The following is a 101,869-nucleotide window of genomic DNA, read 5'->3' as shown; positions in this document are numbered from 1 at the left end:
TCTGCTCCATCAGCTGCCGCTCGGAGCGGACCGAGAACAGGATCTGGATCAGGCTCGCTCGGATCAGCCGCTCGGGCGCAATCGAGGGGCGGCCGAAGTCGGTGTAAAGCACCTCGAAATCGGCATCCAGGCTGGCCAGCGCCTCGTTCACCACCTGCCGGATCTTGCGCAGGGGATGCCGCGCCGGGATGCGCGCCTCAAGATCGACGTAGCTGAACAGCGACCCGCTCGTCTCGTCCGTCCCCCGCATCATCAACCCCGCGGTTGCCCTGCGGAGGTGAATCATGTTCCTCAAATCGCGTCGAGGGCCGACTTCTTCAGCAACCTGCTAGACCTCAGACGCACCGTCAGTCGGGCGATTCAAACTCGAAGAAAAAGATGATGGGTCGAAGGCACTGCCTTCGACGGGTCCGGGGAGAGGAAGAATTCCTTCTTCCTCTCCCCGGGACAGACCGTCAGCGGCGAGATCAGTCCGCCGAGGCGCCGGACTTCTCGATCGTCTCGCGCCACATCGGGCGTTCGCGCGCCGCGCGGGCGGCGGCGTCGGCGGCCGTGGTCCAGATCGGCTTGGCGCCGACCCGGGCGAAGCGATCGCGCTGGGTCGTGTCGTCCACGGTGGCCTTCAGCGCGGCGTTCAGCTTCTCCACCACCGCATCCGGCGTCGCGGCCGGGGCGACGCATCCGCCCCAGACGGTGACGACGAAGTTGTCGATCCCGCCTTCGGTCATGGTGGGCACCTGCGGCATGGTGGGCCAGCGCTCCGCGCTGGTCACGCCCAGGGCGCGGATCTGCCCGGCCTCGACGAGCGCCTGGTAGGAGGCGACGCCGTCGATCGCGAAGTCGATGTCACCGCTCAGCAGCGCCGGCTGGATCTGCGCGGCACCGCGATAGGGCACGTGCACCGCCTCAATCCCGAGCCGGCTGAACAGCATGGCGGAGGAGAGATGCGTGGTGGTGCCCACGCCGGTGGAGCCATAGGTGACGCCGCCGCGCTTGGCCTTCGCCCAGGTGATGAATTCCGGCAGCGTCTTCGCCGGCACCTTGCCCGGCGCCACCACGGCGATGTTCGGGAACTCCCAGCCCAGCGAGATCGGGCGGAGGTCCCTCTCCACGTCATAGGGGACGGACTTGTAGAGATACTGGTTGATCGAGAAGTTGCTGACCGTGCCGGCGCCGATCGTGTAGCCGTCCGGCGCCGCCTTCGCGACCGCGTCGATGCCGATATTGCCGCTCGCGCCCGGCCGGTTCTCGATCACCACGGGCTGGCCGAGCGTGCTGCTCATATGCTCGGCATAGAGCCGGGCGATCACGTCCGTGGCGCCGCCGGGCGGGTAGGGAACGATCAGCCGCACGGGGCGCGTGGGCCAGTTGGCTCCCTGGGCTCGGGCGATGGACGGAAGGGCGAGCGCCGACCCGAAGGCGGTCCCGAGAAGCGTGCGACGATTCATGACGCGGTTTCCTCTTGAGCCAAGCATGCGGGCCATTCAGGCCTCGGGGGGAAGAACCTTGCCGGGATTCATCATCCCGGCGGGGTCGAGCAGCGCCTTGATGCGGCGCATGAGCGCGATCTCGGCCGGGTCGGTCACCCGGCCCAGCCGCGCGCGGTTGCTAAGGCCGATGCCATGCTCGGCGCTGATGACGCCGCCCAGCGCCGCGGTCTCGTCATCGACGACGGCGTTGATCCGCGCGGCCACCGGGGCGGCCGCGGCGCCATCGGGGAAGCGCGCGGGATCGAGGATGGCGAGGACGTGGATGTTGCCGTCGCCGATATGGCCATGCATCACCACGCGGGCCGCCGGCATCGCCTCGAGGATCCGCCGCTCCACGTTGCGGGCGAAGAGCGCCTGGTTCTCCAGCGGCACCACGCTATCGTGGCTGACGACGTAGCCGGCGCGCTTGCTGCCCTCCGAGACGGAATGGCGGATCTTCCAGAGCGCATGGGCCTGGGCCCCGCTCTCTGCGATCACGGCATCCGTCACCAGCCCCTCCTCGAAGGCGGCGCCCAGCACCTCCTCGAGCGGCGTGCGCAGGTCGGTGCCGGCGAGCGTGTCGGTGAGTTCGATCAGCAGGTACCAGGGGGCCTCGAGCGCGAAGGGAATGGCCACGTCCGGCACATGCTCGGCGATCACCTCGATCTGGCCGCGCGACATGGCCTCCAGGCTCGCCAGCCGGTCGCCCACCGCATCACGCAGGCGGCCCATCAGGGTCAGCGCCGCCTCGATCTCCGGCAGCGCCACCATGGCCAGGGCGGAGACCCGCGGGCGGGGGAAGAGCTTGAGCGAGGCGGCGGTGATGATGCCCAGCGTGCCCTCGGCCCCGATGAAGAGCTGCTTCAGGTCATAGCCGCTGGAATTCTTGCGCAGGCCCTGCAGGCGGTTCAGCACCGTGCCGTCGGGCAGCACCACCTCCAGCCCCAGCACCAGCTCCCGCGTGGTGCCATAGCGCAGCACGGCGGTGCCGCCGGCATTGGTGGCGATGTTGCCGCCGATCTGGCAGCTGCCCTCGGCCCCGAGGCTGAGGGGGAAGAGCCGGTCCACCCCCGCCGCCGCCTCCTGGATGGTCTGCAGGATGCAGCCGGCCTCCACCGTGACGGAGTTGGCGAGCGGGCTGATGGCGCGGATGCGGTTCAGTCGGTCCAGGCGCAGCACCACGCTGTGCCCCGAGGCGTCTGGCGTGGCCGCGCCGCACATGCCCGTATTGCCGCCCTGCGGCACAAGGGCGACGCCGTGGCGTGCGCAGAGCCTCACCACCTCTGCCACCTCGGCGGTGCTGGCAGGCTTCACCACGGCGGCGGCCCGGCCGTGATAACGGCCGCGCCAGTCCACCACATAGGGCTCCTGGTCCTCGTCAGGGGTGGTGACATAGGGGCGGCCCAGCAGGGCCGCGAGTTCCTCGACCAGGGCAGCGTTGTCGGAGACGGCGACACTCATCGCGCGGGGCGGCTCCATCTTGTGGGCGCGGGGAGGCGGCCTGGCTGGTTCACGCATTCCTCCCGAACCCGGTGTGACGACCCTGCACCCCGGAGGGGCAGTCCTATACATGACTGGATTAGGCGCCCGCTATTGCGCGCACTACGCAGAAATGTCGAGAGCAAACCCGGTGACCACGGCCGGTTCTCTTTCGAAAGCTCCGTTCGGTGACGCGATCCGCATTGTGCAGCGCAGCATTCTGCCTCCCATCTCCGTTTCGCTCAAATCGCGCAAAAATTCCGTTGACTTCGCGTGGCCCGAGGCGGAAGCAGGGCCGGATGTCGCGCATCCAGCGCGAGGGCGCCGCCTTTCACGGGCGTCACTGGAGAAGTTCCATGCAGATCCCGATCAAGCGCGCCATCGAACGTGTCCCAGGCGGCATGATGGTCGTGCCCCTCGCGCTGGGGGCAATCATCGCCACCCTCTTCCCCACCACGCCGAAGTTCTTCGGCTCCTTCACCGGCGCGCTCTTCACCGGATCCCTGCCGATCCTCGCCGTGTTCTACGTGTGCATGGGCGCCAGCATCGACTTCAAGGCGACCCCCTACATCCTGAAGAAGGGCGGCACGCTGCTGGCCACGAAGGTCGGCATCGCCGCCCTGCTCGGCATCGTCGTCGGCCAGTTCCTGGGAGAGGCCCCGGTGGCCGCCGGCGTCTTCGCCGGCCTCTCCACCCTCGCGATCGTCGCCGCCATGAACGACACGAATGGCGGCCTCTACATGGCGCTGATGGGCCAGTACGGCGAGCCGCGCGACGTCGGCGCCTACACGGTGATGACGCTCGAATCCGGCCCCTTCCTGACCATGGTCACGCTCGGCGTGGCCGGCCTCTCGGCCTTTGAATGGCCCGTTCTGGTCGGCGCCATCCTGCCTCTGCTCGTCGGCATGCTCATCGGCAACCTGGACCGCGAGATGCGGGAGTTCCTCAGCCGCGCCATCCCGGTGATGATTCCCTTCTTCGCCTTCGCCCTCGGCGCCGGGCTGGACCTGACGAAGGTGTGGCAGGCCGGCCTGCTCGGCCTCGGCCTCGGCGTGGCGGTGGTCGTGATCACCGGCACCGCCCTCTTCCTCGCGGACCGGGCGATCGGCGGTTCCGGCGTGGCGGGCGTGGCGGCGGCTTCCACCGCCGGCAATGCGGCGGCGGTGCCCGCGATCGTCGCGGCGAACAACCCCGCCTATGCCGATGCGGCCCCGGCGGCCACCATCCTCGTCTCGGCCTGCGTCATCGTCACCGCCATCCTCGTCCCGCCCGTGACGGCCTGGGTCGCCCGCCGCTTCGGCCCGGCGCGCCTGAACACCACGGCCTGAGGACGGGGACGGCATGACCCGCGACTGGCTGATCCTCGCCGATGATCTGACAGGCGCCGCCGATTGCGGCATCGCCTTCGCGCGGCGCGGGCTGGAAGCCTCGGTCGGCTGGCACGGCGCCGCCGCGGCCACCGGCAGCGCGGTGCTGGCGGTGGATGCTGACAGCCGCCGCCTCTCCCCGGGGGAAGCGGCGGCGCGCCATGTCGCCCTGCTCCAGGCCCGGCACCGGCCGGGGCAGGGGCTGATCAAGAAGATCGATTCCACCCTGCGCGGCCAGCCCGCCGCGGAACTGGCCGCCACCTGCCGCGCCCTGCGCGCGGCCGGTCGCCCGGCCCTGGCCATCCTCGCCCCCGCCTTTCCCGCCACCGGCCGCACCACCGAGGGCGGGCGCGTGCACATGAATGGCGCGCCGTTGGAGACCACGCCGCTCTGGGCGCGCGACCACACCTATGACAGCGCGGTGCTGACCGAGGTGCTGGCCTCCGTCGGCCTCAGCGCAAGGCTCGTCCCGCTCGCCCTACTGCGGCAGGGCGATGCGGCGGTGGCCGAGGCGCTGCGCGCCGCCATCGCGGAAGGGCTGGACGCCGTGGTCTGCGACGCGGCCGCGCCCGAGGATCTGGACATCCTCGCCCGCGCCAGCCTGCCCCTGGCCGGCGATGTCTTCTGGGTCGGCTCCGGCGGCATCGCCGCCGCGCTGGCCGCCGCCCTGCCGGGAAGCGCCGCCCCGCCGACGAGCCTTCCATCCCTGCGCGGGGGCGTGCTGATCGTCGTCGGGAGCATCGCCGAGGCCTCCCGCGCCGCCGCCGCGCGCCTCGTCGCGGAGGGCGCCGCCACCCTCTTCGAGGTGCCGGTGGGCCTGTTGCGGGCCGGCTCCACCGACCCGCGCTGGGCGCCCCTCGGCGCGGCCATGGCGGATTCGCTGGCCGCCGGCCGCGACACGCTGGTGCTGATCGCCGATGCCTCGGCGGCCGACCTCTCCCAGGGCGCGGCCCTGGCCTCCGCCCTGGCCGAGCTTCTCGCCCCGGCCGGGGCCCGCATGGGCGCCCTCTTCGCCACGGGCGGCGAGACGGCCTGCGCCCTGCTGAGCCATCTCGGCGTGCATGGAATCCGCCTGCTGGAGGAGGTCGAGGCCGGCGTGCCGCTCGGCATCACGCAGGGGGCGATCGAGGTGCCGGTGATGACCAAGGCCGGCGCCTTCGGCAATGACGGAACCATCCTGCGCAGCCTCTCCCGGCTGCGCGACCTGACAACGGAACGCGCGACATGAGCCAGACCGAAGCCAAGACCGATGGGCGTCCCGTCGTCGCCATCACCATGGGCGACGCCTCCGGCATCGGGCCGGAGATCATCATGAAGGCCCTGGCGCGGGAGGACGTCTATGCGATGTGCCGCCCGCTGGTGGTGGGCGAGGCGACCCGCCTGCGCGAAGCCGATGCGGTGGTGAAGACCGGCCTGCAGGTGCGGGCGCTGCAGACGCCGGCCGGCGCGCGCTACGAGCGCGGCACGGTGGACGTGATTGACCTCGGCCTCATCCCCGCCGGCCATCCCTTCGGCCAGCTCTCCCCTTTGTCCGGTGAGGGCGCCTATCGCTACATCGAGCGCGCGACGCGGCTGGTCGAGGCCGGCGAGGCGGATGCCATCTGCACCGCCCCGCTCTCGAAGGAGGCGCTGCACGCGGCCGGCCACAAGTATCCCGGCCATACCGAGCTGCTGGCGCACCTGACCGGCACGCCCGAGGTCTCGATGATGCTGGTGGCGCCGAAGCTGCGCGTCATCCATGTGACCACGCATATCGGCCTGATGGACGCCATCCGCAGGATCGAGCCGGGGCTGGTGGAGCGCGTGATCGCGCGCGGCCATGCCACGCTGGTGAAGTCCGGCATCGCGGATCCGCGCATCGGCGTCTGCGGCATCAACCCGCATGCGGGCGAGAACGGGCTTTTCGGCCAAGGCGAGGAGGAGGAGAAGATCATCCCCGCCGTGAAGGCCTGCCAGGCCAAGGGCTGGAAGGTGGAGGGCCCGCTGCCGGCCGACACGCTGTTCTTCCGCGCCGCCCGCGGCGACTTCGACCTGGTGGTGGCGATGTATCACGACCAGGGCCATGGCCCGGTGAAGGTGATGGGCCTGGAAGCCGGCGTGAACATCACCGTGGGCCTGCCCGTCATCCGCACCTCGGTTGACCACGGCACGGCCTTCGACATCGCGGGCAAGGGCATCGCCGATGAGGGCTCGCTGGTGGAGGCGCTGAAGCAGGCGGTGGAGCTCGCGCCGAAGCGGGCGATGCAGGCGGCCTGATCCCGATGGAGCCCGGGGGCTTCGCCTCCCGGGCGCCGCGCGGCGCGGGTCCGGGCTCGCCGCCCCGGCGGAAGCATCCTAGGTTCCACACACGATGAGACGCCGGCGCACCCGCCACGACGAGATCCTGGCCGCCATCGCGAGCGGCGACGCGGATGTGGAGGTGCTCGCGGCACGCTTCGGCGTTTCCGCCTCCACCATCCGCCGCGACCTGAACGCGCTCTCGGCCAGGCGGGCCATCGCGCGCACCTATGGCGGCGCCATCCTGGCCGCGCCGGCATCCGAGATGAGCCTGCGCGCGCGCACCGCGCAGCACCGCGCCGCCAAGGCGGCCATCGCCCAGGCGGCACTCTCGCTGATCGAGGGCGGGACGATCATCCTCGACGGCGGCTCGACGGTGGAGGCGCTGGGGCGGCTGCTGCGCGGGCGGGCCCTGCGCGTGGTGACCACGAACCTGCCCCTGATCCCCGTGCTGGCGGATTCGCCGGGGATGGAGCTGGTGGTGCTCGGCGGCACGGTGCGGCCCATCAGCGGCAGCACGGTGGGCCCGCTGGCCGAGGCGACGCTGCGGCATGTCACGGCGGATCGCGTCTTCATGAGCGGGGATGGCGTCATGCCAGGCCGCGGGGTCTGCGAGGCCACGCTCGAACAGGTCTCGCTCAAATCGCTGATGATGCGCCAAGCGCGGGAAGTGGTGGTGCTGGCCGATGCCTCGAAGCTGGGGCGGGACGGCCAGCCCTTCTGGGCGCCGCTCCCCCTCGGCTGGACCCTCGTGACGGATGCGCCGGAATCCGCATGCGCGCCCTTCGCCGAGGAAGGCGCCCGCGTGATCCGCGTGGGCTGAGTGACCGTTTGAGAATGCGGCGGGTCGGTCTGCCGGGTCTTTTCACGCCGGATCGGCGCGTCCCGTTTTCGCCGACAGCCCCGCTATCGGCTTCACCGGCCCACGCGCCCGACCCGAAAATCCCTCGGCAGGCCCTGCGCCGCCGCATTCTCAAACGGTCACTGAAGCTCAGTCCTCTCCGTCCAGCAGGCGCAGGACGGGATCGTCCAGGCGGATCAGCCCGCCCTCCAGCACCCGCGCGGTGATGCCGCCATGCCCCCGCGTGGCGTTGTAGCCGCCCGCGCCCAGCTCCTCCTCCATGCGGGAGCACGGGTGGCATTCGCCCGAATACTCCAGCACCGCCTCGCCGATCCGGAAGCGCCGCTGCTTCAGCGCGGCCAGGTTCAGCCCGGATACCACGATGTTCCGGCGCAGCCGCTCCGGCGCGACATTCTCCAGCGACAGATAGCCCGCGACGGCGCGGAGATGCTCCACGGCGACGAGCGTCACCTGCCGGGCGCCATTGCGGTTGCTGGCATAGCGATCCCCTGCCAGCCCCTGGCCGGGCTCGGCCATGGCGGAGGCGACCGCCTCGACCGGCGCGCGGCGCGCCGGCCGCAGGCCGATCCAGGCCACGCGTCCGGGCGCGACCGGCCCATCGATGAGCCGGGCGAGCATGGAGCCCGGGGCGGGAGCATGGGACCGGCCGTCATCGCGCGTCATGAGGGGCTTCTAGCCTGGCGGCGCCGCTCAGCCGAGGGCCCGTGCCCAGTGGCGCAGGCTGTCGTCATTCACCGCATGCCCCGCGGCGGCGTTGCGCGCCGTGATGGCGTCATGAAAGGCGGCAGCCGCCTCCCTGCCGAGCAGCTCGCGCGTCGCCGCGATGATCCGGGTGATCCGCAGGTGGTTGTGATCGAAGCGGGTCAGCCAGTGGTCGGTCTCCGCATAGAACCGGCTCATGCGCCCGAGCGCGGCCCGCAGGCCCTTCAGCGCCCGGGGATCGGCCCGGATGGCGGATGCCTCCTCGGGGCTCAGCACAGGCGAGCCCGGCACGGCCCGGCTCGGCTCCGGCAGGGGAAAGAGCCACTGGATGAAGTCATGGCGGGCTTCGAGCCGACCGTCGTCGAAAGCCAGGACATCGCGGAGGAAACGCCCCTGGCTGTCCGGCCCCTCGCCGCGCAGGAAACGCAGGATCCTGTCTGCCATATGCATCTCCCAACCCCATCGGCATGGCCCCGGCCCTGGGGCAGCGGGGCCGTGATGTTGAACGCCGCAGGGACCTGCGGGGCCGGGGGAGACCCGCCCGCCCGCAGCCGGGGTGGCGCGGGGCACCGAAACTGGGGAGAAAGGCGGCCCGCTTTCCGCCAGGAGCTTCCCGCATGACGACCGAGGTCACCGACAACGCCGCGCGCCACCGGTTCGAGCTGGATGTGGACGGGACGACCGCGATCATCGCCTATCGCCGGGCCGGGGCCGGCGTGCTCGAACTGGTCCACACGGAGGTGCCGGAAAACCTGTCCGGCCAGGGCGTGGGCTCACGCCTCGTCAAAGGCGCGCTCGACCTGATCCGCGCGGAGGGGGCGAAGGTGATCCCCAGCTGCTCCTTCGTCGCCGCCTTTATCCAGCGCCACCCCGAATATGCGGACATGGTGGCCGCGCGGGGCTGACGCGCCTTACCCCGTCTGGCGCAGCGCCCGGATATGGTCGCGGTGCCAGCGGACATAGCCCGGCCCCACCTGGCCCAGCCGGTCCCGCAGCAGCTCATGCGCGTCTCGCAGGCGGTGGAAGGGGATGAAGGGGTAGAGGTGGTGCTCGGCGTGGAAGGGCATCTCCCACATCAGCAGGCGCACCGGCGCCACGGTCAGCATGGTGCGGGTGTTGGTCAGCCCGTTGGCATCCTCGGTGCAGCCGGTGTGCTCGGTCAGCAGATAGAGGCGCAGCAGCGGCTGGCCGAGAAGCTGCGGCCCCACCCAGAACAGCAGCACCGCCTCCCAGCCGAAGGCGAGGCCCGCCGCCAGGGCCAGGGCCAGCGTCAGCGCCGAACCGGCCCGGATGCTCGCGATGACGCGCGGCGCCACGGCCGGGTGGATGAAGGGATAGGCGGAGAGATCCCCCCGCCAGCCTCTGGCCCAGACCGTGAGCTGCGCCTTCCAATAGGTCAGCCCCACCACACGGGCGAGATAGGCCGGCAGGTCGCCCGGCGGGGGCGGCGACAGCTCCGGGTCGTTCTCCGGATCCTGCGTGTGCTTGTGATGGGCCAGGTGGAACTGCTGGTAGAAGTGCCAGTTCCGCAGCGCGGTCAGCGCCACCAGCCAGCCCAGCACGGCATTCGCGCGGCGGGATTTGAAGGCGGTGTAGTGGCAGGTCTCGTGCAAAGGCGCGAACAGGGCTGCCTGCACCGCCCCGGCGAGCAGCATGGCCGGCAGCACCAGCATGCCCGGCGCCACGGCAACCAGCCAGCCCGTGGCCAGGATCAACCCCAGATGGATCGCGGCACGGGCGGCGCCCCGCGCGTTGGACCGGGTGTTGAGATGCATCATCTCCCGCGGCTTCGGTGCCGCCATCGCCATGCCCATGCCGCTGCTCCCTGCCGCTTCGTACCATGGGCAAGCAAGAGCCGCGCCGCCGCCCGGCCCCGCCTGCCCCTCGAAGGCTTGCGCAACAGGGCCGGACCCGCCAGGAGAATCCCTCCGATGGCCGATCCAAGCCCGACCGAGACCAATGGCACGCCGGGCCTGGCCGGCGCTGCGGCGCCCCGCGCGCCGGCGGCCGTCCGCCTGCGCGGCGTCTCCAAGCGCTATGCCAACGGCACCCTCGCCGTGGAAGGGCTCGACCTCGACATCGCCGCGGGCAGCTTCGTCAGCCTTCTCGGCCCGTCCGGCTGCGGCAAGAGCACCCTGCTGCGCATGGTGGCCGGGCTCGCCCCGCTTTCGACCGGCCGGATCGAATGGCCCGGCGCCACGCCCCGTCTCGGCTTCGTCTTCCAGGAACCCACGCTGATGCCCTGGCAGACGGCGCTGGATAACGTGGCCCTGCCCCTGAAGCTGGCCGGCATGGCCCAGGCCGAGCGCCAACGGCGGGCGCGTGAGATGCTGGCTCTGGTCGGCCTTTCCGAGGCGGCAAGCAGCTATCCCCGCGAGTTGTCGGGGGGCATGCGGATGCGCGTCTCCATCGCCCGCGCCCTGGTCACCCAGCCCGACCTCCTGCTGCTGGATGAGCCCTTCGCCGCGCTGGACGAGATCACGCGTTTCCGCCTGAACAACGACCTGCTGCGGCTGTGGGAGGCGCATCGCTTCACTGCGGTCTTCGTCACCCACTCCGTCTTCGAATCCGTCTATCTGTCCGAACGTGTGGTGGTCATGGCAGGGGGTCCCGGGCGCCTGCACGCCGACCTGCCCATCCCGGCCCCACCCCGCCGCGACGAGGCCTTCCGCACCTCGCCCTCCTATGCCGGGCTCTGCCGAGCCGTCTCGGAAGCGCTTGCTGGGGCCATGGCCGCATGAGCACGCCCCGCCTCCTCGGCCTGCCGCGGGACGTCTGGCCGCGCATCCTCGCGCCGCTGATGATGGGCATGATCCTGCTCGGCGCCTGGGAATTCGCCGTGCGGCATTTCGGCGTGCCCGCCTATGTGGTGCCGGGGCCGGTGCTCATCGGCCAGGCCCTGGTGGCGGACTGGCCCAGCCTTGCCGCCGCGCTGGTCGTCACCCTCCGCATCACCGTGCTGGCGCTGCTGGTGGCGGTCACGGCCGGTGTCCTGCTCGCGCTACTGTTCAGCCAATCCAAATGGGTGGAGATGACCTTCCTGCCCTATGCGGTGATCCTGCAGGTGACGCCGATCGTCGCCATCGCGCCGCTGATCATCATCTGGGTGGACAACGTCCAGGCGGCGCTGCTGATCTGCGCCTGGATTGTCGCCTTCTTCCCCATCGTCTCCAACACCACCATCGGGCTGAACAGCACGGACCGGAACCTGGTGGACCTGTTCCGGCTCTACGGCGCCACGCGATGGCAGACCCTGTTGCAGCTCCGGCTTCCGGCCGCCATGCCCTTCTTCCTCGCCGGGCTCAGGATCTCGGGCGGCCTCTCGCTGATCGGGGCGATCGTGGCGGAATTCGTGGCCGGGGCCGGCGGTGCCAGTTCCGGCCTCGCCTACCGCATCCTGGAGGCAGGCTACCAGCTGCAGATCCCCCGCATGTTCGCGGCCCTGGCCCTGATCTCCCTGGCGGGGGTGGTGATCTTCCTTTCCCTCTCCCTCCTGTCGCACCTCCTCCTGCGCCGCTGGCATGAGAGCGCCATGAGCCCCGATCGTTGAGTGACCACTGAACGGGTTGCGCTTCGCAGCCCCGCCACAAACATGGCGGGGAGCATGACGATCCTCAAAGCCGCGCTGCTGCTCTTCGCCGTCTTCTACCTTCTGCCCCTCGGCATCTCCGCCGCGCTCTACCAGACCCGCATGGCCGGAACGGACTGGTGGAACGCCGACCGCTCCAGCGCCGGCCTCCTTCCGCCCGCGCGCAGCCCGGGCGCGGTGGTGCGCGTCTTCGCGGCCCCCACGGTGCGCTGGCGCGGCATCTTCGCCGTGCATTGCTGGATCGTCTTCAAGCCCGAAGGCGCCACGGCCTATACCCGCTACGACTACACCGCCTGGGGAGACCCCATCCGCCTGAACGGCTTCGCGCCCGACGGCCGCTGGTTCGGGCAGGTGCCGGAGGTGGTCTATGCGGCCGATGGCCCCGCCGCGGCGGCGATGATCCCGCGCATGCAGGCCGCCATCGCGGGCTATGCCTGGCGCAACCTCGGCGACTACCGCGCCTGGCCCGGGCCGAATTCCAACACCTTCGTCGCCGCCGTGCTGGATTCCATCCCCGGCATCGGCGTCACCCTGCCGCCGAACGCCATCGGCAAGGACTACCCCCATGACGGGCGCTGGCTCCGCCCCTCGCCCTCCGGCACAGGCTTCCGCCTGTCCCTCGGCGGCTATGGGGGCCTCACCCTGGGCTGGGTGGAAGGGCTGGAGGTGAACATCCTCGGCGCCGTCGCCGGAATCGACCTCCGCCGCCCCGCGATCAAGCTGCCAGGGCTGGGGCGGATCGGGATGCGCGGGCCGGACGGATCAGGCGTGCCCACACCGGTCGCGGCCTCTTCGGGGACGGATTGAGGGGGTGGAAGCTGATTGAGGGCTCCGCCCTCAACCCGCCAAGGGCCTGAGGCCCTTGGAACCCCGTCTGACTGCCGTGGATACCTTGATCGAAGGGGTCTCTGGTTGCTGGGCGCTTTTCCTGCCTTTGCAGTCGCCTCGGGTCGATGACCCGAGGCGCACCGTCAGCCCGGTGATTCCAAACTTGAAAAAGAAGATGATGGAGAGAGGTCCGGGGAGATCAGAACCCGCCGAGATCAGATCACCCGGATAGGCGCCCCCGCCAGATAGGCCGCGATATCCTCCACTGCCCCCTTGTAGAAGGTGGCGAGGTTGCCCCGCGTGACATAGCCGAGATGCGGCGTCAGCACCGTGTTGGGAAGCGCGGCGATGGAGGCCCCGGCCGGGAGCGGCTCGTCGTCGAACACGTCGAGCGCCGCGCCGGCGATGCGGCCCTCGCGCAGCGCCGCTTCCAGCGCGGCGCCATCCACCAGCGGCCCGCGCGAGGTGTTCACGAGGAAGGCGCCCGGCTTCATCAGCGAGAGCTCCGCCGCGCCGATGGTGTGGCGGGAGCGTTCGGAGAGGACGAGGTGCAGGGTCACCACATCGGCCTCCCGCAGCAGCGCTTCCTTCTCCACCCGCTCCGCGCCATGGGGGGCGGCGGTTTCGGCCGTCAGGTTCTGGCTCCAGGCGATCACGCGCATCCCGAAGGCCAGCGCCACCTTGGCCACGCGCTGCCCCTGCTTGCCCAGGCCGATCACGCCCAGGGTCCGGCCCTCCAGCCCCTCGCCCAGCGCGGTCTGCCACCGCCCCTCGCGCAGGCTTCGGTCCTGCGCCGGGATGTCCCGCACGAGGGCCAGGATCAGCCCCCAGGTCAGCTCCGCCGTCTGCGAGGCGCCGCCGCCCGTGCCGCAGAAGGTGATGCCGCGCTCCTTCAGCGCAGCCGAATCCACGGAAAGGTTCCGCCCGGCCGTGGTGATGAGCAGCTTCAGCCTCGGCAGGCGCTCGATCAGGCTGCGCGGAAAAGGCGTGCGCTCCCGCATCAGCACGATGGCGTCATAGGGCGCGAGCCGCGCGGCGAGCGCGTCCTCGTCCTTGATCGTGTCGCGGAACACATCCACGGGCACGCCGAGCGAAGCCCAATCCGCCAGGGAGAGCGCGACGCCCTGATAATCATCGAGGATGGCGATGCGGCTGAGGCTGTTCATGCGGGGTCGTCCTCGCCGGCCAGGAAGTCGAAGTCGCAGCCGCGGTCCGCCTGCAACACGGTGTCGTGGAACAGCTTGGCATAGCCGCGCTTCGGCGCCGGCCGGGGCGGCGCCACCTCCGTGCGGCGGCTCTCCAGCTCCGCGTCCTCCACCAGCAGCATGAGGCTGCGCTTCTCCACATCCAGTTCGATCCGGTCGCCGGTGCGCACCAGGGCGAGCGGGCCGCCCACCGCGGCCTCGGGCGTGACATGCAGCACGATGGTGCCGAAGGCCGTGCCGGACATGCGGGCATCAGAGATGCGGACCATGTCCTTCACCCCGGCCTGGGCCAGCTTCTTCGGGATGGGCAGGTAGCCGGCCTCCGGCATGCCCGGGGCGCCCTTCGGCCCGGCATTGCGCAGCACCAGCACGTCGTCCGCGTTCACGTCCAGCGCCGGATCGTCCACGCGGTTCGTCATGTCCTCGACGCTGTCGAACACCACGGCGCGGCCGGTATGCTGCAGCAGGGCGGGCGTCGCCGCCGCGTGCTTGATCACCGCCCCGTCCGGGCAGAGGTTGCCGCGCAGCACCGCCATGCCGCCGGTCTTCTTCAGCGGCTCGGTCCGCGGGCGGATGACGGTCTGGCCCGGAACATCCTCGGCCAGGGCAAGGTAATCGGCCAGCGTGCCGCCCAGCACGGTCGGCGCGTCCAGGTCCAGGAACGGCTCCAGCTCCTGCAGCAGCCGCGGCACGCCGCCGGCGTGGTGCAGATGCTCCATGTAGTGGTCGCCCGAGGGCTTGAGGTCCACCAGAACCGGCACCTCTCGGCCAATCTCGTCGAACTCCTCCAGATCCACCCGCAGCCCGACTCGGCCCGCGATGGCGGCCAGGTGCACCAGCCCGTTGGTCGAGCCGCCGATCGCCTGCAGCACGGCCATGGCGTTCCGCAGCGAGCCCTTGGTCAGCAAGGCCTTCGGGGCGGGGCCGCCGCGCCGGGCCATTTCCACGGCCACCCGCCCGGTCGCCTCGCCGCAGCGCAGGCGCTCGGCATGGGGCGCGGGAATGGCCGCGCTATAGGGCAGGGAGAGGCCGAGCGCCTCGATCATGCAGGCCATGGTGCTGGCCGTGCCCATCACCATGCAGGTGCCGACCGAAGGTGCGAGCCGCCCGCTGATCACCTCGATCTCGGCCTCGTCGATCTTGCCCGCCCGGTGCTGCCCCCACATGCGCCGGCAATCCGTGCAGGCGCCCAGCACCTCGCCGCGGTGGTGGCCCACCACCATTGGCCCCACCGGCAGCACCACGGCCGGGATGCCGGCGGAGGCCGCGCCCATGATCTGCGCGGGCAGCGTCTTGTCGCAGCCGCCGATGAGCACCACCGCGTCCATCGGCTGGGCACGGACCATCTCCTCCGTGTCCATGGCCATGAGGTTGCGAAGGTACATGGAGGTGGGGTGCGCGAAGCTCTCGTGGATCGAGATGGTGGGGAAGGCCATGGGCAGCCCGCCCGAAAGCATCACGCCGCGCCGCACGGCCTCGATCAGCTGCGGCGCGTTGCCATGGCAGGGGTTGAAGTCCGATGCCGTGTCGGTGATGCCGACGATCGGACGGTCCAGCGCGTCATCCGAATAACCCGCCGCCTTGATGAAGGCCTTGCGGAGGAACAGCGAGAAGCCCGCATCCCCGTAGCTCGTCAGACCCTTGCGCAACCCACCGGCCATCTCGCGTTCCCTCGCTCCCCACCCGTTTCTCAGCCTTCGGCAGGGCCGTCGATCATGAGCGGCAAGGCCAGCCGGGTTGTCAATCTTCCCCCGGCCCTCAGGGCACCACGCCCTCCGGCGGCCGGGGTTCCGGCAGTTCCCGGGCCAGGCGACGGAACACCTCGGCCAGCGCCTCCACCGCGGGAGAAGGCGGCCGCTCCCGCGCATGCGCCAGCCCCACATCCATGCTCGGCACGTCGTCGACGAGCGCGATCCGGCGGATCCGGCCGGAATCATGGGACCAGCGGCGGAAGACGAGGTCGGAGAGGATGGTGACGCCCATCCCATGCGCGACGAGGTTCCGCACGCCCTCGACGGACTTGCTGCGGAAGACGGTGCGCGGCGCGAGACCGTAGCGGGCCCAGTAGCGCTGCACCGTCTCCACATGCTCATCCATGTCGAGCAGCACATAATCCCATTCCGCCACCTCGCGCAGCGTGAGGGAGGCTCGCCCGGCGAGCGGATGGTCCGCCGCTGTCCAGAGCCGGCGCGGCGAGCGGATGAGGATTTCGTGCGAGAGCTCCTCCACCCGCCTGAGATTGGAGACGAGCATCAGCGCTGCGTCGAACCGTCCCTGGAGCAGGCCGCCCTCGATCGCGGGCCGTTCCTCCTCCACCAGCTGCAGGGTGAGCAGCGGAAGCTGCCGCTGCACGGCACCCAGCCAGGCCGGCAGCAGGTATCCGGTGACCGTGTCCGTGACGGCCAGGGTGACCGAGCCCTCGACCGGGCGGACGGGGCGGCGCAGGTCGGCCGCGGCCTCGGCAGCGGCCGCGACAATGCCGCGGGCGTGGCGGTAGAGCCGCTCCCCCTCTGCCGTCGGGCCGAGCCGGCCCTGGTGGCGGGCGAGAAGCTGGGCCCCGGTCGCCTCCTCAAGTGCCTTGAGGGAGGCCGTCATCGAGGGCTGGGAGATGCGGCAGGCCGCCGCCGCCAGGGTCACGCTTCCCGCCTCCACGAAGGCGACGAAGTGCCGAAGCTGCTGGAGGGTGAACGACATAGAGAGAGGCTATATCGGTGTATCGGGCATAGCCAGCTTCCACCCGCCAGACCGATCCCGCATCATACCGCAACGAAGCCGCCACCACGCAGCGTAGAGGAGACGACAGGCTGAGCCGGATCCCGGGGTTCTGTACCCTTTGCCGCTCCCGCTGCGGCACATGGAACACCGTCGAGGACGGTCGCCTGGTGAAGGTGGAGGCCAATCCGGCCCACCCCACCGGCCGGGCGATCTGCGCCAAGGGCCGCGCGGCGCCGGAAATCGCGCATGGCTCCTGGCGCCTCGCCACGCCCCTGCGCCGCACCACGCCGAAGACCTCCGAGGATCCGGGCTGGGAGCCCATCACCTGGGATGCGGCCCTGGCGGAGATCGCCGGGCGGCTGGGCGCCATCCGGGCGGAAAGCGGGGCGGAGGCGGTGGGCTTCGCCGTCACCTCGCCCTCAGGCACGCCCATGGCGGATTCGATCGACTGGGTGGAGCGCTTCATCCGCGTCTTCGGCAGCCCCAACACCGCCTACGCGACCGAGATCTGCAACTGGCACAAGGACCACGCCCACGCCTTCACCTTCGGCGCGGGCATCGGCACGCCGGACTACGCGAATTCCGACCTGATCCTGCTCTGGGGCCACAACCCCGCCAGCACCTGGCTGGCCGAGGCCGGGGAGATCGCCGAGGCCCGCGCGCGCGGCGCCGCGCTGGTGGTCGTGGACCCGCGGCGGAATGCCCATGCGGCCGGGGCGCAGCACTGGCTGCGCGTGCGCCCCGGCACGGATGCGGCCCTCGCCCTCGGGCTGATCCATCTGATGCTGGCCCGGGAGGGCTATGACGAGGCCTTCCTGCGCGAATGGACCGACGCGCCCTTCCTCGTCGATGAGGGGACCGGGCTGCTTCTGCGCGCGGGCGAGCTGGGGTTGGAGGGGCCGGAAGCAGCGCCCGTCGTCCTGGATGCCCTCGCCGGCACCCCCATCGCCTATGACGCCGAGCGCCCCGCCGCCGCACAGCGCGCCGACCGCTTCGCCCTGCGCGGCGCCTTTACCCTGCCCACGCCGGGCGGGCCGATCCGCTGCCGCCCCGTGCTCGACCGGCTGGCGGAGGCCTGCGCTGCCTGGACGCCCGCGCGGGTCTCGGCCGTCACCACCATTCCCGAGGCCTCCATCCGCGCGGCCGCCGATGCGATCGGCCAGGCCCGCCGCGTCAGCTATTATTGCTGGACCGGCGTGGGGCAGAACGCCAACGCCACCCAGACCGACCGCGCCATCGCCATCCTCTATGCCCTGACCGGCAGCCTCGACCGTCTGGGCGGCAACCGGCACCTCGCGCGCCAGCCCGTGCGGGTCGTGAACGACCATGGCCTGCTGCCACCGGGCCAGGCGGCGAAGGCGCTGGGGATCGGGGAGCGCCCGCTCGGCCCGCCCGCGCGCGGCTGGGTCACGGCCGAGGATCTCCGCCGCGCCATCCTCGAGGGCGAGCCCTACCGCGTGCGGGGGCTGATGTCCTTCGGCGCCAACCTCCTGATCTCCCAGGCCGATCCGGCGCATTCCGCGGCGGCGCTGCGCGCGCTCGAATTCCACGTGCATTGCGACCTGAACGAAACCCCGACGGCCCGCTTCGCCGACATCCTGCTGCCCGTCAGCAGCCCCTGGGAGCGCGAGGGGCTGCGAATCGGCTTCGAGATCAATGCGGCGGCCGAGGAGCTGATCCAGCTCCGCCCCCGCATGGTCGAGCCGCTGGGCGAGGCACGCTCGGACATGGAGATCGTCTTCGCCCTCGCCACGCGCCTCGGCATGGGGGAGGCCTTCTTCGGCGGCAGCGTCGAGGCGGGGTGGAACCACATGCTGGCCCCCACCGGCATCACCGTGGCCGAGCTGCGCGCCAGCCCGGCCGGGCTGCGCCGCCCGCTGGAGCAGCGGGAACGGCGCTTCGCGCACCGGCTTGCCGAAGGCCAGCCCGCCTTCGCGACGCCGAGCGGCCGGGTGGAGCTTTATTCGGAGCGGCTGCTGCGCCACGGCCAGCCCGCCCTGCCCGGCTTCCGGCCGCCCGAGGCGCCGGACCCGGCCTTCCCTTTCATCCTGACCACCGCGAAGAGCGGCTATTACTGCCACAGCCAGCATCGCGGCATCGCCTCGCTCCGGCGCCGCGCGGCGGAGCCGGTGGCGGAGATGCATCCGGAGCTCGCCCGCGCGCAGGGAATCGCGGATGGCGGGTGGATGCAGGTGGAGACGCGCGCCGGCCGGGCCCGCTTCCGCGCCCGCTGGAACGACGCGCTGCACCCGGAGGTGGTGCTGGCCGATTACGGCTGGTGGGAGGCCTGCCCCGATCTCGGCCTGCCGGCGGAGCGGGCCAGCAACTACAACGCTCTGATCGACACGGCGCATACCGACGCCATCAGCGGCTCCGTCTCGCACAAGGGCGTGCCCTGCACCCTGCGCGCCCTGGCCGACACGGCCACCCCCTGGCCCGGCTTCCGGCCGCTGCGCGTGATGGCGACCGAGCGAGAGACGGAGGATGTCGTCTCGCTTCGCCTCGCCGCCCCGGATGGGGCGCCGCTGCCCCCCTTCCTTCCGGGCCAGCATCTCACGCTGCGCCTCGCCGAGGGGTCGATCATCCGCTCCTACTCGCTCTCGGACGCACCGGGCGGCGATTACCGCATCACCGTGCGGCGGGCCGGCGGGCCGGGATCGGACTGGGTGACGCGGCGGCTGGCGCCGGGCGACCTGGTGGAAGCGGGCGCGCCGTCCGGCCGCTTCGTCATCCCCTCCGTGGCGCCCTTCCCGGTGGTGCTGGTCGCGGCCGGCATCGGGATCACGCCCTTCATCGGCTATCTCGAATCCCTCCTCGGCCGGCCGGCGCCGCCCCGCGTCGTGCTGCACTACGGCAACCGCGACGGCACCACCCACGCCTTCCGCAACCGGCTGCGCGCGCTCGCCGCCCAGCTGCCCGGGCTGGAGGTGATCGACCATTACAGCCGCCCCCGCCCTTCGGATCGCGGCTTCCACCATGCCGGCCGGATCGGCGCCGCGAGCATCGGGGCCTCGCTCATCGAGGCCCGGGCCCGCTTCTATCTCTGCGGCCCGCCCGGCATGCTGCAGGCGGTGGCGGAAGGGCTGGTCGCGCGCGGCGTGCCGCGCTTCGAGATCTTCCAGGAGCTGTTCCAGGCCCTGCCCTCCGAGGACGCGGCCATCCCGGATACGCCGCGCGAGGTGCGCTTCGCCCGCTCCGGCCGCACCCTGCGCTGGCACCCGGCCGATGGCGCGCTGCTCGACCTCGCGGAGGCGCACGGGCTGCAGCTGCCCAGCGGCTGCCGGGTCGGCCAGTGCGAAAGCTGCGCGGTGCCCCGGATCGCCGGCCAAGTCCGGCACCTCGTGCCGCTCGCGGCCGAGGACCCCGACACCTGCCTCACCTGCCGGGCCGTGCCCCTGACGGACCTGGTGCTGGACGCATGACCCCTTCCCGGACCGGCCAAAACCGTCCAGGCCATCCAGCGGCCCCAAGAGCCGCATCTCGCCAAACCGCCATCGCACGCGCCCCCGCCACGATGATCCAAGGAGTTCCCGCGCATGCCCTCCGACCTTCCGGCCCGACCAGCCGCGCCTGAGGCCCCCGTCCGCCAGAGCGCGATGGCCCGGCTGGCGCTGCGCTTCACGGCATGGGCCGAGACCTGGTTCCCGGACACCTATGTGTTCGCGGCCATCGCGGTGGCGGTGGTGGCCGTCGCGGCGCTGGTCAACGGCTCCTCGCCCACGGCCGTGACCAAGGCCTTCGGCGACGGGTTCTGGAGCCTGATCGTCTTCAGCATGCAGATGGCCTTCGTCGCCATCACCGGCTACGTCGTCGCCACCTCCCCACCCGCCGCGCGGCTGATCCGGCGCATCGCCGCGATGCCCTCCACCGGGCCGGGCGCCATCGCGCTGGTGGCGGCCATCAGCATGCTGGCCTCCTTCCTCAACTGGGGCCTCAGCCTTGTCTTCAGCGGCCTGCTGGCCCGCGCCATGGCCACGCGGCCGGAGCTGAAGATGGACTACCGCGCGGCCGGCGCGGCCGGGTATCTCGGCCTCGGCGCCACCTGGGCGCTGGGCCTTTCCTCCTCGGCCGCGCAGCTCCAGGCGAACCCGGCCAGCCTGCCGCCCGCCATCCTGCAGATCACCGGCGTGCTCCCCTTCAGCGAGACAATCTTCCTCTGGCAGTCCATGGTGATGGCGCTGGTGCTGCTCGTCGTCTCCGTGATCATCAGCTGGATGTCGGCCCCCAAGGGCGACCAGGCCGTGACCGCGGAGAAGATGGGCATCGACCCCCAGGTGCCGATGGACGCGCTGCCGCCGCGCGAGCGGCCGGGCGAGTGGCTGGAATACAGCCCCTTCCTCACCGTCATCCTCGTCGTGCTCACCCTGGGCTGGATGCTGCAGGAATTCACCCGCGTGGGCGCGATCGTCGCCATCTCGGGGCTCAACACCTACAACCTGCTCTTCCTCATGCTCGGCCTGCTGCTGCACTGGCGGCCGCGCTCCTTCCTGAACGCGGTGGCGCGCGCGGTGCCCGCCACGACCGGCGTGCTGATCCAGTTCCCGCTCTACGGATCGATCGCCGCGATCATGACTAATGCGAAGGGCTGGGGCGGGGCGAGCCTGACCGACCGCATCGCCCATGTCTTCGTCAGCGCCACCACGGCGGAGACCTTCCCCGTGGCCATGGGCGTCTATTCCGCCGTGCTCGGCTTCTTCATCCCCTCCGGCGGCGGGAAGTGGATCATCGAGGCGCCCTATGTGATGCAGGCCGCGAACGAGCTGAAGGTCCATCTCGGCTGGGCCGTGCAGGTCTACAACGCGGCGGAGGCGCTGCCGAACCTGATCAACCCCTTCTGGATGCTGCCGCTGCTCGGCGTGCTCTCCCTCAAGGCGCGCGACATCGTCGGCTTCAGCTTCCTGCAGCTTCTCGTCCACACGCCGCTGGTGCTGTTCATGCTCTGGCTGCTCGGGCGCACGCTGGAATACGTGCCGCCCGTGATGCCCTGAGGGCGTTCCGGGGCGCCGGGGGGGGACCTACTCTCCCTGCGCCCCGGCTCCAGGGTCAGGCCGCGTAGCCCGTGGGCAGCGCGGTCGTGTACTTGATCTGCTCCATCGAGAAGCTGGAGCTGACGTCGTAGAGATCGGCGATCTCGATCAGCCGCTTGTACACGCCGTCATAGGCCGCGATGTCCGGCACCACCACGCGCAGCAGGTAGTCCACGCTGCCGCTCATCCGGTGGAATTCCAGAACCTCCGGAATCGCGCTCACGGCCCGGCAGAAGCGCTCGGCCCAATCCATGCTGTGGCGGGTGGTGCGGATCGTCACGAAGACGGTGACGCCGACGCGCATCTTCGCCGCGTCCAGCAGGGCGACGCGCCGGCGGATGACGCCCTCCTCCTCCAGCCGGCGGATGCGGCGCCAGCAGGGCGAGGGAGAGAGCCCGGCGCGTTCCGCCACCTCCGCTACGGAGAGGGTCGCATCCTCCTGGAGGAGATCCAGGATCTTCCGGTCGAAGGCGTCGAGGGGCATGAATTTGCACCAATCCTCGCATAAGGGGGACGAAATCGCGCGATGCTCAACAGATCCGGCACAGAACGCAAGGTTTTGCCGGAGCCCCCGGCCTAATCTCCCCCTGTCATCCAGGGATCACGGACATGGCTCGCCCCTCCTTCACGGAACATCCCGCCTCGGTCGGGGAAAGCTATACGGAGCACATGCACACGGCCGCCTGGTTCGGCTGGAAGATGCTGCTGGGCTCCCTCGCCTGCTTCGTGCATGCGCTGCTGCCCTTCCTTTTCACCCGCACCGGCTCGGCAACCGTCACGCAGCTGCATGACCGGATGGTGGTGAACCGCGTGCGGGCCGAGCGGCAGGCGATGGTCGAGGCGCGCCAGGGGGCCTGAGGGCCCCCTTCCCCTCAGCCGCAGCTCTGCTCGCGGCAGGCGCGGGCGGTGTCGTAGAACTCGCGGAAATCCGCCACCCGCCCGTCCACGCTCCGAATGAAGTCGGCCTTGGCGTAGCGGTGTTCCTGCCCGTTGCCGCGGTAGCGGATGGTGGCGCAGGCCAGGACCGCGATCCATTCGCCCTGGGCGATCACCTGCTCCACCTCGTAGCCCGTGACCTCGCCCTGGGCATCGAGGGCGTCGAAATAGCTCCTGACCCCCTCCGGCCCCCGGCGGGTGCCGGCCCAGGGGAGCGCCCCGTCGCCGGCGGAGCTCCAGGAGACCTCGGGCGACAGCGCCTCATAGAGCGCCGACCGGTCGCCTTCCGCATAGCGGCCATAGATGTCCTGCACGCGCGCCAGGTTGCGCGCCGTGACGTCGCTCTCGACCATCGTTCCGCTCCCCGCCCATGCGCCCAGACTGGGCCGGCCGGGAAGACGATTTCAACATCACAATGGAATCCGGGCGCTCATGCCGCCTCGAGCTTTTCCGAGAGTTCCAGCCACTCCTCTTCCAGCTTCGCCATGATGTCGGCGATGGCGGCGCGGCGGGTGTTGGCCCAGGTGATGTCCGCCGGCTTGAAGCGCGCATAGGTCTCGGTGTCCGAAAGCTTTCGCTCCAGCAGCCGGTCCTCCAGGCGCAACTTCTCCATCCGCGCCTCGATCTCCTTCACCCGCTCCCGGATGGGGGCCAGGGCGGCACGGGCGGCGGCGCGGCTGGCGGCGGTGGGCTTGGCGGGGGCATCGCTCTCCCCCCGGGCGGCGCGGGCCTCGCTGCGGGCATCGCGGGCGCGGCCGGCGAGCCAGGCGCGGTAATCCGCCAAGTCGCCGTCGAAGGGCTTCACCGCCCCGTCCGCCACCAGCCAGAGGCTGTCCGCCGCCAGCTCCACCATATGCGGGTCGTGGGTGATGAGGACCACGGCGCCCTTGTACTCCGCCAGGGCGCGGACCATCGCCTCGCGCGCGTCGATGTCCAGGTGGTTGGTCGGCTCGTCCAGGATCAGAAGCTGGGGCGCGTCCCGCGTGGTCAGCGCCAGCAGCAGCCGGGCCTTCTCGCCGCCCGAGCAGTCCTTGATGAGGGTGGTGGCCCGGTCCTCGTCCAGCCCGAAGCGCGCGAGCTGGGCACGGGCCTGGGTCACGGTCGCCTTGGGCATGGCGTGCTGCATATGGGTCAGCGGCGTGCCGTTCGGGTCCAGCGCCTCGGCCTGGTGCTGGTCGAAATAGCCGATCTTCAGCCGCGGGGCGCGGCGGACCTCGCCCCCCCGGGGCTCCAGCTTGCCGGCGATGAGCTTGGCCAGGGTGGACTTGCCGTTGCCGTTGGCGCCCAGCAGCGCCACCCGGTCCTCCTGGTCGAGCCGGAGCTCCAGGCCGCGGAGAATGGTGCGGTCGCCATAGCCGACGCTCGCGCCATACATGGTCAGGATGGGCGGCGGCACCTCGGGCGGGTCGGGGAACTCGAAGCGTGTCGCGACGTCCTCGACGATGGCCGAGACGGCGGGCAGCTTCTCCAGCGCCTTGATGCGGGACTGCGCCTGGCGCGCCTTGCTGGCCTTGGCGCGGAACCGGTCCACGAAGGCCTGCATATGGGCGCGCTCGGCCACGATCTTCGCGTTCTGCGCCGCCTGCTGGGCCATGCGCTCCGTGCGGATGCGCACGAATTCCGAATAGCCGCCGGGATAGGTGGTGATCTTGCCGCGGTCGAGATGCGCGATGCTGTCCACGCACTCGTCCAGCACCTCCCGGTCGTGGGAGATGATGATGGCCGCGCCGGGGAAGCGCTTCAGCCAGCCCTCCAGCCAGAGGGTCGCCTCCAGGTCCAGGTGGTTGGTCGGCTCGTCCAGCAGCAGCAGGTCCGGCTCCAGCGAGAGCGCGCAGGCCAGGGCCACGCGCATCCGCCAGCCGCCCGAGAATTCGCGCACCGGGCGGAGCTGGGCGGCGGCATCGAAGCCCAGGCCCGCCAGCACGGCGCCGGCCCGCGCCGCGGCGGCATCGGCGCCGATCGCGATCAGCCGCTCCTGCACCTCGGCCACCCGGGCGGGGTCGCCATGCTCGCGCTCGGCCAGCAGGGCGGCGCGCTCGGTGTCGGCCGCCAGCACCGTTTCGATCAGCGAGACATCCGTACCCGGCTGCTCCTGCGCCACATGGGCCATGCGGGCGCGGCTGGCGATCCGGATCTCGCCGCCATCGGGCTGCAGGGCGCCGGTCAGGGCGCGGAACAGGGTGGACTTCCCGGCGCCGTTCCGGCCGACGAGCCCGAGCTTGCGGCCGGGGTCGAGCTGGAGATTGGCGCCATCGAGCAGGGTGCGGCCAGCCAGGCGGATGGTCAGGTCGCGTAGGGCAAGGACCGTCATGGCCGGGCTTCTACCCCGCACCGCAGCGCAGCGAAACGGCTATCGGCGGGGAGCAGCCCCGATCCGGGAACTCTCGATTTGCCCTGGCGCAGCCCGCCATGCGTGATACGGCGGCTCAGCCACAACAAAGGACCCACCATGGCCTCGCCTAAGCATGCCCGGCCCAGTGCCCTCCGACGCTTCCTCGAGGGGCAATCCTCGGCCGGTCTCGTGCTGATGGGGTCTGCGGCGCTCGCCCTGGTCATCGCCAACTCGCCCCTGGCCGGAACCTATGAGGCGGTGCTGCATGCCTATCTGGGCCCGCTCTCGGTCGAGCACTGGATCAATGACGGGCTGATGGCCGTGTTCTTCCTGCTGGTGGGGCTGGAGATCAAGCGCGAGGCGCTGGACGGCCAGCTTTCCACCTGGCCGCGCCGGGCCCTGCCCGGAATCGCGGCGGCCGGCGGCATGGCCGTGCCGGCGCTGGTCTTTCTCCTGATCAACCCCGCGGAGACCTCGCATGGCTGGGCGATCCCGGCCGCGACGGACATCGCTTTCGCCCTGGGCGTGATCTCCCTCCTCGGCAACCGCGTGCCCGCCTCGCTCCGGGTGTTCCTCGCGGCGCTGGCGATCATCGACGACCTCGGGGCGGTGGTGATCATCGCCCTCTTCTACACCTCCGGCCTGTCCCTGCCGGACCTGGCCGGCGCGGCCCTGGTGCTCGCGGTGCTGTTCGGGTTGAACCGGGCGCGGGTGCTCGTGCTCTGGCCCTACCTCCTCCTCGGCGTCGTCCTCTGGGTCCTGGTCCTGCGCTCGGGCGTGCATGCCACCCTGGCCGGCGTGTTCCTCGCCCTGTGCATCCCGCTGCGCGCCCGCCCCGCCGCGCCGGATGACGAGGTGTCGAGCCCGCTGCACCGGCTGGAGCATGCGCTGCACATCCCGGTCGGCTTCCTTATCGTGCCGATCTTCGGCCTGGCGAATGCCGGCGTGCCCGTCCTCGGCCTGCCCGGCTCGGCGCTGATGGCGCCGGTGACGCTCGGCGTGGGGCTGGGCCTGCTGATCGGCAAGGCCGTGGGCGTCTTCGGGGCCTCGCTGCTGTCGATCCGGCTGGGGCTGGCGGACATGCCCGCCTATGCCAGCCGCACCCAGCTCTTCGGCACGGCGCTCCTTTGCGGCATCGGCTTTACCATGAGCCTGTTCATCACCCTCCTGGCCTTCCCGGGGGAGCCGCTGCTGCAGGCCGAGGCGAAGATCGGCATCCTGGCCGGATCTCTGGTCTCGGGGCTGCTGGGATACGCGCTGCTGCGGGTGGCGCGGCCGGACTGGCCGGGCACGCCCTCGCGCTGAGCCCGAAGGCGGCGGGGCGCCCATGCGGCGCCCCCCTTCCCGGCCTCGATCCAGCCCCGGACGGGCCCGCCGGGAAGGCCGGCGCGCCCGGCTGATGGAGGGCCCCGGCCCTCTCCCCCTTGCCGAATGCGCGCCCGGCGGCTACCCGGCCCCCCACCAACCAAGGAACCCCCGCCATGGCCACCGAGCGCACCTTCAGCATCCTCAAGCCCGACGCGACCCGCCGGAACCTGACCGGCAAGATCAACGCCGTCTTCGAGGAGAAGGGTCTCCGGATCGTCGCCCAGAAGCGCATCCAGATGACCCAGCAGATGGCCGAGACCTTCTACGGCGTCCACAAGGAGCGCCCCTTCTTCAAGGACCTCGTCTCCTTCATGACCTCCGGCCCCGTGGTCGTTCAGGTGCTCGAGGGTGAGGACGCGGTGGCCAAGAACCGCGAGATCATGGGCGCCACCAACCCGGCGAACGCCGCCGAGGGCACCATCCGCAAGCTCTTCGCCGAGAGCATCGAGGCCAACTCGGTCCATGGCTCCGACAGCCCGGAGAACGCTGCGATCGAGATCGCCTACTTCTTCGCCGGCAACGAGATCGTCGGCTGAGCCAGGGACCGGGGAGGCCCGCCTCCCCTCCTTTGGAATTTCGGAAGGGCGCGCCAGCATCGCTGGCGCGCCCTTTCCTCATCCGAAGCTGATGCCCGTGTCCCGCATCAGGTTCTGGACCAGGGCCCGCTCGCTGATGAGGCGCGCGGCCAGCTTGTCGGCTTCGGCCGGCACGGCGGAGGCGCCCATGGTGCCCAGCCGGCGGCGTACCTCCTCATCGGCGGTAGCGAAGTTCACGGCCTCCTCCAGCCGGCGGCGGACCGGCTCGGGCGTGCCGGTGCGGCAGAACATCGCGTTCCAGCTCGTCAGGTCGAAGCCGGGGAAGCCGGATTCGGCTATGGTGGGCACGTTCTCCACCCCCATGCGCCGGCCGCTGGTGAGCGCGATGGCCCGTGCCCTCCCGGCCTCCAGCACCGGGGCCAGGGAGTTCAGCGAGAGATAGCCCGAGGGCAGGGTGCCGGCCGCCAGGTCCCGCGCCACCTCGGCCCCGCCACGATAGGGGATGTGCTCCATCTTCGTGCCGGAGCGGTGAGCCAGTAGCGCCCCCGCCAAGTGGCCGGTATTGCCGATGCCGGGGGAGCCGTAGGGCATCCCGTCCCGCATGATCTTCGCCTGCTCGACATAGCCCTTCAGGTCGGTGATGCCGGTCGAGTTCGTGACGGCCAGGATGTAGGGCACCTCCGCCACCATGCCGATCGGCGCGAAGTCCTTCTCGTAATCGAAGGGCAGGTTCCGGTGGATGAACTGGGCGATGATGAAGGAGGCCGCGTCGAAGAGCAGCGTGTGGCCATCGGCCGGCGCGGCGGCGACCTGGCCGGCGGCGAGCGCGCCGCCCGCCCCCGTCCGGTTCTCCACCACCACCGACTGGCCCAGGAATTCGGAGAGCCGGGGCTGGATCAGCCGCGCCATCGTGTCGGAATTGCCGCCGGCGGCGAAGGCGATGACCACCCGGATCGGGCGGTTGGGGAAGGTGCCCGTTCCCTGTGCCAGAACGGCCGGGGCGGGCAGCAGGGCACCGCCGGCCAGGGCGCCGAGCTGGCGCCGGCGGAACAAGGGGCCCTTGGGAAACCGCATCGATATCCTCCATCGTCCCGGTGCTCTTGGCGGCACGGGGTCATCGCCCGATCTTGCGCCCGGCCGGTGCCACGGTCGAGGCAGGAGATCCCGATGACGCCCCTGATCCGCCCTCTGCAACCCGAGGAGATGCCGGCGCTGGTGGCGCTGCACGCCGCGTCCTTCGCCGCCCTGGCAACGGCGGCCTACCCGCCGGAGCTCGTGCCCGCCTACACCGCCATGCTGAACGCCCCGGACTATGCGCCCGAGGTACTGGCGAGCGACCTGTGGGTGGCGGAAGGGGCAGGCACCCTGCTCGGCAGCGCGGGCTGGGGCAGCCAGGAAGGGGAGGTGGCCCGCATCCGCAAGGTCTTCGTGCACCCCGATGCGGCGCGGCAGGGACTGGCGACGCGGCTGGTGCGGGCGGCGGAGGACCGTGCACGGACCGCGGGGCACCGCCGCTTCGTGCTGCGGGCCTATCTCGGCGCGGTGCCCTTCTACGAGAGCCTCGGCTATGTCGCGGACCGGCCGGGGGAGCGGCCGCTGGGCGGGGGCCTCTCCATGCCGGTGCTGTTCATGCGGAAGGGCTGACGCCCGTGCGGGCGCCGGCATAGCTCACCCCGGCGAAGTCGCGGAGGCGCTGCTCCACGCTCGCGAAGGCCGCGCGGGTGGCTTCGGGCAGGGGCGCTTCCGGGGTGCGGGTGCGGTGCTCCAGCTAGCGCGCCACCGCCCCGGCGCCCCGGCGATGGGCGGCGGCGACCAACCCGGCCTGGGTGATGGCGAGGGGCTGCCCGTCGGTGGCCGTCACGGTCTGGCCGGCCGCGCCCAGGGCGCCATTGGCGGCCAGCTGCCGTTCGGCGCGCTGCAGGAACAGGCCCATGGCGGCCTCCTGCGCCGCGGGGTTGGCGAGGAAATCGGCTTCGCTCCGCACGCTCATGGCCGCGGCACGCTCGGTCCAGCCACCGGCCGCGTCCTGCCAGCCGATGTCCCGCAGCGCCACGGGCAGCATCTGGTAGCGGCCGAGGGCGCCAGAGCTGGCGTTGCGCGCAGCCCAGCCCGCGCCCGCGCTCTCCTGCGCCGCGATCCGGCCCCGGAAGACCGAATCAGCCGTCCGCGTTGCCACCCGGCTTTCCGGCATGGTCCGGGCGGCCTGTTGTGGCGCCGGTATGGAGAAGGGGACCTGCGCGCGGGCCAGGGCGCCCTTGAAGTCCGCCGTCTTGGCTACCGCCTTCGCGGGGCGCGCCGGGCGCGCGGCCAGGGGCTGAATGGGCTGCGTGCTCATCGGGCGGGAGAGTGACTCACACAGGTTAATCAGAGGGTTAATTCGGCCGCGCGGGGAAACCGCCGCGCCGCGGCTCCCGTTCTGCCGGGGCCAAGGAGTCGATGCATGTCCGACAAGCCCAAGCCCCCCCAGCCGCCCCAGCACCAGGACCACCAGCCCGGAAGCGAGGCGGAGATGACGCCGCGCCCCCAGTCCTCGATGGAGGGGTGGAAGGCATCGGGCAAGCTGGAGGGCAAAAAGGCGATCGTGACCGGCGGCGATTCCGGCATCGGGCGCGCGGTCGCCGTCGGCTTCGCCAAGGAGGGCGCGGATGTCGTCATCCTTTACAAGGACGAGCATGAGGATGCCGCCGAGACGAAGCGGCTGATCGAGGCCGCGGGGCGGCGCTGCGAGACCTATGCGGGCGATGTGGGCGATTCCAGCTTCGTAAAGGGCTTCATCACCCGCGCCGTCGCCTTCCTCGGCGGGCGCATCGACGTGCTGGTGAACAACGCCGCCGAGCAGCATGAGGTCGCCTATCTCGCCGACATCGAGGAGGCGCAGGTGGAGCGCACCTTCCGCACCAACATCTTCGGCTATTTCTGGATGGCGAAATACGCGCTGCCGCACATGCCGGATGGCGGCGCGATCATCAACACCACCTCGGTCACCGCCTATCGCGGCAGCCCGCAGCTGGTGGACTATGCCAGCACCAAGGGTGCGATCGTCGCCTTCACGCGCAGCCTGTCGCAGCAGCTTTTCGAGAAGCGCAAGATCCGCGTGAACGCGGTGGCGCCGGGGCCGATCTGGACGCCGCTGATCCCCGCCAGCTTCAACGAGGAGCGCACGGCCCAGCATGGCAGCTCCGCCAAGATGGGGCGCGCCGGGCAGCCGGACGAGGTCGCGCCCTCCTACATCTTCCTCGCCTCGGAGGCGGACAGTTCCTACATCAACGGGCAGGTGCTGCACCCGAATGGCGGGGATGTAGTGAACGGCTGACGCGCCGCGGCGCGCCGCCATGCAGCGGATCGCGCCGCCTCGCGTTCCAATCCCCTGAATGGCCCGGCCGCGCCCCCTCCGGCGCGCCGCTCCCCACATTCCTGGAGACCACCCGCATGAAGGCGATCACCTGGCACGGCAAGGGCGACATGCGCTGCGAGACCGTGCCCGACCCGAAGATCGAGGACGGCCGCGACGCCATCATCAAGGTTTCCTCCTGCGCCATCTGCGGGTCCGACCTGCACATCATGGACGGGATGATCCCGGGCATGGAGCGTGGCGACGTGGTCGGCCATGAATGCATGGGCGAGGTCGTCGAGGTCGGCAAGGACAACAAGAAGCTGAAGGTCGGCGACCGCGTGGTGGTGCCCTTCACCATCTCCTGCGGCGAGTGCTTCTTCTGCAAGAACGGCTGGTTCTCGGGCTGCGAGCGGTCCAACCCGAATGCCAAGGTGGCCGAGAAGATGTGGGGCCACTCGCCCGCCGGGCTGTTCGGCTACTCCCACATCCTCGGCGGCTTCCCGGGCGGGCAGGCCGAATATGTGCGCGTGCCCTATGCCGATGTCGGCCCCATCAAGGTGCCGGAGGGGATGACGGACGAGCAGGTTCTCTTCCTCTCGGACATCTTCCCCACGGGCTACATGGGCGCCGAGTTCTGCAACATCAAAGGCGGCGAGACCATCGCCATATGGGGCTGCGGCCCGGTGGGGCAGATGGCGATCCGCAGCGCCTTCCTGCTGGGCGCGGAGCGCGTGATCGCGATCGATACCGTGCCGGAGCGCCTGGCCATGGCCCGCGCGGCTGGTGCCGAGACGCTCGATTTCCGCGAGGTCGATGTCTATGACGCGATCCAGGAGAAGACGAAGGGCCGCGGCGCCGATGCCTGCATCGACGCGGTGGGCACGGAGGCCGACACCTTCGCCAGCTTCGATTCCGTGATCGACCGCATCAAGGTCGCGACCTTCATGGGGACGGACCGCCCCCATGTGCTTCGCCAGGCGATCCATTGCGTGCGGAACTTCGGCACGGTTTCCATCATCGGCGTCTATGGGGGCTTCCTAGACAAGATCCCGATGGGGTCCGCCATCAACCGCGGCCTGACCTTCCGCATGGCCCAGACCCCGGTGCAGCACTACCTGCCCATCCTTCTCGAGCGAATCCAGAAGGGGGAAATCGACCCCTCCTTCGTCATCACCCACACGGCGAAGCTCGAGGATGGGCCCGATCTCTACAAGACCTTCCGGGACAAGAAGGACGGCTGCATCAAGGTCGTCCTGAAGCCCTGACCCCCGAAGCACAAGGAAGCCACCATGGCTGAATCCATGAAGCCTCTGGCCATCGTCACGGGCGCATCCACCGGCATCGGCCGGGAGCTGGCGAAGGAGGCCGCGCAGCATGGCTATGACCTGCTGATCGTGGCCGACGAGCCGGAGATCGAGGCGGCCGCCACCGAGCTGCGCGCCTCGGGCACGAAGGTCGAGGCCGTCCAGGCCGACCTCGCCACCACCGGAGGCGTGGACCAGCTCCTCGCGGCCACGAAGGGCCGCCCGGTCGAGGTTCTCGTCGCCAATGCGGGGCGCGGCCTCGGCAAGGGCTTTCTCGACCAGGACTGGGACGAGGCGCGCCGCGTGGTGGACACCAACATCACCGGCACGATCTACCTGATCCAGAAGGTCGGGCGGGAGATGCGGGCGCGGAACGCCGGGAAGATCCTGATCACCGGCTCCATCGCCGGCTTCATGCCCGGCACCTTCCAGGCGGTGTACAACGGCACCAAGTCGTTCCTGAACTCCTTCTCCTGGGCCATCCGGAACGAGCTGAAGGACACCAACATCACCGTCACCTGCCTCATGCCCGGCCCGACCGAGACCGAGTTCTTCGAGCGCGGCGACCTCATGGACACGCCGGTCGGCCAGCAGAAGAAGGACGACCCGGCGGAGGTGGCGAAGACCGGCTTCGCGGCCATGCTGCGCGGTGATGGCGACGTGGTCTACGGCCTGAAGAACAAGGTGCAGTCCGCCATGGCCAACGTGCTGCCCGCCGCGGTGACGGCGGAGATGCATCGCGGCATGGCCGAACCCGGACACAAGAAGCAGTAGGCGTCCGCACGGTAGGCTCCGGCTTTCCCGGGTGACTGTCTGTCCCGGGGAGAGGAAGAAGGAATTCTTCCTCTCCCCGGTCCCCTCACCATCATCTTTTTCTTCGAGTTGGAATCATCCGGCTGACGGTGCGCCTGAGGTCGATGACCTCAGGCGACTGCGAAGGCAGGAAAGGCCCCCTTCAACCAGAGACCCCTTTGATCCGGGGTATCCACGGCAGTCAAACGGGGTTCCAAGGGTCTCAGGCCCTTGGCGGGTTGAGGGCGGAGCCCTCAACGGGAAGCCCACAATCCCATCACCCCTTCTTCGGAAGCGGCCGCGCGGAGGCCTCGAAATCCTGCCAGGGATCGGCGGTCTTCAGCCGTGCGGGGGCCGTGCGTAGGGTGAAGGCCTTGGGGTCCAGCCCTTCCCTCACCTCGGCCCAGTCCAGCGGCATCGAGACGGTGGCGCCGGGGCGTGCGCGCGGCGACCAGGCGGCCACCGCTGACGCGCCGCGGGCATTGCGCTGGAAATCCAGGAAGATCCGTCCGCCGCGCACGGCCTTTGAACTGCTGGTCGTGAAGCGGTCCGGCGCCTCCGCCTCCAGCGCCTCGCAGATCCGGGCTGCCGTGTCGTGCAGGGTTTTCCAGCTCGCGCCCGAGACCGGCACGACGATGTGCAGCCCCTTGCCGCCCGTGGTCTTGCAGAAGGGAATGAGGCCCATGGCCGAGACGCCTTCCCGCAGGACCAGCGCGGCCTCCACCACGGCGGTGAAGGGCAGGTCCTCGGCCGGGTCCAGGTCCAGGATCAGGCGGTCGGGACGGGTGATGGCGGTGCTGCGCGCGGGCCAGGGGTGGATTTCCAGCGCCCCCCATTGCGCCAGCCCCACCAGGGCCTCGGGCTTGTCCACCTGCAGCAGGGAGGACTCCTCCCCCCTCGGCTTCACCTGCGTCAGCAGCGGCGAGACGCCACGACCGCCATGGCGCTGGAAGAACCGCTCCCCGTTGATCCCGTCCGGCGCGCGCAGCAGGGAGAGCGGCCGGCCCTCGACCCAGGGGAAGAGCCGGGGGGCCACCGCCTCCATGTATTCGGCCAGGTCACGCTTGGTGATGCCATCCTCGGGCCAGAGAGGCTTGTCCGGATGGGTGAGCGCGACGCCGGCCACCGTCACGCGGGCGGAGGAGGAGGCGCGCTTCTTCGCGGGAGGGGACTCGGGATCCTTCTTCGGCGCCGCGCGCTTCCGGGGCGGCTTCGCCGGGCCGTCCTGCTTCCCGGCGATCGCGTTCAGGTCCCGGCCCGTGGCGACGGAGGTGGTGAAGCCGGCCAGCAGCGCGTCCTTGTCGCCCGGATGCGCCGCCTCGTCCTCATCCTTGATGAGCAGCCAGTTGGTCCGGCTCTCCCGCCCGCGCGGGCGCATCCGCACGAGGTGCCAGCCGCCCTTCAGGCGCTCCCCATGCAGGGTGAAGCGCAGGCGGCCCTTCTCCAGATCCGCGGCGGGGTCATCGGATTCCGGCTCCCAGCTGCCGCGGTCCCAGAGCATGACGGTGCCGGCGCCATACCCCTCGGCGATGGTGCCCTCGAAGCCGCCATATTCGAGGGGGTGGTCCTCCACCTCCACCGCCAGGCGCTTCTCCGCCGGGTCCAGGCTCGGGCCGCGTGTGACGGCCCAGGACTTCAGGACCCCGCCCAGCTCCAGCCGGAAATCATAGTGCAGGCGCGTGGCGTCGTGCTTCTGCACCACGAAGGAGAGCGCCTTCGCCTTGCGGCGCTTCGGGGCGGCCCCTTCCGGTTCGGCGGTGCGGCGGAAATCGCGTTTGGCGCGATAGGGGGCGAGGGGATCTTCGGCCATGGCGGTCTCGCAACGCGGATCCCGCCATCCCGGTTCCGGCCCGGCCGATTCCGGGCGCGGCCTCAGCCCAGCAGGTCGCGGACTAGCGGCATCACCTTGCTCCCATAGAGCTCGATGCTGCGCATCATCTTCTCATGCGGCAGGGAACCCGCGCTGTACTTCATCTCGAAGCGCGAGAGGCCGAGCGCCTTCACCGTGCCCGCGATCTTCCGGGCCACGGTTTCCGGCGCGCCGAGATAGAGGGAGCCGCTGCTGATCTCGCGCTCGAAATCGGCCCGCTGCGCCGGGGGCCAGCCGCGCTCGCCGCCGATCTGGTCGCGGGAGCGCTTCCAGTGCGGCCAGAGCTCCTCCTTCGCCTGCTCGTCCGTCTCGGCGACATAGCCGTGGGAATGCACGCCGATGGGCTGCACGGGCTGGCCCAGCTTCTCCAGCGCCTGGTGGAACAGGTCCACATAGGGGCGGAAGCGCACGGGGTCCCCGCCGATGATGGCCAGCATCAGCGGCATGCCGTAGCGGGCGGCGCGGATCACGGATTGCGGGCTGCCGCCCACGCCGATCCAGGCCTTGAGCGTCCCGTTCTCGATCGGCGGGAAGACGCGCTGGTCCTGCAGCGGCGCGCGGGTGGTGCCCTTCCAGGTCACGGGCCGCCCGCTGCGCACGGCGGCGAAGAGGTCCAGCTTCTCCTCGAACAGGGTCTCGTAATCCTGCAGGTCGAAGCCGAAGAGCGGGAAGGATTCCGTGAAGGAGCCGCGCCCCAGGATCACCTCCGCCCTTCCGTTAGAGACGGCATCGAGGGTGGAGAAGCGCTGGAACACGCGGATCGGGTCATCGGAGCTGAGCACCGTGACCGCCGTGCCCAGGCGGATGCGGCTTGTGCGGGCGGCGATGGCACCCAGCAGCACCTCGGGCGAGGAGACCGCGAAGTCCTCCCGGTGGTGCTCGCCCACGCCGAAGAAGTCGATGCCCAGCCCATCCGCCAGCACGGCTTCGTCGATCAGGTTCCGCAGGACCTGGGCATGGGGCAGCAGCGCGCCGTCCGGGCCGGAGGTGACATCCCCGAAGGTGTCCAGGGCGAATTCAAGGGGAAGGGCCACGTCGGTTCCTCGTCAGCAGTCGTCGTTCAGCGACGGCTACCTATTCATCGCGGCGCCGCGCCGCGAGGCTTGGCGCCCCGCGCGGCGTCAATCACCCTCATTGACCCCGGTGATGCACGCGGCCCTCACCCGGCCAGGGCGACCGCCGAAAGGCTCGCCGCCACGGCCTCGGCGGCACGGATGCCGTCCACCCCGGCCGAGAGGATGCCGCCGGCATAGCCCGCCCCCTCCCCCGCCGGGAACAGGCCTGGGGTGTTCAGGCTCTGGCCCGTCTCGTCGCGCCGGATGCGCAGGGGTGAGGAGGTGCGCGTCTCCACCGCCGTCATCACCGCGTCCCCCATGGCGAAGCCCTTGATCTGGCGGTCGAAGGCCGGCAGCGCCTCCCGGATGGCGGCCGTGGCGAAATCTGGCAGGCAGAGCGAAAGGTCGGTCGGCGTCACGCCTGGCCGGTAGGAGGGAACGACCTCCCCGAGCTTCGTGGAGGGCCGCCCGGCGAGGAAATCCTCCACCCGCTGCGCCGGCGCCCTGTAGTCGCCGCCGCCGACCTGGAAGGCACGCTCTTCCCAGTAACGTTGCAGGGCGATGCCCGCGAGCGGCGAGCCGGGATAGTCGCGCTCCGGCGTGATGCTCACGACGATGGCGGCGTTCGCGTTGCGCTCGTTGCGCGAATACTGGCTCATCCCGTTCGTCACCAGCCGCCCGGGCTCCGATGCCGCCGCGACGACCGTGCCGCCGGGGCACATGCAGAAGGAATAGACGGCGCGTCCCTCCGCCTCGGGCGTCTTGCAGTGGTGCACCAGCTTGTAGTCGGCCGCGCCGAGCACCGGGTGCCCCGCCTGGGGGCCGAAGCGGCAGCGGTCGATGAGGCCCTGGGGATGTTCGATCCGCACGCCGATGGAGAAGGGCTTGGCCTCCATGAAGACGCCGCGCTCATGCAGCATAGCGAAGGTGTCGCGCGCGGAGTGGCCCACCGCGAGCACGGCATGGTCGGCCTCGAGGAAGCTGCCATCCGAGAGATGCAGGCCGCGCAGCCGCCGGTCCGGCCCCAGCTCCAGCTGCTCCACCCGCGTGCCGAAGCGGTACTCGCCGCCCAGGGATTCGATATGCGCCCGCATGTGCTCAACCATGGAGACCAAGCGGAAGGTGCCGATATGCGGCTTGGAGACGTAGAGGATCTCCTCCGGCGCCCCGGCCTTTACGAACTCCTCCAGCACCTTGCGGATGCGGTTCGCGTTGTCGCCGATGCCGCTGTAGAGCTTGCCATCCGAGAAGGTGCCCGCCCCGCCCTCGCCGAACTGCACGTTCGACTCCGGCGTCAGCACCGAGCGGCGCCACAGGCCCCATGTGTCCTGCGTGCGCTGGCGCACCACCTTGCCGCGCTCCAGCAGGATGGGTCGCAGGCCCATCTGCGCCAGGATCAGCATGGCGAAAAGCCCGCAGGGCCCCGCCCCCACCACCACCGGGCGAAGCCGCGGCGGCACGGCCGGGGCCTGCGGCAGGCGATAGGCCGTCTCCGGCGTCGGGGCGACATGCTTCTCGCCCGCCATGCGCGCCAGCACCGCAGGCTCGTCCCGCACCGCCACGTCCAAAGTGTAGATCAGCGCGATCGCGCCGCGCCGCCGCGCGTCATGGCCGCGGCGGAACACGGTGATGTCCAGCAGGTCCTCGGGCGGCAAGCGCAGCCGGGTCAGCACGGCATCGCGCAGCGCGTCGTCGGGATGGTCCAGGGGAAGCTTGATCTCGGTCAGGCGCAGCATGGCGGGGCGGGATATAGGATCTCCAGGGGTGAAATCATACCGCTGCGTATCTGTTCTGGACTGCTGGTCTGTCCCGGGGAGAGGAAGAAGGAATTCTTCCTCTCCCCGGCCCCCTCAGCATCATCTCCTTTTAGAAGTTTGGAATCACCGGGCTGACGGTGCGCCTCGGGTCGTGGACCCGAGGCGACTGCAAAGGCAGAAAAAGCGCCCTCAACCAGAGACCCCTTCGATCCTGGGCATCCACGGCAGTCAGACGGGGTTCCAAGGGCCTCAGGCCCTTGGGGGGTGGAGGGCAGAGCCCTCCGCCGGAGATCCGACGCAAGCCTTAGCGCAAACGGAGCAGCCTAGACCGACATCCCCGCGCACCAGCCGGACGACCACGCCCATTGAAAGTTGTACCCGCCCAGCCAGCCCGTGACGTCCACCGCCTCGCCGATCACATGCAGGCCGGGCACGTCCTTCGCGGCCATGGTCTGGGAGGACAGGGCGGCGGTGTCCACGCCGCCAGCCATTACCTCGGCTTTGGCGTAGCCCTCCGTTCCCACTGGTGTCAGCGCCATGCCCTTTAGCAGGGCGGAGACCTCCTTCAGCGCCTTGTTGCCCAGCTCGCCGACGGGGCGGGTGTGCTGGGCCAGCCGGGTCTGGCCCAGTGCCGTGGCCAGGCGCTGGGGCAGCCGCTCCGCCAGCACCGTATGCAGCGCCGCGCGCGGCCGCTCCTCCTTGCGGGCCAGCAGCCAGGCCGTGGCATCGACATCCGGCAGCAGGTCGAGCGTCACCGCCTCCCCCGCCCGCCAGGGCGTGGAGATTTGCAGGATGGCGGGCCCGGACAGGCCGCGATGGGTGAAGAGCATCGCCTCCCGGAAGCGCGCCTTGCCCGCGCGGGCCTCGACAGGCAGGGAGACGCCGGAGATCGGGCGCATCAGCGCGAGGTCGGCCTCCCCGAAGGTCAGCGGCACCAGCCCGGGGCGCGGCTCCACCAGGGGCAGGCCGAAGCGGCGGGCGAGGTCCAGCGAGAGCCCGGTCGCCCCCATCTTCGGGATCGAGAGCCCTCCTGTGGCCAGGACCAGCGCCGGAGCGCTGAAGATGCCCCGGTCCGTCTCCACCCGGAAGCCCTCGGCGCGGCTGACATCCAGGATGCGGTGCCGCAGGCGGAGATCGACGCCCGCTGCCTCACACTCGTCCAGCAGCAGCTGCACCATGGCGCGGGCGGAGCCGTCGCAGAACAGCTGGCCCAGCGTCTTCTCATGATAGGGAATGCGGTGGCGCTGGACCAGCGCGATGAAGTCGTGCTGCGTGTAGCGGGAGAGGGCCGAGCGCGCGAAATGCGGATTGGCCGAGAAGAAGCGCGAGGGCTCCGTCCCCGTATTGGTGAAGTTGCAGCGCCCACCGCCGGAGATGAGGATCTTCGCCCCCGGGGCGTCGGCATGGTCCAGCAGCAGCACGCGCTTGCCGCGCCGGCCGGCGGTGAAGGCGCACATCATCCCCGCCGCCCCTGCGCCGAGGATGATCACGTCGAAGCTGTTGTTCATCCCATCAGTCGCTTGATGATCGAGAGCGGCGTCTTGTAGGGCGGATAGCGCATGGGCGGATCGATGCCCGCGGGCTGCCGGAAGATCGCACGTGCGTTGGAGAAGGCCTCGAACCCCGCCTGTCCGTGATAGCGCCCTTGTCCGCTCGGCCCCACGCCACCGAAGGGCAGGTCCGGCACGGTGCAGTGGACGAGATGCTCGTTCACGCAGAACCCGCCCGAGGGAAGGGCCCGGGCCACCGCATCGGCGAAGCCCTGGTCGCGCGTATGGACATAGAGCGCGAGTGGCTCGGGCAGGCCGGAGAGTCCCGCCAGCAGCTCCGCCCGGTCGCGCCACGTCACGATGGGCAGGATGGGGCCGAAGATCTCCTCCCGCAGAAGGGCGGAGTCGGGGTCGGCCAGGAGCGTCGGCTGGAGATGCAGCGCGTTCTCGTCCACCGCGCCGCCATGCAGCACGCGGCCGCGCGCCAGCACCGCCTTCAGCCGCCCGAGATGCCGCGCATCCACCACCCGCTGCATCCCGCGCCCGTCGGCGCCGTAGAAGCGGGTGATGGTCTCGCGCAGGGCGGCGATGAGCGGCTCGGCGCGGCTCTCATGCACGAGCAGGTGGTTCGGGGCGAGGCAGGTCTGGCCCGCGTTCAGGAACTTCGCCCAGGCGATGCGCCGGGCGGTGAGCACGGGGTCCGCGCCCTCATCCACGATGCAGGGATTGGCCCCGCCCAGTTCCAGCGTGGTGGTGGCCAGGTTGCGCGCGGCGGCTTCGGCCACCTTGCGGCCCGTTTCCGTGCTGCCCGTGAAGAAGATGTGGTCGAAGGGCTGGGCCGTCAGCGCCGCCGCCAGCTCTGGCCCGCCCTGGGCCACCTGCACATGGCCCGGCGCGAAGCAGAGTGCCGCAAGCCGCGCCAGCGCGGCCGCCGTGGCCGGCGCGACCTCCGAGGGCTTCAGCACCACCGCATTCCCCGCCGCGATGGCGCTGACCAGGGGCACGAGGCAGAGCTGCACGGGGTAGTTCCAGGGCCCGAGGATCAGCACCGCCCCGCGCGGCTCCACCCGCAGCGCCGCCCGGCCGGGAAAGTGGAACCAGCGCCCCCTCACCCGCCGCTCCTTCGCCCAGCGGGGCAGGCGCTTGAGGGTGAGCGCGATCTCCTGGCGGACGAGCAGGATCTCGGAGGTCCAGGCCTCGAACTCCTGCTTGCCGAGATCGGCGTGCAGAGCCGCGAGCAGCTCGGGCTCCATCGCCTCCAGCCCGTCGCGCAGGGTGATCAGGGCCGCGCGCCGGTCCTCCAGCGGGAGGGTGCGGCCCGTGGCGAAACAGGCGCGGGCGGCGTCCAGCAGGGCAAGGGCTTCGGCCATGCCTCGCTCTAGCCCCGTTTTCCGGCAAAGGCGATGCAGTGTCCTCTACCGCCGGGCCAGATGCTGCACGAGCTGCGCCCGCAACCAGACCTCGCCGGCATCCTGGTCCACGGCGGTGCGCCAGGCCATGGTCGTCACCGCCTCCGGGCAGGGAATGGGCGGGGGGTCGGCGGCCAGCCGCTCCAGCCCGCCCAGGGCGGCCACCGCATCCACCACGGCCTCGGTCACCAGGCAGAGCATGTCGGTGCCGATGAGCGTGCGCGGCATCAGGCCGAAATCGGGCACGCCGAGCACCACCTGCCGCTTGCGCCCGAGCCGCGCCAGCTCCTCATCCGCAAAGCCCGAAAGATCGCCCCGGGGGGTGACGAGCATGTGCGGGCGCTCGCAATAGGCATTGAGGTCGACCGGCCCCGGGGATGCGGAATCGCGCAGCACGCGCCAGCCGCCGCGGCGGATCACCCGCTGCTTCGTCGCGGCCGGCAGGTCCTCGGTATGGCCGATCGCGGTGTTGATCTCGCGCGATTCCAGCATGCGCGGGATGGTGCGGTAGGTGCCGGAGCGGATGATGATCCGGCAATGGGGCGCCGCCTTCCGCAGCAGCGGCAGCACCGGGATCATAGCCATCTGCACGTCCTCGCTCATGCCGATACGGAAGGTGCGGGTATCGGTGGCGGGGTCGAAGGGGATGGAACTGGCGATGGCGCCCGCCACGGCCTGCATGGCGGGCGCGAGCTGCTCCATCAGCGCCTCGGCCTTGGGCGTCGGTTCCAGCGTCCGCCCGTTCCGGATGAACAGCTCGTCCCCGAAGAAGGCCCGCAGCCGCGCGAGGGCGGAGGAGGTGGCAGGCTGGGAAAGGAACAGCACCTCCCCGGCCCGGGTCACGCTGCGCTCCCGCATCAGCGCCGCGAAGACCGGCAGCAGGTTCATGTCGAGCCGGCGCAGGCCCCCGTCGTGCGATCGTTGTACCATTCAGCCCCTCTCCATCGGCGGGAACCAGCGGCAGGGATGGAAGGGGAGCCGCGCCGGTTCCATTCACCAGACAGATGGAAGTCATCGACAAGGTCAAGTGGAACGGCGCCGATCCGGGGCATATGCCCCGTGCCGAGACGACGGCATGGTGCCGCCACCATCCACAAGAGGCATAATTCAGGATGTCCGCTTTTCCCTTTCTCCGCGTGCTCGGCCTCGCCACGGCGCTGATGGGCGTCGCCGCCGGCCAGGGCGCCTTCGCGCGGGAGGCCAATCCCTATGACGGCCAGGCCGCCTACACCGAGGGCCTGCCTGCCGGGACCCAGACCGCCTTCACCCGCAAGTCCGCGCTGCAGAGCTTCCTGGAACGGACGGGCGCGACCGGCAATGGCGGCCAGCACTCCTGACCAGCCTCGGCCGGCCCCGCGGGGCCGTGATGAAAAGGGCCGCCCGGCTTCGTGCCGGCGGCCCTTTCCTCTGGCCGGTCAGCCCCGGCCCAGGTTCCACAGATACGGGTTCGGCCCCTGCAGCACGCCCGAAAGATCGGCGCGGAAGCCGGTCTTGAGCACGAACAGCCCGCTCGGCGCGAAGCCGACATGGTCCCAGGCCGTCCTCTGCACTGCCGCAAAGGCCGCCGCCTGCGCCGCGGCATCGGGGGCATAGAGCCAGCGCTCGATCTCCGCCTCCGTCGCTGGATCGGTCGGCCAGCCGAACCAGGCGGTCGGGCCATCGCCGCGGATGCCGGAGTTGACGGCCGGGTTGGCGATGGAGGCGGCGGGGAAGTTGGTCGGGTAGATGCTCCACCCGCCATGATCCGCATCCTCCCGCGAGTTGCGGCGGCTGAGCATCGCGGCCCAGTCCATCTCCTGCAGATCCACCCGGAAGCCGAGCTGGCGGCAGACATCGGCGGCCAGACGGCCCTGCGGCGCCACGGCGGCGAAATCGGTGGGGTTGATCACCACCACCTTCGCGCCTTCCATCCCGGCGGCGCGGATCGCGGCGCGCGCCTTGTCGAAATCCCGTGGTGGCGCGGGGAACTCCGTCACCCCGGGCAGGGTGCAGGGAAAGAGGGCGTGGCATTCCCGCCAGTCGCCCGGCGCCGCCACGGCCGCCATGTGGTCGGGCTGGCTGATGCAGTCCCGCACGGCGCGGCGCACCTCCACCTTGTCGAAGGGCGGGTGCAGGTGGTTGAAGCGGATCACGCCGAGGAAGCCGATCGGGTCGTAAATCTGCGTGCGGATGTTGCGGTCCCGCGCGAGCAGGGGCAGCAGGTCGGGTAGCGGGTACTCCACCCAGTCCACCTCGCCGCGCTGGAGCGCGGCGCCCGCCGTCGCCCCATCGGGGATGATGTGCCACTCCAGCCGGTCGAAATGCACGCGCTTGCCGCCTGAGGCTCCCTCCGCCGGTTCGTCGCGCGCCACATAGGCCTCGTTGCGCGCATAGGCCACGAAGCTGCCCGGGTTGAACTCCGGGGCGACGAACTTCCAGGGGCCGCTGCCGACGATCTCCGGCACAGGCCGGTCCGGCGCCGTCCGGGCCAGGCGCTCCGGCATGATGAAGGGTGGGATGCCGGCGGGCTTGGCCAGGGCGTAGAGCAGGGACGGGAAAGGCCGGCGGAGCCGGATGGTGAGGGTGCGGTCGTCCGGCGTGCCCCATTCGGCCACGGCCCGGGCAAGGATCTGCCCGAACAGGTCCCGCACGCACCACCGCTGAAGGCTGGCGACGGCATCGCGCGAAAGGACCGGCGCGCCATCATGGAAGCGCAGCCCGTCGCGAAGGCGGATGGTCCAGAGCAGCCCGTCCGGGCTCATCGCATGCCCCGACGCCATCTGCGGGCGCGGCGCCAACTTCGCATCCGTGGCGTAGAGCGTGTCGAACACGCAGAAGCCATGGGTGGTGCTGATCGTGGCGTTCTGCACGATGGGGTCCAGCGCGGTCAGCGCCGCCTGCGGCACGAAGCGCAGGGTGCGGGCGCGCGCCGGCTGGGCGAGGGCGGGAAGCGGGAGCGCCGAGAGGGCGGCGCCCTTCAGAAGGGAGCGGCGTTGCACGGGGTGTCCTCCATCCCAGCGGAGGGAGCGGGAGGAAGCGGGGCCAGGTGGAATGCCGGGCGCAGGCCCACCCCTCCGGCCGCATGAGGCGGGCCGGCCGGGTCGCGCAGCGCCTGCGCGGGTCTGATTTCGCGCCAGGGGCGCACCACCGTCTGAAGCACCGATCCCTACGCCGGTCCGAACCGGGTCAGGTTCCAGGGGTCGCGGGTTGCCCCGCCTCTCAGCCCGAAATGGGCTCCCCCCGGTGTCCGGCGCCGGGTATGGCGCAGCGGGCGCCCCGCAGGCAAGTCACGGCGCGCAGGGCGCCCCGGGGCAGGGGTGGGGCGGGGTGGATGGTGCCCCGCCGGCAAGCCGCTATAATCCGCAGCCGGATTGTCCGCCCCATGGAAGGCGCCTGATGCCCCCCAGACTCCCCGCGATCCGCCACGCGACGAGCCCTGAGGACGCGCCTGCCTATCGCCCTGCCTCCGTCCGCCAGGCCTGACCATGGGCCGCATCCTCGTCACCGGCGCGGCCGGCTTCATCGGCGCGCATCTGTGCCAGGCGCTCCTCGCGCGCGGGGACGAGGTCATCGGCATCGACAACTTCAACCCGTATTACGACCCGGCGCTGAAGGAGGCGCGGGTCGAGGCGCTGACCGGCAATGCCCGCCCCGGCGCCTTCCGGATGCACCGGATCGATCTGGCGGATACCGAGGAGCTGCTGGCGCTCATGGCCGCGCATCCCGAGATCGACCGCGTGGCGCATCTCGGCGCCCAGGCCGGGGTGCGCTGGTCGCTCCAGGCGCCCTTCGCCTACACCGCGGCCAATGTCACCGGCCATCTCGGCATCCTCGAGGGTGTCCGCCGCAGCGAGGGGCGCATCGGCCACACCGTCTATGCCTCGACCAGCTCGGTCTACGGCTCCCGCCATGACGGCACCTCCTTCCAGGAGACCGACCGCGTGGACCGCCCCGCCTCGCTCTACGCCGCCACGAAGCGCGCCGGCGAGCTGATGAGCAGCGTGTACACGGACCTCTACCGGATTCCGCTGACGGGGCTGCGCTTCTTCACCGTCTACGGGCCCTGGGGCCGGCCGGACATGGCCTATTGGCTCTTCACCGATGCGATGCTGAAGGGCCGCCCCATCGAGATGTTCAACGAGGGCCGCGTGCGGCGCGATTTCACCTATGTCGCGGACATCGTGGCCGGGATCATGGCCGCGCTGGACAACCCGCCCGCCGATGGTGGCCACCGCCTCTACAACATCGGCAACAGCCACCCGGAGGAGCTGCCGAAGATGGTCGGCATCCTCGAGGAGCTGCTGGGGGTGAAGGCCATCCGCGTGCTCAAGCCGATGCAGCCCGGCGACGTGCCGGCCACCTTCGCCGATGTCTCCGCCATGAAGCGGGACTTCGGCTGGGAGCCGACGACCGATCTCCGCACCGGACTTGGACATTTCGTGACCTGGTGGCGGCAGCATTTCGGCTAGAAGCCGCCGCCGGGGCGCCGTACGCCCAGCGGAACGGCGGGCGCCTCGCGGCGTCGTCCTTCCCCTTCATCCCATGAGTCAGCGAGGCGCGCGCGATGCCGCACACTGCCCCGGCCGTCAGCGCCCCCATCATCATCTTCTCCTTCACCCGGCCGGATTACCTGCGCAAGCTGTGCGAATCGATGAAGGCGCAGCAGGGCGTCCTCATCCCGGACAGCCAGGTGCACCTGCTGCAGGACGGCGCCCGCTCACGCCGCTCCGGCATCACCTATGGCGACCCCGAGCTGATCGAGGCGAGCATCGCGACCTTCCGCGAGGTCTTCCCCGGCGGCCATGTGCATGCCTCGCCGGAGAATCTGGGCATCGCCCTCAACCTGCATCGCGGCGAGAAGCTCGCCTTCGACACGCTGAAGGCCGAGGTCGCCTATTTCTTCGAGGAGGACCTGGAGCTCGGCCCGGCCTATGTCGCGATGCTGGAGCAGCTCCGCCGCCTGCTGCTGCCGCATAAGAATGTCGGCTACTTCGCCGCCTATGGGGACCATCAGCGCGAAGCCGATCCGGAGGCGCCGAATCTGGTGCCGATGGAGCATCATTGGGGCTTCGCGCTGACGCGGCGTTGCTGGAAGGCGATGCAGCCCTGGCTGAAGCCCTTCCACGAGGTGTATTCGCAGGTGGACTACCAGGCCCGCCCGCATCTGCGGATCGTGGAACTCTACCAGGACAAGGCGGTGTCGAGCACCGCCTCCTCGCAGGACGTGGCGAAGACCATGGCCTGCGCCGACCTCGGCTATGCCCGGCTCAACACGGATGTCTGCTACGCCCGCTACATCGGCGCGCAGGGCGAGTCCTTCCAGCCCGCGCAGTTCGAGAAGCTCGGCTTCGGCAACATGGCCTATGTGGAGGCGCTGCCGGCCAACCCGCCCGAGGCGACGCCCGAGATCATCGCCAGGATCATCGACGACAAGCGTGCCGCCTGCGCGGCCCATCGCCGGAACACCTACCCCGCGAAGCTGGAGGAGATGCGCCAGCGCATGTTCAACCCGGACCGGCCGGTGACGCGGGAGGAGATCGACTGGCTCTGGCGCCTGGTGATGGACCGGCTGCCGGGCGACGAGGCCTATTACGCCCAGAATGTCGGGCAGCGCACCCTGCGGCAGGTCCGCCGCTCCCTCCTCCGCAGCAAGGAGGCGCAAGGCAAGGGATTCTATCTGGCATAACGGCGGGGGCGCGCGCTTCAATCCGCCTCGGGAAGTCCCTCGATCATCGCCGCGATCTGCTCCGGCCGCGGCCGCGACTGGCGGGTCCAGCTGACATTCTCGCGTAGCACCCGCGCCGGCACGCCCGCGGCAAGCGCCCGGGGTGGCACCGGGCGCGTCACCACCGCCCGTCCCGCCACGATCGACCCGGCCCCGATCGTGACGCCCTTCATCAACAGCGAATCCTGCCCGAGCCAGACATGCGGCCCGACCACCACGGGTTCGGGCGCATTCACCTGCTCGCGGGTCGCGAGGTCGACGATGCCATGCGAATCGGAGGTGCGGATGGTGATGCCGGTCGCGAACATCGCGTCATCCCCCACCAGCACCGCGCCTTCGGGCCCCTCGGCCAGGAAGTTGGTGCGGTTCGATGTCAGGCCGTGGCCGAGGAAGATCAGCGCCCGGTCGCCCCGGAAGGTGCAGTGGACCATGGCGATGGAGGGGCTGTCCCAGCCCGTCGAAGCCAGCAGGTGGCCACGCCCGGTCGCCGCGACCTCTCCCGCCAGCCTCGCATAACGGCCCAGGAGGATGGTGCTGTCCCTCGCGCGCGACAGATCCAGCGAAAGCCGCTGCTTCGGCGTATGCGCATCGAGCAGGAGGCGGTTGTCTTTGCCCAACCCGTTCCGCACCGTGATGCCGCGCGCCGCCAACTCGGGAATGGCGGCATCCACCAGCGCGATTTCCAGCGGCTCGATGATCTCGGGCGGTGTCCAGCCCGGGCCGAAGCGCAGCGCGGTAGGCCAGGCGGGATGACGGGCGAGCAGGCTGGCCGGCAGGATCTCCAACGGCGTTCTTCTCCGTGCGGATGGCCCCATCCGGGGCGGCGCGACACTCCGCAGGCCCGGTATCCGCGTCAAGCCATGGGTCGGCTGCTTGACACCCTCTTGGCCCCGCTTGCCTTATGCCCCGCGCCTCCGGGCCCGTGGACCCCTTCTGCCCGCAGCCGGTTCACGGGCGACGAGGCCGGGAACCGACAGGACCAAGGGCGGCATGACCCATCCTCCGATCGCCGTGATGTCGTTCAACCGGCCCGACTACCTGCGCGAGGTGCTGCTCTCCCTCGCGGCGCAGGAGGGGGCGGAGATCGGGCGGCGCGAGATCTTCCTCTTCCAGGACCACTGGCACAACCACCGCAGCGGGCGCGTGAAGGCCGAGCAGAAGGATGTCGAGGCCTGCGTCGCCACCTTCCGCGAGATCTTCCCGCGCGGGCAGGTGCTGGCCGCGAGCGAGAACCTGGGCGTGGCGGAGAACTTCCTGCGCGCCGAGACCCTGTTCTTCCGCGAGATGAAGGCGGAATGCGCGTACTTCTTCGAGGACGACCTCGTGCTCGCGCCGCGCTATCTCCGCGTGATGGACAGCTTGCGCACGGCCGCCGAGAGCAGCCGCGACGTGGGCTATTTCGCCGCCTATGGGCATCTCACCGCCAGCGCGGCGGACCAGCTGAAGCATCGCCGGGCGCTGCGCCGAATTGGGCATCTCTGGGGCTTCGGCCTGTTCCGCCGCCATTGGGAGGAGATGCAGCCCCTGATGGCCGATTACTACGAGCTGGTGCTCGGCCGGGACTACAAGGACCGCTCCAGCCCCGAGATCCGCAAACGCTACCGCGAGCGCGACATCCTCGTCGGCGTCACCTCGCAGGACGACGTGAAGAAGGCGGTGACCTATGCGCTCGGCCGCGTGGGGCTGAACACGCATCTGGTCAGCGGCCGCTATATCGGCGCGGTGGGCCTGCACATGAGCCAGGAGCGCTTCGACAAGGCGGGCTATGCCCGGACGGTCTGGGTCGATCCCGACGAGCTGGCCTTTGACTTCCCCGACGCGAAGGCACTGGAGGCGATGCGCGTGGAGGAAACGGCCCGCCGCAGGCAGGCCATCGAGGCCGAGGCAAACCCGCCGCCCAAGCCGGCGCCGGCCGCGAAGCCCGCGCCCAAGCCTGCCGCCGCTCCGCGTCCGCCCGTCTCGCCCGAGGACGCAAAGGCCCGGCCGCTGCTGCGCGGACCACATATGACGGCGGCGGAGCGGCAGCTCTTCGAGCGGATTCTCGGCAAGGGCCGGCGCCGCTATGCCGAGTTCGGCACCGGCGGCTCCACCCTGCTCGCCGCGCGCCAAGGATTCGACATGATGGTGGGCGTGGAATCCGACCCCGCCTGGGCCAAGGCCGTGAGCGAGGACGAGGAGGTGGCCGCCGTGATCGCCGCCGGGCGCGCCTCCATCCTGCATGCGGATATCGGCCCCGTGGGCGCCTGGGGCGCGCCGGTGGACCGCACGGCCGTGCGGCCCTGGCCCAACTACATCGCGCGCATGTGGCAGGAATGGGACCGGATCGGCAGCTTTCCCGACCTGATCTTCGTCGATGGCCGCTTCCGCGTGGCCTGCTGCCTCTCCGCCGCGCTGCTGGCCGCCGCGAATCGTGGCCGGTATCCGGAACCCCTGGTCATGATCCACGACACCGGCGAACGGCGCCCGAATTACGATCACGCGCTGGAATACTTCCATGTGGAGGAGCAGGTGGGCACGCTCCGCGTCATGTCGCCGCGCCTGTTGCGGTCACCGGAGGCGATCCTCGCCGGCTTGTTCGGACGACTGTTCGAGGTGGTCTGAACCCGCCCCGCGTCCTTGCCACGGCGTATCTTTTATGGAGAAATAGCCGTCGCGGCGCGACCATCGGATGGTCAGACCCGCCATGACGGCGCCGCCCTTCCGGCGTCACGACGGATAGGTTCAAGGATCGGCATGCCACTCCGGCGCAAAGCCATGGCGACATGATCCGCGGACATCTCGATGCGCTCACCGCGGCGGGGTTCGTGGAGGGCTGGGCCTTCGACACGGAGGCTCCGGGCCGCCCGCTGAAGCTGCGCGTGCTGGACCCCGAAGGGCAGGAACTCGCGCTGGGCTATGCCCATCTGTTCCGCGCCGATCTGGCGCATGTGAATTTCGGCCATGGATGGTGCGCCTTCCGGCTGCGGCTCGGACGGCCGGTGGCGGAGGTGGCGGAAATCCCGGTCAGCCTGCAGTCTGCGGATACGGGCGATGAGATCCAGGCGGCGCGAATCCTCAAGCTGCGGGATGGCGCGGAGCCGAGGGGCGACACGCTGGCCCGCGTCGTCGCCGGTGATCCGAGGGTCGCGACCTCCATCGACCAGCTGCGCGGCTACGGGCCCGTGCTGCAGGACTTCATGGCGCGGCGCGGCATCACCGAATTCATCCGCACCGCCTATCTCTACGTGCTCGGCCGGCCGGCCGACGAGGATGGCATCCGCAGCTACGCGCCGCTGCTCGGGATCGGGGCGCTGACGCCCTTCGGCCTACTCGCGGTGCTCGCGGCCAGCGAGGAGTTCCGCTCCCGCCCGCGCTCGCTCACGGCGCCGAACACGCCAGGCTTCGTCTTCGCCGCCGAAACCGATACGGCCGATTCCTGATCGATGCCGCATACCGCCAGCACCAACGGGCCGACCTTCGGGCCGAGGCTTCTCGTCTCCTTGCCGGGCTCCTGGCTTCCGCGGCTGAAGATCCCGGGGTCGCTCTTCGGCCGTGACGCGCTGCGCGACGTGGTGATGCCGGTCGAGCTGCGCGCGGCCCTGGCCCTGCTGACGCAGGAGGCAACCGCCCGCTCCACCTCCATGCAGTTCGTGGCACGGCCCGAGATCTTCACCCATGGCCGCGCCCGCGCCTGGCTGGATGAGCGGATCGGGGATGCGCGCGACCATGTCGCCCTCACGGACGGCCACAGCCTGCGCCCCATTCCCGGGCTGCGGAACCACATGTTCTTCTTCCCGCGCGGCAATCCGGCATCGGAGCAGGCCTTGCGCAACCTCCTGCGCGTGGCGCCCGAGCTGTTCGCCGGCCTTGCCTCGCAGATCAATGGCGGGATGGCGTTCCGGTTCGGCGCCTCCTGGTGCCGCCCGCCCTCGCTCTACCTGCGGCTGCGGCAGACGCCCGAATCCGGGATCATGGAGAGGCTCCCCTTCTATTGCGGCCCGCTCGGCAGGCAGGGGATGCAGGGCATCGAGCCCGCCCCGCCGGAGGAGGCGCTGCCGATCGATCGCCCGATCCGCTACATCCCCCTGACCGAGGCGGCACTGGCCGACACCCCTTTCCTGCGGATGGTGGCGCAGGAGGTGCTGGAGGCGATCTTCGGCGGCCCCGAGCTCCTGCTGCTGGAGCTGCCTCGTCCCGAAGGCGGTGCGGAAACGGCGGGGCGGCTCGAGACCGTGATCCGCGCCCTGACCGCCACCGGCATCGTCTTTCCCCGCGCGCGCTCATGGGCCGTGCAGTTCGTCACCGCGCCGCCGCTGGGCATGTCCATCGCATCCATGCTGCTGCATCCGGGCGTGCCCTTCTGGCGCTATGGGCTGGATTTCTTCGATGCGGCGCAGCGGGTGGAAGTGGCGGGCAGCGCGGCGGCCACCCGGTTCCGCACCCTTCTCTCGGCCTGGCTGGAGCGGCCCGTGGGGCTGCTCCGCCCGGCAGCAGCTGCCGGAGCCCCGCGCGTGACGGTCAACGACGTGCCATGAGCGCCACCCGGCCACGGCTGACCGTGGACATCACCCCGATGCTGGAGGACGAGTGGACCGGCATTTCGGTCTTCACACGCCGGCTCGTCCAGGCGCTGGAGCGGAGCGGCCGCGTCCATCTGGATTTCGGCATCCGCATGACGCGGATCGCGGCGGCGGAGGCGCGGGAGACGATCCGCCACGGTTCCGGCGCCTTCCTGCGCGGGCGGCTGAACGACCGCCCGATCGATGCCTTCGAAGCGATCAATCCGGCCCAGCCGCTGCTCTATCCCTCGGTGAAGGAGAATTTCGGCCTCGCCCGCCGGGAGGCGAGCACCATCCACGACATCAGCACGCTGGTGATGCCGGAGACGCATGACGTCGCGAATGTCGCCTATCACCTGGACCCGCTGCGCGACCAGCTGACGACGGATGAGGTGGTGTTCTGCGTCTCCGAGGCCACCCGCGTGGCGCTGACCGACACATTTCCCTGGGCGGCTCCCAAGACCCGGCTGCTGACGCAGTATGTGGACTGGCCCGGGGATTTCGAGCTGCTCGACCGCAACCAGCCCACGGTGGAGCTCGGCCGCTATGCCGTGGTGATCGGTACCATCGAGCCCCGCAAGAATCTCGACCTTCTGCTGCGCGCGCTGGAGCACCCCTCCGTCGCAGCCTCCGACCTGACCTTCATCGTCATCGGCCGCCGCGGCTGGCTGGCGGATCAGGCGCTGGCGCGCCTTCGCCCGCAGGCGCAGCAACGGGTGAAGTTCACTGGCTTCGTCTCGGAATTCGTGAAGTACCGGCTGCTTAAGGCGGCCGAGTTCCTCGTCCTCACCTCCGTCTATGAGGGCTTCGGCATCCCGGCCGTGGAAGCGATGAGCCTGGGCAAGCCGGTGCTTGCCTCGCTCACCTCCAGCTTCCCGGAGGTGATCGGCGATGCCGGCCTGTTCTTCGACCCCTTCTCGGTCGATGAGTTCGCGGCGGGGCTGAAGGAGATCTCCGACCCGCGCCGGCTGGCAGAACTGGCCCCGAAGGCCCTGGAGCAGGCCGCAACCTTCACGCCGGAGCGCATGGCGGCCCCGGTGCTGGATTGGATCGGGGCCTGATGGCGGCGCGCGGGGGTTCTAATCTGGAGGGTTTCCCCGGAGAGGGCGCTGCCCTCTCCGGACCTCACAAGCCAGGAGGCTGAGCCTCCTGGACCTGCATCGGACTGCCGTGGATACCCCGGATCACCGGGTTCTCTGGTTGAGGGTGCCTTTCCTGCCTTTGCAGTCGCCGGGTCATGGACCCGAGGCGCACCGTGAGCCCCGTGATTCCAAACTTCCAAAAGAAGATGATGGTGAGGGGTCCGGGGAGAGGAAGAATTCCTTCTTCCTCTCCCCGGGACAGAACAGCGCATCAGAACGAAGGCACGGCCCTATGAGGGGCCTCTAGAACTCCAGCAGGTTCTCCCGGAAGGTCGCGTGGCCATAGGCCTTGCGGACCAGCCCCCGCGCCTGCAACGCCGGCACCAGCCCATCCGCCACCTCGGCGACCACGCGGCGGCTGACATCGCCCATGGAGAAGAGGAAGCCGTCGCCGCCCACTTCCTGCACGACCTCGGCCATCTGGCCGGCGATGGCGTCCACCGTGCCGCAGAGATCCACGGAAAGGCCGGTGCCGCTGTAGTCGGTGAAGGCCTGGCGCAGCGTCTTGCCGCCGGCGCCGAGCCGCTTGAGCGTATCCAGGTTCTGCTGGTGGCCGTTGGTGCGCAGGGTCTCGTCGATCGGCTTGTCGAGATCCATGCTGCCGAAGTCGATATTGGTCACCTTGCTGAAATGCGCGAGGCGCTGCGCGATCCGGCGGTCCGCCTGCGCGATGCGCTCCAGCCGCCGCATCTCCGCATGCTCCGCGCTCTCGCCGATGATCGGGTTCACCAGGAAGAGGACCTTGATGTGGTCCGGGTTCCGACCCGTCGCCGCGGCACGGGCGCGGATGTCGTCGCGATAGGCCTTCATCGCCGCGATGCCCTTGGGGTTGGCCACCACCGTCTCGCCATGGGTGGCCGCGAATTGCCGGCCGCGGGGGCTGCCGCCGGCCTGGGCGATGACGGGCCGCCCCTGCACGCAAGGGCCGGAATTCAGCGGCCCGCGCGAGCTGTACCACTGGCCCTTAAAGTCCACCGTGCGGACCTTGGTGTGGTCCACCAGCACGCCGCTTTCGCGATCAGCGAGGATCGCGCCCGGTTCCCAGGAATCCCAAAGCGCGTTCACGCAGGCCATGTACTCATCGGCCATGTCGTAGCGCAGGTCATGCTCGGGCAGCGCTTCCAGCCCGTAGTTGCGGGCGGCCATGTCGCTGCTTCCCGTCACCATGTTCCAGCCGGCGCGGCCCGCCGAAACCTGGTCCAGCGTCGCGATGATGCGCGCGAGCAGATAGGGGTGGTGCGTGAAGGTCGCGAGGGTGGTGGCCACGCCGATCCGCTTGGTGGCTGCGAAGAGCAGCGTCGCGATGACGGAGGGGTCCTGCCGCGGCACGGAAAGGCCGTTCTTCAGATAGATCTCGCGCGAGCCGCCATAGGCCTCGCCGATATAGGAACTGTCTTCGAGGAGAATATAGTCGAAGCAGGCCCGTTCCAGCGCGCGCGCCATGTCGATGAAGAGGTCGGGCTGCCGCCAGTCCTGGCCGATGCTGCCTGTCCAGGGCTCGCCCCAGGCCTGCACGCTGGATCCCTGCAGGAACCAGCCGAGATGGAAGGGTCGAACCGCCATTCACCGTCTCCGATCACGCTTGTCGTGGAGCCCTGGGCACATCCGCGAGGCTCCCTCAGCGGGCACCTCCTTGCAACATTCCCGCCACGGCGCGGCGGCTTCACCCCTCGCGCGGCATGGTGCCCTCGATCAGCGGTCGCTTCGCCGTGATCTGCTCGCCCAGGCTGTCCATCAGCGCGCGCACGCGTGGTGTATGGCGCAGGTCGGGATGCGTCAGCAGCCAGAGGTCGGAGGCGTAATCGGCCTCGGGAGGCTGGAGGCGGATCAGGCTGGGCCAGGAATCGCCGATGAAGCATGGCAGATGCCCCACGCCGATTCCGGCGGCGACGGCATGGGCGAGGCCAAGCACCGTGTCGAAGCGCCCGGCCAGCCGCTCGGCGGGCACGGCGGCGCGGGCGAATCGCACCACCTTCAACCCGGCAAGGTTATCCCCGAGGCACACCCAGTCGCCCTCCGTGGTGACGCCGGGCGCGCCATAGAGCGCCCAGGCGATCCGCGCGGCGCGGCGGCCCACCAGCGTGTCCGGCGGGCTGTCGGTCGCGCGCACCGCCACATCCGCGTCGCGGCGGGACAGGTTCAGCGCCGCATTGCCAGTAACGAGGTCCAGCCGGATCGCCGGATTCGCCTGCCGGAAGCGCGCCAGCATGGGCATCAGCAGGTCCGAGAGCAGGCTGTCGCTGGTCGCCACCCGGACCTCGCCCGAAGGGGCGGGTGCCTGGCCGGAGAGACGACGCGTGACAGCCGTGATGTCCTGATCCACCCGCGCGGCCAGGGAGGCCATTTCCTCCCCGGCCGGGGTCAGGGTGTAGCCGCTGCGATGGCGCTCGAAGAGCGGGGTACCCAGCAGGGCCTCCACCGCCTTCAAGCGCCGGAAAACCGTGGAATGGTCGATGCCCAGCTTCGCCGCTGCGGCCGGCAGGTTGCGCGTGGCCGCCACGGCGTCGATCAGGCGGAAGTCATCCCAGGCGAGGCTGCGTGCGGCGTCCTTCAACGGCTCCGTTCCCGGCAAACGCGAAGCCGGCGGCACGGGAGGGCCGTGCCGCCGACGGGTCGTTGGGATGCTAGGCCGTTCAGACCGCGGCAGCGAGGCCACTGCGCTTGCCGAGGGCCGGCACCGGGGTGGCGCGCAGGGCTAGGGCGCCGTCGCCGCCCAGGGCCTGAACCAGCGCCGCCGCGGCCAGGAAGGCGGGGTATTCCCAGCCGCCATTCGGGGCGTTGAACACCCAGCCATTGCCGGCATGGACCATCAGCGCGCCCAGCAGCACCGGCAGCAGCGCCACCGAGACGGCCCGGGCATAGACGCCGAGGACGAGGGCCAGGCCGCCGATGGCTTCGGCGAGGATGATCGGCCAGGCGAGAGAGCCGGGCAGCCCGATCTGGCCCAGGAAGCCCGCGAAGCCGGGCACGGTGAAGACGCCCACCTTCAGCCAGGCATGGGCGATGAACATCACCCCCAGCGAGAGGCGCAGCAGGAGGAGGGCAAGGGGAGCGAGACGGGGATCGAACATGGGGAATGTCTCCGGTGGGTGATCCCGGGATGGGATTGTTGGGCCGGAGATTGAGAGCGCGCCGCCGGCGAGGCCACGGCGAGGATCGCAAGCCCCCGATTGCAGTGGCGCAATCCGTTTGCGCTGGTCTTTCCGCCGGGATTGCCCAATTGCTGTGACAACACCGGAGCGCCAGCCGCGCTCCACCAACCCGGGAGACCGCGACCATGGCCACGAGCAACACCACCCACGGCATCCACCACGTCACCGCGATCGCCGGCAGCGCGCAGCGGAACCTGGACTTCTACACCCGCATCCTCGGGCTGCGGCTGGTGAAGAAGACCGTCAACTTCGACGATCCCGGCGCCTACCACTTCTACTACGGCGACGAGGCGGGCAGCCCCGGCACCATCCTCACCTTCTTCCCCTGGGAGCATGCGGCGGAAGGCCGTGCCGGCGCGGGCGAGCTGCAGGAGACATCCTTCCGCATCCCGCAATCCGCCATCGGCTACTGGACCGCGCGGCTGGTGAACCACAGGCTGGAGCGCACCAGCCGCTTCGGCGAGACGGTGCTCACCTTCCGTGATCCGGACGGGCAGCGCCTGGCGCTCGTCGGCGTCCCCGGCATCGAGGCGGAGCCCGCCTGGAACAACGGCGAGGTGCCGGTGGAGAACGCCATCCGCGGCTTCCACAGCGTCAGCCTCATGCTGGACAAGACCGAGGCGACCGGCGCGATCCTGACGGATGTCTTTGGCTTCCGTGAGGTGGCGAAGGAAGGGAACACGACCCGCTATCAGGTGGAGGGCACCTCCATCGGCGGCATCGTGGACCTGCAGGCGGTCGGCGGCTTCCTGCCGGCGCGGCTGGGCCGCGGCTCCGTCCACCACCTCGCCTTCCGCGCGGCGGACGATGCGGCGGAGATGGAGATGGTGCGCAAGCTGGCCGCGAATCACGGCCTGCGCACCACGGAGCAGAAGAACCGCGACTACTTCCGCTCCGTCTACTTCCGCGAACCCGGCCATGTGCTGTTCGAGATCGCGACGGACATCCCCGGCTTCGCCGTGGATGAGCCGGCCGATCAGCTCGGCGCCGCGCTGAAGCTGCCGGCCTTCCTGGAAGGGCATCGCCAGCAGATCGAGGCAACCCTGCCCGTCCTCGCCTGAACCCGCAGCGCGGGCCGCGCCATCGCGGCGCGGCCCGCCACCGGAGCAATGATGCCATGAGCACCCGCGTGACCGACCTCATCCACCGTTTCGAGCCGGCGGCCGACGCCACCCTTCCTCCCCTCCTGCTGCTGCATGGCACCGGGGCGGATGAAAACGACCTGATCCCGCTCGGCCGCATGGTCGCGCCCGGCGCCGCCCTGCTCTCCCCGCGCGGGACGGTGCTGGAGAACGGCATGCCGCGCTTCTTCCGCCGCCTGGCGGAAGGCGTGTTCGACGAGGAGGACCTGCGCCAGCGCACGGATGAGCTGGCCGGCTTCATCCACCAGGCCCAGGCCGAATACGGGATCGCGGCCCCTGTCGCGCTCGGCTTCTCCAACGGCGCGAACATCGCGGCGAGCCTGCTGCTGCGCCATCCCGGCCTGCTGCGCGGGGCGGCCCTGCTGCGTGCCATGGTGCCCTTCCGGGAAACGCCGCCGGCGCGGCTGGAGGGCACAAAGGTGCTGCTCCTCTCCGGCACGGCCGATCCCATCGTGCCGGCGGCCAACAGCGCGGCGCTGGCGGCCATTCTGGGTGACGCGGGGGCCACGGTCGCGCATCATCCGCTGCCGCTCGGCCACGGGCTGTCGCAGATGGATGTCGCCCTCACCCGCGAATGGCTGGCCGGATTCCAGGAGACGAAGGCATGAGCGTCGAGACCGATCCTGCCGGCGTGATGCCGGAATGCGTCGCAGGACAGGCCATCGAGCATGTCATCCTGCCGCGCACGCATGACATCGGCGGCTTCGAGGTGCGCCGCGCCTTGCCGGCGAAGGAGCGCCGCATGGTCGGCCCCTTCGTCTTCTTCGACGAGATGGGCCCGGGCGAGTTCCTGACGGGCAAGGGCATCGATGTGCGGCCGCATCCGCATATCGGCCTCTCCACCGTCACCTATCTCTTCGAGGGCGAGATCCAGCACCGGGACAGCGTCGGATCGGACCAGCCGATCCGCCCCGGCGACGTGAACTGGATGACGGCGGGGCGCGGCATCGCGCATTCCGAGCGGACGGGCGCCGATGTGCGGCAGCACCCGCACAAGCTTTTCGGCATCCAGTCCTGGGTGGCCCTGCCACGTGCGCAGGAGGAGATCGCGCCGGATTTCGCGCATCACCCCGCCGCCACCCTGCCGGTGATCGAGGATGCGGGCGCGAGGCTCCGCCTGATCGCGGGTTATGGCTGGGGGGCGCGCTCGCCGGTCGCCACGCCATCGGACCTCTTCTACGCCGATGCCGTTCTGGCGCCCGGCGCCTCCCTGCCCCTGCCCGACCACCATGAGGAGCGCGGCGCCTATGTGGTGCAGGGCGAGGTGACCGTGGCCGGGGACCGCTTCGAGGCCGGGCGCATGCTCGTCTTCCGCGCCGGCGACGGGTTGGCGCTGCGCGCGGGGCCACAGGGCGCGCGGCTGCTGATGCTGGGGGGCGCCGCGATGGACGGGCCGCGCTACCTCTTCTGGAACTTCGTCTCCTCCTCCTGCGAACGGATCGAGCAGGCGAAGGCGGATTGGCGCGAGGGCCGCTTCGCCCGGGTGCCGGGGGATGAGAAGGAGTTCATCCCCCTTCCGGAGGAGCGGGTGAAGGTGCAGGCCGCGGTGCAGGCGCCGGCGGCGGGCTCGCCGACGAGCTGAACCGCGCGCCCGGAAGCGGCTGGCCCTACAGCCAGCCCTTCCGCTTGAAGTAGACGATGGGCAGCAGCGCGCTGACCACCATCAGCATCAGCGCCCAGGGATAGCCCAGCGCCCATTTCAGCTCGGGCATGAGGTCGAAGTTCATGCCGTAGATGCTGGCCACCAGGGTGGGCGGCATCAGCGCCACCGAGGCCACGGTGAAGGTCTTGATGATGCCGTTCTGGTCCATGCTGATGATGCCCAGCACGGCATCCAGCAGGAACTGGGCCTTGTTGTTCATGGTGTTGGCGTATTCGACGAGGGACCGTACGTCGCGCACCAGCGTCTTGATCATCTGCTGGTTCTCCTTGCGCACGGCATTCGCCTTCTCGGCGCCGACGAAGGTGAGGATGCGCGTCAGGCCGAGCAGCGTGTCGCTCGCCCGCGTCGTCACGTCGCCCACCTGGCCGAGCGTCAGCAGCGCCTGGCGCAGGTCCACGTCGCGCTTGTTCGCCTTCACCTGCATGTTGCGGGCGTTGCGGAAGGTGGTCTGGCTCGCCCGGTCCATCTCGGAGGCCGTGCGCTCCAGGATGTCGGCCAGCCGGTCCACGATCTGCTCGAAGAGGTGCAGCATCACCCCATCCGGCGTCTTCAGGATGGGCAGCGCCTGGCGCTGGGCCCGCACGGCGAAGATCGAGAAGGCCTTCGGCGTGGCGTAGCGCACCGTCACCAGCGCGTTCGGCGCCAGCACGAAGGTGATGGGGGTGGAGCCGAACTCCCCCTCCTCCGCGCCATAGAGGAAGGAGGCGGTGAGGAAGAGCACCTCCCCTTCCTTGTAGAGCCGCGAGGAGCTTTCGATCTCCTGCATCTCCTCGCGCGTCGGCACCTCGATCTGCAGCGCCTCCTGAACCGCGCGCTCCTCCTCCGGCGTCGGGTTCAGCAGGTCGATCCAGGTGGCGGCGGCGATGGATTCGGCGTCGTCGAGCCCCCCGTGAACGGCGCAGGCGCTGCCGCGGAGGGAATAGGTGGTCATCATCGGCAGTGCCTCCCGGGATCCGGGCGAGGGGTCAGTCCAACGGCGCGCGGTCCGCGCAGCCCGGCCGATTCGGCCCGGGCGCGCCCCACGCTCCTAGCCCCGCGCGCGGCGCCTCGCCAGCGCGGGACGGTGACAGGGTGCTCAGCCCCGCCTTAGGCGGGGCGCGGCTCATCCGGGGCGGGCAGGCCGAAGCGGGCCGCCACCTCGGGGAAGGTGGCGCAGGCCGGGTGGCGGCCGCTCTCCACCGTGCCGTCCGCCTTCCGGACCAGCTGGCAGACCTGCATGCCCGCCGCGCCCGCGGCGTCCAGCTCCTCCGCCACGTCGGAGAGGAACAGGATCTCCCTCGGCGGCAGCCCCGTCGCCCGGGCGATGGCCGCGTAGGAAGCGGCCTCGCGCTTCGGCCCGGTGCGGGTGTCGTCGAAACCCGAGAGGAGCGGCGTCAGGTCCCCGGCCTCGGAATAGCCGAAGAGCAGCTTCTGCGCCTCGACCGAACCGGAGGAGTAGATCCGCAGCGTCACCCCGGCGCCCGCCCAGGCACGCAGGCAGGGCGCCACATCCGGCCAGAGATGCCCGCGGATGGCCCCGGATTCGAAGCCCTCGCGCCAGATCATCCCCTGCAGCGCCTTCAGCGGCGTCACCTTCTCGTCCCGCGCCATCCAGCCGCGCAGCGCCTCGGCCGGGTCCTGGCCGGGGGCGAGGGCCCGCACCTGATCGAGGATGGCCACCACCGCGGGTTCCGCGCCATGCGCGCGCAGGAAGCCGTCCAGCGCCCGCTCCGCGAAGGGGAACAGGATCTCCTTCACGAAGGCGATGGCGCTGGTCGTGCCCTCGATGTCGCAGATGACGGCCTTGGGCGGGGTGGTCACGCCGTGGTGGCCGGGAAGCGCTCCGACATGTCGGTGCCCGTGTAATGCGGCGTCCAGCCCGTCGTATCGGTGAAGATGCGCAGCGCGGTCACATGCGGCTTCGCGCCCGCGTCGAACCAGTGATGCGTGTTGGCCGGCACGGAGATCAGGTCGCCCCGGGTGCAATGGGCGTCATAGACCTTGCCGCCGACATTCAGGATGAAGTTGCCCGCGCCCTCATGGAAGAAGCGGACCTCGTCCTCGGTGTGCAGGTGCTCGGCCAGGAACTTGGTGCGGAGCGCATCGGCCTGGGGGTGGTCGGCGGTCAGGCGGATCACATCGGCCGTGCCGGCGCCGGTCTCCCCCATGAAGGCGTCCAGGCGGGGCTTGTAGGCGGCCAGCACCGTCTCGGCATCGGCGCCGTCGGGCAGGTCGGCCACCTCCCACCGCTCGAAGCGCACGCCGATCCCGGCCAGCGTCTTCGCGATCTCGGCCGCGTCCTGCGTGTCCTGCAGCACGGCATCGGTGGTGGCGTCGTGGACGACGAGGCGGCTCATGGCGCGGAACCTCCCGGCAGGGGATTGATGGACAGGTTGGCCATCTCGCAGGCCAGCATGAATTCCAGCCCCTCCAGGCGCGCCAGCGCGGCGTCCATGTCGGGGCCCCATACATAGACGCCGTGGCCGCGGATCAAATACCCGGGAAGGATCGGGGCGGCCATGCGGGCCCAACGGGCCTCCACCGCGGCCTGCAGGCGGGCGATGTCCTGGTCGTTGTCCAGCACCGGCAGCTCGATGGCGGCGTCATGGGTCGGCAGGCCCGGGAAGGCCTTCAGCAGCTCATACCCCGCCAGCCCGATCGATTCCCCGGCGCGGCGGGAGAGGACGGTGTTGGCGATGGAATGGCCATGCACCACCGCCCCCACCTCCGGGAAGGCACGGTAGGCGCCGCAATGCAGCCCGGTCTCGGCCGAGGGGCGGAGCGCCGGGTTTTCCGGCCGGCCATCCAGCCCCACCGCCATCACGGCCCCGGAATCCAGATGCGCCTTGTGGAAGCCCGAGCGGGTGATGGCGATCCGGCCGCCGGGTAGCCGGACGGAGATGTTCCCGGCGGTGGCGGGCACCCAGTTGCGCTCGGCCATGCGGCGCCCGGCCTCGACGATCGCGCGGATCGCGGCCTCGGGGATGGGATCGGCCATGGAAATGTAACCTGTTCCTCAAACGCAGCGCGCCGGCCCCTCGCAGAGCCGGCGCGCCGTCAGACCGCAAGGGCTGGGTTCAGACCGGCCCGGGGGGCTGGCGCACCACGGTGCGGTTCGGGTCGGACGAAGCCTGCACACTCGGCGGGGGCAGGTTGCCGGCCGGCGGATGCGCCGTGCTGTCCGCCATGGAGGCGTCCGGCTCGTCTTCCTTGATGTTCTTCTTGAAGGACTTGATGCCCGTGGCGAGGTCGCCCATCAGACCGCTGATCTTGCCGCTGCCGAAGAGCAGCAGCACGACCAGCAGCACGACGAGCCAGTGCCAGATGCTGAACGAACCCATGTGACGCCCCGATATCCTTGCGTGGTTTGGCGGACCGGTCCCTTTCCGGGAGGCCTTCGCCACGTTCCGCGGTTGAGACTAGGGCGGCGCCTTCCGGGGGTAAACCGGCCCACGCCATCCCCGTGGAATTCCGTAAGGGGACATGGGCCATGCGGGGCCCGGACGCAATGGGGAGATGACCGTTCCGTCATCCGGCCCGGGTTCAGTCCGCCAGGGCCGCCGAGGCCCAGCGGCGGTTCGGATGGATGAAGCCATGGGCCGGGAAGACGGTGTTCCCCACCACCCCCGCCGGCGGATACCAGACGCGGACGGCGGACCAGTCGTTCCGGGCCGAGACATCCACCACCAGCTGATCCCGCGCCACCCGGCCCTTCAGCCCGCCCGAGGCCCAGTTGGCATGGTCCACCCGGATCTGGCGCGGCCCCTCGACGCGGGAGACGACCGCCACATGCCCGTCCCGCAGACGGGAGGTGCGTTGGAGCACCAGCACCGCCCCGGGCCGGGGTTGCTGGCTGCGGTCGTACCGGCCCAGCGCCGCGTCCCACCACTGCCAGCCATCCCCGCGCAGATCGATGCCCGAACGCGCCCGGGCATAGGGCACGCAGGACTGGTAGCCGTCGCTCGCCTCATAGCCATGGCCAGCCGCGATCGGCCCGCGGGTGGAGCCGCAGGCGGAAAGCAGGCCGCCCAGCAAAGCGAGCAGCCCCAAGCGCAGGATGAACCCCGCCACGTCCTGAAATCCCCTTCGGACCTCCCCCGAGGCCCTTGGCCGCAGGCTAGCGCGGGGCCGGGGCCGGTGTCAGCGTCGTCCTGGCCACAGCGCGGGGCGAAAAAAGCGCAGCCGCCCCGTCACATCCGCCTCCGCCGCCTCGTCCTATGGGCAGCAACCCCTGAGAGGATGTTCCCCATGAACCCCCGCCTGAACTACTTCGCCGCCGCCCCCAAGCTCCTGCAGGCCATGGTGGCGCTGGAGAAGGCCGTAACCTCCAGCGGCCTGGAACACAGCCTGATCGAGCTGGTGAAGACCCGCGCCTCGCAGATCAACGGCTGCGCCTTCTGCATCGACATGCATGCGCGCGACGCGATCAAGGCCGGCGAGGACCCGGTCCGCCTGCTGCTGCTGGATGCCTGGCGCGAGGCCCCGCACTTCACGGACCGGGAGCGCGCCGCCCTGGCCTGGACCGAATCGCTGACCCTGGTCTCCGAGACCCATGCCCCGGACGAGGATTATGACGGGCTCCGCCTCCATTTCAGCGACCAGGAGATCGTGCACCTCACGGTGCTGATCGGCACGATCAACGCCTGGAACCGCCTCAGCATCGGCTTCCGCAGCGTGCCCGGCCAGCTTCCTGCCGCCGCGGCCGCCTGACCATGGCCGGCGAGCCCGATCCCGGTTCCGACCCGACGCATGGCTTCGCGCCGCTCCGGGGCGAGTTGATCGGGCTCGCCTATCGCATGACCGGTTCGCTGGCGACGGCGGAGGATATCGCCCAGGAGGCCTTCCTGCGCTGGAACGCCGCGGACCGCAGCGTGATCCAGCTTCCCCGCGCCTGGCTGCTCAAGACCACCGCGCGGCTGAGCCTGGACCACCTCAAATCCGCCCGGCACCGGCGGGAGAGCTATGTCGGCCCCTGGTTACCCGAGCCCTTGCTGGACAGCGAGGAGCCGCCCCAGCAGGCGGCGCATGAGCGCGCGCAGGACATCTCGGTGGCCTTCCTGCTCACGCTCCAGCGCCTCTCCCCGGCCGAACGCGCCGTCTTCATCCTGCACGACCTGTTCGAGACCCCCTTCGCCGAGATCGCCGGCCTGCTCGGCCGCACCGAGGCGGCCTGCCGCAAGCTCGCGACCCGCGCCCGCGAGCATCTGGGAGAGGCTAGGCCGCGCCAAGCCGTGGCCGAGGAGGAGGCGCGGCGCATCGCCCAGGCCTTCTTCGCGGCTTCCCGCGACGGGGACGAGGCGTCCCTCCGGGCGCTGCTGGCCGGGGATGTGGTGCTGCACACCGATGGCGGCGGGATCCGCAATGCCGCCCGCAACCTCATACAGGGCGCCGAGAAGGTCGGGCGGTTCTTCGCCGGCCTCGCCCGCAAGCGGCCGGAACCGCCGCCCCTGCTTCATCTCGGCCGCATCAACAGCCTGCCCGGCTATGTCACGCTGGAGGCGGACGGCCTGCCGCAGACCACGGCGCTGGACATCCGGGACGGACAGATCGTGGCGATCTACATCATGCGGAACCCGGAGAAGCTGGGCTCGGTGCGGGCTCGCCTCTCAGGCTGACGCCACGGCCGGAAGGGCGGTGCCTGCTGCGGGCGCCGCCAGTTCCGCCAGGGCCTCCGCCCGCGGCAGCACCTCGGCCATGGGCGTGTCGATCCCGGCCGTCCAGGCCGGGCCGCCGCGGGGGCGGGGGGCGAAATGCGCCCGCAGGGCCCGCGTGCCCTCGATCCGGGCCACGTCGAACATGCGCCACCCCTCCCCCGGGTCACCGGGACCGCGAGCAAGGCCAGCGGTCTGCCAGGTCAGGAGGCCCAGCCGGCCCGTGCCCATCTGGCCGATGGCGTGCGGGTGCACGACGCGCCAGGCGCCGCCATAGAGCAGCTCGAGCGCGCGCCTCTCCCGCACCGCCTCAGCAAGGCGGGCGGCACGGCGGCGAATGGTTCGGGGAAGGGGCGGGGACGCGTTGGCGCGGAGCCCCGCGGGGATCTGGCGCATAGGCCCGATATGGGGTCCAGACACCTGATTTTAAAGGCGACCAGCCTTTACCCGGGGGGGCCGGTCAGCCCTTCCGGCGCAGGAGGAAAAGCGCCTGCTCGCCGAACAAATTCGCCAGGCGCAGGCTCCTGCGCCAGGGGGCGCGCAGCCCGCGCTCATCCACCGCCAGCCAGCCATCCACCGCGTAGCCGTCCTGCTCGCACAGGGCCACGAAGTCCAGGATGGTGCAGGGGTGGATGTTCGGCGTCTCGTACCAGGGCCGGTTCCAGGTGTCCGTGTCCGGCATCCGGCCGGTGGAGAGGAGTCGCCAGCGCATCTGCCAGTGCCCGAAATTCGGGAAGGACACGATGGCATGGGTGCCGATGCGCAGCATCTGCCGCAGCACCTCCCGCGGCCGCTCCACCGCCTGAAGCGTGCGGGAGAGCACGACATAGTCGAAGGCACCGTCAGGATAGTGCGCGAGGTCCGCATCCGCATCGCCATGGATCACGGCCAGGCCCGCGGCCACCGCCCGCGTGGCTTCGGCCATGTCGATCTCGATGCCGCGCGCATCGGCGTGCTTCTCGCGGGTCAGATGCTCGATCAGCGCGCCGTCCCCGCAGCCGATGTCCAGGACCTTGGCGCCTTGCGGGATCATCTCCGCGATCAGCCGCAGGTCCAGGCGCATGTTCTTCGCGACGTAGCGGATCGTCTCCTTCGGCCGGATGCCCATGGTCAGACCCCCACCGCATCGGCCGCGCCGCGCAGGAAGCCGCCCAGCGCCGCATGGAATTCAGGCTCGTCCAGCAGGAAAGCGTCGTGGCCCTTGTCGGAATTCAGCTCCACGAAGGAGACGCGGGCCGCCGCCCGGTTCAGCGCGCGGGTGACCGCCCGGCTTTCCGCCGTGGGAAAGAGCCAGTCCGAGGAGAAGGAGGCCACGAAGAAGCGCGTCGGGGTTCCCTGGAAGGCCAGGGAGAGATCCCCGCCATGGTCAGCCGCCAGGTCGAAATAGTCCATGGCGCGGGTGATGGTGAGGTAGGAGTTCGCGTCGAAGCGGCGGATGAAGGTGCTGCCCTGGTGGCGCAGGTAGCTCTCCACCGCGAAGACGTCCTCCAGGAAGGTCAGCGCCTTCGCGCCCTGGAGGCGACGGCCGAACTTCCGTGTCAGCGCGCTTTCCGAGAGATAGGTGATGTGGGCCACCATGCGCGCCACCGAGAGACCCTGCGCCGGCAGCCGCCCCTCCTTCCAATAGGCGCCGCCGCACCAGTCCGGATCGGCATGGATGGCGGCGCGCCCGACCTCGTGGAAGGCAATGTTCTGGGCGGAGTGATGCGCGGCGGTGGCGATGGGCGCGCAGGCGAAGACGGCCTCGGGGTAGGTCGCGGCCCATTGCAGCGCCTGCATCCCGCCCATGGAGCCCCCGACCACGGCCAGAAGCCGCTCGATCCCGAGATGCTCGACCAGGCGCTTCTGGGCCCGCACCATGTCGCGGATCGTGATGGAGGGGAAATCGATCCCCCAAGGCCGGCCCAGGCCGCGCCCTTCGGCATCCGTCATCTCCTCGCGCGGGCCGGAACTGCCCATACAGCCGCCCAGCACATTCGCGCAGATGACGAAAAAGCGGTCCGTGTCGATCGGCAGGCCGGGCCCGACCACCTTCTCCCACCAGCCCGGCTTGCCCGTGAGGGGCTGGGTCTCGGCCAGGTACTGGTCGCCGGTCAGGGCGTGGCAGACCAGCACAGCGTTGCTCCTCGCCGCGTTCAGGGTGCCGTAGGTCCGGTACGCCACCGTCAGGGGCGTGATCGTCACGCCGCAATCCAGCATCAGGCCATCGGAGAAGACGACCCGCTGGTGATCCACCTCCGGCAGGGACGGAACAACCTCATTCATGGTGGGGAGGATTAGGAGCCTCGGGGGAGGGGAGCAAGGCGGCGCATGGTTTGGCAGGGCTCCATGCCCGGGCCATCCGCATTCCCCCAGCGGGAGCGCGCCCACCAAATAGCGGGACCCGCCCCACCCCTCCGCAACCTCCCGCCTTGGCGCTTCGCCAAGGGGGCGCTAGACCCGGCGGGCCCCCATTGCCTGGTTCCATGTCCGACCCCGCCCTCACCGACCCCTCCGTCGTGCAACCCCTCGCGCTGGCCTCCGCCCGCGCGGAGTTCGACGCCATCGACGACGCGGTGCACGACCTCCTCATGCGCCGCTCGGCCCTGTCCGCCCAGCTCTCGGCGCAGGGGATGAAGGCCGGTGGCGCCAGCTTCCGCCCGGGGCGGGAGGCGATGATCCTCCGCCGGCTGCTCGCCCGGCATGGCGGCCCCATGCCCCGTGCCACCGTGGTCCGGCTGTGGCGGGAGGTGATCTCCTCCTCGCTGCGCCTGCAATCGGCCTTCTCGGTGGCCACCACGGCGGGCTGCGAGCCCCTGGCGCGCGGGCATTTCGGGCTGGACACGCCGCTGCGGACGCATGCCACCCCCTCCCGCGTGCTGGCGGCCCTTTCGGCGGGGGAGGCCTCGGTGGCCATCCTCCCCTCCCCGGCCGATGGGGAGCCGCCGGAAGCCGCCTGGTGGATCAGCCTGGATGCGCCGCGCCTGCAGGTGGTCGCGGCGCTGCCCTTCCTCATGCAGCCGGGCCAGCTCCTGCCCAGCGCGATGGTGGTGGCCGCCTTCGCCGCCGATGCCACCCCGCGGGACCGCGGGCTGCTCCGGCTGGAGCGGGCACCAAATACCTCCCGCGATGCGCTGGTCGGGGCGCTCACCGCGGCGGGGCTGTCGCCCCTGCGCCTGATCCTCTCGGCGGATGGGCTGCGCGCCCTGGCCGAGGTGGAGGGGCTGATCGCGCCCGAGGATCCCCGCCTGGCCGGGCTGGCGGCGCTTCGCCCCTGGCCTGTCGGCGGATATGCCGAGCCGGAACCCGACACACCCGCCGCCCAGGCCGAGCCCGCCTGACCTCCTGCCGGGGCGTCCCCGCCCCGCCCCGGCCCCCGCCCGCTGAAGAGACGCCGCCCATGCCCGTGATGCCCCGCCCCTCCATCCTCTCGGTCGAGCCCTATGTGGGCGGCGAGTCGAAGGTCCCGGGCGTGAACCGGATCGTGAAGCTCTCCTCCAACGAGGGGGCCTTCGGGCCGCCCCCCGCCGCCGTGCAGGCTATCGCCGAAGCCGCGCGCGAGGCGCATCGCTACCCCGATGGCGGCGCGACGGCGCTGCGCGACGCCATCGGCCGCTACCACGGGCTCGACCCCGCGCGCATCGTGACCGGCAATGGCTCGGACGAGCTGCTGGCGCTCCTCATCCTCGCCTATGGCGGCGAGGGGACGGAGCTGGTCATGTCCGCCCACGGCTTCCTGATGTACGAGCTGACCGGCCGCTGGGCCGGCTGCAGCATCATCAAGGTGCCGGAGAAGGACCTGGCGGCCGATGTGGACGGGCTGATCGCGGCCTGCGGACCGCGCACCCGCCTCGTCATCCTGGCCAATCCGAACAACCCCACCGGCGCGCTGCTGCCGCAGAGCGAGGTGAACCGCCTGCGCGCGGGCCTGCGCGAGGACATCCTGCTGATCCTCGACAGCGCCTATGCCGAATATGTCGAGGCGCCGGATTACGACCCCGGCCAGGCGCTGGTGGATGCCGGCAGCAACACGGTGATGACCCGCACCTTCAGCAAGGTCTGGGGGCTGGGCGGGATGCGCCTGGGCTGGTGCTACGGCCCGGCGGCCATCATCGACGTGCTGAACCGCGTGCGCGGCCCGTTCAACGTGAACGCCTCCGCCATGGCCGCCGGCATCGCCGCGCTGACGGATGCAGACTGGGTGAAGAAGAGCGTCGTCCATAACAGCGAATGGCGCGCGAAGATGACGCAGGGGCTGGAGAAGCTCGGCCTCAAGGTGCACCCGAGCCACGGCAACTTCCTTCTGGTGGATTTCGGCAGCGCCGAGCGCGCGAAGGCGGCGGATGCGCATCTGCGCTCCCGCGGGCTCATCGTGCGCGGCGTTGCCGTCTACGCGCTGCCCACCTGCCTGCGGATCACCATCGGCAATGCCGAGGAATGCGTGATGGTGCTGGATGCCCTGGCCGAGTTCCGACATGCCTGAGGAACCGCTCTTCCAGCGCCTCTGCATCATCGGCCCGGGCCTCGTCGGCTCCTCCATCCTGCGCGTGGCGCAGGAGCGGGGCGACATCGCCCGCACCCTCGTCGCCACCGCGCGCAGCGAGCACACGCTGGAGCGCGTGCGGGCGTTGGGCATCGCCGATGTGGTGGAGGCGGATGCCGCCAAGGCCGTGGAGGGCTGCGACGGCGTGATCCTCTGCGTGCCCGTGGGCGCCTATGCCGGGGTGATGGCGCATATCGCGCCGCATCTCGCGCCCGGCTGCATCCTCAGCGATGTGGGCTCCACCAAGGGCAGCGTGCTGCGGGACCTGACGCCGCTGCTGCCGCCGGGCGTGCACCTCATCCCCGCCCATCCCATGGCGGGCACGGAGCATTCCGGCCCGGATGCGGGCTTCGCGGAGCTGTTCAAGGGCCGCTGGTGCATCATCACCCCGCCCCCGGGCGCCGACCCGGCGGCGGTGGAGAAGGTCCGTGCCCTGTGGGAGCGCGCCGGTTCGATGATCGAGACCATGGATGCGGCGACCCATGACAAGGTCGTCGCCATCGTCTCCCACCTGCCGCATCTCATCGCCTTCACCATCTGCGGCACGGCGGATGACCTGGCGCAGGAGACACGGGAGGCGGTGCTGCGCTTCGCGGCCTCGGGCTTCCGCGACTTCACGCGCATCGCGGCGAGCGACGTGGACATGTGGCGCGACATCTTCCTCAACAACCGCGAGGCCGTTTTGGAGATGCTCGCGCGGCTGACGGAGGACGCCCAGGCCTTCGGCCGTGCCATCCGCTGGGGAGAGGCGGGCTTCATCGAGGACCGCATCCGGCGCGGGCAGAAGATCCGGCGCTCGCTGATCGAGATGAAGCAGGCCTGACCGGGGACGGCGCCCCCGCGTCTCAGGGCCTGCCGGTCAACTGGTCCCAGGCTTCCTCGAACCCCTTGCACAGGGCCGTGGCGAGAAAGGCACGGTCCTGGATGAGGCGCAGCGTGACGGGAAGGTCCGGCACGGCCGGACCACGCTCCAGCAGGTGGTGGAGGCTGTCGCGCGCGGCTTCCAACGCCGCGTAGCGCTCCGCCAGGGGGCGGCCCGCCGGAACGGCATCCAGAAGCGCGAGGCGGAACGCAAGGCTCGCCGCGTCCAGTTGAGGCGTCTCAGGCAAGGGGGATCTCCGCACCCGGAAGGGCGAGACAGCTCGTGATCCCTTCTGGACGCGCCGGCACGCCGGCGCAGGCGGGACCGGCGATCATGCCGGCCCGCCGCATCAAAATACAACGGCTGCGTTACGAACCGCTGAACGACACCCGTTCGTTCTCGCCGCCCTTCGGCGGTTGGCCGGTCACCGCGGCTTTCACATAGCCGTAGGCATGCAGCAGCGTGGAAGAGGGGCTGTCCCAGTACTCGGCGCCCGTCATCTCCACGGCGATCAGCGCGATCCGCGCATCCTCCGGGCCGTCCGGGAACCAGGTCTTCATCGTCTCCTGCCAGAGCTCCTTCTGCTTGGCGACATCACGCACCACGCGCGCCGTGCCGGAGACCGAAACGTAGTTCTGGCTCGACGGGTCGGAGTAGGAGAGCAGCACGCGGTCGTTCTTCGCGATCTCCTCCGTCTTCTCCGTGCCGCTGCCGGAGAAGAACCACAGCGTCTTGCCATCGGCGTCGAGCCCGGCCGCAACCATGGGGCGCCCGCGCAGCTTGTCGCCGTCGCCATGCGTCACCATCACGGTGGTCTTCACGTCCTTGATCAGCTCGCGCACCTTCTCGCGCTGCTGGTTCTCGGTCTGCGCTTCGGCCATAGGGCCCTCCTTCCCGGTGTTCGGTCAGGCCAAGCAACGGCCCCGGCGCGGCCCGGTTGCCCGGCCCCTGCCCGCCACAGGCGCGCCCTCCGCACGCCGCTCAGGCCGCTGCCACCTTCGGCAACCCGCCGCGCGCTTCGAGGGGCGCTGAAGCCTACGGGACCTGGGTTGCCTTGAGGGCTCCGCCCTCGCCCGCCAAGGGCCTGAGGCCCTTGGAACCCCATCGGACTGCCGTGGATGCCCCGGATCGAAGGTATCTCTGGGTGAGGGTGCCCTCCCTGCGGTTGCAGTCGCCTGAGGTCGTCGACCTCAGGCGTACCGTCAGCCGGATGATTCCAACTCGAAGAAGAAGATGATGGTGAGGGGCCCGGGGAGAGGAAGAATTCCTTCTTCCTCTCCCCGGGACAAACCGACAGACCAGACCGAAGCCCCGTCCGCAACAGCCCCCATTCAGCCCTGGGGAGGCAGGTTCTCCGGCCGCCCTGCCCCGCCCCGGCGCCAGCGGTGGCGCGTCCGCCAGAGATGCCAGATATAGACCAGGAGCACGGCGCCCACGACGGCGATGCCTAGCGGCTCCATCCAGTGTTCGATTTCCTGCCACTGGCCTTCGAGCCACCAGCCCGCGGCCATCAGGAAGGCGGTCCAGCAGGCCGTGCCGATGCTGGTGGCGATGTAGAAGATCCAGCGGTTCATCCGCACGATGCCGGCGGGCACCGAGATGAGCGTGCGCGGCCCCGGCAGGAAGCGGCAGAGGAACACCGCCCAGGTGCCCCAGCGGATCAGCAGGGCGGCGGCGTCGCGCACATCCTCCCCGGTGATGCCGAAATACTTGCCCACCGTGTCGGCCAGGCGCTCGATCCGCTGCTGGCCCACCGCGCGGGCGGCCTCGTACCAGGCGGCATTGCCGAGGATGGCGCCGAAGGTGCCGGCCAGGAAAACGGCCAGCGGATCCATCTTGCCCTGGGCGGCGGCGAAGCCGGCCACGGGCATGATCGCTTCCGAGGGGATGGGCGGGAAGATGTTCTCGGCCAGCATCAGAAGGAAGATGCCGAAGGTGCCAGTGGCCGCCATCACATCGGCGATGAACTGCAGCATGGATCAGGACGCCCGGAAGAGGGTGATGGCCACGCGCCGGCCACGGACATAGTTGAAGCCCTCCACGCGCCCGACCGCGCGGGGACGGAGGCCGGCGGAGGCGGCCGCGGCCTCGAAGCGCGCGAACTCACGGCTTTCCACCGCGGCCAGCCGCTCGGGCCCGCCAGCGAGGAAGCGCGCGGCTTCGGTGCCATCTGTGAGGAGGCGCGTCGCCGTGCCGGTGGCGAAGACCACCGAGGGTTCATGGTAGCCGGCGATGCCGAAGCGCTCGGCGGGCACGCCCTCCGCGGCTACCATCGCGGCGATGCGGGGCGAAACCCAGGGTGCGGTCAGCCCGGGCAACACGCCGCCGAGCACCAGCCCGTAGAGCGGCACCGCCAGGATCGCGGCCAGCAGCCCGCCCCGCGCCCATTCGCCGAGGCGCGCGGCGCGGAGGACGGCCCAGAGCATGAGCCCCACCACCGGCAGGACCAGCAGCCCGGCCGGAGAGAGCCGCCCATCCGCCACCAGGGGCAGGGCCACGGCCCCGATGGCCAGCCCGATGCCGGTGCCGAAGAGGGACGCCCAGCCGAGCCAGGCGAGCCAGCGCGGGGCGGGCTTGCGCAGCGGGTCGCAGGCCCAGGCGGCCCCTAGCAGGAGCAGGGCCGGATAGGCCGGCAGGACGTAATGCGGCAGCTTGGTCGCCACCGCCTCGAAGAGCAGCCAGGTCGGCGCGGCCCAGGCCAGCAGGAAGCGGGTGCCCGGGCGCATCCGCGCCGCCCAGGCGCCGGGCAGCCCCCGCAGCACGAGGAAGGCGCCGGGGAAGGCGGCGATGCCGAAGGTGAGGAGATAGTAGCCGGGCGGCCCCCAATGGGCCTCCTCGCCGGAACCCACCTTGTTGAGCATGTCGTCGCCCAGCGCCTGGGCGAAGAAGCGGCCTTCCGTGGCGATGCCAATGGCTACCAGCCAGGGCAGGGCACAGGCGACCATGAGGGGGGCGCCCCAGGCCGGGCGCAGCACCCGCAGCCAGGGCGCCCCCACACGCCAGCCCCGGTCCGCCACATAAAGGGTGAGCCCGGCGAAGAGCGGCACCATCGGGGCGATCGGCCCCTTCAGCAGCACCCCCGCCCCGAGGGCGAGCCAGAAGCCGATCGCCGCCAGGGCGGAGAAGGTGGAAGGCGCGAGATAGGCCCGGCCCATGAGCCCCATGGCCGCCACGATGCTGGCCAGCAGCGCCGCATCGGTCTTGGCGATATGCGTCTCCACTACCAGCAGCAGCGAGGCCGCGAGAAGGGCCGAGGCCAGGAAGGCCGCCCGCCGCCCCACCAGGGCACGGCCGAGGGAGAAGGTGGCCAGCACTGCCAGCCAGGCCCCGATGGCGGAGGCGAGCCGGTAGCTGCCGATCCAGCCGCGCGCAGGCAGGCCGGCGGCTTCCAGCGCGTGGACGATGCCGGCCTGGGCCCAATGAATGCCAACGGGCTTCTTGTTCCGCTCCACCTCGCCATTGCGGATGCGGACATAGTCGCCGCTCTCCACCATCTGGCGGCTGGCCTGGGCGAAGCGCGCCTCGTCCCGGTCCCCCGGCGGCAGGGAGAAAAGGCCGGGCGCCCACATCAGCAGGCAAAGGAGGGAGAGGAGGAGCCGCGGCCGCCGGGTCTCCGGCAGGCGGTCCAGCGCGCCGGTCAGAGAGGGGGCAAGGGCCATGGCCCGGCGCCTTAGCGGGGGGGAACGGTCAAGTCGAGGGCCAACAAGAGGCGGCCTGGAGCGTTGAGCCCGGGAAGAGAGGATCCCCCATGTCCGATACGCCCGAAATCCAACCGCCGAACCCCTCCCCAGCCCCTGGCCCTGCGCCCGGTCCGGAGAACCCCGTGCCAGGTCCGATCTCGCCGCCGCCGGCACCCGGGCCCGAATACCCGGCGCCCGAGCCGGACATGCCGGAGCCCGGCCCCATCGGGCCGGACATCCCGCCCATCGGGCCGGGCCCGGGCGGAATGCCGCCGACGGTGATGTAGGCGCCGAAGCGCCGTGGCCAGCCGGCCCGCCGGGCCGGCTGGCCACGCACCTAGGCGGCCACGCGCCCCCTTCCCTGCCAGGCCAGCAGCGCGGCCCCGAGGGCAAGCCCGATCCAGTGCGGCGCGGGCAGCCAGGGCACGATGCCCTCCAGCAGGGCCGGGAAGACGAGCAGCAGGCCGGCTAGGGCAAAGCCCACCCGCTCCGCCCCGTTCAGCGCGCGCAGGAAGTAGCCCTGGCAGGCCGCGGCCAGCGCAGCCAACCCCGCCGTGGCCAGCAGGATCTGCCAGGCGACATCCAGCCAGGTCATCTCCGGCGTGAGGGAGAGAAGCAGGCCCACGCCCTCGGGATCCGTCACGAAGACGAAGGGCAGGACGAAGGCCGGCAGCGTGTATTTCCAGGCCTGCAGCGTGGTGGAATACGGCCCCGCCCCCGTGATCGCCGCCGCCGCGAAGGGCGAGAGGGCGGTGGGCGGGGACACCTCGCTCAGCACTGCGTAGTAGAAGACGAACATATGCGCGGCGTAGTCCGGCACGCCGAGCTTCATCAGCGCCGGCGCGGCCACCACGGCGCAGATGATGTAGCTGGCCGTCACCGGCACCGCGAGGCCGATCACCCAGACGATCAGCCCCGTGAACAGCGCCGTGCCCAGGATGGAGCCGTTCGCCGCCTGGATGGCGATGTCGGAGAACTTCAGCCCCAGCCCGGTCAGCGTGATGACGCCGACGATGATGCCGGCACAGGCGCAGGTCGCCGCGATGCCCACCGACTGGATCGCGCCGATCGCCAACGCCTCGATCAGCTTGCGCGGGAACAGGGCCGTCTCCCGGCGGATGAAGGAGAGCGCCACCGCCACCATCATCGCGTAGAGCACCGCCAGCGTGGAGCTGTAGCCCAGCACCATGAAGACGATGATCGCGACGAGGGAGGAGAAGTGGAACCCGTACTTCTTCACCAGTTCCCGGGCCGGGGTGGCGGAGGGCACGTCCACGTTCTTGCCCGCCGCCCCCAGGCGGCGCTGGTCCAGCTCCACCATGAAGAGCAGCGAGGCGTAGTAAAGGCAGGTCGGGATCACCGCCATGCGCAGCACGTCGAGATAGCCGATCTTCAGATACTCGGCGATCAGGAAGGCCGCCGCGCCGAGCACGGGGGGCGAGATGATGGCGCCCAGCCCGCCGGCCGCGAGCAGCCCGCCGGCATCGGCGGCGCGGTAGCCTACCTTCTTCATCATCGGCCAGGCCACCGTGCCCAGCGTGACCGTGGTGGCCACGCCCGAGCCTGAGGGACCGCCGAGAAGGAAGGAGGACAGCACCACCGTGCGCCCGGCGGAGCTCGCCTTCCCGCCCATGACGGAGAAGGAGAAGTCCACGAAGAACTTGCCCGCGCCGGAGAGCTGGAGGATGGCGCCATAGATGGTGAAGAGGATGATGAGCGTGGCCGAGACATCGACGGCCGTGCCGAAGATGCCGTCCAGCCCCACCGCCAGATGCGGGATCAGCCGTTCGGAATCATAGCCCCGGTGCGTCCAGGGCGCGGGCAGGTGGTTGCCGAAAAAGGCATAGGCGAGGAAGGCGATAGCCACGGCCGGCATCACCCATCCCGTCGTGCGCCGCGTTACCTCCAGCACCAGCGCCACCAGCATCCAGCCGACGACGAGGTCCATCGGCTCGGGGAAGATCGCGCGGTCCTGCAGGTCATCGCCGCCGGCGATGAGGTACCAGGTGCAATACAACCCCGCTGCGATCAGCACGGCATCCCACGGCATGAAGCGATGGCGGAAGCGCTTCGCCACGGGGAAGAGATAGAAGCCGATCGCAAGGGCGAAGCCCACATGCACGAAGCGCAACGTGGTGGTGGGCACGATGTCCCAGGCGGCCCAGAGATGGAACAGGCTCATCGCCAGCGCCATCGCCGTGCCAATCCAGGCGAGGATGCCGCGGAAGCGGTGCTGCGCGCCCTCCTCCTCCTCGATCAGCGCCTCGACGCGGGCCGTGGTGGCGGCGTCCAGCGAACCGGGCGCCACCTCCGGTGGCAGGCCGACTCCAAGGCCCCCAGTTCCCAGCCCTGATGCGGCGCCCGGCGGCCCGTCGGACGGGGCCGCCAGTTCCTCGCGCCGCATCAACCGAGATTCGCGCCGGTCTCGCGCCAGAAGGCTTCCGCCGCGGGGTGCCAGGGGATGCCGGCCGCCGCGGTCTTCTGGCCTTCCAGCTTGAAGTTGCGCGCCTCGGCATGGGTGCGCGCCAGGTCCTCGCGCCCTTCCCAGGCGATACGGATCAGCCGCGTGACCATCTCCGCCGGCATGTCCTCCCGCACCGCGAGCACATTGGCGACGGACATCTGCTTGTTGTCGGTGGTCTGGCCGGGATAGGTGCCGGCCGGGATCACCTCGTTGAAATAGACCGGGCCGTACTTCTCCACGATTTTCGCGGTGTACTGGTCGTGGTCGATCATCTGCAGCTGCACGCCGGGGCTGGCGCCGAGATCGGTGATCGCGCTGGTGGGAACGCCCGAGACGAACATATACGCGTCGAGCTTGCCGTCCTTCACCGCATTGGTGGATTCGGCCGGCGAGAGGCGTTCGCGCGCGCGGAAGTCCTTTGCGGGGTCGAGCCCCGCGGCCTCGAGCAGGCGCAGCGCCATCACCTCCGTCGCCGAACCAGGGGCACCGGTGGAGATGCGCTTGCCCCTGAGGTCAGGGATGGACTTGATCCCCGTGCTGGCCACGGTCACCGCCTGCATGCGGTTGGTGTAGATCACGGCGATGGCGCGCGCGGGCACGGGGCGGCCGCGGAAGCGGTCATTGCCGCGCACCGCGTCCACCGCGGCATCCACCTGGCTGAAGATGAGCCCCACGCGCCCGGCGCCGAGAAGCTGAAGGTTGCCGACCGAGCCGCCCGTCACCTCCACCGTGGCGGACATGCCCGGGATCTGGCGGGAGATGAGGTTGGCCAGCGCGCCGCCCAGCGGGTAGTACACGCCGCCTGTCGTACCGGTGGCGATGGCGAGCTGCTGGCTACCCTGGGCACGAAGAACACGCGGCGCCGCAAGAACCAGGCCTGCTGCGAACATGCCGCGGCGTGGGATCTTTCCCATCATCCGGACTCCTTGAATCGTTTTCCTCAAAACGAAGCATAGACCGCCCTTTCCGGCCGGTGAAAGGCCCGAGTTGCCTAACCCCGGACCGCCCGCGCGTTGTTGCCGGCAAGACGCGATCAGGGAGATGCCGCATGAATGATGACAAACGTGCCATGCAGAGCGCGAGCGTGGACCTGCGCCTGGGGGAGCATGTGACGCTGAAGGCGGAGGTGCGCGTGACGCCGGGCGGGCTGCTCGCCATCGGTGCCCTGGTCTCCGGCATCATCCTCTCGGTTGCGCCGCTGGTCTGGTCGGCACGCCGGCGCCCCTACTGAGCGGGGCGCTCCTCTCGCACGCCCATCAGCAGCACCGCCCCCAACGCCATGAAGAACGCGGTGGTGGCGATGCCCGCGCGCTGGCTGCCGCTGGCCTGGGTCACGGCCGCGAGCACGGCGGGGCCGAGGAAGCCGGTGATGCGGCCGGACAGCGCGAAGAGGCCGAAATGCGCCGCCACCTCCCCCGGCGGCGCCAGCCGCGCCATGAGGGTGCGCGACGCCGCCTGGGCCGGGCCGAAGAAGAGCCCCAGCACGAGGGAAAGGCCCCAGAACAGCGCCGTGCTCTCCACCAGCACGATCGCGACGCCGATCGCCGAGAGGCACCAGAGCGAGACCAGCACCATGCGGCGCGATCCCACCCGGTCCTCCACCAGCCCCGCCAGCGCGGCGCCGAGCCCGGCGGAGACATTCATGGCGATGCCGAAGAGCAGGACCTGCTGGAAGCTCAGCCCATGCACGCCGGCCGCGAAGATGGCGCCGAAGGCGAAGAGCGTGTTCAGCCCATCCGTGTAGAACAGGCGGGCGACGAGGAAGCGCAGCATGGCGGGGCGGGCGGGCAGGCCACGCAGAACCTCCCCGATCTCCTGCAGCCCGGCCCGCGCCGCGGCGCCCCAGCCCAGGCGCGCACCGGGCGGGTCGCGCAGCGCCATCAGGACCGGCCAGCCGAAGACCAGCACCCAGGCGGCCACCAGCAGCGCCGTGGCCCGGATCGGTTCGCCGCTCGCACGGTCGAAGCCGAAGAAGCCGGGATCGGGTTGGATGAGCCCGAAGAGGCAGGCCACCAGGCAGGTCAGCCCGCCCGCATAGCCCAGGCCCCAGGCCAGGCCCGAGACACGCCCCATCCGCTCCGGCCGCGCCACATCCGGGAGCATCGCGTTGTAGAAGACGGTGCCCACCTCGAAGGCCACCGTCGCCAGCCCGACGCAGGCCAGCGCATAGAGCGCCCAGTCCGGCGAGGGCCGGGCGAACCAGAGGGCGGCGGTGAAGCCGGCCGTGGCCAGGGTGCAGAGCGCCAGCATCAGCCGCCGCCGCCCACCCGCATCCGCCACCGCGCCCAGCACCGGCGAGAGCAGGGCGATGGCGATGCCCGCCAGGGTCTGCATCCATCCCCATTGCGCCTGCCCCGTCACCGGGTCAGGGGCGATCCCCTGGGCGAACCAAGTGGCGATAACGAAGGTGGTGACCACCGTGGGGAAGGCGCTGTTGGCCCAGTCATAGAGGGCCCATGCGAATTCGCGCCGGTTCATGCGGGCCTCCTCACGGCAAGAGCAGTCCCTCGGCCATGGCGCGGTTGTAGAGCGCCTCGATCAGCGGCGCGAAAGGCGCGCCGAGGGCCAGGGCGGGGCCCATGCGAACCAGGCTGCGTGCATGCGTCAGCCCGATCGCCTTCCAGGCCGGGGCGCCGCACTGGACCTGCTGGGCGAAGCCCTGGAGGCGGTCGCAGCCCATGGCGAAGCGGGCCTCCGGCGTCAGCCCGGCCTCGAACTCCGCCCAGAGAAGGGCGACATGCTCGCCCAGGGCCGGCGGCAGGATGGCAAAGAGGCGCCGCGCCGCCTCGGCCTCGCGATCCGCCTGGGTGAGCAGCCCGTGGTCGTCGAAGGCGAAGGTGTCACCCGCCTCGATCTCCACGAGGTCATGCACCGCGATCATGGAGAGTGCGCGGGCAAGATCCGGCTTGGGCCCCTCCACCGCGTCATGCAGCAGCACGGCGCAGAGCGCGACCTGCCAGGCATGCTCCGCGCTGTTCTCGCGGCGCGGGCCGGTCATCGCGGCCCGCTCCACATGCTTCAGCCGGTCGGACAGGGCGATGAAGTCCAGCAGCGCGTCGCGCTGCGCGGGCTGCATCAGGCGGCGCCCCCCGGGTGGCTGCAGCCGAGCATCGGATGCAGTTCCGACCCGAAGCCGCGCCCGGCGGCCAGCACCGGATCCCCGCCGAGCAGCGCCGCGGCGGCTTCCGCATCGGGTGCCTGAAAGATGCAGAGCCCATAGACGCCGCGCGGATCGGCCACGGGGCCGAAGCCCACCACCCGGCCCTGTGCCATCAGCCCGGACCAATAGGCGGCATGGGCCTGCATCAACGCCCCTTCCTCCGGCGTCATGTCGCCGGGGAAGGAGGGGCGGGGCGCCAGCAGGCGGAACAGGAAATACATGCGGCGGAGGCTATGCGCCGCGGCCGGGCCCGTCCATCAGCCCCGAGGGGCCGGACGGGCCCGGCCGCATCAGGCGCGTTCCAGTGCCCGGAGCGCCACGGCGACCGCGGCGAGTTCCCCCTGCCCAGCCGCCTCCCGCGCCAGGCGCAGGGCGGCGTCCGGGGGCTGGGGCGCCTCGCCGGCCAGCACGGCGCGGGCGATGCGCGTCTGAAGCGCTGCCAGATCCTCCAGCAGCGCGCCCCGGGCACGCGGGCCGTAGGCACCGGGGGCCGGCGCGGCCCGCGCGGCGGCGCGCAGGGCCTCCAGCCCGAAATCGCGCCCCGCGGCATCCCAGGCGGCAGCGGCATCGGCCGGGGCCACCCCGGCGGAAGCGGCCAGACGCACGATGCCGATGGCCGCCGAAAGCGAGGCCGCCCCACCCACCAGGCGCGAGGCCGGGTCGGGCAGCGGCCCGGGCGGCACGGCGACGGAGCCGACCAGGGCAGAGACGCCCGGGCGCAGCAGCGCCTCCGCCTCGCCCAGTGGAGAGGTGGTGTCGTCCAGCAGGGCCCGCGCGGCATCCTCATGCAGGCGGCGGATGGTCAGTAGGGCCGCCCGCTTCGCCTCCACGGGCACCACTGCCGCATCCAGCGAATCCATGGCCTCCCCGATGCCGAACAGCCGGTCGGCCAGCCAGGCGGCACGCGCCACGGCGGCGGGCTCCGCCTCCGCGGCCAGGCGGGACAGGCCGGCCGGGCCGAGCCGGTTGGCGGCGGCATTGGCCAGCATGGTGGCGGTCAGGTTGCGCCGGAGGCGGTGGCCCTCGATCAGGTCGGGGAAGCGCTCCTGCAGCGGATGCGGGAAGTAGCTGCGGAGCAGCGGCAGGAAGGCCGGGTCGTCCGGCAGCGCGCTCTCCTCGACCGCATCGGTCAGCCAGAGCTTCGCGACCGGCAGCAGCGCCGCGATCTCCGGGCGCGTCAGCGCATCGCCCTGGCCGATCCGCTCGGCCATGCGCGCGGCCGAGGGAAGGCCCAGCACGGCGCGGTCCAGCAGCCCTTCCGATTCCAGCCGCGACATCAGCGAGGCCTGGGCGGGCAGCGCCTCCGGCCCCGAGGCCTGCTCGAGAGAAAGCGCACCGAACTGCGCGGCATTGTCCGCCAGCACGAGGGCGGCGACCTCGTCGGTCATGGATCCCAGCAGGTCGTCGCGCTGGCGCCGCGTCATCCGCCCGCTGCGCTCCGCCTCGGCCAGCAGGATCTTGATGTTCACCTCGTGGTCGGAGGTGCTCACGCCGGCGGAATTGTCGAGCGCGTCGGTATCGAGCGCGACCCCCACGCGCGCGGCCTCGATGCGCCCGGCCTGGGTGACGGCGAGATTCGCGCCCTCCCCCACCACGCGCGCACGGATCTCGTGGCCGTCGATGCGGAGCGCGTCATTGGCGCGATCGCCGGCCTCGGCCTGGGACTCCGTGGCGGCCTTCACATAGGTGCCGATGCCGCCGAAATAGAGCAGGTCCACATGTGCCTTCAGGATGGCACGCATCACGGCGGCCGGCTCCGCCCGCTCCTGCTCGATGCCGAGCAGCGCGCGTGCCTCGGGCGAGAGCGGGATGAACTTGGCGTTGCGCGGGAAGACGCCGCCACCCTCGCTCACCAGCCGCACGTCGTAATCCGCCCAGGAGGAGCGGGGCAGCCGGAACAGCCGCTCGCGCTCGTCGAAGGAGGTCTCAGGGTCCGGATCCGGGTCGATGAAGATGTGGCGATGGTCGAAGGCCGCGACGAGGCGCGTCTGGCGCGAGATCAGCAGGCCGTTGCCGAACACGTCGCCCGACATGTCGCCCACGCCGACGCAGGTGAAGGGATCGCGCTGGATGTCGCGGCCCTGCTCGGCGAAATGCCGCGCGATCATCACCCAGGCGCCCTTGGCGGTGATGCCCATGGCCTTGTGGTCATAGCCGGCCGAGCCGCCGGAGGCGAAGGCGTCGCCCAGCCAGAAACCGTATTCGAGCGAAAGCCCGTTCGCGATGTCGGAGAAGGTGGCCGTGCCCTTGTCCGCCGCGGCGACGATATAGGGATCATCCCCGTCCCGCCGCACCACATGGGCGGGCGGCACCACAGCGCCATCCGCGCCGTAGTTGTCGGTCACGTCCAGCATCGCGCGGATCAGGGTACTGTAGGCGGCGATGCCGGCCGCCATGAAGGCCTCTCGGTCCGAGGCGGGCGGCACGTTGCCCTTCAGGATGAAGCCGCCCTTCGCGCCGGTCGGCACGATGATGACGTTCTTCAGTCGCTGGGCCTTCATCAGCCCCAGGATCTCGGTGCGGAAGTCCTCGCGCCGGTCCGACCAGCGGATGCCGCCGCGCGCCACGGGGCCCGCGCGCAGGTGGCAGCCCTCCATATGCATGGCGGAGACGAAGATTTCCCGCCACGGGCGCGGATCGGGCATCTCGCCCGCCCGCGCGCTCTCGATCTTCAGCGAGAGATAGTCCTTGCCCTGGAAGTAGTTGGTGCGCAGCAGGGCATCGAGCGCGGTGCGCAGCCGCGACAGGATGCGATCCGTGTCCGGGTCGGCGACGCCTTCGATCAGGGCGGACCATTCCGCGAGGGCGCGCGCCTCGGCGGCCTCGCGGTCCGTGGCCACGGGATCGAAGCGCGCGTTGAATAGCGCGACCAGGAGGCGCGCGGCATCCGGGTTCGCGGCGAGGGCGGCCTCCACCGCGGGCTGCGGGAAGGCGAAGCCCACCTGCTTGCACCAGCGGAACAGGGCGCGCAGCAGCCAGGCCTCGCGCCAGGTGATCCCGGCGCGGAGCACCAGCCGGTTGAACCCGTCCGCCTCCGCCCGCCCGCCCAGCAGGGCGGAGAGCGCGTCGAGCAGCTCGTCGAACCGGTCCTCCGGCGCCTCCACGCCGGATTCCACGCCATAAACGTGCAGTGCCACTGGCTCCGCGCCCGCGGGGGAGAGCGTCCAGGGCTGCTCCTCGATGGCCCGCAGGTCCAGGCTCTCGAAGAGGGGCAGCATGTCGGCCAGGGCGAGCTTCGCGCCCGGGCTGGCCAGACGCAGCACGAGCTGGCGCGGCCCCGCCCCGGGGGCGCGGGTGATCGCGGCCACCGGGCCGCCCGTTTCCAGCGCGGCTTCCGCCAGGCGCAGGTCGGCCACGCCCTGGGCCGGGCTCGAAACCTCCGGATAGGCGGCGGGGAAGGCGGCCGACCAGCGGGCGGAAAGGCGCGCTCCCTCTGCCTCGCCCGCCTCCTCGGCCAGCGCGTCCGCCAGCGCCTCCGGGAAGCCGCGCGCGGCGCGGATGATGGCCTTCTCCAGCGCCGCGACATCCACCTCCGGCGTGTTTTCCGGCCGCGTGCCGATGACGTAGTGCACCCGGGCGAGCGGCGTGTCGCCCAGCGCGATGTAGAAGGCGGAGAGGCGGCCGTTGAAGGCGGCGGCCAGCAGGCGCCCCACCGTCTCCCGCAGCCGGGTGTCGAAGCTTTCGCGTGGCAGCCAGGCGATGGCGGAGACGAAGCGCCCGAAGGGGTCGCGCCGCAGGGCCAGCGCGGGGCGCGGGCGGATGGCCAGGTCCACCGCCACCCGCGCGCCTGCGAGGATATCGGCCTCCTCCGCCTGGAACAGCTCGTCCCGGGGCCAGGTGTCCAGCACGGATTGGAAGGTGCGGGCGTCATGGCTGTCGGGCGCGGCGCCGGAGGCGTCCAGGATGCGCCGCACCTTGGGCGCCAGCCAGGGGATGGAGCGCGGGTTGCGGTTATAGGCCGTGGCGGCGAAGAGGCCCATGAAGAGCCGCACGCCCGTGACGCGCCCATCCGGCGCGAAGATGCGGGTGGCGATCACATCGGCATGGCTGGGCCGGTGGACGCGGACGCGCAGGTTGCCCTTGGCGACCGCCAGGGCCGTGGGCGTGGCGAGGGAGGCGCGCACCGCCTCCGGCACGGCCGAGAGGTCCCGCAACGCGTCGAACACCGCCACATCAGGGTCCCGCAGCAGGCCGAGCCCGTCCTCGGCGGTCATCGGCCCGTCCTCGGGCAGGCGCAGCAGGCGGTGGCCGAGCAGGACGAAGTTGTCGTCGGCCAGCCAGCGCAGGAAGGCGGTCGCCTCCTCGCCATCGGCGGCGCCCGCCATCTCCAGCTCGGCATCGGCCAGGCGGGCCAGCATGGCGCCGAAATCGGTGACGGCGAGGCGCACCTCGGCCATGGCGCGGGCCAGCGCGGCCTCCACGCCGGGCCAGTCGGCCGCAGGCGGGGCCCCCGCGCCCAGGCGGCGGACCGCGCCGGGCGCGATCTCGATCCGCATCATGCTCTCATTGGGCCCGCCGGGTTGGGCGGGGCCGATGGCCGTCAGCCGCCCCGCCGCGTCCCGCGCCACGCCCAGAATGGGGTGCAGCAGGCGCCGCACGCCCCGGCCGGAGAGGGTGAGGGCCGCCAGGGCGCTGTCCACCAGGAAGGGCATGTCGTCGGTGACGATCTCGGCCACCGCGCCGGCCCCGCGCCCATCCGCGCGCGGCAGCGCCAGGCGCAGCTTCGATTCGCCCTTGCGGCGCTGCCCGGCCAGAGCGTGGAGCGAGGCGGCCTCCTCGGCCAGCATCTCGGGCGCCATCTCGGCCAGTTCGGCCAGCGGAACGGCGGCGCCGAGGGCCCGGAGAAGGGAGCGGGCCGTGGCCGGAAGGCCCGGCACCAGCCGCACCAGCGCCGCCTCGGCCTCCGCCAGGAGGACCTCCCGCATGCCGTCGCCGGCCGGGCCGGGGCCGGGGGCCGGGGTTGGGATCGGCAACAGGTCGTCTGGCATTCCATTCTCCTCCGCCGCCAGAGGATCGGGATGGCAGGCCGGGGGCGCAAGCGCGGGCGGGTGACGTTGTGCCGGAATAGGACGCTCTTTCGCTCCCGGGCCCGTTCCGCCCCCGGCCGATCCGGCCTATTTTGTGGGCGCCATGGCCTTCACCCTCGCCGACCTGCTCGCCCCGATGGACCCCGCCCGGTTCCTGGCCGAGTTCAACGACAAGCAACCCCTTCATATCAAGGGCGGGGCGGCGAAATTCGCCCATGTGCTGTCCTGGGCGGGGATCGACCGGCTGCTGAACCAGACGCATATCTGGTCCAGCCAGTCCCTGAAGCTGCAGATGGACACGCAGCCGGTTCCGCCCGAGGCCTATTGCATCCGCGCCACGGGGCGCGACAACACGCCGGTGATGCAGCCCGAGGCCGGGCGCCTGCGCGAATGGGTGGCCAAGGGCGCCTCGGTGGTGCTGAACGACGTGGACAGCCTGACCCCCGGCCTAACGAGCGTGAGCGAGGCGCTGGAGAATGCCGGCTTCGGCCGCGCCCAGGCGAATGTCTACATCTCCTTCCAGGCCCATAAGGCCTTCCCGACCCATTTCGACACCCATGACGTCTGGGCCGTGCAGGTGGAGGGCGAGAAGACCTGGAACATCTGGTCCGGCCGGGCCGACTACCCGATTCCCCACCCCGCCTTCCGCAGCCTGGGCCAGGCGCATCACGAACGCGCCCGGGGCACGCTGCGGGAGAAGGTGCTGCTGAAGGCGGGCGACCTGCTCTACCTGCCGCGCGGCTGGTACCATGATGCCCTGGCCGAGGGCCCGGCCTCGGTCCATGTCGCCTATGGCGTCCATGCCCCGATCGGGCTGGACCTGGCCAATATGCTGGCCGAGCGGGCGCTGCAGGACCCGATGTTCCGCCAGCCCCTGCCGCGGCAGGACGGAACGCCGGCCGCGCAATTCGCCCTGACCAGCCGCGCCGCGCAGCTTGGCCAGCGCCTGGCGGAGCTGGCGCGGGACCCGCAGGTGCTGCAGGTGCTGGCCCGCCATGTCGCCGATGCCCGCTACCACCGCGGCGGGGTGAACCTCCTCGCCGCCCGCGGCCTGGCGCCCGAGGCGCCGGCGGAGGATGCGCCCGCCGACGGTGCGCCGGGCTTCCGGGTGATCGCCCCCGGGGCGAAGCCGGTCCGCCGCGGCACGGAATGGGTGCTCAAAACCGCCGGCGCGACCCTTCCCCTCACCGCGCCCGAGGCGGAGGCCGCCAACTGGCTCCTCGCCCGGCGAGAGGTGGATGCGGCCAGCCTCCAGGCCGCCCATCCCGCGGTCGATGCGCCTTCCCTCCTCCAACGCCTCACCGAAGCCGGAGCCCTGGCCAGCCTATGAGCCCCCTGCGCGCCGCCGCGCTTCTTCTGGCCTTCTCCACCGGCACCGCCCTCGCCCAGGCGCCGGGGCGCCCAGCCCCACCCTTCAACTGCGTCGGCGCGGAGGAGCTGGAGGATGATGTCTTCGCCATTCCCTTCGCCGCCGGGCGAGACCGGCTGACCGACGCCGCCCGCTCGAATCTCGACGCCGCCATCGCCCTGCTGAAGCGCGAGCCGGACCGCAACGCCTGCATCCTCGGCCATGCGCAGCGCGAGGGGGGGCAGCAGACCAGCGTGCAGCTCGCCGCCCGGCGTGCCCGGGCCGTGCGCGAGGCGCTGCGGGCGGCCGGGCTGCCGGAATCCCGGCTGCGCTCCGAGGCACGCGTCGCCGGGTTCAGCCGGACCACCAACAACACCGTGGCCCGCAGCGTTTCCATCGTGGTGATGCCCGTCGCGGCACCGCGGCCTGAGCCCGTGCCCCCGGCGCGCCAGACTACGCCGCCCCCGCCCCCGGCCACGCCCCCCGCCGGGGCGCCGCCGCGCGAAACCACGCGCCCGCCGGCCGCCCCACCCGCCGAGGCCCCGCCGCGCGAGACGGCCCCGCCTCCGGCCACGCCGCCCGCCGAGCCGCCGCCGCGCGAGACCACGCGCCCGCCGGCTGCTCCGCCCGCCGAGGCCCCGCCGCGGGAGACCACCCCGCCGCCCGCGCCGCCACCCGCCGAGGCACCCCCGCGCGAGACGACCCGCGCGCCCGGCGAACCGCCGGCACGTGAGGCACCGGCTGAGGCGCCGCCGGCCCGCCGGCCGGATTAGCGGCCGCGCTCCGCATCTTGCCCCGGCCTGCCCGGGGCAGGGTGTCAGAGGCCGGCGAGAAGGGCGCGGTTCACTGCCTCCGCAGCCTCGAAGGCCACCCAATGGCCAGCGCCCGGGATGACCAGCGGCTCCGTGCCCCGGGCACGGAAGAAGGCGATCCGTTCCGCCATATGGGGGACGACGATCGCGTCGTGCTCGCCATAAATGACGGAGAGCGGCGCCCGCACGTCCTCCAGCGCCCCGCTCAGGGCGGAGGGGTTCACCACGTTGCGGCTGCGGTAGCGCGCGTGGTCGCTGTTCCAGGCCTGGATCTCCAGGGCCTCGGCGTCGATCCGGGCGGGGTCCGCGATCATCAGCCGCCGCAGGTTCTCGCGATGCGCCGCCACGCGTTCCTCCCCCTGCCGGTCGCGCACGGCGACGAGGGGCACGGGCTCACGCGGCAGGCCCAGGGAGCCGGCGCCGAGAAGGGTGAGGCTTCGCACCACCTCCCCGTGCCGCGCGGCCATATGGCCGGCGATGGTGGCACCGAAGGAGAAGCCCACCAGGTCGAAGCGGGTGCCGGCGCCGAGATGCGCCGTGATCCCGGCCATGACGAGGTCCGCAAGCCCCCAGAGATCCGTGCCCGGCGGCGGCAGGTCGGATTCGCCCAGGCCGGGCAGGTCAGGCAGGAGGAGGCGGTGGTGGGCGGCCAGCGGCTCGATGTTGCGGGCCCAGTGGCGCCAGGAGCCCGCGCCGCCATGCAGCAGGACCACGGGTGGGCCGGAACCCCATTCGCGCCAGACCAGCCGTCCCGCGCCATTCGGGCTTTCCGTGCGGAGCGAGGTGGCGGTCAGGCGGTCCAGCCGGTTTTCGGCAGCGGTGGTCTGCATGGGCCGTTTCTGCGCGAAAATCGGGGCGGGGGAAACACCGCGCGGCATATTCACCATGCACGATCGTTTATTGTTGCATGCTAACTTGACCATTTCGCGGTTTTGGAAATCGCTCGGAGGAGATGTCGCGGGGCCGAGGAAGCATGACCCCGCCGACGTGATGCCGGCGGAGATGCGCGGAGCGCGATGGCCGCGCTAGGCTGATGACCGATCCGCCCATCCCCTTCCGAGAGGAGCGACGATCATGACGGGCACCCTTTCGCGCCGCGCGCTGGTCGGCGCAGCGCTCGCCCTGCCCGCCCTGCCCGCCCTGTCTGGGCGCGCGGGGGCGCAGTCCGCGCCGACGCTGCTCAACGTGTCCTATGACCCGACACGGGAGCTGTACCGGGCCTTCAACGCCGCCTTCGCGGCGCGCTGGGCCTCGGAGAATGGCGGGCAGCGCGTGCGGGTGAACACCTCCCATGGCGGGTCGGGCGCGCAGGCGCGGACGGTGATCGACGGCCAGCAGGCCGATGTGGTGACGCTGGCCCTCGCCTATGACGTGGATGCCATCGCCGAGCGCGGGCTGATCGCACGCGACTGGATCACCCGCCTGCCCCACAACAGCGCCCCGTATACCAGCACGATCGTCTTCCTCGTGCGGAAGGGGAACCCGAAGGGGCTGCGCGATTGGGGCGACCTGGGGAAGGACGGGGTGAGCATCGTCACTCCGAACCCCAAGACCTCCGGGGGCGCGCGTTGGAACTACCTGGCCGCCTGGGCCTGGGCCCGCCGCCAGCCCGGCGGCTCGGACGCCACGGCGGAGGAGTTCCTCGGCCGGCTGCTGCGGAACGTGGCCGTGCTGGACACGGGCGCGCGGGGCTCCACCACCAGCTTCGTGCAGCGTGGCCAGGGCGACGTGCTGCTGGCCTGGGAGAACGAGGCCTATCTCGCGATGAAGGAGTTCGGCGAGGGGCAGTTCGACATCATCGCGCCCTCCATCTCCATCCTCGCCGAGCCCTCGGTGGCGGTGGTGGACCGCAATGTGGAGCGGCGCGGCACACGAGCGGTGGCGGAGGCCTATCTGCGCCACCTGTACAGCCGCGAGGGACAGGAGATCGCCGCGCGCAACTTCTACCGGCCGCGCGAGGCCGCGGCGCTTTCCGCCGCCACGGTGCGCTTCCCCGAGCTGAACCTCGTCACCATCGATGCGGAGTTCGGCGGCTGGGCCAATGCCCAGCGCGCGCATTTCGCGGATGGCGGCAGCTTCGACCGCATCTACAGGCCGACGCGTTGAGCCTCAGCCTCTCCCGCCGGGATCCGCTGCCGGGCTTCGGGCTGTCGCTGGGCGTGACGCTCGCCTGGCTGTCGCTGATCGTGCTCGTTCCCCTCTCGGCCCTGGCTCTGCGGCCCTGGGAGCTGGGGCTTTCCGGCATCCTCGGCGTGCTGTCGGATGCGCGGGTGCTGGCGGCGCTGCGGCTCTCCTTCGGCACGGCGCTGGTTGCGGCGCTGGCTAACCTGCCGCTGGGCCTGCTGGTGGCCTGGGTTCTGGTGCGGCTGCGTTTTCCCGGAAGGCGCGTGCTGGATGCGATGGTGGATCTGCCCTTCGCCCTGCCCACCGCCGTGGCGGGGCTGGCGCTCACCGCGCTCTTCGCCCCCAATGGCTGGCTGGGTGCGCCGCTGAAGGCGCTGGGCATCACCGTGGCCTATACCCCGCTCGGCGTTTTCGTCGCGATGATGTTCGTGGGGCTGCCCTTCGCCGTGCGGACGGTGGAGCCCGTGCTGCGGGACCTGGGCACGGAGGCGGAGGAGGCGGCGGCGACCCTCGGCGCCAGCCGCCCGCAGACGCTGCTGCGGGTGGTGCTGCCGGCGCTGGCGCCCGCCCTGGTGACGGGCTTTGGCCTCGCCTTCGCGCGGGCGGTGGGGGAGTATGGGAGCGTGATCTTCATCGCCGGCAACCGCCCCATGGTCAGCGAGATCGCGCCGCTGGTGATCGTGCAGCGGCTTGAGGCGTTCGACTATGCGGGGGCGGCCGCGGTGGGGCTGACGATGCTGGCCATCTCCTTCCTGGTGCTGCTGCTGCTCGGCCTCATCCAGGCAAGGCTGCGGCCAGGGGGCCGCGCGTGATCCCCGGCCCCGCCGCGCGCGACCCGGCCGTGGCGCGCTGGGGGGCGGCCATCCTCGCGCTCCTGCTGCTCACCGTCTTCCTGGCCCTGCCGCTCGCCGCGGTGTTCACCGAGGCGCTGCGGCGTGGCTGGGGCACCGTGCTGGAGGCCTATTCCGACCCCGACGCCATGGCCGCAATCCAGCTCACCCTCCTTGTCGCCGCCATCGCCGTGCCGGTGAACACGCTGGGCGGAATCGCGGCGGCCTGGTGCGTGGCGAAATACGAGTTCCCGGGAAAGCGCCTTCTCGTGGCGCTGATCGAGCTGCCCTTCTCCGTCTCGCCGGTGATCTCGGGGATGGTCTTCGTGCTCATCTTCGGCGCGCAGGGCTGGCTCGGTCCCTGGCTGCAATCGCGGAACATCCAGATCGTCTTCGCGCTGCCGGGGCTGGTGCTGGCCACCGTCTTCGTCACCTTCCCCTTCGTCGCGCGCACGCTGATCCCGCTCATGCAGGAGCAGGGGCGGGCTGAGGAAGAGGCGGCAGCAACCCTGGGGGCGAGCGGCTGGCAGACCTTCCGGCTGGTGACGCTGCCCAACATCAAATGGGCGCTGCTCTCCGGTGTCCTGCTCTGCAATGCGCGGGCGATGGGGGAGTTCGGCGCGGTCTCGGTCGTCTCGGGCCATATCCGGGGGGAGACGAACACCATGCCGCTGCATGTCGAGATCCTGTACAACGAGTACCAGTTCGCGGCGGCCTTCGCGGTGGCGGCGCTGCTTGCCTTGCTGGCCTTGGTGACGCTGGGGGCGAAGACGCTTCTGGAACGACTCTCCGGCCGGCGGGGGGAGATGGTTTGATCGTCCTTTTCCCCATGCGGGCGCCTCGGCGATGATCGGCGCATGGATCAACGCATGACCCATCCGGTCACCGGCACCGGCGTCGAGGTTTCAGGGGTGGCGCGGCGCTTCGGCCCCGGGGCGGCGGCGCTGGATGGCGTGAGCCTTTCCGTGAAGCCGGGCGAGTTCGTGGCGCTTCTCGGCCCCTCGGGCTCGGGCAAGACCACCTTGCTGCGCATCCTGGGCGGGCTGGACCATGCCGATGCCGGCACGGTCGCGATCGGCGGGCGGGACGTGGCCGGGGTTCCGGCGCGGGAGCGCGGGATCGGCTTCGTGTTCCAGAACTACGCCCTGTTCCGCCACATGGATGTCTTCTCCAACGTCGCCTTCGGGCTGCGGGTGCGCAAGGCCGGCCGGCCGCCGGCGGAAGAGATCGCCGCGCGGGTTCGCCGGCTTCTCGCCCTCGTGCAAATCCCGGAGATGGAGCGGCGCTTCCCCGACCAGCTCTCCGGCGGGCAGCGGCAGCGCGTGGCGCTGGCCCGCGCACTCGCGATCGAGCCCTCCCTGCTGCTGCTGGACGAGCCCTTCGGCGCGCTGGATGCCCAGGTGCGGAAGGAGCTGCGCCTCTGGCTGCGCGGGCTGCAGGAGGAGGTGGGGATCACCACCATCCTGGTCACGCATGACCAGGACGAGGCGATGGAGGTTGCCGACCGCGTGGCGGTGATGCGCGCCGGCCGGATCGCCCAGTTCGACACGCCGGAAGCCCTGCTGGACCGCCCCGCCGATGCCTTCGTGGCCGGGTTCCTGGGCGAGGCGAACCGGGTGACCTGCACCGTGCGCGGCGGGGTGGCGCATTTCGCCGGCGAGGTGCTGCCGCCGCTCGCCGTCCAGGCGCCGGACGGGGCGGCGCTGGCCTTCATCCGCCCGCATGAGCTCTTCGCGCGGGAAGCGCCAGATAGCGGCTATGTCGTGCGCGCCGTGCGCCCGGCGGGGCCGGGAACGCGGCTGGTGGTTTCCGGGCCGGCGGGGTCCTTCGATGCCGTGCCGGCGCCGGATGCGCCCCAGCCCCGGCGCGGCGAACGTTGCGCGCTGGAGGCGCAAGGGGCCAGGCTCTTCCCCGCCTGACCGCCGAGCCGGCGGAGTCGGCACGCATCCTGCAAGTTCCGGCGCCCACGGCGTAGCCCGGCGGATCCCCGCCGTGCCGCCGCGCAAGGAGCCCTGCCATGGCGCTGCGCCGCCCCTTCCTCACCCTCGGCGCCGCCGTGGCGCTGGCCGCCTTGGGCGCCCCGCCCAGCGAGGCCCAGACCGCGCAACAGCCGACGACGCTGCGGATCGCCCTCTCCCTGCCGGCCTCGACGCTGGACCCCGTGCAGTCCACCGCCGCCACGGTCCGGAACCATGGCTTCTTCGTCTATGACCAGCTCTTCGGCCTGGACAGCAAGGGCGTGCCCCGGCCGCAGATGGTGCAATCCTGGACCGCCTCGGACGACAAGATGACCTGGCGCTTCACGCTGCGGGACGGCCTGGCCTTCCATGACGGCCAGCCCGTGCGCGCGGCCGATGCGGTCGCCTCCATCCGCCGCTGGGCGCAGCGCGACGTGGTGGGCCGCGCCCTGGCCGCCGCCACCGGCGCCATGGAGGTGGTGGACGACAAGACCTTCGAGATCCGCCTTTCCCAGCCCTTCGGCCTGGTGCTGGAGGCCCTGGCCCGGCCGACCGGCAGCGCGCTGTTCATCATGCCCGAGCGGATCGCGCAGACCTCGCCCAGCGTGGCCATCACCGAGGCCATCGGCTCGGGCCCCTTCATCTTCCAGGCGAGCGAATGGCGGGCGGGCGACCGCGCTGTCTATCTGCGGAACCCGAACTACCGGCCGCGGGACGAAGCGCCGGATGGGCTGGCGGGCAGCAAGGCGGTGTATGTGGACCGGGTGGAATGGCTGACCATGCCGGATGCGACCGTGGGGGTGAACGCGCTCGGCAACGGGGAGATCGACTTCCTGGAGCAGCCGCCGCCGGACCTGATCCCGACGCTGGAGCGCAACCGCCGCATCCGCGTGGCCCCGGTGAACCCGGTCGGCAGCATGGCCTGGCTGCGGATCAACCACACCCAGCCCCCCTTCAACGACCCGCGCGCGCGGCAGGCGCTGCTCTATCTGGTGAACCAGAAGGACGTGCTGGAGGGCATGGGCATCCGCGCCGCGGAGCAGGTGCCCTATTGCCCCGCCTATTTCATGTGCGGCACGCCGCTGGAGACGGCGGCCGGGGCGCGGGGGCTTCGCGAGCCGGATGTGGCGCGTGCGCGGGAGCTGCTGCGCGAGGCGGGCTATGACGGCCGCCCGATCGTGTTCCTCAACGCCACGGACAACGGGCTGAACAACGCCTCCACCCTGGTGATGGCGGAATCCTTCAAGCGCGCCGGCCTGAACATGGATGTGCAGGCGATGGACTGGGGCACGCTGACGGCCCGCCGCAACCGGCGGGAGCCGACGGCCCAGGGCGGGTGGAACCTCTTCATCACCATCGCCAATGCCTTCGACGCGGCGGACCCGCTGTCCAACCTCTATCTCGCCAGCAGCTGCGACGCCGCGCCGGCGGGCTGGCCCTGCGACGAGGAGCTGGAGCGGCTGCGCAAGGCCTGGGCGGGGGAGAGCGACCCGGAGAAGCGGCGCGCGCTGCTGGAGCAGGTGCATGCGCGGGCCTATGAGGTGCTGCCCTACATCAATGGCGGGCAGTTCCGTGCCAATGCGGCGTGGCGCACCAACATCACCGGCATCCGGCCGACGACGGTTCCGGTCTTCTGGGGCGTGAGGAAGGAATAGGACGCGCCGGGGAAGGCATGGCCTTCCCCGCCAGCGGCTCAGCCTTCGGTGACGGCACTATTGGTGGGCCGGCCCTACCGCCCCGCCAGCACCTTCGCGGTCGCGCCGGACAGGGCGCCGATCCGCGCCTCCCCGGCCGCCACGCGGCGGGCGGTCGCCAGGCCCTTGGCCTGGGATTCGACCGCGCGCCGAGCCTCCGCCTCGGCCTCGCCGCGCGGGAGGACCAGGACGCCGCTGTTGTCGCAGATCACCGCGTCGCCCGGCATCACCACCACCCCGCCGATGCTGACCGGCACGTTCATCTGCCCACCCATGTCCAGCATCTGAGTGGTGACGGGGGCGAGGCCACGGCACCAGACAGGGAAATCGGCCTCCTCGATCTCCTCCAGGTCGGTGCAGGGGCCGTCCACCACGGCCGCCACGGCGCCCGCGGCCTTGGCCGCGACGGCCAGCCCGCCACCCAGACAGGCATGGCGGTCGTCGCCCAGCCGGTCGATCACCAGCAGGTCGCCGGGGCGCAGTTGGTCCAGCGCATGGGCGAGGATGGTGCCGTCATTCGCCGGCATCATGACGGTGAAGGCCGTGCCGGCCACGCGGCGGCGGGGCAGCAGCGGGGCGATGCGCCGGTCGGCGAAGCCCCAATGGCGCCAATGCCCGATGGTGGCCGTCTCGGCCTGCTCCAGCAGGGCGAGGAGGGCGGGGTCGAGCGGGGGCGGCAGGGGGCCGGTCACGTAACGAGGCATGGCGCGAGCTTCGCAAGAAGGAGGCCGCGAGAGGAAGGGCGGGTTGGTGGCTTCCGGCCGGCGCGTTTTGCTCTAATCCGCTGACCCATGCCCGCCCTCGAACACGCCCGGACCTGGCTCCGCGACCAAGCATGGCCGCTTTGGCTGGAGCATGGGGTGGATTGGTCCCGCCGGGGCTTTCATGAATGCCTGGAGCTGGACGGGTCGGGCTGCCTCTCCTCCTTCCGGCGCCTGCGGGTGGTGACGCGGCAGGTCTTCGTCTTCGCCGCGGCGCATGGGGCCGGGCTGCCGCGCGCCGACGAGGCGGTGGAGCTGGGGGTGGAGTTCCTGCGGAAGCGTGCGCTCCAGCCGGATGGCGGCTACGCCCAGCGCTTCGCCCTGGACGGGACGGTGATCGACGACAGCCGGGACCTGTACGACCACGCCTTCGTTCTGCTGGCCCTGGCCAGCGCCGCCCGGGTGCTGCCCGTGGAGCCCCTGCGGCGGGAAGCCTTGGGGCTGATGGCCTATCTCGACGCGGCACTGCGGCACCCGCTGGGCGGATACCAGGAAGGCCGCCCGCCCGCCCTGCCCCGCCGCCAGAACCCCCATATGCACCTGCTGGAAGCCAGCATGGCCGCCTGGGAGGCCTTCCGGGAGCCGGTTTTCCTCCGCCGCGCCGACGCGCTGGTGCGGCTGTTCCTCGAGCACTTCTTCGACCCCGTCACCGGCACCTTGCCGGAGGAGTTCGACGACGCGCTGCGGCCGCTGCGGGACGGTGGGCGGCATGCGGTGGAGCCAGGCCACCATTGCGAATGGGTCTGGCTGCTGGACTGGCACCGCCGTCTGGGGGGCGCGGAAGGTGGCGAGGCCGCCATGCCCGGGCTGCTGGCCTTCGTGGACCGTCACGGGACCAACCCGGCCCTCGGCACATTGCGGGACGCGCTGTGGAGCGACGGGACGGTGAAGGAGCCGGGCTCGCGCCTCTGGCCCCAGACCGAACGGCTGAAATCCGAGGCACTGCGGGCCGATGCGACACTGGGCCGGCTGGCCGGGGCGGAAGCGGCGCTCTGGCGCCATATCGCCGGCGCACCACCCGGCCTGTGGTTCGAACGGCTGTCCCCGGAAGGCCAACCCCTTCCCGGCCCGGCTCCCGCGAGCAGCCTCTATCACCTCACCGCGGGTATTCTGGTGGCGGGACGGGGGTTCTGACGCCTGGGCTGTCGGCTTGTCCCGGGGAGAGGAAGAAGGAATTCTTCCTCTCCCCGGCCCACTCAGCATCATCTCCTTTTAGAAGTTTGGAATCACCGGGCTGACGGTGCGCCTCGGGTCATGGACCCGAGGCGACTGCAAAGGCAGAAAAAGCGCCCTCAACCAGAGACCCCTTCGATCCTGGGCATCCACGGCAGTCAGACGGGGTTCCAAGGGCCTCAGGCCCTTGGGGGGTGGAGGGCGGAGCCCTCCTCGAGGCCCCGGAGGACGGCGGCCGTAAAAGAGGCTATGTGCCCGGTGAAGCTCTCCGGAGCCGGGCGCGTGGTGGTGGCCCGGCGCGGTCCGGTCCTGAGGGGCGTTGCATGATTGATTTTGGCGGCCGGCGCATCCTGTGCCTTGGCGACGTGATGCTGGACCGTTTCCATTACGGGCGGATTGACCGGATTTCCCCTGAGGCGCCGGTGCCCGTGGTGCGGATGGCGGACAGCCGCGCCATGCTGGGCGGCGCGGGGAACGTGGCGCGTAACATCGCCTCGCTGGGTGGCGAGGCGGTGCTGGTGGGTGTCGTCGGGCAGGACGCGGCGGGGCGGGAGCTGGCGGGGCTGATCGCCGGCACGCCGGGGCTGACGGACGCGACCGTCGCCTCGGCCACGCGCCCGACGATCGCGAAGACGCGCATCATCGCGGGCCACCAGCATGTCGTGCGGCTGGACGAGGAGGTGACGGGTCCGATCACGGATGCGGATGCCGCCGCCATCCGCGCCCGGGTGGAGGCGCTGCTGCCGGGCTGCCATGCCCTCGTGCTCTCGGATTATGCGAAAGGCCTGCTGCGGGCGGATGTGGTGCGGCACGCCATCGATGCCGCGCGGCGGCTCGGCCTGCCGGTGCTGGTCGATCCCAAGCGGAGCGATTTCGGCTTCTATGCGGGCGCCACGGTGCTGACGCCCAACCTGAAGGAGCTGCGCGCAGCCGCCCAGGGCCCTGCCGATACGGAGGAGGAACTGGCCGCCGCCGCCCGGGCGCTGCTGGGGCCCGCCAGGGCCGACGCCATCCTCGTCACGCGCTCGGAGAAGGGGATGCTGCTGGTGGAGGCCGAGGGCGGCACCCACACGGTGCGCGCCCATGCGAAGGAGGTGTTCGACGTCTCCGGCGCCGGGGATACGGTGATCGCCGTCATGGCGCTGGCTGTCGCCGCCGGGTTTCCGCTGCCGCGCGCCATGCGGATCGCCAATGCGGCCGCCGGCGTGGTGGTGGGCAAGCTGGGCACGGCCACGCTGGACATGGGCGAGCTGACGGCGGCGATGGATGCCGAGACGCCGGAGCCAGCCGATATCGCGGGCAAGATCGTCTCCTCGGCCGAACAGGCGATCCCCGTCCTCGATGCCTGGCGGCGGCGGGGGCTGGAGATCGGCTTCACCAATGGCTGCTTCGACATTCTCCATCGCGGCCATGTCACCATGCTCCAAGCCGCCCGCGCCGCCTGCGACCGGCTGGTGGTGGCGCTGAACACGGATGACAGCGTGCGGCGCCTGAAGGGCGACGGCCGGCCGGTGAATGCGCTGGAGGACCGGCTGGCCGTGATCGCGGCGCTCCAATCCGTGGACCTCGTCCTCGCCTTCGGGGAGGACACGCCGCTGGAGCTGATCACCCGGCTGCAGCCGGACGTGCTGTTCAAGGGCGCGGATTACCGGCCGGAGGAGGTGGTGGGCGGCGATGTGGTGCAGGCGCGGGGCGGCCGGGTGGCGCTGATTGACCTGGTGCCGGGGCGCTCCACCACCGGGATCATCGCGCGCAGCCGGGCGGGGGCGGGCTGAAACACCGCCGGGCGGGTGAGCGTTAACCTCGCTCAGCCCTGCTGGCGGAAGGCGACATGTCCCAGGACAAGACCGGCCAGACCGAAGGCCCCGATGAGGGGCAGGCCAAGCTCAACCCCGGTGACGACGCCCCGCCGGGCACCCCCGGAACGGGCGAGGATGTGTGCCCCAAATGCTCGGGCCGCGGGCGCCTCGGCGCCGAGCCCTGCCCGGAATGCGGCGGGAGCGGCGTGGTGATCAAGGGGTTGGCGGGGGGCTGAGCGAGCGCCCCCGAGAAGGCGCTCCGGCGCTCCGGCTCAGTGCCGGAAGTGGCGCATCCCCGTCATCACCATGGCCAGCCCCGCCTCGTCGGCGGCCGCGATCACCTCGTTGTCCCGCATGGAGCCGCCGGGCTGGATGACGGCCGTGGCGCCAGCGGCCGCGGCGGCCTGGAGGCCATCCGCGAAGGGGAAGAAGGCGTCGGAGGCAACGACGGAACCCTGGGCGAGCGGGGTGTCGAGGCCTGCGGCCTTGGCGGCCTCGGCGCTCTTCCAGGCGGCGATGCGGGCGCTGTCCACCCGGCTCATCTGCCCGGCGCCGATGCCCACCGTCGCGCCGCCCTTGGCGTAGACGATGGCGTTCGACTTCACGTGCTTGCAGACGCGGAAGGCGAAGATGAGGTCCTGCATCTCCTGCGTCGTCGGCTGCCGCTTGGTCACCACCTTCAGGTCGGCCACCGCCACGCGCCCGGCGTCGCGGGACTGGGCGAGGAAGCCGCCGGCCACGCTGCGGAAGGTGGTGCCGGGGGCGCCCGGGTCGGGCAGGCCGCCGGTCAGTAGCAGGCGCAGGTTCTTCTTCTTCGCGAAGATGGCGCGGGCGGCCTCATCGGCATCCGGGGCGATCACCACCTCGGTGAAGATGGCGGTGATGCGCTCCGCGGCCTCGGCGGTCAGGGGCCGGTTGGCGGCGATGATGCCGCCGAAGGCGGAGACGGGGTCGCAGCGCAGGGCCGCGTCCCAGGCCGCGTTCAGCTCCGCGGCGGTGGCCACGCCGCAGGGGTTGGCGTGCTTGACGATGACGATCGCCGGTTCCTCGAACTCCGCCACCGCCTCATAGGCCGCGTCGGTGTCGTTGAGGTTGTTGTAGGACAGCTCCTTGCCCTGCACCTGCTCGGCGGTGGCGATGCCGGGGCGGTGGGTGCCGTCCACGTAGAAGGCGGCCTGCTGGTGCGGGTTCTCGCCATAGCGGAGGGTCTGCTTCAGGAGGCCGGGGATGGAGAGGCGCTGCGGGAAGTCCTGCGCCAGCTCCTGCGCGAACCAGCGGGAGATGGCGGCGTCATAGGCCGCGGTGCGGGCATAGGCGGCGGCGGCGAGCGTCTTGCGGGTCGCGAGGCTGGTGCCGCCGGTCTCGGCGATCTCCTTCGCCACCTCCAGCAGCTGCTCCGGCTCGGTCAGCACGGCCACATGGGCGTGGTTCTTGGCGGCGCTGCGGATCATGGCCGGGCCGCCGATGTCGATGTTCTCGACGCAGTCCTCGTAGCTCGCGCCGCGCGCGACCGTCGCCTCGAAGGGGTAGAGGTTCACGCAGACCAGGTCGATCGGGGCGATGCCGTGCTGCTCCACCTGGGCCACATGTTCCGGCAGGTCCCGCCGGAAGAGCAGGCCGCCATGCACGCCGGGGACGAGGGTCTTCACCCGCCCGTCCAGGATCTCGGGGAAGCCGGTGTGGTCCGACAGCTCCTTCACCGGAATGCCGGCATCCCGCAGGGCCTTGGCGGTGCCGCCGGTGGAGAGGATCTCCGCCCCCTGGGCGGCGAGGGTGCGGGCGAACTCCACCAGGCCGGTCTTGTCGGAGACCGAGAGGAGGGCGCGGCGGATCGGGAGGGTGGCCATGCGGCGGGCGATAGCGCGGGGCGGCCCGGGGTGGAAGGCGAAACGGGCGCGGGGCTGCTCTGAAGCGGCGTCGGGGCAGTGGGGGCGCCGAGTCGCGAAATGGAACCTTGCGGGAACCCTGTTGTGGGTGCCCGCGGGCCGACCCACCAGGGATTGTGGTCGGCGGCCCCGGAACACCCGTCAGCGATTCGTTCGCGCGACTCGGGCGAGGCAGCTGATTTCCTGAGGTTCCCGATGGCGGCCGTTCAGCATGTGTTCGGCCAGCGACTCGGGGCCGGGCGGAACACTCGGTTTCAAGCGGCGATACAACCGGCGCGCGGCGGGGGCGTTCCCTGGCTCAGCCCATCGAACGGACCCTCCATGCCCCCCGCCTCCCCCGCGCCTGACCGCCCGCTCCTCGCCGGGCGACATGCCCTGGTCACGGGGGCTTCCTCCGGAATCGGCATGGCCGTGGCGCGGGACCTGGCGGGGGCCGGGGCCGCCGTGGCCGTGAACTACCGCTCCGGCCAGGAGGCGGCGGAGGCACTGGTGGAGGAGATCCGCGCCGCCGGCGGCCGGGCCGTGGCGCTGCGGGGCGATGTCTCCAGCGAGGATGAGGTCGCCGCGCTGGTCCGGAGCACCGAGGAGGCCTTCGGCGGGATCGACCTCCTGGTGGCCAATTCCGGCATCCAGAAGGACGCGCCGATCGGAGAGATGTCGCTGCAGGACTGGCAGGCCGTGGTCTCGGTGAACCTCACGGGCCAGTTCCTGTGCTGCCGGGAGGCGATCCGGGCCTTCCGCCGCGGCCCGGAACGGCCGGGACGGGCGCGCGGCGCCATCGTCTGCATGAGCTCCGTCCATGAGCTGATCCCCTGGGCGGGGCGGGTGAACTACGCGGCGACCAAGGGCGGCATCCGGATGATGATGCAGACCCTTGCGCAGGAGGTGGCGGCCGAGCGGATCCGGGTGAATGCGGTGGCCCCCGGCGCCATCCGCACGCCGATCAACGAGGAGGCCTGGGGCACGGAGGAGGCGCTGCGCAAGCTCCTGCGCCTGATCCCCTATGGCCGGATCGGCGAGCCGGAGGATGTGGCGCGGGCGGTGACCTGGCTCGCCTCCGACGAGGCCGACTACGTGACGGGCACGACGCTCTTCGTCGATGGGGGCATGTCGCTCTATCCCGAATTCGTCGGCAACGGCTGAGGCCGGCCCTCATGGGAGAGCCGATCGAGAACCACGGCATCGTGGGCGACCTGCGCACGGCCGCGCTGGTGGCCCTGGGCGGGGCGGTGGACTTCCTCTGCTGGCCGCGCTTCGACAGCCCGAGCGTCTTCGCCTCCCTCCTCGACGACGAGCGGGGTGGGCGGTTCGAGCTGGCGCCGGCGCTGAACGGGGCGCGGCACCGGCAGCTCTACCTGCCCGATACCAACGTGCTGCTGACCCGCTTCCTCTCGCATGAGGGGGTGGCGGAAATTTCCGACTTCATGGCGCTCGGCCCCAGCCAGCGGCTGGTGCGGCGGGCCAAGGCGGTGCGCGATCCCATGCGCTTCCGCATGCGCTGCGCGCCGCGCTTCGACTATGCGCGGGCTTCCCATACCGCGCGAGCCGAGGGACCCACCCTCGTCTTCGAGGGCGCGGATGGCACGGCGCTTCGGCTGCGCTCCACCGTGCCGATGCGGATCGAAGAGGGTGACGGCTTCGCCGAGTTCACGCTGAAGGCCGGCGAGGCCGCGGCCTTCGTGCTGGAGGACGCCGCCTGCAGCCCCGCCGCCCCGGCCGACCCGCAGGAGGTGGCGGAGTGCTTCAAGCAGACCTCCGATTCCTGGCGCCGCTGGACGGCGCGCTCGACTTATCGCGGGCGCTGGCGCGACATGGTGAACCGCTCCGCGCTGGTGCTGAAGCTGATGACCTCGGCCGAGCATGGCTCGATGGTCGCGGCGCCGACCTTCGGACTGCCGGAGACGATCGGCGGGGTGCGGAACTGGGACTATCGCTACACCTGGATCCGGGATGCCGCCTTCACCGTCTATGCCTTCCTGCGCCTGGGCCACACGGCGGAGGCGATCGGCTTCATGCGCTGGCTCGCCGCCCGTGAGAAGGACGGCACGACCGACGGCAAGCTGGAGCTGATGTACGGGCTGGACGGGCATCGGGAGCTGACCGAGACGACACTGCCGCATCTGCGCGGCTATCAGGGCTCCACCCCCGTGCGCATCGGCAATGGCGCGGCGGGGCAGCTTCAGCTCGACATCTACGGGGAGCTGATGGATGCGGCCTATCTCTCCGACAAGTATGGCGAGCAGATCTCCCACGAGGCGTGGGAGGGCATCACCCGCACGATGAACTGGCTGACCGAGAATTGGGAGCGGCCGGATGAGGGAATCTGGGAGGTGCGTGGCGGGCGCCGGCACTTCCTGCATTCACGGCTGATGTGCTGGGTGGCGCTGGACCGCACGCTGCGCCTGGCGCGCAAGCGCTCCCTCCCCGGCCCGCTCGCCCGGTGGCTGGAGGCGCGCGACGCCATCTACCACGACATCCACACCAATTTCTGGGACCCGGCCCAGGGCGCCTTCGTGCAGAGCAAGGGCAGCACGGCGCTGGATGCCGCCTGCCTGCTGATGCCGCTGATGCGCTTCATCAGCCCGACCGACGCCCGCTGGCTTTCCACCTTGAAGGCGGTGGGGGAGCGGCTGGTGGATGACAGCCTGGTGCGGCGCTACGAGGATGAGAAGGTGGACGGGCTCGATGGCATCGAGGGGAGCTTCAACATGTGCTCCTTCTGGTATGTCGAATGCCTGGCCCGGGCGGGCGACGTGGCGAAGGCGCGCTTCCTCTTCGAGAAGATGCTCGGCTACGCTAACCATCTCGGCCTCTATGCCGAGGAGCTGGGGCCGGCGGGAGAGCATCTGGGGAACTTCCCCCAGGCCTTCACCCATCTCGCGCTCATCAGCGCCGCGCACTACCTGGACCGCGCCCTTTCGGCCCAGGAGGCGGCGCCGCGGGAGGCCATGGGCGCGGCGCCCTTCCCGACGACGGGGCTCTGAAGGCCGGGGGGGATACGCCTCCCCTGCCTTTCCCCTACCATTCGCCCACCATGACGATCCGCCGCTACCTCAACCAGCGCCTGAAGCTGCACCAGTTGCGGGCCTTGGAGGCGATTGTGGCGCAGGGAAGCCTGCTGCGGGCCGCCGCCGTGCTCGGCATCAGCCAGCCGGCCCTGACCCGCATGCTGCAGGAGTTGGAGGAGGTCACGGGGCAGCGCCTGTTCGACCGGCTGCCGCGCGGCGTGCGCCCGACCGAGGCGGGCATGATGCTCGCCCAGGCCGCGCGCCGGATCCTGGCGGAGCTGCGGCGGCTGGACGAGGCGCTGGACCGGATCTCGGATCCGGAGGGCGGAACGGTGGCCATCGGCACCCTGCCCGTGGCCGCCACCGGCGTCCTGCCCGGTGCGCTAACCCGGCTGACCGCCGAGCATCCCGGCATCCGGGTGCGGCTGGAGCAAGGGCGGACCGAGGAGCTGCTGCCCAAGCTGGCCGCGGGCGAGATCGACCTGATCGTGGGGCGCCTCTACGAACCCGCCATGCCCGACGGCTTCCCGCGCGAGCCGCTCTGGGAGGAGCCCATCTCCATCATCGCCCGCGCCGGCCACCCGGTCTTCGAAGAGGCCGAGGTGACGCTGGAGACGCTTCGCCGCTATGACCTGATCCTGCCGACCGTCAGCCAGCGGGTGGGACAGGAGATCGAGAACCTGCTCGCGCTGCTCTCGCTCGAGCCGAGCAGCTCCATGCGCTCCAGCTCCTATGGATTCATCCGGGAAATGCTGCTGGCCACGGACATGATCTCGGTGATGCCGCGCCTGATGATGGCCGGGGACATGCTGCGTGGCGTGCTGCGGGTGGTGCCGCTGCCCGTGCCCGCGCCGCAACGGCCGGCCGGGCTCATCCTGCCGCGCGGCCGCCCGCTGCCGCCCGCTGGCCATGCCTTCGTGGCCTGCCTGCGGGCCCATGTCGCGGAGATCGGCGAGCGGGGCCTGGCCGCTATAACGGGCCGTCATATGGGAGGGCGGGAAAACAATAGGACAGCGGCTCGGCCAGGGGGGTAGGGGAAAGCCAAGGCCCCACGGCACGCTGCGGGGCGGGAGGAAGCGCCCCATGACCAAGAGAACCGGGCGGGCGCAGCGCGCCCCGGCACGGGCCTAGCCCGGTGTCGCCGCCGGGAGAACCGGCCGTGTTGCGCGCGGCCATCGGCACCTATCCTCGCACGCGGGCCCTGAAGGATGGCGGGGTCACCTCGCCGCTGCTGCGGCTCGACTTCGCGGACGTTCCCGTCATCAGCCGCGCCTTCGCGCCGATGGTGCGGGAGCTGCGCTTCGACGTCTCGGAAATGGCGATCGCGACCTTCCTGCAGGCGCGCGCGATGGGCCGCCCGCTGGTGCTGCTCCCCGTGGTGCTGGCGGCGCGGTTCCAGCAATCCGCCTTGCTCTGCCGGCAGGAGAGCACGATCCGTTCACCCGCCGATCTCTCGGGCAGGCGGATCGGCGTGCGCGCCTACAGCCAGACCACGGGCATGTGGCTGCGCGGCATCATCGCCGAGGAAGGCGGGCCTCGCCCGGCCGAGAGCCGCTGGGTCACCTTCGAAGATGCGCATGTCGCCGGCATCGCCGATCCGCCCTTCGCGGAGCGCGCGGCGCCGGGGCAGGACATGCTGGCCATGCTGCGCGCGGGGGAGCTGGATGCGGTGATCGTCGGCAACGACATGCCGGACGATCCCGGCCTGCGCACCGTCTTCCCTGATCCGGCCGCGGCCGCCGAGGCCTTCTGGCAGCGCCACCGGATGGTGCCGGTGAACCACATGCTCTGCGTGACGCGTGAGTTGGCCGAGGGGCGCCCTGAGCTGGTGCGGGAGGTCGTGCGCATGCTCCGCCAGGCCGCAACGGCTGTTCCGCCGGATGGCCGCGGCCCGCCGCCCGCCAGCCGCGCGGCGCTGCGCCCCGTGATCGAACTCGCGCTTCGCTACATGACCGAACAGGACATGCTGCCGCGCCCCCTGACCCCCGACGAGGTCTGGGACGGGCTGCCGGACGGCGTGGATTAGGGAGAGGAACGGCATGACCAGCTTCGCCATCATCGGCTTCGGCGAGGTGGGCGGGATCTTC

Annotated in this window: 96 protein-coding genes and 1 riboswitch (1 of these 97 running past the window's edge); of the genes, 49 read left to right on the top strand and 47 right to left on the bottom strand. The window is 71.1% G+C overall.

The annotated features are described in order from the left end of the window. From BUB97_RS04995 to BUB97_RS04985, 3 genes are all read right to left on the bottom strand, one after another. On the bottom strand, positions 1-250 hold a 250-nt coding region (locus BUB97_RS04995; RefSeq protein ID WP_175562560.1), incomplete at its 3' end, for a transposase. A 217-nt stretch (positions 251-467) separates the two neighbouring features. After that, a complete protein-coding gene (locus BUB97_RS04990; RefSeq protein WP_073132170.1) occupies positions 468-1,448 on the bottom strand; it encodes a Bug family tripartite tricarboxylate transporter substrate binding protein in 981 nt (326 codons plus the stop codon). 36 nt (positions 1,449-1,484) lie between these two features. Further along, a complete protein-coding gene (locus BUB97_RS04985) occupies positions 1,485-2,930 on the bottom strand; it encodes an FAD-binding oxidoreductase (protein ID WP_073132168.1) in 1,446 nt (481 codons plus the stop codon). 374 nt (positions 2,931-3,304) lie between these two features. Here BUB97_RS04985 and BUB97_RS04980 point away from each other — a divergent pair, with 374 nt between their 5' ends. The 4 genes from BUB97_RS04980 to BUB97_RS04965 all read left to right on the top strand — a co-directional run bounded on the left by BUB97_RS04980 (position 3,305) and on the right by BUB97_RS04965 (position 7,415). Next, positions 3,305-4,276: a 2-keto-3-deoxygluconate permease gene (locus BUB97_RS04980; RefSeq protein ID WP_073132166.1), complete on the top strand. Its 972-nt coding sequence runs from the start codon at positions 3,305-3,307 to the stop codon at positions 4,274-4,276. Positions 4,277-4,289: 13 nt separating this feature from the next. After that, the gene (locus BUB97_RS04975; RefSeq protein ID WP_073132164.1) at positions 4,290-5,543 is read left to right on the top strand and encodes a four-carbon acid sugar kinase family protein; all 1,254 of its coding nucleotides are present in this window, start codon (positions 4,290-4,292) and stop codon (positions 5,541-5,543) included. Beyond that, entirely contained in the window at positions 5,540-6,571 is a 1,032-nt protein-coding gene (gene pdxA, locus BUB97_RS04970) for a 4-hydroxythreonine-4-phosphate dehydrogenase PdxA (protein WP_073132161.1), read from the top strand. The genes BUB97_RS04975 and pdxA overlap by 4 nt, the downstream gene beginning before the upstream one ends. 94 nt (positions 6,572-6,665) lie before the next feature. Then, on the top strand, positions 6,666-7,415 hold the full coding sequence (locus BUB97_RS04965; protein WP_073132159.1) for a DeoR/GlpR family DNA-binding transcription regulator: 750 nt from the start codon (positions 6,666-6,668) through the stop codon (positions 7,413-7,415). Between the two features lie 168 nt (positions 7,416-7,583). Here the strand turns inward: BUB97_RS04965 and BUB97_RS04960 are convergent, their stop codons facing one another. Both BUB97_RS04960 and BUB97_RS04955 read right to left on the bottom strand, forming a co-directional pair. Beyond that, entirely contained in the window at positions 7,584-8,117 is a 534-nt protein-coding gene (locus tag BUB97_RS04960; protein ID WP_086061908.1) for an MOSC domain-containing protein, read from the bottom strand. A gap of 27 nt (positions 8,118-8,144) precedes the next feature. Further along, positions 8,145-8,600, bottom strand: a complete 456-nt coding sequence (locus BUB97_RS04955; RefSeq protein WP_073132157.1) for an opioid growth factor receptor-related protein — start codon at positions 8,598-8,600, stop codon at positions 8,145-8,147. Positions 8,601-8,773: 173 nt separating this feature from the next. On the opposite strand from BUB97_RS04955, the gene BUB97_RS04950 reads away from it, so the two are divergent. Further along, positions 8,774-9,061, top strand: a complete 288-nt coding sequence (locus tag BUB97_RS04950) for a GNAT family N-acetyltransferase (RefSeq protein WP_073132154.1) — start codon at positions 8,774-8,776, stop codon at positions 9,059-9,061. A gap of 6 nt (positions 9,062-9,067) precedes the next feature. Here BUB97_RS04950 and BUB97_RS04945 read toward each other — a convergent pair whose 3' ends face one another. Next, entirely contained in the window at positions 9,068-9,970 is a 903-nt protein-coding gene (locus tag BUB97_RS04945) for a fatty acid desaturase (protein WP_086061907.1), read from the bottom strand. Positions 9,971-10,087: 117 nt separating this feature from the next. On the opposite strand from BUB97_RS04945, the gene BUB97_RS04940 reads away from it, so the two are divergent. From BUB97_RS04940 to BUB97_RS04930, 3 genes are read left to right on the top strand one after another with little or no spacing between them, the layout of a single operon-like run. Then, entirely contained in the window at positions 10,088-10,897 is an 810-nt protein-coding gene (locus BUB97_RS04940) for an ABC transporter ATP-binding protein (RefSeq protein WP_086061906.1), read from the top strand. Next, positions 10,894-11,706: an ABC transporter permease gene (locus BUB97_RS04935; protein ID WP_073132152.1), complete on the top strand. Its 813-nt coding sequence runs from the start codon at positions 10,894-10,896 to the stop codon at positions 11,704-11,706. The genes BUB97_RS04940 and BUB97_RS04935 overlap by 4 nt, the downstream gene beginning before the upstream one ends. 54 nt (positions 11,707-11,760) lie before the next feature. Then, positions 11,761-12,552 (top strand): DUF3750 domain-containing protein, encoded by a 792-nt coding sequence (locus BUB97_RS04930; RefSeq protein ID WP_073132247.1) that lies wholly within the window; start codon positions 11,761-11,763, stop codon positions 12,550-12,552. Between the two features lie 236 nt (positions 12,553-12,788). Here the strand turns inward: BUB97_RS04930 and BUB97_RS04925 are convergent, their stop codons facing one another. From BUB97_RS04925 to BUB97_RS04915, 3 genes are all read right to left on the bottom strand, one after another. Beyond that, positions 12,789-13,739, bottom strand: coding sequence for a D-2-hydroxyacid dehydrogenase family protein (locus tag BUB97_RS04925; protein ID WP_073132150.1), 951 nt, complete (start codon positions 13,737-13,739; stop codon positions 12,789-12,791). Beyond that, positions 13,736-15,439 carry an IlvD/Edd family dehydratase gene (locus BUB97_RS04920; RefSeq protein ID WP_073132148.1) on the bottom strand — a complete coding sequence of 568 codons (1,704 nt, stop codon included), beginning with the start codon at positions 15,437-15,439 and terminating at the stop codon, positions 13,736-13,738. The genes BUB97_RS04925 and BUB97_RS04920 overlap by 4 nt, the downstream gene beginning before the upstream one ends. A 97-nt stretch (positions 15,440-15,536) precedes the next feature. Further along, positions 15,537-16,472: a LysR family transcriptional regulator gene (locus tag BUB97_RS04915; RefSeq protein WP_073132146.1), complete on the bottom strand. Its 936-nt coding sequence runs from the start codon at positions 16,470-16,472 to the stop codon at positions 15,537-15,539. Positions 16,473-16,582: 110 nt separating this feature from the next. On the opposite strand from BUB97_RS04915, the gene BUB97_RS04910 reads away from it, so the two are divergent. Both BUB97_RS04910 and BUB97_RS04905 read left to right on the top strand, forming a co-directional pair. After that, a complete protein-coding gene (locus BUB97_RS04910) occupies positions 16,583-19,915 on the top strand; it encodes a molybdopterin-dependent oxidoreductase (protein ID WP_073132144.1) in 3,333 nt (1,110 codons plus the stop codon). A gap of 114 nt (positions 19,916-20,029) precedes the next feature. Beyond that, positions 20,030-21,481 carry a short-chain fatty acid transporter gene (locus BUB97_RS04905; RefSeq protein ID WP_073132142.1) on the top strand — a complete coding sequence of 484 codons (1,452 nt, stop codon included), beginning with the start codon at positions 20,030-20,032 and terminating at the stop codon, positions 21,479-21,481. Positions 21,482-21,536: 55 nt separating this feature from the next. Here the strand turns inward: BUB97_RS04905 and BUB97_RS04900 are convergent, their stop codons facing one another. Next, on the bottom strand, positions 21,537-22,004 hold the full coding sequence (locus BUB97_RS04900; protein ID WP_073132140.1) for an Lrp/AsnC family transcriptional regulator: 468 nt from the start codon (positions 22,002-22,004) through the stop codon (positions 21,537-21,539). A gap of 125 nt (positions 22,005-22,129) precedes the next feature. On the opposite strand from BUB97_RS04900, the gene BUB97_RS04895 reads away from it, so the two are divergent. Further along, positions 22,130-22,378 carry a DUF6356 family protein gene (locus BUB97_RS04895; protein WP_073132138.1) on the top strand — a complete coding sequence of 83 codons (249 nt, stop codon included), beginning with the start codon at positions 22,130-22,132 and terminating at the stop codon, positions 22,376-22,378. A gap of 14 nt (positions 22,379-22,392) precedes the next feature. On the opposite strand, the gene BUB97_RS04890 is transcribed toward BUB97_RS04895, so the two are convergent. Beyond that, on the bottom strand, positions 22,393-22,809 hold the full coding sequence (locus tag BUB97_RS04890) for a nuclear transport factor 2 family protein (RefSeq protein ID WP_073132136.1): 417 nt from the start codon (positions 22,807-22,809) through the stop codon (positions 22,393-22,395). Between the two features lie 77 nt (positions 22,810-22,886). Beyond that, entirely contained in the window at positions 22,887-24,767 is a 1,881-nt protein-coding gene (locus BUB97_RS04885; RefSeq protein ID WP_073132134.1) for an ABC-F family ATP-binding cassette domain-containing protein, read from the bottom strand. Between the two features lie 138 nt (positions 24,768-24,905). Between BUB97_RS04885 and nhaA the strand changes: the two genes are divergently transcribed. Together nhaA and ndk are read left to right on the top strand one after the other, a co-directional pair. Continuing rightward, positions 24,906-26,093, top strand: coding sequence for a Na+/H+ antiporter NhaA (gene nhaA, locus BUB97_RS04880; RefSeq protein ID WP_073132132.1), 1,188 nt, complete (start codon positions 24,906-24,908; stop codon positions 26,091-26,093). 176 nt (positions 26,094-26,269) lie between these two features. Beyond that, positions 26,270-26,692, top strand: coding sequence for a nucleoside-diphosphate kinase (gene ndk / locus BUB97_RS04875; RefSeq protein ID WP_073132130.1), 423 nt, complete (start codon positions 26,270-26,272; stop codon positions 26,690-26,692). 78 nt (positions 26,693-26,770) lie between these two features. Here the strand turns inward: ndk and BUB97_RS04870 are convergent, their stop codons facing one another. After that, complete coding sequence (locus BUB97_RS04870) at positions 26,771-27,766, bottom strand: Bug family tripartite tricarboxylate transporter substrate binding protein (protein WP_073132127.1); 996 nt, start codon at positions 27,764-27,766, stop codon at positions 26,771-26,773. 93 nt (positions 27,767-27,859) lie between these two features. On the opposite strand from BUB97_RS04870, the gene BUB97_RS04865 reads away from it, so the two are divergent. Beyond that, positions 27,860-28,336, top strand: coding sequence for a GNAT family N-acetyltransferase (locus BUB97_RS04865; RefSeq protein ID WP_073132125.1), 477 nt, complete (start codon positions 27,860-27,862; stop codon positions 28,334-28,336). A 124-nt stretch (positions 28,337-28,460) separates the two neighbouring features. Here BUB97_RS04865 and BUB97_RS04860 read toward each other — a convergent pair whose 3' ends face one another. Then, positions 28,461-29,027 carry a hypothetical protein gene (locus BUB97_RS04860; protein WP_073132122.1) on the bottom strand — a complete coding sequence of 189 codons (567 nt, stop codon included), beginning with the start codon at positions 29,025-29,027 and terminating at the stop codon, positions 28,461-28,463. A gap of 105 nt (positions 29,028-29,132) precedes the next feature. Between BUB97_RS04860 and BUB97_RS04855 the strand changes: the two genes are divergently transcribed. The 3 genes from BUB97_RS04855 to BUB97_RS04845 all read left to right on the top strand — a co-directional run bounded on the left by BUB97_RS04855 (position 29,133) and on the right by BUB97_RS04845 (position 32,104). Continuing rightward, positions 29,133-30,005: an SDR family oxidoreductase gene (locus BUB97_RS04855; protein WP_073132120.1), complete on the top strand. Its 873-nt coding sequence runs from the start codon at positions 29,133-29,135 to the stop codon at positions 30,003-30,005. Between the two features lie 116 nt (positions 30,006-30,121). After that, the gene (locus BUB97_RS04850) at positions 30,122-31,291 is read left to right on the top strand and encodes a zinc-dependent alcohol dehydrogenase (protein WP_073132118.1); all 1,170 of its coding nucleotides are present in this window, start codon (positions 30,122-30,124) and stop codon (positions 31,289-31,291) included. A 24-nt stretch (positions 31,292-31,315) separates the two neighbouring features. Then, positions 31,316-32,104 (top strand): SDR family NAD(P)-dependent oxidoreductase, encoded by a 789-nt coding sequence (locus BUB97_RS04845; protein ID WP_073132115.1) that lies wholly within the window; start codon positions 31,316-31,318, stop codon positions 32,102-32,104. Between the two features lie 295 nt (positions 32,105-32,399). Here the strand turns inward: BUB97_RS04845 and ligD are convergent, their stop codons facing one another. The 6 genes from ligD to BUB97_RS04815 all read right to left on the bottom strand — a co-directional run bounded on the left by ligD (position 32,400) and on the right by BUB97_RS04815 (position 40,633). Beyond that, a complete protein-coding gene (ligD, locus tag BUB97_RS04840) occupies positions 32,400-33,932 on the bottom strand; it encodes a non-homologous end-joining DNA ligase (RefSeq protein WP_073132111.1) in 1,533 nt (510 codons plus the stop codon). A 62-nt stretch (positions 33,933-33,994) separates the two neighbouring features. Further along, complete coding sequence (locus tag BUB97_RS04835; RefSeq protein WP_073132108.1) at positions 33,995-35,026, bottom strand: LLM class flavin-dependent oxidoreductase; 1,032 nt, start codon at positions 35,024-35,026, stop codon at positions 33,995-33,997. A 125-nt stretch (positions 35,027-35,151) separates the two neighbouring features. Beyond that, entirely contained in the window at positions 35,152-36,783 is a 1,632-nt protein-coding gene (locus BUB97_RS04830; protein ID WP_073132106.1) for an NAD(P)/FAD-dependent oxidoreductase, read from the bottom strand. 344 nt (positions 36,784-37,127) lie between these two features. After that, positions 37,128-38,312, bottom strand: coding sequence for a BaiN/RdsA family NAD(P)/FAD-dependent oxidoreductase (locus BUB97_RS04825; RefSeq protein WP_073132102.1), 1,185 nt, complete (start codon positions 38,310-38,312; stop codon positions 37,128-37,130). Then, positions 38,309-39,664: an aldehyde dehydrogenase family protein gene (locus BUB97_RS04820; RefSeq protein WP_073132100.1), complete on the bottom strand. Its 1,356-nt coding sequence runs from the start codon at positions 39,662-39,664 to the stop codon at positions 38,309-38,311. Before BUB97_RS04820 ends, BUB97_RS04825 begins: the two co-directional genes overlap by 4 nt. A 45-nt stretch (positions 39,665-39,709) precedes the next feature. After that, positions 39,710-40,633, bottom strand: a complete 924-nt coding sequence (locus tag BUB97_RS04815) for a LysR family transcriptional regulator (protein WP_073132097.1) — start codon at positions 40,631-40,633, stop codon at positions 39,710-39,712. 182 nt (positions 40,634-40,815) lie between these two features. On the opposite strand from BUB97_RS04815, the gene BUB97_RS04810 reads away from it, so the two are divergent. Then, positions 40,816-41,040 (top strand): hypothetical protein, encoded by a 225-nt coding sequence (locus BUB97_RS04810; RefSeq protein WP_073132094.1) that lies wholly within the window; start codon positions 40,816-40,818, stop codon positions 41,038-41,040. A gap of 78 nt (positions 41,041-41,118) precedes the next feature. Here the strand turns inward: BUB97_RS04810 and BUB97_RS04805 are convergent, their stop codons facing one another. Continuing rightward, positions 41,119-42,681, bottom strand: a complete 1,563-nt coding sequence (locus BUB97_RS04805; protein ID WP_073132091.1) for an ABC transporter substrate-binding protein — start codon at positions 42,679-42,681, stop codon at positions 41,119-41,121. A 146-nt stretch (positions 42,682-42,827) separates the two neighbouring features. Continuing rightward, positions 42,828-42,933: riboswitch (TPP riboswitch) on the bottom strand. 234 nt (positions 42,934-43,167) lie between these two features. Here BUB97_RS04805 and BUB97_RS04800 point away from each other — a divergent pair. Together BUB97_RS04800 and BUB97_RS04795 are read left to right on the top strand one after the other, a co-directional pair. Beyond that, entirely contained in the window at positions 43,168-44,151 is a 984-nt protein-coding gene (locus BUB97_RS04800; RefSeq protein WP_073132089.1) for an NAD-dependent epimerase/dehydratase family protein, read from the top strand. A 95-nt stretch (positions 44,152-44,246) separates the two neighbouring features. Then, a complete protein-coding gene (locus tag BUB97_RS04795; protein ID WP_073132086.1) occupies positions 44,247-45,368 on the top strand; it encodes a glycosyltransferase family protein in 1,122 nt (373 codons plus the stop codon). Between the two features lie 17 nt (positions 45,369-45,385). Here the strand turns inward: BUB97_RS04795 and BUB97_RS26735 are convergent, their stop codons facing one another. Further along, a complete protein-coding gene (locus BUB97_RS26735) occupies positions 45,386-46,192 on the bottom strand; it encodes an acyltransferase (protein WP_073132083.1) in 807 nt (268 codons plus the stop codon). A gap of 205 nt (positions 46,193-46,397) precedes the next feature. Between BUB97_RS26735 and BUB97_RS04785 the strand changes: the two genes are divergently transcribed. The 4 genes from BUB97_RS04785 to BUB97_RS04770 all read left to right on the top strand — a co-directional run bounded on the left by BUB97_RS04785 (position 46,398) and on the right by BUB97_RS04770 (position 51,006). Next, entirely contained in the window at positions 46,398-48,008 is a 1,611-nt protein-coding gene (locus BUB97_RS04785; protein WP_073132079.1) for a glycosyltransferase family protein, read from the top strand. Between the two features lie 161 nt (positions 48,009-48,169). Then, positions 48,170-48,826: a DUF4214 domain-containing protein gene (locus BUB97_RS04780; protein WP_073132077.1), complete on the top strand. Its 657-nt coding sequence runs from the start codon at positions 48,170-48,172 to the stop codon at positions 48,824-48,826. A 3-nt stretch (positions 48,827-48,829) separates the two neighbouring features. After that, positions 48,830-49,921, top strand: coding sequence for a hypothetical protein (locus BUB97_RS26110; protein ID WP_073132075.1), 1,092 nt, complete (start codon positions 48,830-48,832; stop codon positions 49,919-49,921). Further along, the gene (locus BUB97_RS04770; RefSeq protein WP_073132073.1) at positions 49,918-51,006 is read left to right on the top strand and encodes a glycosyltransferase family 4 protein; all 1,089 of its coding nucleotides are present in this window, start codon (positions 49,918-49,920) and stop codon (positions 51,004-51,006) included. The genes BUB97_RS26110 and BUB97_RS04770 overlap by 4 nt, the downstream gene beginning before the upstream one ends. Positions 51,007-51,330: 324 nt before the next feature. On the opposite strand, the gene BUB97_RS04765 is transcribed toward BUB97_RS04770, so the two are convergent. The 3 genes from BUB97_RS04765 to BUB97_RS04755 all read right to left on the bottom strand — a co-directional run bounded on the left by BUB97_RS04765 (position 51,331) and on the right by BUB97_RS04755 (position 54,158). Continuing rightward, entirely contained in the window at positions 51,331-52,650 is a 1,320-nt protein-coding gene (locus BUB97_RS04765) for an NtaA/DmoA family FMN-dependent monooxygenase (protein WP_073132070.1), read from the bottom strand. A gap of 100 nt (positions 52,651-52,750) precedes the next feature. Next, complete coding sequence (locus BUB97_RS04760) at positions 52,751-53,641, bottom strand: LysR family transcriptional regulator (RefSeq protein WP_073132068.1); 891 nt, start codon at positions 53,639-53,641, stop codon at positions 52,751-52,753. A gap of 79 nt (positions 53,642-53,720) precedes the next feature. After that, positions 53,721-54,158, bottom strand: coding sequence for a DoxX family protein (locus BUB97_RS04755; RefSeq protein WP_073132066.1), 438 nt, complete (start codon positions 54,156-54,158; stop codon positions 53,721-53,723). A 206-nt stretch (positions 54,159-54,364) separates the two neighbouring features. On the opposite strand from BUB97_RS04755, the gene BUB97_RS04750 reads away from it, so the two are divergent. The 3 genes from BUB97_RS04750 to BUB97_RS04740 are packed head-to-tail and all read left to right on the top strand — an operon-like array spanning position 54,365 to position 56,963. Beyond that, positions 54,365-55,300: a ring-cleaving dioxygenase gene (locus BUB97_RS04750; RefSeq protein WP_073132063.1), complete on the top strand. Its 936-nt coding sequence runs from the start codon at positions 54,365-54,367 to the stop codon at positions 55,298-55,300. 56 nt (positions 55,301-55,356) lie between these two features. Further along, positions 55,357-55,989 carry an alpha/beta hydrolase gene (locus BUB97_RS04745; RefSeq protein WP_073132061.1) on the top strand — a complete coding sequence of 211 codons (633 nt, stop codon included), beginning with the start codon at positions 55,357-55,359 and terminating at the stop codon, positions 55,987-55,989. Further along, positions 55,986-56,963 carry a pirin family protein gene (locus BUB97_RS04740; RefSeq protein WP_073132059.1) on the top strand — a complete coding sequence of 326 codons (978 nt, stop codon included), beginning with the start codon at positions 55,986-55,988 and terminating at the stop codon, positions 56,961-56,963. The genes BUB97_RS04745 and BUB97_RS04740 overlap by 4 nt, the downstream gene beginning before the upstream one ends. Before the next feature lie 25 nt (positions 56,964-56,988). Here BUB97_RS04740 and corA read toward each other — a convergent pair whose 3' ends face one another. The 6 genes from corA to BUB97_RS04710 form a co-directional block, all read right to left on the bottom strand. After that, entirely contained in the window at positions 56,989-57,978 is a 990-nt protein-coding gene (corA, locus tag BUB97_RS04735; RefSeq protein ID WP_073132057.1) for a magnesium/cobalt transporter CorA, read from the bottom strand. Between the two features lie 152 nt (positions 57,979-58,130). Continuing rightward, positions 58,131-58,844 carry an acireductone synthase gene (mtnC, locus tag BUB97_RS04730; RefSeq protein WP_073132055.1) on the bottom strand — a complete coding sequence of 238 codons (714 nt, stop codon included), beginning with the start codon at positions 58,842-58,844 and terminating at the stop codon, positions 58,131-58,133. Continuing rightward, on the bottom strand, positions 58,841-59,380 hold the full coding sequence (locus tag BUB97_RS04725) for a 1,2-dihydroxy-3-keto-5-methylthiopentene dioxygenase (protein ID WP_073132052.1): 540 nt from the start codon (positions 59,378-59,380) through the stop codon (positions 58,841-58,843). The genes mtnC and BUB97_RS04725 overlap by 4 nt, the downstream gene beginning before the upstream one ends. Then, the gene (locus tag BUB97_RS04720; RefSeq protein WP_073132050.1) at positions 59,377-60,021 is read right to left on the bottom strand and encodes a methylthioribulose 1-phosphate dehydratase; all 645 of its coding nucleotides are present in this window, start codon (positions 60,019-60,021) and stop codon (positions 59,377-59,379) included. The genes BUB97_RS04725 and BUB97_RS04720 overlap by 4 nt, the downstream gene beginning before the upstream one ends. Before the next feature lie 79 nt (positions 60,022-60,100). Then, the gene (locus BUB97_RS04715; protein ID WP_073132048.1) at positions 60,101-60,364 is read right to left on the bottom strand and encodes a twin-arginine translocase TatA/TatE family subunit; all 264 of its coding nucleotides are present in this window, start codon (positions 60,362-60,364) and stop codon (positions 60,101-60,103) included. Between the two features lie 202 nt (positions 60,365-60,566). Further along, positions 60,567-61,094, bottom strand: coding sequence for a CHAP domain-containing protein (locus BUB97_RS04710; protein WP_245818195.1), 528 nt, complete (start codon positions 61,092-61,094; stop codon positions 60,567-60,569). A gap of 177 nt (positions 61,095-61,271) precedes the next feature. Between BUB97_RS04710 and BUB97_RS04705 the strand changes: the two genes are divergently transcribed. Both BUB97_RS04705 and BUB97_RS04700 read left to right on the top strand, forming a co-directional pair. Beyond that, positions 61,272-61,733 carry a carboxymuconolactone decarboxylase family protein gene (locus tag BUB97_RS04705; RefSeq protein ID WP_073132045.1) on the top strand — a complete coding sequence of 154 codons (462 nt, stop codon included), beginning with the start codon at positions 61,272-61,274 and terminating at the stop codon, positions 61,731-61,733. 2 nt (positions 61,734-61,735) lie between these two features. Further along, complete coding sequence (locus BUB97_RS04700) at positions 61,736-62,638, top strand: sigma-70 family RNA polymerase sigma factor (RefSeq protein WP_073132043.1); 903 nt, start codon at positions 61,736-61,738, stop codon at positions 62,636-62,638. Here BUB97_RS04700 and BUB97_RS04695 read toward each other — a convergent pair. The 3 genes from BUB97_RS04695 to metX all read right to left on the bottom strand — a co-directional run bounded on the left by BUB97_RS04695 (position 62,630) and on the right by metX (position 64,939). Further along, the gene (locus BUB97_RS04695) at positions 62,630-63,070 is read right to left on the bottom strand and encodes a hypothetical protein (protein ID WP_073132041.1); all 441 of its coding nucleotides are present in this window, start codon (positions 63,068-63,070) and stop codon (positions 62,630-62,632) included. The genes BUB97_RS04700 and BUB97_RS04695 overlap by 9 nt on opposite strands. A 64-nt stretch (positions 63,071-63,134) precedes the next feature. Continuing rightward, a complete protein-coding gene (gene metW / locus BUB97_RS04690; RefSeq protein ID WP_073132242.1) occupies positions 63,135-63,737 on the bottom strand; it encodes a methionine biosynthesis protein MetW in 603 nt (200 codons plus the stop codon). 47 nt (positions 63,738-63,784) lie between these two features. Next, positions 63,785-64,939 carry a homoserine O-acetyltransferase MetX gene (gene metX / locus BUB97_RS04685; RefSeq protein WP_073132038.1) on the bottom strand — a complete coding sequence of 385 codons (1,155 nt, stop codon included), beginning with the start codon at positions 64,937-64,939 and terminating at the stop codon, positions 63,785-63,787. Between the two features lie 200 nt (positions 64,940-65,139). Between metX and BUB97_RS04680 the strand changes: the two genes are divergently transcribed. From BUB97_RS04680 to BUB97_RS04670, 3 genes are read left to right on the top strand one after another with little or no spacing between them, the layout of a single operon-like run. Beyond that, positions 65,140-65,994, top strand: coding sequence for a chorismate mutase (locus BUB97_RS04680; protein WP_073132036.1), 855 nt, complete (start codon positions 65,140-65,142; stop codon positions 65,992-65,994). A gap of 59 nt (positions 65,995-66,053) precedes the next feature. Further along, the gene (hisC, locus tag BUB97_RS04675; RefSeq protein ID WP_073132033.1) at positions 66,054-67,136 is read left to right on the top strand and encodes a histidinol-phosphate transaminase; all 1,083 of its coding nucleotides are present in this window, start codon (positions 66,054-66,056) and stop codon (positions 67,134-67,136) included. Then, positions 67,129-68,019 (top strand): prephenate/arogenate dehydrogenase family protein, encoded by an 891-nt coding sequence (locus tag BUB97_RS04670; RefSeq protein ID WP_175562559.1) that lies wholly within the window; start codon positions 67,129-67,131, stop codon positions 68,017-68,019. Before hisC ends, BUB97_RS04670 begins: the two co-directional genes overlap by 8 nt. A 22-nt stretch (positions 68,020-68,041) precedes the next feature. Here the strand turns inward: BUB97_RS04670 and BUB97_RS04665 are convergent, their stop codons facing one another. The 4 genes from BUB97_RS04665 to BUB97_RS04650 all read right to left on the bottom strand — a co-directional run bounded on the left by BUB97_RS04665 (position 68,042) and on the right by BUB97_RS04650 (position 71,717). Further along, entirely contained in the window at positions 68,042-68,305 is a 264-nt protein-coding gene (locus BUB97_RS04665) for a hypothetical protein (protein ID WP_073132024.1), read from the bottom strand. Positions 68,306-68,426: 121 nt separating this feature from the next. Then, the gene (locus BUB97_RS04660) at positions 68,427-68,939 is read right to left on the bottom strand and encodes a pyridoxamine 5'-phosphate oxidase family protein (RefSeq protein ID WP_073132021.1); all 513 of its coding nucleotides are present in this window, start codon (positions 68,937-68,939) and stop codon (positions 68,427-68,429) included. Between the two features lie 450 nt (positions 68,940-69,389). Beyond that, complete coding sequence (locus BUB97_RS04655; RefSeq protein ID WP_073132019.1) at positions 69,390-70,034, bottom strand: DedA family protein; 645 nt, start codon at positions 70,032-70,034, stop codon at positions 69,390-69,392. Positions 70,035-70,037: 3 nt separating this feature from the next. After that, positions 70,038-71,717 carry a phospholipid carrier-dependent glycosyltransferase gene (locus BUB97_RS04650; RefSeq protein ID WP_073132016.1) on the bottom strand — a complete coding sequence of 560 codons (1,680 nt, stop codon included), beginning with the start codon at positions 71,715-71,717 and terminating at the stop codon, positions 70,038-70,040. A gap of 164 nt (positions 71,718-71,881) precedes the next feature. Here BUB97_RS04650 and BUB97_RS26105 point away from each other — a divergent pair, with 164 nt between their 5' ends. After that, entirely contained in the window at positions 71,882-72,025 is a 144-nt protein-coding gene (locus BUB97_RS26105) for a hypothetical protein (RefSeq protein WP_175562558.1), read from the top strand. 50 nt (positions 72,026-72,075) lie between these two features. On the opposite strand, the gene BUB97_RS04645 is transcribed toward BUB97_RS26105, so the two are convergent. After that, positions 72,076-74,142 (bottom strand): TRAP transporter permease, encoded by a 2,067-nt coding sequence (locus BUB97_RS04645; RefSeq protein ID WP_086061903.1) that lies wholly within the window; start codon positions 74,140-74,142, stop codon positions 72,076-72,078. After that, complete coding sequence (locus BUB97_RS04640; RefSeq protein WP_245818194.1) at positions 74,142-75,119, bottom strand: TAXI family TRAP transporter solute-binding subunit; 978 nt, start codon at positions 75,117-75,119, stop codon at positions 74,142-74,144. Before BUB97_RS04640 ends, BUB97_RS04645 begins: the two co-directional genes overlap by 1 nt. A 131-nt stretch (positions 75,120-75,250) precedes the next feature. On the opposite strand from BUB97_RS04640, the gene BUB97_RS04635 reads away from it, so the two are divergent. Further along, positions 75,251-75,433 carry a hypothetical protein gene (locus BUB97_RS04635; protein WP_073132011.1) on the top strand — a complete coding sequence of 61 codons (183 nt, stop codon included), beginning with the start codon at positions 75,251-75,253 and terminating at the stop codon, positions 75,431-75,433. On the opposite strand, the gene BUB97_RS04630 is transcribed toward BUB97_RS04635, so the two are convergent. From BUB97_RS04630 to BUB97_RS04615, 4 genes are all read right to left on the bottom strand, one after another. Next, complete coding sequence (locus tag BUB97_RS04630; protein WP_073132009.1) at positions 75,427-76,680, bottom strand: MFS transporter; 1,254 nt, start codon at positions 76,678-76,680, stop codon at positions 75,427-75,429. The two genes, BUB97_RS04635 and BUB97_RS04630, sit on opposite strands and share 7 nt — an antisense overlap. 10 nt (positions 76,681-76,690) lie before the next feature. After that, complete coding sequence (locus BUB97_RS04625; RefSeq protein WP_073132007.1) at positions 76,691-77,278, bottom strand: HD domain-containing protein; 588 nt, start codon at positions 77,276-77,278, stop codon at positions 76,691-76,693. Continuing rightward, positions 77,278-77,583 (bottom strand): YciI family protein, encoded by a 306-nt coding sequence (locus tag BUB97_RS04620; protein ID WP_073132001.1) that lies wholly within the window; start codon positions 77,581-77,583, stop codon positions 77,278-77,280. The genes BUB97_RS04625 and BUB97_RS04620 overlap by 1 nt, the downstream gene beginning before the upstream one ends. A gap of 69 nt (positions 77,584-77,652) precedes the next feature. After that, positions 77,653-82,350 carry an NAD-glutamate dehydrogenase gene (locus BUB97_RS04615; protein WP_073131997.1) on the bottom strand — a complete coding sequence of 1,566 codons (4,698 nt, stop codon included), beginning with the start codon at positions 82,348-82,350 and terminating at the stop codon, positions 77,653-77,655. A 142-nt stretch (positions 82,351-82,492) separates the two neighbouring features. On the opposite strand from BUB97_RS04615, the gene BUB97_RS04610 reads away from it, so the two are divergent. Together BUB97_RS04610 and BUB97_RS04605 are read left to right on the top strand one after the other, a co-directional pair. Continuing rightward, positions 82,493-83,719, top strand: coding sequence for a cupin domain-containing protein (locus BUB97_RS04610; protein ID WP_073132238.1), 1,227 nt, complete (start codon positions 82,493-82,495; stop codon positions 83,717-83,719). Further along, positions 83,716-84,510, top strand: a complete 795-nt coding sequence (locus BUB97_RS04605) for an OmpA family protein (RefSeq protein ID WP_073131994.1) — start codon at positions 83,716-83,718, stop codon at positions 84,508-84,510. Before BUB97_RS04610 ends, BUB97_RS04605 begins: the two co-directional genes overlap by 4 nt. Positions 84,511-84,554: 44 nt before the next feature. On the opposite strand, the gene BUB97_RS04600 is transcribed toward BUB97_RS04605, so the two are convergent. Then, complete coding sequence (locus tag BUB97_RS04600) at positions 84,555-85,379, bottom strand: alpha/beta fold hydrolase (RefSeq protein ID WP_175562557.1); 825 nt, start codon at positions 85,377-85,379, stop codon at positions 84,555-84,557. A 244-nt stretch (positions 85,380-85,623) separates the two neighbouring features. Between BUB97_RS04600 and BUB97_RS04595 the strand changes: the two genes are divergently transcribed. From BUB97_RS04595 to BUB97_RS04575, 5 genes are all read left to right on the top strand, one after another. After that, the gene (locus BUB97_RS04595) at positions 85,624-86,655 is read left to right on the top strand and encodes a sulfate ABC transporter substrate-binding protein (protein ID WP_073131992.1); all 1,032 of its coding nucleotides are present in this window, start codon (positions 85,624-85,626) and stop codon (positions 86,653-86,655) included. Continuing rightward, positions 86,652-87,485, top strand: a complete 834-nt coding sequence (gene cysT, locus BUB97_RS04590) for a sulfate ABC transporter permease subunit CysT (RefSeq protein ID WP_073131990.1) — start codon at positions 86,652-86,654, stop codon at positions 87,483-87,485. The genes BUB97_RS04595 and cysT overlap by 4 nt, the downstream gene beginning before the upstream one ends. A gap of 29 nt (positions 87,486-87,514) precedes the next feature. Next, positions 87,515-88,318, top strand: a complete 804-nt coding sequence (gene cysW, locus BUB97_RS04585) for a sulfate ABC transporter permease subunit CysW (RefSeq protein ID WP_456306319.1) — start codon at positions 87,515-87,517, stop codon at positions 88,316-88,318. Between the two features lie 42 nt (positions 88,319-88,360). Further along, the gene (locus BUB97_RS04580; protein WP_245818193.1) at positions 88,361-89,422 is read left to right on the top strand and encodes a sulfate/molybdate ABC transporter ATP-binding protein; all 1,062 of its coding nucleotides are present in this window, start codon (positions 88,361-88,363) and stop codon (positions 89,420-89,422) included. A 98-nt stretch (positions 89,423-89,520) separates the two neighbouring features. Next, positions 89,521-91,116 (top strand): ABC transporter substrate-binding protein, encoded by a 1,596-nt coding sequence (locus BUB97_RS04575; RefSeq protein WP_086061901.1) that lies wholly within the window; start codon positions 89,521-89,523, stop codon positions 91,114-91,116. Between the two features lie 74 nt (positions 91,117-91,190). On the opposite strand, the gene BUB97_RS04570 is transcribed toward BUB97_RS04575, so the two are convergent. Next, the gene (locus BUB97_RS04570) at positions 91,191-91,859 is read right to left on the bottom strand and encodes an RraA family protein (RefSeq protein WP_073131982.1); all 669 of its coding nucleotides are present in this window, start codon (positions 91,857-91,859) and stop codon (positions 91,191-91,193) included. 87 nt (positions 91,860-91,946) lie between these two features. Between BUB97_RS04570 and BUB97_RS04565 the strand changes: the two genes are divergently transcribed. The 3 genes from BUB97_RS04565 (at position 91,947) to BUB97_RS04555 (ending at position 95,124) form a co-directional block, all read left to right on the top strand. Beyond that, positions 91,947-93,050: an AGE family epimerase/isomerase gene (locus BUB97_RS04565; RefSeq protein ID WP_073131980.1), complete on the top strand. Its 1,104-nt coding sequence runs from the start codon at positions 91,947-91,949 to the stop codon at positions 93,048-93,050. A 365-nt stretch (positions 93,051-93,415) separates the two neighbouring features. Beyond that, positions 93,416-94,864, top strand: a complete 1,449-nt coding sequence (gene hldE, locus BUB97_RS04560) for a bifunctional D-glycero-beta-D-manno-heptose-7-phosphate kinase/D-glycero-beta-D-manno-heptose 1-phosphate adenylyltransferase HldE (RefSeq protein ID WP_073132231.1) — start codon at positions 93,416-93,418, stop codon at positions 94,862-94,864. A gap of 56 nt (positions 94,865-94,920) precedes the next feature. After that, positions 94,921-95,124: a hypothetical protein gene (locus tag BUB97_RS04555; protein ID WP_073131978.1), complete on the top strand. Its 204-nt coding sequence runs from the start codon at positions 94,921-94,923 to the stop codon at positions 95,122-95,124. Between the two features lie 36 nt (positions 95,125-95,160). Here the strand turns inward: BUB97_RS04555 and purH are convergent, their stop codons facing one another. Next, positions 95,161-96,735 carry a bifunctional phosphoribosylaminoimidazolecarboxamide formyltransferase/IMP cyclohydrolase gene (purH, locus tag BUB97_RS04550; RefSeq protein ID WP_073131977.1) on the bottom strand — a complete coding sequence of 525 codons (1,575 nt, stop codon included), beginning with the start codon at positions 96,733-96,735 and terminating at the stop codon, positions 95,161-95,163. 360 nt (positions 96,736-97,095) lie between these two features. Here purH and BUB97_RS04545 point away from each other — a divergent pair, with 360 nt between their 5' ends. The 5 genes from BUB97_RS04545 to BUB97_RS04525 form a co-directional block, all read left to right on the top strand. Next, the gene (locus BUB97_RS04545) at positions 97,096-97,917 is read left to right on the top strand and encodes an SDR family oxidoreductase (RefSeq protein ID WP_073131974.1); all 822 of its coding nucleotides are present in this window, start codon (positions 97,096-97,098) and stop codon (positions 97,915-97,917) included. A gap of 11 nt (positions 97,918-97,928) precedes the next feature. Further along, positions 97,929-99,758: a glycoside hydrolase family 15 protein gene (locus BUB97_RS04540; RefSeq protein WP_073131971.1), complete on the top strand. Its 1,830-nt coding sequence runs from the start codon at positions 97,929-97,931 to the stop codon at positions 99,756-99,758. Positions 99,759-99,808: 50 nt separating this feature from the next. Continuing rightward, complete coding sequence (locus tag BUB97_RS04535) at positions 99,809-100,816, top strand: LysR family transcriptional regulator (protein WP_073131970.1); 1,008 nt, start codon at positions 99,809-99,811, stop codon at positions 100,814-100,816. A gap of 125 nt (positions 100,817-100,941) precedes the next feature. Beyond that, entirely contained in the window at positions 100,942-101,808 is an 867-nt protein-coding gene (locus tag BUB97_RS04530) for an ABC transporter substrate-binding protein (protein WP_245818192.1), read from the top strand. Positions 101,809-101,821: 13 nt separating this feature from the next. Further along, a protein-coding gene (locus tag BUB97_RS04525; RefSeq protein WP_073131966.1) for an NAD(P)-dependent oxidoreductase crosses the window boundary here: on the top strand, positions 101,822-101,869 show its 5' portion. 834 nt of this gene lie beyond the right edge of the window; the window shows 48 of its 882 coding nt (coding positions 1-48); it begins with the start codon at positions 101,822-101,824; the stop codon falls past the right edge of the window.

This window comes from Muricoccus roseus, assembly GCF_900141905.1.
Lineage (GTDB): Bacteria > Pseudomonadota > Alphaproteobacteria > Acetobacterales > Acetobacteraceae > Roseomonas > Roseomonas rosea.
The sequence above is the reverse complement of the archived record's forward strand: the minus strand, read 5'-3'. Positions and strand labels throughout refer to the sequence as shown.

Coding starts and splice junctions, on each gene's coding strand:
- ligD (WP_073132111.1), bottom strand. CDS start 33,932: ATGGCCGAAGATCCCCTCGCCCCCTATCGCGCCAAACGCGATTTCCGC.
- BUB97_RS04755 (WP_073132066.1), bottom strand. CDS start 54,158: ATGTTCGATCCCCGTCTCGCTCCCCTTGCCCTCCTCCTGCTGCGCCTC.
- BUB97_RS26110 (WP_073132075.1), top strand. CDS start 48,830: ATGCCGCATACCGCCAGCACCAACGGGCCGACCTTCGGGCCGAGGCTT.
- BUB97_RS04925 (WP_073132150.1), bottom strand. CDS start 13,739: ATGAACAGCCTCAGCCGCATCGCCATCCTCGATGATTATCAGGGCGTC.
- BUB97_RS04915 (WP_073132146.1), bottom strand. CDS start 16,472: ATGTCGTTCACCCTCCAGCAGCTTCGGCACTTCGTCGCCTTCGTGGAG.
- BUB97_RS04715 (WP_073132048.1), bottom strand. CDS start 60,364: ATGGGTTCGTTCAGCATCTGGCACTGGCTCGTCGTGCTGCTGGTCGTG.
- BUB97_RS04945 (WP_086061907.1), bottom strand. CDS start 9,970: ATGGGCATGGCGATGGCGGCACCGAAGCCGCGGGAGATGATGCATCTC.
- BUB97_RS04825 (WP_073132102.1), bottom strand. CDS start 38,312: ATGAACAACAGCTTCGACGTGATCATCCTCGGCGCAGGGGCGGCGGGG.
- BUB97_RS04605 (WP_073131994.1), top strand. CDS start 83,716: ATGAGCCCCCTGCGCGCCGCCGCGCTTCTTCTGGCCTTCTCCACCGGC.
- BUB97_RS04700 (WP_073132043.1), top strand. CDS start 61,736: ATGGCCGGCGAGCCCGATCCCGGTTCCGACCCGACGCATGGCTTCGCG.
- BUB97_RS04785 (WP_073132079.1), top strand. CDS start 46,398: ATGACCCATCCTCCGATCGCCGTGATGTCGTTCAACCGGCCCGACTAC.
- BUB97_RS04620 (WP_073132001.1), bottom strand. CDS start 77,583: ATGTATTTCCTGTTCCGCCTGCTGGCGCCCCGCCCCTCCTTCCCCGGC.
- BUB97_RS04580 (WP_245818193.1), top strand. CDS start 88,361: ATGGATCAACGCATGACCCATCCGGTCACCGGCACCGGCGTCGAGGTT.
- BUB97_RS04810 (WP_073132094.1), top strand. CDS start 40,816: ATGTCCGCTTTTCCCTTTCTCCGCGTGCTCGGCCTCGCCACGGCGCTG.
- BUB97_RS04630 (WP_073132009.1), bottom strand. CDS start 76,680: ATGAACCGGCGCGAATTCGCATGGGCCCTCTATGACTGGGCCAACAGC.
- BUB97_RS04600 (WP_175562557.1), bottom strand. CDS start 85,379: ATGCAGACCACCGCTGCCGAAAACCGGCTGGACCGCCTGACCGCCACC.
- BUB97_RS04610 (WP_073132238.1), top strand. CDS start 82,493: ATGGCCTTCACCCTCGCCGACCTGCTCGCCCCGATGGACCCCGCCCGG.
- BUB97_RS04795 (WP_073132086.1), top strand. CDS start 44,247: ATGCCGCACACTGCCCCGGCCGTCAGCGCCCCCATCATCATCTTCTCC.
- BUB97_RS04570 (WP_073131982.1), bottom strand. CDS start 91,859: ATGCCTCGTTACGTGACCGGCCCCCTGCCGCCCCCGCTCGACCCCGCC.
- BUB97_RS04815 (WP_073132097.1), bottom strand. CDS start 40,633: ATGGTACAACGATCGCACGACGGGGGCCTGCGCCGGCTCGACATGAAC.
- BUB97_RS04660 (WP_073132021.1), bottom strand. CDS start 68,939: ATGGCCGAAGCGCAGACCGAGAACCAGCAGCGCGAGAAGGTGCGCGAG.
- BUB97_RS04615 (WP_073131997.1), bottom strand. CDS start 82,350: ATGCCAGACGACCTGTTGCCGATCCCAACCCCGGCCCCCGGCCCCGGC.
- hisC (WP_073132033.1), top strand. CDS start 66,054: ATGCCCGTGATGCCCCGCCCCTCCATCCTCTCGGTCGAGCCCTATGTG.
- BUB97_RS04890 (WP_073132136.1), bottom strand. CDS start 22,809: ATGGTCGAGAGCGACGTCACGGCGCGCAACCTGGCGCGCGTGCAGGAC.
- BUB97_RS04645 (WP_086061903.1), bottom strand. CDS start 74,142: ATGCGGCGCGAGGAACTGGCGGCCCCGTCCGACGGGCCGCCGGGCGCC.
- BUB97_RS04670 (WP_175562559.1), top strand. CDS start 67,129: ATGCCTGAGGAACCGCTCTTCCAGCGCCTCTGCATCATCGGCCCGGGC.
- BUB97_RS04820 (WP_073132100.1), bottom strand. CDS start 39,664: ATGGCCGAAGCCCTTGCCCTGCTGGACGCCGCCCGCGCCTGTTTCGCC.
- BUB97_RS04950 (WP_073132154.1), top strand. CDS start 8,774: ATGACGACCGAGGTCACCGACAACGCCGCGCGCCACCGGTTCGAGCTG.
- nhaA (WP_073132132.1), top strand. CDS start 24,906: ATGGCCTCGCCTAAGCATGCCCGGCCCAGTGCCCTCCGACGCTTCCTC.
- BUB97_RS04990 (WP_073132170.1), bottom strand. CDS start 1,448: ATGAATCGTCGCACGCTTCTCGGGACCGCCTTCGGGTCGGCGCTCGCC.
- ndk (WP_073132130.1), top strand. CDS start 26,270: ATGGCCACCGAGCGCACCTTCAGCATCCTCAAGCCCGACGCGACCCGC.
- BUB97_RS04900 (WP_073132140.1), bottom strand. CDS start 22,004: ATGCCCCTCGACGCCTTCGACCGGAAGATCCTGGATCTCCTCCAGGAG.
- BUB97_RS04750 (WP_073132063.1), top strand. CDS start 54,365: ATGGCCACGAGCAACACCACCCACGGCATCCACCACGTCACCGCGATC.
- BUB97_RS04975 (WP_073132164.1), top strand. CDS start 4,290: ATGACCCGCGACTGGCTGATCCTCGCCGATGATCTGACAGGCGCCGCC.
- BUB97_RS04905 (WP_073132142.1), top strand. CDS start 20,030: ATGCCCTCCGACCTTCCGGCCCGACCAGCCGCGCCTGAGGCCCCCGTC.
- BUB97_RS04650 (WP_073132016.1), bottom strand. CDS start 71,717: ATGGCCCTTGCCCCCTCTCTGACCGGCGCGCTGGACCGCCTGCCGGAG.
- BUB97_RS04985 (WP_073132168.1), bottom strand. CDS start 2,930: ATGAGTGTCGCCGTCTCCGACAACGCTGCCCTGGTCGAGGAACTCGCG.
- BUB97_RS04740 (WP_073132059.1), top strand. CDS start 55,986: ATGAGCGTCGAGACCGATCCTGCCGGCGTGATGCCGGAATGCGTCGCA.
- BUB97_RS04960 (WP_086061908.1), bottom strand. CDS start 8,117: ATGACGCGCGATGACGGCCGGTCCCATGCTCCCGCCCCGGGCTCCATG.
- BUB97_RS04575 (WP_086061901.1), top strand. CDS start 89,521: ATGGCGCTGCGCCGCCCCTTCCTCACCCTCGGCGCCGCCGTGGCGCTG.
- metW (WP_073132242.1), bottom strand. CDS start 63,737: ATGCGCCTGGACCTGCGGCTGATCGCGGAGATGATCCCGCAAGGCGCC.
- BUB97_RS04680 (WP_073132036.1), top strand. CDS start 65,140: ATGTCCGACCCCGCCCTCACCGACCCCTCCGTCGTGCAACCCCTCGCG.
- BUB97_RS04555 (WP_073131978.1), top strand. CDS start 94,921: ATGTCCCAGGACAAGACCGGCCAGACCGAAGGCCCCGATGAGGGGCAG.
- BUB97_RS04965 (WP_073132159.1), top strand. CDS start 6,666: ATGAGACGCCGGCGCACCCGCCACGACGAGATCCTGGCCGCCATCGCG.
- BUB97_RS04935 (WP_073132152.1), top strand. CDS start 10,894: ATGAGCACGCCCCGCCTCCTCGGCCTGCCGCGGGACGTCTGGCCGCGC.
- BUB97_RS04895 (WP_073132138.1), top strand. CDS start 22,130: ATGGCTCGCCCCTCCTTCACGGAACATCCCGCCTCGGTCGGGGAAAGC.
- BUB97_RS04940 (WP_086061906.1), top strand. CDS start 10,088: ATGGCCGATCCAAGCCCGACCGAGACCAATGGCACGCCGGGCCTGGCC.
- BUB97_RS04725 (WP_073132052.1), bottom strand. CDS start 59,380: ATGAGCCGCCTCGTCGTCCACGACGCCACCACCGATGCCGTGCTGCAG.
- BUB97_RS04855 (WP_073132120.1), top strand. CDS start 29,133: ATGTCCGACAAGCCCAAGCCCCCCCAGCCGCCCCAGCACCAGGACCAC.
- corA (WP_073132057.1), bottom strand. CDS start 57,978: ATGATGACCACCTATTCCCTCCGCGGCAGCGCCTGCGCCGTTCACGGG.
- BUB97_RS04770 (WP_073132073.1), top strand. CDS start 49,918: ATGAGCGCCACCCGGCCACGGCTGACCGTGGACATCACCCCGATGCTG.
- BUB97_RS04565 (WP_073131980.1), top strand. CDS start 91,947: ATGCCCGCCCTCGAACACGCCCGGACCTGGCTCCGCGACCAAGCATGG.
- BUB97_RS04870 (WP_073132127.1), bottom strand. CDS start 27,766: ATGCGGTTTCCCAAGGGCCCCTTGTTCCGCCGGCGCCAGCTCGGCGCC.
- purH (WP_073131977.1), bottom strand. CDS start 96,735: ATGGCCACCCTCCCGATCCGCCGCGCCCTCCTCTCGGTCTCCGACAAG.
- BUB97_RS04980 (WP_073132166.1), top strand. CDS start 3,305: ATGCAGATCCCGATCAAGCGCGCCATCGAACGTGTCCCAGGCGGCATG.
- BUB97_RS04640 (WP_245818194.1), bottom strand. CDS start 75,119: ATGATGGGAAAGATCCCACGCCGCGGCATGTTCGCAGCAGGCCTGGTT.
- pdxA (WP_073132161.1), top strand. CDS start 5,540: ATGAGCCAGACCGAAGCCAAGACCGATGGGCGTCCCGTCGTCGCCATC.
- BUB97_RS04830 (WP_073132106.1), bottom strand. CDS start 36,783: ATGCTGCGCCTGACCGAGATCAAGCTTCCCCTGGACCATCCCGACGAC.
- BUB97_RS04765 (WP_073132070.1), bottom strand. CDS start 52,650: ATGGCGGTTCGACCCTTCCATCTCGGCTGGTTCCTGCAGGGATCCAGC.
- metX (WP_073132038.1), bottom strand. CDS start 64,939: ATGAATGAGGTTGTTCCGTCCCTGCCGGAGGTGGATCACCAGCGGGTC.
- BUB97_RS04745 (WP_073132061.1), top strand. CDS start 55,357: ATGAGCACCCGCGTGACCGACCTCATCCACCGTTTCGAGCCGGCGGCC.
- BUB97_RS04865 (WP_073132125.1), top strand. CDS start 27,860: ATGACGCCCCTGATCCGCCCTCTGCAACCCGAGGAGATGCCGGCGCTG.
- BUB97_RS04595 (WP_073131992.1), top strand. CDS start 85,624: ATGACGGGCACCCTTTCGCGCCGCGCGCTGGTCGGCGCAGCGCTCGCC.
- BUB97_RS04535 (WP_073131970.1), top strand. CDS start 99,809: ATGACGATCCGCCGCTACCTCAACCAGCGCCTGAAGCTGCACCAGTTG.
- BUB97_RS04885 (WP_073132134.1), bottom strand. CDS start 24,767: ATGACGGTCCTTGCCCTACGCGACCTGACCATCCGCCTGGCTGGCCGC.
- BUB97_RS04850 (WP_073132118.1), top strand. CDS start 30,122: ATGAAGGCGATCACCTGGCACGGCAAGGGCGACATGCGCTGCGAGACC.
- BUB97_RS04955 (WP_073132157.1), bottom strand. CDS start 8,600: ATGGCAGACAGGATCCTGCGTTTCCTGCGCGGCGAGGGGCCGGACAGC.
- BUB97_RS04780 (WP_073132077.1), top strand. CDS start 48,170: ATGATCCGCGGACATCTCGATGCGCTCACCGCGGCGGGGTTCGTGGAG.
- BUB97_RS04625 (WP_073132007.1), bottom strand. CDS start 77,278: ATGCAGCCCGCGCAGCGCGACGCGCTGCTGGACTTCATCGCCCTGTCC.
- BUB97_RS04860 (WP_073132122.1), bottom strand. CDS start 29,027: ATGAGCACGCAGCCCATTCAGCCCCTGGCCGCGCGCCCGGCGCGCCCC.
- BUB97_RS04695 (WP_073132041.1), bottom strand. CDS start 63,070: ATGCGCCAGATCCCCGCGGGGCTCCGCGCCAACGCGTCCCCGCCCCTT.
- BUB97_RS04545 (WP_073131974.1), top strand. CDS start 97,096: ATGCCCCCCGCCTCCCCCGCGCCTGACCGCCCGCTCCTCGCCGGGCGA.
- BUB97_RS04635 (WP_073132011.1), top strand. CDS start 75,251: ATGAATGATGACAAACGTGCCATGCAGAGCGCGAGCGTGGACCTGCGC.
- BUB97_RS04800 (WP_073132089.1), top strand. CDS start 43,168: ATGGGCCGCATCCTCGTCACCGGCGCGGCCGGCTTCATCGGCGCGCAT.
- BUB97_RS04540 (WP_073131971.1), top strand. CDS start 97,929: ATGGGAGAGCCGATCGAGAACCACGGCATCGTGGGCGACCTGCGCACG.
- BUB97_RS04845 (WP_073132115.1), top strand. CDS start 31,316: ATGGCTGAATCCATGAAGCCTCTGGCCATCGTCACGGGCGCATCCACC.
- BUB97_RS04930 (WP_073132247.1), top strand. CDS start 11,761: ATGACGATCCTCAAAGCCGCGCTGCTGCTCTTCGCCGTCTTCTACCTT.
- BUB97_RS04655 (WP_073132019.1), bottom strand. CDS start 70,034: ATGCTGCAGTTCATCGCCGATGTGATGGCGGCCACTGGCACCTTCGGC.
- BUB97_RS04920 (WP_073132148.1), bottom strand. CDS start 15,439: ATGGCCGGTGGGTTGCGCAAGGGTCTGACGAGCTACGGGGATGCGGGC.
- BUB97_RS04720 (WP_073132050.1), bottom strand. CDS start 60,021: ATGGCCGATCCCATCCCCGAGGCCGCGATCCGCGCGATCGTCGAGGCC.
- BUB97_RS04705 (WP_073132045.1), top strand. CDS start 61,272: ATGAACCCCCGCCTGAACTACTTCGCCGCCGCCCCCAAGCTCCTGCAG.